105 protein-coding genes, 1 pseudogene and 1 riboswitch (1 of these 107 running past the window's edge) are annotated in these 113,561 nt (G+C 61.6%); of the genes and pseudogenes, 26 read left to right on the top strand and 80 right to left on the bottom strand.

Annotated elements, in window-relative coordinates:
• The coding region (locus IWX87_RS20060) for a transposase DNA-binding-containing protein (protein WP_196864042.1) at window positions 1-72 on the bottom strand (72 nt) is incomplete at its 3' end.
• Window positions 73-167: 95 nt separating this feature from the next.
• Between IWX87_RS20060 and IWX87_RS12940 the strand changes: the two genes are divergently transcribed.
• Entirely contained in the window at window positions 168-359 is a 192-nt protein-coding gene (locus IWX87_RS12940) for a hypothetical protein (protein ID WP_196863938.1), read from the top strand.
• Between the two features lie 79 nt (window positions 360-438).
• Here the strand turns inward: IWX87_RS12940 and IWX87_RS12945 are convergent, their stop codons facing one another.
• Both IWX87_RS12945 and IWX87_RS12950 read right to left on the bottom strand, forming a co-directional pair.
• On the bottom strand, window positions 439-2,061 hold the full coding sequence (locus tag IWX87_RS12945) for a methyl-accepting chemotaxis protein (protein WP_196863939.1): 1,623 nt from the start codon (window positions 2,059-2,061) through the stop codon (window positions 439-441).
• A 292-nt stretch (window positions 2,062-2,353) separates the two neighbouring features.
• Complete coding sequence (locus IWX87_RS12950; RefSeq protein ID WP_196863940.1) at window positions 2,354-3,481, bottom strand: class I SAM-dependent methyltransferase; 1,128 nt, start codon at window positions 3,479-3,481, stop codon at window positions 2,354-2,356.
• Between the two features lie 78 nt (window positions 3,482-3,559).
• Here IWX87_RS12950 and IWX87_RS12955 point away from each other — a divergent pair, with 78 nt between their 5' ends.
• From IWX87_RS12955 to IWX87_RS13000, 10 genes are all read left to right on the top strand, one after another.
• Window positions 3,560-4,342 carry an SDR family oxidoreductase gene (locus IWX87_RS12955; protein WP_196863941.1) on the top strand — a complete coding sequence of 261 codons (783 nt, stop codon included), beginning with the start codon at window positions 3,560-3,562 and terminating at the stop codon, window positions 4,340-4,342.
• 68 nt (window positions 4,343-4,410) lie between these two features.
• Window positions 4,411-4,782 carry a dihydroneopterin aldolase gene (locus IWX87_RS12960; protein ID WP_196863942.1) on the top strand — a complete coding sequence of 124 codons (372 nt, stop codon included), beginning with the start codon at window positions 4,411-4,413 and terminating at the stop codon, window positions 4,780-4,782.
• A gap of 5 nt (window positions 4,783-4,787) precedes the next feature.
• Window positions 4,788-5,732 carry a tRNA 2-thiocytidine(32) synthetase TtcA gene (ttcA, locus tag IWX87_RS12965; protein ID WP_196863943.1) on the top strand — a complete coding sequence of 315 codons (945 nt, stop codon included), beginning with the start codon at window positions 4,788-4,790 and terminating at the stop codon, window positions 5,730-5,732.
• 33 nt (window positions 5,733-5,765) lie between these two features.
• Window positions 5,766-6,386: a DUF4136 domain-containing protein gene (locus IWX87_RS12970; RefSeq protein WP_196863944.1), complete on the top strand. Its 621-nt coding sequence runs from the start codon at window positions 5,766-5,768 to the stop codon at window positions 6,384-6,386.
• A 3-nt stretch (window positions 6,387-6,389) separates the two neighbouring features.
• The gene (locus IWX87_RS12975; RefSeq protein ID WP_196863945.1) at window positions 6,390-7,064 is read left to right on the top strand and encodes a histidine phosphatase family protein; all 675 of its coding nucleotides are present in this window, start codon (window positions 6,390-6,392) and stop codon (window positions 7,062-7,064) included.
• On the top strand, window positions 7,061-8,257 hold the full coding sequence (locus tag IWX87_RS12980; protein WP_196863946.1) for a DSD1 family PLP-dependent enzyme: 1,197 nt from the start codon (window positions 7,061-7,063) through the stop codon (window positions 8,255-8,257). The genes IWX87_RS12975 and IWX87_RS12980 overlap by 4 nt, the downstream gene beginning before the upstream one ends.
• 145 nt (window positions 8,258-8,402) lie before the next feature.
• Entirely contained in the window at window positions 8,403-8,717 is a 315-nt protein-coding gene (locus IWX87_RS12985) for a hypothetical protein (RefSeq protein ID WP_196863947.1), read from the top strand.
• 88 nt (window positions 8,718-8,805) lie between these two features.
• Complete coding sequence (locus IWX87_RS12990) at window positions 8,806-8,988, top strand: DUF3606 domain-containing protein (RefSeq protein ID WP_196863948.1); 183 nt, start codon at window positions 8,806-8,808, stop codon at window positions 8,986-8,988.
• Window positions 8,989-8,998: 10 nt separating this feature from the next.
• The gene (locus IWX87_RS12995; protein ID WP_231374787.1) at window positions 8,999-9,880 is read left to right on the top strand and encodes a hypothetical protein; all 882 of its coding nucleotides are present in this window, start codon (window positions 8,999-9,001) and stop codon (window positions 9,878-9,880) included.
• The gene (locus IWX87_RS13000; RefSeq protein WP_196863949.1) at window positions 9,877-10,266 is read left to right on the top strand and encodes a hypothetical protein; all 390 of its coding nucleotides are present in this window, start codon (window positions 9,877-9,879) and stop codon (window positions 10,264-10,266) included. Before IWX87_RS12995 ends, IWX87_RS13000 begins: the two co-directional genes overlap by 4 nt.
• Before the next feature lie 413 nt (window positions 10,267-10,679).
• Here IWX87_RS13000 and ruvB read toward each other — a convergent pair whose 3' ends face one another.
• From ruvB to ruvA, 4 genes are all read right to left on the bottom strand, one after another.
• Entirely contained in the window at window positions 10,680-11,747 is a 1,068-nt protein-coding gene (gene ruvB, locus IWX87_RS13005; protein ID WP_196863950.1) for a Holliday junction branch migration DNA helicase RuvB, read from the bottom strand.
• A 6-nt stretch (window positions 11,748-11,753) separates the two neighbouring features.
• Window positions 11,754-12,146, bottom strand: coding sequence for a type II toxin-antitoxin system VapC family toxin (locus IWX87_RS13010; RefSeq protein WP_196863951.1), 393 nt, complete (start codon window positions 12,144-12,146; stop codon window positions 11,754-11,756).
• Entirely contained in the window at window positions 12,143-12,394 is a 252-nt protein-coding gene (locus IWX87_RS13015) for a type II toxin-antitoxin system Phd/YefM family antitoxin (RefSeq protein WP_196863952.1), read from the bottom strand. The genes IWX87_RS13010 and IWX87_RS13015 overlap by 4 nt, the downstream gene beginning before the upstream one ends.
• A gap of 78 nt (window positions 12,395-12,472) precedes the next feature.
• Entirely contained in the window at window positions 12,473-13,045 is a 573-nt protein-coding gene (ruvA, locus tag IWX87_RS13020) for a Holliday junction branch migration protein RuvA (protein ID WP_196863953.1), read from the bottom strand.
• 91 nt (window positions 13,046-13,136) lie between these two features.
• On the opposite strand from ruvA, the gene IWX87_RS13025 reads away from it, so the two are divergent.
• The gene (locus IWX87_RS13025; protein WP_196863954.1) at window positions 13,137-14,168 is read left to right on the top strand and encodes a PhoH family protein; all 1,032 of its coding nucleotides are present in this window, start codon (window positions 13,137-13,139) and stop codon (window positions 14,166-14,168) included.
• Window positions 14,158-14,613: an rRNA maturation RNase YbeY gene (gene ybeY / locus IWX87_RS13030; protein ID WP_196863955.1), complete on the top strand. Its 456-nt coding sequence runs from the start codon at window positions 14,158-14,160 to the stop codon at window positions 14,611-14,613. The genes IWX87_RS13025 and ybeY overlap by 11 nt, the downstream gene beginning before the upstream one ends.
• A gap of 79 nt (window positions 14,614-14,692) precedes the next feature.
• Here ybeY and dtd read toward each other — a convergent pair whose 3' ends face one another.
• Window positions 14,693-15,157, bottom strand: coding sequence for a D-aminoacyl-tRNA deacylase (gene dtd / locus IWX87_RS13035; protein WP_196863956.1), 465 nt, complete (start codon window positions 15,155-15,157; stop codon window positions 14,693-14,695).
• A 19-nt stretch (window positions 15,158-15,176) separates the two neighbouring features.
• On the bottom strand, window positions 15,177-16,409 hold the full coding sequence (gene tyrS / locus IWX87_RS13040; protein WP_196863957.1) for a tyrosine--tRNA ligase: 1,233 nt from the start codon (window positions 16,407-16,409) through the stop codon (window positions 15,177-15,179).
• Between the two features lie 269 nt (window positions 16,410-16,678).
• Here tyrS and IWX87_RS13045 point away from each other — a divergent pair, with 269 nt between their 5' ends.
• A complete protein-coding gene (locus IWX87_RS13045; protein ID WP_280757321.1) occupies window positions 16,679-18,028 on the top strand; it encodes a M23 family metallopeptidase in 1,350 nt (449 codons plus the stop codon).
• Window positions 18,029-18,069: 41 nt separating this feature from the next.
• Window positions 18,070-19,209, top strand: a complete 1,140-nt coding sequence (locus IWX87_RS13050; protein ID WP_196863959.1) for an anhydro-N-acetylmuramic acid kinase — start codon at window positions 18,070-18,072, stop codon at window positions 19,207-19,209.
• A 102-nt stretch (window positions 19,210-19,311) separates the two neighbouring features.
• Here IWX87_RS13050 and erpA read toward each other — a convergent pair whose 3' ends face one another.
• The 3 genes from erpA to rplM all read right to left on the bottom strand — a co-directional run bounded on the left by erpA (window position 19,312) and on the right by rplM (window position 20,674).
• The gene (gene erpA, locus IWX87_RS13055) at window positions 19,312-19,677 is read right to left on the bottom strand and encodes an iron-sulfur cluster insertion protein ErpA (RefSeq protein WP_196863960.1); all 366 of its coding nucleotides are present in this window, start codon (window positions 19,675-19,677) and stop codon (window positions 19,312-19,314) included.
• Between the two features lie 152 nt (window positions 19,678-19,829).
• Window positions 19,830-20,222, bottom strand: coding sequence for a 30S ribosomal protein S9 (gene rpsI / locus IWX87_RS13060; RefSeq protein ID WP_196863961.1), 393 nt, complete (start codon window positions 20,220-20,222; stop codon window positions 19,830-19,832).
• Window positions 20,219-20,674 carry a 50S ribosomal protein L13 gene (rplM, locus tag IWX87_RS13065; RefSeq protein ID WP_196863962.1) on the bottom strand — a complete coding sequence of 152 codons (456 nt, stop codon included), beginning with the start codon at window positions 20,672-20,674 and terminating at the stop codon, window positions 20,219-20,221. The genes rpsI and rplM overlap by 4 nt, the downstream gene beginning before the upstream one ends.
• Before the next feature lie 207 nt (window positions 20,675-20,881).
• Between rplM and IWX87_RS13070 the strand changes: the two genes are divergently transcribed.
• Window positions 20,882-21,898: a 23S rRNA (adenine(2030)-N(6))-methyltransferase RlmJ gene (locus IWX87_RS13070; protein WP_196863963.1), complete on the top strand. Its 1,017-nt coding sequence runs from the start codon at window positions 20,882-20,884 to the stop codon at window positions 21,896-21,898.
• A 125-nt stretch (window positions 21,899-22,023) separates the two neighbouring features.
• Here the strand turns inward: IWX87_RS13070 and IWX87_RS13075 are convergent, their stop codons facing one another.
• The 7 genes from IWX87_RS13075 to ahcY all read right to left on the bottom strand — a co-directional run bounded on the left by IWX87_RS13075 (window position 22,024) and on the right by ahcY (window position 29,622).
• Window positions 22,024-23,055 carry a cytochrome d ubiquinol oxidase subunit II gene (locus IWX87_RS13075; protein WP_196863964.1) on the bottom strand — a complete coding sequence of 344 codons (1,032 nt, stop codon included), beginning with the start codon at window positions 23,053-23,055 and terminating at the stop codon, window positions 22,024-22,026.
• A complete protein-coding gene (locus IWX87_RS13080; protein ID WP_196863965.1) occupies window positions 23,048-24,598 on the bottom strand; it encodes a cytochrome ubiquinol oxidase subunit I in 1,551 nt (516 codons plus the stop codon). Before IWX87_RS13080 ends, IWX87_RS13075 begins: the two co-directional genes overlap by 8 nt.
• 2 nt (window positions 24,599-24,600) lie before the next feature.
• A complete protein-coding gene (locus IWX87_RS13085) occupies window positions 24,601-25,242 on the bottom strand; it encodes a GbsR/MarR family transcriptional regulator (protein ID WP_196863966.1) in 642 nt (213 codons plus the stop codon).
• 136 nt (window positions 25,243-25,378) lie between these two features.
• Window positions 25,379-26,023, bottom strand: a complete 645-nt coding sequence (locus IWX87_RS19955) for a septal ring lytic transglycosylase RlpA family protein (RefSeq protein ID WP_304609488.1) — start codon at window positions 26,021-26,023, stop codon at window positions 25,379-25,381.
• Between the two features lie 140 nt (window positions 26,024-26,163).
• Entirely contained in the window at window positions 26,164-26,994 is an 831-nt protein-coding gene (gene metF, locus IWX87_RS13095; RefSeq protein ID WP_196863968.1) for a methylenetetrahydrofolate reductase [NAD(P)H], read from the bottom strand.
• 10 nt (window positions 26,995-27,004) lie between these two features.
• The gene (locus IWX87_RS13100; protein ID WP_196863969.1) at window positions 27,005-28,045 is read right to left on the bottom strand and encodes a TlyA family RNA methyltransferase; all 1,041 of its coding nucleotides are present in this window, start codon (window positions 28,043-28,045) and stop codon (window positions 27,005-27,007) included.
• Window positions 28,046-28,185: 140 nt separating this feature from the next.
• The gene (gene ahcY / locus IWX87_RS13105) at window positions 28,186-29,622 is read right to left on the bottom strand and encodes an adenosylhomocysteinase (RefSeq protein ID WP_196863970.1); all 1,437 of its coding nucleotides are present in this window, start codon (window positions 29,620-29,622) and stop codon (window positions 28,186-28,188) included.
• 100 nt (window positions 29,623-29,722) lie between these two features.
• Window positions 29,723-29,797, bottom strand: a riboswitch (S-adenosyl-L-homocysteine riboswitch).
• 71 nt (window positions 29,798-29,868) lie between these two features.
• On the opposite strand from ahcY, the gene IWX87_RS13110 reads away from it, so the two are divergent.
• Window positions 29,869-30,690, top strand: coding sequence for an HAD-IIB family hydrolase (locus IWX87_RS13110; protein WP_196863971.1), 822 nt, complete (start codon window positions 29,869-29,871; stop codon window positions 30,688-30,690).
• Between the two features lie 16 nt (window positions 30,691-30,706).
• Here IWX87_RS13110 and IWX87_RS13115 read toward each other — a convergent pair whose 3' ends face one another.
• The gene (locus IWX87_RS13115) at window positions 30,707-31,690 is read right to left on the bottom strand and encodes a tripartite tricarboxylate transporter substrate binding protein (RefSeq protein ID WP_196863972.1); all 984 of its coding nucleotides are present in this window, start codon (window positions 31,688-31,690) and stop codon (window positions 30,707-30,709) included.
• A 169-nt stretch (window positions 31,691-31,859) separates the two neighbouring features.
• Window positions 31,860-37,919, bottom strand: a complete 6,060-nt coding sequence (gene uvrA / locus IWX87_RS13120; RefSeq protein ID WP_196863973.1) for an excinuclease ABC subunit UvrA — start codon at window positions 37,917-37,919, stop codon at window positions 31,860-31,862.
• A gap of 277 nt (window positions 37,920-38,196) precedes the next feature.
• Between uvrA and IWX87_RS13125 the strand changes: the two genes are divergently transcribed.
• Complete coding sequence (locus IWX87_RS13125) at window positions 38,197-39,315, top strand: ABC transporter substrate-binding protein (protein WP_196863974.1); 1,119 nt, start codon at window positions 38,197-38,199, stop codon at window positions 39,313-39,315.
• An 8-nt stretch (window positions 39,316-39,323) separates the two neighbouring features.
• Here IWX87_RS13125 and IWX87_RS13130 read toward each other — a convergent pair whose 3' ends face one another.
• The 10 genes from IWX87_RS13130 to IWX87_RS13170 form a co-directional block, all read right to left on the bottom strand.
• Window positions 39,324-40,049 (bottom strand): hypothetical protein, encoded by a 726-nt coding sequence (locus tag IWX87_RS13130; RefSeq protein WP_370583891.1) that lies wholly within the window; start codon window positions 40,047-40,049, stop codon window positions 39,324-39,326.
• Window positions 40,050-40,221: 172 nt separating this feature from the next.
• Complete coding sequence (locus tag IWX87_RS13135; RefSeq protein ID WP_370583892.1) at window positions 40,222-41,853, bottom strand: MFS transporter; 1,632 nt, start codon at window positions 41,851-41,853, stop codon at window positions 40,222-40,224.
• A gap of 200 nt (window positions 41,854-42,053) precedes the next feature.
• Complete coding sequence (locus IWX87_RS13140) at window positions 42,054-42,713, bottom strand: 2-hydroxychromene-2-carboxylate isomerase (protein ID WP_196863976.1); 660 nt, start codon at window positions 42,711-42,713, stop codon at window positions 42,054-42,056.
• A gap of 222 nt (window positions 42,714-42,935) precedes the next feature.
• Window positions 42,936-45,107, bottom strand: a complete 2,172-nt coding sequence (locus tag IWX87_RS13145) for an exonuclease domain-containing protein (RefSeq protein ID WP_196863977.1) — start codon at window positions 45,105-45,107, stop codon at window positions 42,936-42,938.
• On the bottom strand, window positions 45,104-45,478 hold the full coding sequence (locus tag IWX87_RS13150; RefSeq protein ID WP_196863978.1) for a response regulator transcription factor: 375 nt from the start codon (window positions 45,476-45,478) through the stop codon (window positions 45,104-45,106). Before IWX87_RS13150 ends, IWX87_RS13145 begins: the two co-directional genes overlap by 4 nt.
• Complete coding sequence (locus IWX87_RS13155; protein ID WP_196863979.1) at window positions 45,475-48,234, bottom strand: sensor histidine kinase; 2,760 nt, start codon at window positions 48,232-48,234, stop codon at window positions 45,475-45,477. Before IWX87_RS13155 ends, IWX87_RS13150 begins: the two co-directional genes overlap by 4 nt.
• A gap of 2 nt (window positions 48,235-48,236) precedes the next feature.
• Window positions 48,237-48,449, bottom strand: coding sequence for a hypothetical protein (locus IWX87_RS13160; protein WP_196863980.1), 213 nt, complete (start codon window positions 48,447-48,449; stop codon window positions 48,237-48,239).
• 55 nt (window positions 48,450-48,504) lie between these two features.
• Complete coding sequence (locus tag IWX87_RS13165) at window positions 48,505-48,657, bottom strand: hypothetical protein (RefSeq protein WP_196864048.1); 153 nt, start codon at window positions 48,655-48,657, stop codon at window positions 48,505-48,507.
• Between the two features lie 133 nt (window positions 48,658-48,790).
• On the bottom strand, window positions 48,791-49,000 hold the full coding sequence (locus IWX87_RS19720) for a hypothetical protein (protein ID WP_231374786.1): 210 nt from the start codon (window positions 48,998-49,000) through the stop codon (window positions 48,791-48,793).
• Complete coding sequence (locus tag IWX87_RS13170; protein WP_370583898.1) at window positions 48,997-49,929, bottom strand: hypothetical protein; 933 nt, start codon at window positions 49,927-49,929, stop codon at window positions 48,997-48,999. Before IWX87_RS13170 ends, IWX87_RS19720 begins: the two co-directional genes overlap by 4 nt.
• Window positions 49,930-50,055: 126 nt before the next feature.
• Between IWX87_RS13170 and IWX87_RS13175 the strand changes: the two genes are divergently transcribed.
• Complete coding sequence (locus tag IWX87_RS13175; protein ID WP_196863981.1) at window positions 50,056-50,328, top strand: hypothetical protein; 273 nt, start codon at window positions 50,056-50,058, stop codon at window positions 50,326-50,328.
• Between the two features lie 363 nt (window positions 50,329-50,691).
• Here the strand turns inward: IWX87_RS13175 and IWX87_RS13180 are convergent, their stop codons facing one another.
• The 16 genes from IWX87_RS13180 to IWX87_RS13255 all read right to left on the bottom strand — a co-directional run bounded on the left by IWX87_RS13180 (window position 50,692) and on the right by IWX87_RS13255 (window position 71,144).
• Entirely contained in the window at window positions 50,692-51,069 is a 378-nt protein-coding gene (locus IWX87_RS13180; protein WP_196863982.1) for a hypothetical protein, read from the bottom strand.
• Between the two features lie 186 nt (window positions 51,070-51,255).
• On the bottom strand, window positions 51,256-53,010 hold the full coding sequence (locus IWX87_RS13185) for an MFS transporter (protein WP_196864045.1): 1,755 nt from the start codon (window positions 53,008-53,010) through the stop codon (window positions 51,256-51,258).
• A 471-nt stretch (window positions 53,011-53,481) separates the two neighbouring features.
• Window positions 53,482-54,915: a bifunctional serine/threonine-protein kinase/universal stress protein gene (locus IWX87_RS13190; RefSeq protein ID WP_196863983.1), complete on the bottom strand. Its 1,434-nt coding sequence runs from the start codon at window positions 54,913-54,915 to the stop codon at window positions 53,482-53,484.
• Window position 54,916: 1 nt separating this feature from the next.
• The gene (locus IWX87_RS13195; RefSeq protein ID WP_196863984.1) at window positions 54,917-55,657 is read right to left on the bottom strand and encodes a metallophosphoesterase; all 741 of its coding nucleotides are present in this window, start codon (window positions 55,655-55,657) and stop codon (window positions 54,917-54,919) included.
• A 610-nt stretch (window positions 55,658-56,267) separates the two neighbouring features.
• Complete coding sequence (locus IWX87_RS13200) at window positions 56,268-57,017, bottom strand: YbaK/EbsC family protein (protein ID WP_196863985.1); 750 nt, start codon at window positions 57,015-57,017, stop codon at window positions 56,268-56,270.
• A complete protein-coding gene (locus IWX87_RS13205; protein ID WP_196863986.1) occupies window positions 57,017-57,928 on the bottom strand; it encodes a hydroxymethylglutaryl-CoA lyase in 912 nt (303 codons plus the stop codon). The genes IWX87_RS13200 and IWX87_RS13205 overlap by 1 nt, the downstream gene beginning before the upstream one ends.
• Before the next feature lie 119 nt (window positions 57,929-58,047).
• Window positions 58,048-59,880 carry a putative nucleotidyltransferase substrate binding domain-containing protein gene (locus IWX87_RS13210; RefSeq protein ID WP_196863987.1) on the bottom strand — a complete coding sequence of 611 codons (1,833 nt, stop codon included), beginning with the start codon at window positions 59,878-59,880 and terminating at the stop codon, window positions 58,048-58,050.
• Window positions 59,881-59,982: 102 nt separating this feature from the next.
• Entirely contained in the window at window positions 59,983-61,689 is a 1,707-nt protein-coding gene (locus IWX87_RS13215) for a cation acetate symporter (protein WP_370583899.1), read from the bottom strand.
• Window positions 61,690-61,706: 17 nt separating this feature from the next.
• On the bottom strand, window positions 61,707-62,015 hold the full coding sequence (locus IWX87_RS13220) for a DUF485 domain-containing protein (RefSeq protein WP_196863989.1): 309 nt from the start codon (window positions 62,013-62,015) through the stop codon (window positions 61,707-61,709).
• A gap of 202 nt (window positions 62,016-62,217) precedes the next feature.
• Window positions 62,218-63,138, bottom strand: a complete 921-nt coding sequence (locus IWX87_RS13225; RefSeq protein ID WP_196863990.1) for a glyoxylate/hydroxypyruvate reductase A — start codon at window positions 63,136-63,138, stop codon at window positions 62,218-62,220.
• A gap of 18 nt (window positions 63,139-63,156) precedes the next feature.
• On the bottom strand, window positions 63,157-65,148 hold the full coding sequence (locus tag IWX87_RS13230; protein WP_196863991.1) for an acetyl/propionyl/methylcrotonyl-CoA carboxylase subunit alpha: 1,992 nt from the start codon (window positions 65,146-65,148) through the stop codon (window positions 63,157-63,159).
• The gene (locus IWX87_RS13235) at window positions 65,141-66,265 is read right to left on the bottom strand and encodes an endo-1,4-beta-xylanase (protein WP_196863992.1); all 1,125 of its coding nucleotides are present in this window, start codon (window positions 66,263-66,265) and stop codon (window positions 65,141-65,143) included. Before IWX87_RS13235 ends, IWX87_RS13230 begins: the two co-directional genes overlap by 8 nt.
• 15 nt (window positions 66,266-66,280) lie before the next feature.
• Window positions 66,281-66,952 (bottom strand): DUF4126 domain-containing protein, encoded by a 672-nt coding sequence (locus IWX87_RS13240; RefSeq protein WP_196863993.1) that lies wholly within the window; start codon window positions 66,950-66,952, stop codon window positions 66,281-66,283.
• A gap of 20 nt (window positions 66,953-66,972) precedes the next feature.
• Complete coding sequence (locus IWX87_RS13245) at window positions 66,973-67,752, bottom strand: enoyl-CoA hydratase/isomerase family protein (RefSeq protein WP_196863994.1); 780 nt, start codon at window positions 67,750-67,752, stop codon at window positions 66,973-66,975.
• Between the two features lie 4 nt (window positions 67,753-67,756).
• Window positions 67,757-69,364 (bottom strand): carboxyl transferase domain-containing protein, encoded by a 1,608-nt coding sequence (locus IWX87_RS13250; protein ID WP_196863995.1) that lies wholly within the window; start codon window positions 69,362-69,364, stop codon window positions 67,757-67,759.
• A gap of 31 nt (window positions 69,365-69,395) precedes the next feature.
• A complete protein-coding gene (locus IWX87_RS13255) occupies window positions 69,396-71,144 on the bottom strand; it encodes an AMP-binding protein (RefSeq protein WP_196863996.1) in 1,749 nt (582 codons plus the stop codon).
• A gap of 124 nt (window positions 71,145-71,268) precedes the next feature.
• Here IWX87_RS13255 and IWX87_RS13260 point away from each other — a divergent pair, with 124 nt between their 5' ends.
• Entirely contained in the window at window positions 71,269-72,333 is a 1,065-nt protein-coding gene (locus IWX87_RS13260) for an AraC family transcriptional regulator (protein WP_196863997.1), read from the top strand.
• Between the two features lie 13 nt (window positions 72,334-72,346).
• Here the strand turns inward: IWX87_RS13260 and IWX87_RS13265 are convergent, their stop codons facing one another.
• Window positions 72,347-73,054: a hypothetical protein gene (locus IWX87_RS13265; protein ID WP_196863998.1), complete on the bottom strand. Its 708-nt coding sequence runs from the start codon at window positions 73,052-73,054 to the stop codon at window positions 72,347-72,349.
• Between the two features lie 182 nt (window positions 73,055-73,236).
• Complete coding sequence (locus IWX87_RS19895) at window positions 73,237-73,371, bottom strand: hypothetical protein (protein WP_255532190.1); 135 nt, start codon at window positions 73,369-73,371, stop codon at window positions 73,237-73,239.
• Window positions 73,372-73,524: 153 nt separating this feature from the next.
• On the opposite strand from IWX87_RS19895, the gene IWX87_RS13270 reads away from it, so the two are divergent.
• Window positions 73,525-73,968: an ion channel gene (locus tag IWX87_RS13270; RefSeq protein WP_196863999.1), complete on the top strand. Its 444-nt coding sequence runs from the start codon at window positions 73,525-73,527 to the stop codon at window positions 73,966-73,968.
• Window positions 73,969-74,165: 197 nt separating this feature from the next.
• On the opposite strand, the gene IWX87_RS13275 is transcribed toward IWX87_RS13270, so the two are convergent.
• Complete coding sequence (locus IWX87_RS13275) at window positions 74,166-74,825, bottom strand: HAD family phosphatase (RefSeq protein ID WP_196864000.1); 660 nt, start codon at window positions 74,823-74,825, stop codon at window positions 74,166-74,168.
• A gap of 65 nt (window positions 74,826-74,890) precedes the next feature.
• Window positions 74,891-75,310, bottom strand: coding sequence for a YchJ family protein (locus IWX87_RS13280; protein ID WP_196864001.1), 420 nt, complete (start codon window positions 75,308-75,310; stop codon window positions 74,891-74,893).
• 210 nt (window positions 75,311-75,520) lie between these two features.
• Here IWX87_RS13280 and IWX87_RS13285 point away from each other — a divergent pair, with 210 nt between their 5' ends.
• A complete protein-coding gene (locus IWX87_RS13285) occupies window positions 75,521-76,006 on the top strand; it encodes a DUF4440 domain-containing protein (protein WP_196864002.1) in 486 nt (161 codons plus the stop codon).
• A 63-nt stretch (window positions 76,007-76,069) separates the two neighbouring features.
• On the opposite strand, the gene IWX87_RS13290 is transcribed toward IWX87_RS13285, so the two are convergent.
• Window positions 76,070-76,864 (bottom strand): DUF2182 domain-containing protein, encoded by a 795-nt coding sequence (locus IWX87_RS13290; protein WP_196864003.1) that lies wholly within the window; start codon window positions 76,862-76,864, stop codon window positions 76,070-76,072.
• Between the two features lie 255 nt (window positions 76,865-77,119).
• On the opposite strand from IWX87_RS13290, the gene IWX87_RS13295 reads away from it, so the two are divergent.
• Window positions 77,120-77,734 carry a DUF1326 domain-containing protein gene (locus tag IWX87_RS13295; protein ID WP_196864004.1) on the top strand — a complete coding sequence of 205 codons (615 nt, stop codon included), beginning with the start codon at window positions 77,120-77,122 and terminating at the stop codon, window positions 77,732-77,734.
• A 9-nt stretch (window positions 77,735-77,743) separates the two neighbouring features.
• Here the strand turns inward: IWX87_RS13295 and IWX87_RS13300 are convergent, their stop codons facing one another.
• The gene (locus IWX87_RS13300; RefSeq protein ID WP_196864005.1) at window positions 77,744-78,907 is read right to left on the bottom strand and encodes an aminotransferase class V-fold PLP-dependent enzyme; all 1,164 of its coding nucleotides are present in this window, start codon (window positions 78,905-78,907) and stop codon (window positions 77,744-77,746) included.
• Window positions 78,908-79,105: 198 nt separating this feature from the next.
• Entirely contained in the window at window positions 79,106-79,540 is a 435-nt protein-coding gene (locus IWX87_RS13305) for a cupin domain-containing protein (RefSeq protein WP_196864006.1), read from the bottom strand.
• Here IWX87_RS13305 and IWX87_RS13310 point away from each other — a divergent pair.
• Entirely contained in the window at window positions 79,539-80,030 is a 492-nt protein-coding gene (locus IWX87_RS13310; protein WP_196864007.1) for a LysR substrate-binding domain-containing protein, read from the top strand. The genes IWX87_RS13305 and IWX87_RS13310 overlap by 2 nt on opposite strands.
• 190 nt (window positions 80,031-80,220) lie before the next feature.
• Here IWX87_RS13310 and IWX87_RS13315 read toward each other — a convergent pair whose 3' ends face one another.
• The 26 genes and pseudogenes from IWX87_RS13315 to IWX87_RS13440 all read right to left on the bottom strand — a co-directional run bounded on the left by IWX87_RS13315 (window position 80,221) and on the right by IWX87_RS13440 (window position 111,586).
• Window positions 80,221-80,637: a rhodanese-like domain-containing protein gene (locus IWX87_RS13315; RefSeq protein WP_196864008.1), complete on the bottom strand. Its 417-nt coding sequence runs from the start codon at window positions 80,635-80,637 to the stop codon at window positions 80,221-80,223.
• A gap of 102 nt (window positions 80,638-80,739) precedes the next feature.
• Window positions 80,740-82,200: a TrkH family potassium uptake protein gene (locus tag IWX87_RS13320; protein ID WP_196864009.1), complete on the bottom strand. Its 1,461-nt coding sequence runs from the start codon at window positions 82,198-82,200 to the stop codon at window positions 80,740-80,742.
• Between the two features lie 11 nt (window positions 82,201-82,211).
• A complete protein-coding gene (trkA, locus tag IWX87_RS13325; protein WP_196864010.1) occupies window positions 82,212-83,600 on the bottom strand; it encodes a Trk system potassium transporter TrkA in 1,389 nt (462 codons plus the stop codon).
• A gap of 60 nt (window positions 83,601-83,660) precedes the next feature.
• Window positions 83,661-85,637 carry an SLC13 family permease gene (locus IWX87_RS13330; RefSeq protein WP_196864011.1) on the bottom strand — a complete coding sequence of 659 codons (1,977 nt, stop codon included), beginning with the start codon at window positions 85,635-85,637 and terminating at the stop codon, window positions 83,661-83,663.
• An 84-nt stretch (window positions 85,638-85,721) separates the two neighbouring features.
• Window positions 85,722-86,852: an acyl-CoA dehydrogenase family protein gene (locus IWX87_RS13335; protein ID WP_196864012.1), complete on the bottom strand. Its 1,131-nt coding sequence runs from the start codon at window positions 86,850-86,852 to the stop codon at window positions 85,722-85,724.
• 103 nt (window positions 86,853-86,955) lie between these two features.
• Window positions 86,956-87,252: pseudogene (locus IWX87_RS13340) on the bottom strand (SDR family NAD(P)-dependent oxidoreductase); the annotation flags it as partial.
• A gap of 129 nt (window positions 87,253-87,381) precedes the next feature.
• Window positions 87,382-88,563 (bottom strand): acetyl-CoA C-acyltransferase, encoded by a 1,182-nt coding sequence (locus IWX87_RS13345; RefSeq protein ID WP_196864013.1) that lies wholly within the window; start codon window positions 88,561-88,563, stop codon window positions 87,382-87,384.
• Window positions 88,564-88,631: 68 nt separating this feature from the next.
• Window positions 88,632-90,503, bottom strand: a complete 1,872-nt coding sequence (aceK, locus tag IWX87_RS13350) for a bifunctional isocitrate dehydrogenase kinase/phosphatase (protein WP_196864014.1) — start codon at window positions 90,501-90,503, stop codon at window positions 88,632-88,634.
• Window positions 90,504-90,548: 45 nt separating this feature from the next.
• Window positions 90,549-91,205 carry a carbonate dehydratase gene (gene can / locus IWX87_RS13355; RefSeq protein ID WP_196864015.1) on the bottom strand — a complete coding sequence of 219 codons (657 nt, stop codon included), beginning with the start codon at window positions 91,203-91,205 and terminating at the stop codon, window positions 90,549-90,551.
• A 25-nt stretch (window positions 91,206-91,230) separates the two neighbouring features.
• A complete protein-coding gene (locus IWX87_RS13360; RefSeq protein WP_196864016.1) occupies window positions 91,231-92,412 on the bottom strand; it encodes an isovaleryl-CoA dehydrogenase in 1,182 nt (393 codons plus the stop codon).
• A gap of 42 nt (window positions 92,413-92,454) precedes the next feature.
• A complete protein-coding gene (locus IWX87_RS13365) occupies window positions 92,455-92,898 on the bottom strand; it encodes a PaaI family thioesterase (protein WP_196864017.1) in 444 nt (147 codons plus the stop codon).
• Between the two features lie 81 nt (window positions 92,899-92,979).
• Window positions 92,980-93,375 carry a MerR family DNA-binding transcriptional regulator gene (locus IWX87_RS13370; RefSeq protein ID WP_196864018.1) on the bottom strand — a complete coding sequence of 132 codons (396 nt, stop codon included), beginning with the start codon at window positions 93,373-93,375 and terminating at the stop codon, window positions 92,980-92,982.
• A 193-nt stretch (window positions 93,376-93,568) separates the two neighbouring features.
• Window positions 93,569-95,128 carry an ATP-binding protein gene (locus IWX87_RS13375; protein WP_196864019.1) on the bottom strand — a complete coding sequence of 520 codons (1,560 nt, stop codon included), beginning with the start codon at window positions 95,126-95,128 and terminating at the stop codon, window positions 93,569-93,571.
• Window positions 95,129-95,182: 54 nt separating this feature from the next.
• The gene (locus IWX87_RS13380; RefSeq protein WP_196864020.1) at window positions 95,183-95,824 is read right to left on the bottom strand and encodes a response regulator; all 642 of its coding nucleotides are present in this window, start codon (window positions 95,822-95,824) and stop codon (window positions 95,183-95,185) included.
• 137 nt (window positions 95,825-95,961) lie between these two features.
• The gene (locus IWX87_RS13385) at window positions 95,962-100,188 is read right to left on the bottom strand and encodes a PAS domain S-box protein (protein ID WP_231374790.1); all 4,227 of its coding nucleotides are present in this window, start codon (window positions 100,186-100,188) and stop codon (window positions 95,962-95,964) included.
• Between the two features lie 122 nt (window positions 100,189-100,310).
• Window positions 100,311-100,751 carry a response regulator gene (locus IWX87_RS13390; protein WP_196864022.1) on the bottom strand — a complete coding sequence of 147 codons (441 nt, stop codon included), beginning with the start codon at window positions 100,749-100,751 and terminating at the stop codon, window positions 100,311-100,313.
• Window positions 100,752-100,857: 106 nt separating this feature from the next.
• Window positions 100,858-101,649 (bottom strand): M48 family metallopeptidase, encoded by a 792-nt coding sequence (locus IWX87_RS13395; protein ID WP_231374784.1) that lies wholly within the window; start codon window positions 101,647-101,649, stop codon window positions 100,858-100,860.
• A 173-nt stretch (window positions 101,650-101,822) separates the two neighbouring features.
• Window positions 101,823-102,590, bottom strand: a complete 768-nt coding sequence (locus IWX87_RS13400; RefSeq protein ID WP_196864024.1) for a 1-acyl-sn-glycerol-3-phosphate acyltransferase — start codon at window positions 102,588-102,590, stop codon at window positions 101,823-101,825.
• Window positions 102,591-102,718: 128 nt separating this feature from the next.
• Complete coding sequence (gene gmhB, locus IWX87_RS13405; protein WP_196864025.1) at window positions 102,719-103,291, bottom strand: D-glycero-beta-D-manno-heptose 1,7-bisphosphate 7-phosphatase; 573 nt, start codon at window positions 103,289-103,291, stop codon at window positions 102,719-102,721.
• Between the two features lie 10 nt (window positions 103,292-103,301).
• Window positions 103,302-103,952, bottom strand: coding sequence for a hypothetical protein (locus tag IWX87_RS13410; protein WP_196864026.1), 651 nt, complete (start codon window positions 103,950-103,952; stop codon window positions 103,302-103,304).
• 7 nt (window positions 103,953-103,959) lie between these two features.
• The gene (glyS, locus tag IWX87_RS13415) at window positions 103,960-106,092 is read right to left on the bottom strand and encodes a glycine--tRNA ligase subunit beta (protein WP_196864027.1); all 2,133 of its coding nucleotides are present in this window, start codon (window positions 106,090-106,092) and stop codon (window positions 103,960-103,962) included.
• A gap of 3 nt (window positions 106,093-106,095) precedes the next feature.
• A complete protein-coding gene (glyQ, locus tag IWX87_RS13420) occupies window positions 106,096-107,034 on the bottom strand; it encodes a glycine--tRNA ligase subunit alpha (protein WP_196864028.1) in 939 nt (312 codons plus the stop codon).
• Window positions 107,035-107,128: 94 nt separating this feature from the next.
• Window positions 107,129-108,799, bottom strand: a complete 1,671-nt coding sequence (lnt, locus tag IWX87_RS13425) for an apolipoprotein N-acyltransferase (protein ID WP_196864029.1) — start codon at window positions 108,797-108,799, stop codon at window positions 107,129-107,131.
• Between the two features lie 34 nt (window positions 108,800-108,833).
• Window positions 108,834-109,709, bottom strand: coding sequence for an HlyC/CorC family transporter (locus IWX87_RS13430; RefSeq protein ID WP_196864030.1), 876 nt, complete (start codon window positions 109,707-109,709; stop codon window positions 108,834-108,836).
• Between the two features lie 391 nt (window positions 109,710-110,100).
• On the bottom strand, window positions 110,101-110,841 hold the full coding sequence (locus IWX87_RS13435; protein WP_196864031.1) for a GNAT family N-acetyltransferase: 741 nt from the start codon (window positions 110,839-110,841) through the stop codon (window positions 110,101-110,103).
• A gap of 271 nt (window positions 110,842-111,112) precedes the next feature.
• Window positions 111,113-111,586 (bottom strand): Lrp/AsnC family transcriptional regulator, encoded by a 474-nt coding sequence (locus IWX87_RS13440; protein WP_196864032.1) that lies wholly within the window; start codon window positions 111,584-111,586, stop codon window positions 111,113-111,115.
• Between the two features lie 110 nt (window positions 111,587-111,696).
• Here IWX87_RS13440 and hppD point away from each other — a divergent pair, with 110 nt between their 5' ends.
• Window positions 111,697-112,821: a 4-hydroxyphenylpyruvate dioxygenase gene (gene hppD / locus IWX87_RS13445; protein WP_196864033.1), complete on the top strand. Its 1,125-nt coding sequence runs from the start codon at window positions 111,697-111,699 to the stop codon at window positions 112,819-112,821.
• A 146-nt stretch (window positions 112,822-112,967) separates the two neighbouring features.
• Window positions 112,968-113,561, top strand: the 5' portion of a protein-coding gene (gene phhA, locus IWX87_RS13450; RefSeq protein ID WP_196864034.1) for a phenylalanine 4-monooxygenase. Its footprint extends 240 nt past the window's final position; only the first 594 of its 834 coding nucleotides appear in the window; it begins with the start codon at window positions 112,968-112,970; its stop codon lies off the right edge, out of view.

The raw sequence follows: 113,561 nt of genomic DNA on the forward strand, positions 1-113,561 counted from the left end.
CCGGATGGCCCGCTTGTTGCGCCGCTCATCGCCCAAGTCTATCGTCTCAAATTCAGTGCCTGCCCAGCCCATCGTTTTCCTTCAAATCTTTCTTGAGGGGAATTTTGCCGGAGTTGTGTATAACGAAATGCTCTAAGCCATCGTGAATTTTCAAGTGGAGAAAGCACATGCAAAAACACCTTCAAAACCTGGAAAGAGTCTGCCAAAAACTACAGTTCCGTTATGGCGATAACGATGAACTGGTCATTGAGTTCAAGCACGAACTCGAATCCCTCAAGACCAAAAAATCCCTGAATCGTTCGCGGACACTTCGAAACCAGGGTGAGCAAAACGCGAAATTAGCAGCACCGCTGCACTGAAAGCCGGCAATCGGTGGTGACGCCATTGCCGATACCCTCAAAATGACTGCTGAACCGACCTGCTCGCCCCAAGCGGCTTTCAGGCGCTGAAGGCCAGTTGCGGTGCGTGCACGGCAGCGCGCTTCGGCGAAAAGCGCTCAGCCTGCTCGGGCAGCACAAAGCGGCTGACAAGCGCTGCCAGTTCGTGCGCCTGGTGGCGCAGGCTCTCAGATGCCGCCGCCGACTGTTCCACGAGGGCCGAGTTTTGCTGGGTCATCTTCTCGAGTTGCGAGACGGCGGTGTTGACCCGGGAAATGTCCTGCGTCTGGGCGTGGGTGGCGCCGGTGATCTCGCGCAGGCTGAGAGCCACATTCTGGATCGCTTCCACGGTCTGGCCCATGGTCTGGCCGGCATAGTTCACCAGGTGCACGCCGGACTCCACCCGCTGCACCGACGCATGAATCATCGCCTTGATTTCCCGGGCGGCCGTGCTGGACCGGTTGGCCAGACTGCGCACTTCCGTCGCCACCACCGCAAAACCCCGGCCTTGTTCGCCCGCCCGCGCCGCTTCCACCGCCGCGTTCAGCGCCAGAATGTTGGTCTGAAAGGCAATGCCTTCGATTACGCCGATGATGTCCTCGATGCTGCGCGAGGACTGAAGTATCTCTTGCATGGTGCCGACCATCTCGCGCACCGCCTGGCCGCCCTGGACGGCCAGGGTCGAGGCCGAGGAAGCCATGGCGTCGGCACGATTTGCCGCCTTGGCCGACTGGTGCACGGCAGAGGTGATCAATTCCACCGATGCGGCGGTCTCCTGCAGGCTGCAAGCCGCTTGTTCCGTGCGGCTGGACAGGTCGGCATTGCCGCTGGCAATGTCGCTTGAAGCATGGCTGATGTTGTGGGTCGCTCCCTGCACCTGCTGCACCAAGGTGCGCAGCGCGCCCTGCATCACGCCCAGCGAGGTCAGCAGCCGACCGGCTTCGTCGCGCTCGTGCCCCTCGATGTCATGGCGCAGGTCCAGGCTGGCCACTCGGTCCGCCGTGGCGCCGGCCAGACGGATAGGCTGGGAGATGCTGCGCACCAGCCACCCGGACAGCACGGCGCCCAGCACCAGCGCGGCAATGCTGAACACGACCAAGGCCATGCGCGCCGTGGCGCTCCACCGGGCGATCTGGCTGGCGGCAGCGTCGATGGCCTGGCGCTGAAAATCGGCCAGAGCGGACACCGCGGCCAGAAGCGCATTGGACGCTGGCTGGAAGCGCGCCGAATACACCTTGCGGATGCGCTCGGTCAGCCCCGAGTCACGCGCCGCCACCAGTTCGGCTTGGGCCTTAGCAAAAACCTTGCCAGCCGCACTGATTTTTGTCAGCAATGCCTGCTCGTCCGTGGTCTGCAGGCGGCTTTGCAGCTGCTTCATCAGCGCGTCATAGCGCTGCTGCGTGGCCACGATATCAGCCGCCAGGATGTCGCCCACTTCGGGCTCGGAACTGAGCGCCATCGCCTTGTAGTTCGCCGCGTTGATTTCCTGGTGGCGGTAGGCATCCGTCACCAGCCTTTCGCTCGCCATGTTTTGCCGCACCATCTGCTCTGTCTCGCCGTTGACGTAGTAAAGCGACCAAAGCCCAATGGCAGAACCCATCATCGTCAGCAGCAAGATGGTGGAAAACGTGGCCAGCAGGCGTCGGCCCAGCGTATTGCGAAGGGGGGTGGTGATTTTTTGCATTTGATGGTTATGCCCTGCCACTGCCGTGGATCGCCAGCGAACGAGGACAGGAGCATGCAGGGTGAGGAGGGGTATGCAGGCATGTACCTGCCGCTGGATTAGACAGGCGCTCTATGACGGCGTCATGTCAGGCAACAGTAAGAAGGCGATTAAAAATAACCGACAGACGGTTTAATAGGCATCAAATAGGCATTTTAGGCACGGCCTACATGAATAAACAGCTATAAAATTAGTAGCAAAACGCGCCAGCACCCTGGCCGCCGTGCTTGCGCGCCAGATGATGCCAGCAGCGCTACAGCGTATGCAGGCGGTCGCCTGCCGAAAAGCCCATCGGTTCCCATACGGCGCTGCCTTTGGCGCCGAAGGCAATCACCTTGAACAACTCGCCCATCTCGTGCTCGTTGACCAGCTTTTGCGCCATGGCGCGCCCGGCCAGCGAAGCGTCTTGCAGCCTGTCCAGCAAGCCGCAGTTAAGCAAAAACCGCCCTTGGCTGGTGTAGCCCAGCACTTCCAGGCCGGCGTCCTGCCCGGCCAGCGCAATGCCGGTGAAGTTGACATGCGCGGTGATGTCTTTTTCGCCGACATCGGCCAGCGCGTCGCCGTCCGCCAGATGGGCGCGGTGGCACATCACCGTGCCCATGCTGCGCTGCGGGTGGTAATACTCGTTTTCGGGAAAGCCGTAATCGAGCAAGAACACCGCACCGGCTTCCAGCCGGTCAGCCAGCGTGCCCACAAACCCTTCGGCCTGGGGATGGATTTCGGTGACGTAATCGTGGCTGCCCGCGACTTCCAGCGGCGGTCGCAGCTGGGTTAATTGGTCGGCGTAGGCAAAACGGCCTGCATGCATCGCCACGCCGCGCTCGTGCCAGACGCCGTTCAGCCGGGCCAGCAGTTTTACCGGCATGGCATCGAGCACTTCGTTGCCCAGCACCACGCCGCGCATCCGCACCGGCAACCCGGTTGCCCAGCGCACCTTGCAGGCGTGCGCCGCCAGCCGTGTGCGCTGGCGTTCACGCAAAGAAACTGACAGATCGACAATCGTGTAGCGCACCACCTGGTCGCCCAGCGCGTCGAGCACCTGATGCGCCAGCGCGCCCGAACCCGCGCCAAACTCCCAGACTTCATCCGTACCCGTGGCCTGCAGCGCCTCGGCCACCTGCCCTGCCAGCGTGCAGCCAAAATGCGGCGACAACTCGGGCGCAGTCACGAAATCGCTGCCGCCGGTCTGCGCGCCATTGATGCTGTGGGCGACTGCAGGCATATGTCCGAATTTGAGCGAGTCGTTGGCGTAGTAGCCCATGCCCGGCTGGTACAGCGCCAGCGCCATGAAGGCATCAAAACCCAGCCATCCGCCGGCGTCGTCAATCGCCTTGGCTATCAGGGTTTGCAGGGTGTTCGTTAAAATGGAGCGATTCGTCATGTTTGTCACCAAGCCTGATTGTCTGCGATTCCCCCGGCCATCCAGCCTCTTCACTGACCTGACCTTTTGCACCACCCCATGACACCTGCCCTGCCCCGACCCGTGGTTCTTGTGACCGGCGCTGCCCTGCGGCTGGGCCGTGAAATCGCGCTGACGCTGGCCGCTGCGGGCTGGCAGGTGGCGGTGCATTACCGCCACTCGGCCCAAGACGCTCTTAAAACCGTAGCTGACTGTGACCGCCTGACGGGCGGATCAGCCGCTTTTGATGCTGATTTGTCAAACGAAGCCGCGGTGCGTGGCCTGCTGCCCCGCGTCATTGCGCATTTTGGCCGCGTCGATGCGGTGGTCAACAGCGCCTCGACCTTCGAGCACGACAGCGCCGCGACCTTTGGCTTTGCCGCGCTCGACAAGCACCTGCACAGCAACGCCGCCGCGCCCATCTTGCTGGCCCAGGCGCTGCATGCGCATGTCGTGTCGCGAAGCGCGCCAGAGCACGCCGGCCAGTGCGCGGTCGTCAACCTGCTGGACCAGAAGCTCTGGAACCAGAACCCCGATTTCTTGAGCTACACGCTGTCCAAAGCCGCGCTGGAAGCGGCCGGCACCATGCTGGCGATGGCGCTGGCGCCGCAGGTGCGGGTGGTCGGCGTCGCGCCCGGCCTGACATTGACCAGCCATCTTTTGAGCGACGCAGAATTTGCCGCGCGCCACCAGCTCTCGCCGCTGGGCCGTTCGTCCACGCCGGCCGATGTGGCCAATGCGGTGAAGTTCGCGCTGGAAAATTCGTCGATCACCGGCACCACGCTGCTGGTCGATGGCGGCCAGCACCTGATGCGCTTCGAGCGCGATTTTTCGTTGATGTGATTCTTGCCACGTCCAAGCGTCGGCAATGGCTGACAGACCCCTTTTCTTACCTATTACAGACTGTCTACATGTTCACCACCCGGGGCAACCAGATCCTGAACCTCACCGGCTTGCGCTTTGACGCCAACCTCGGCATCCTGGAGCATGAAAAAAACGCACCACAACCAATCCAGGTCGATGCCGAACTGAACCTGGGCACGCAGCCGCTGCTGCCCCGCGACGACGACATCCACCATGTGCTCGACTACCGCAAGGTGCGCCAGATCATCATCACCGAATGCACTGCAGAGCATGCCAACCTGCTGGAAAGCCTGATCGGCAAGCTGGCGCACCGGCTGATGCAACTTCCCGGCGTGCTGGGCGTGCGTGTGAAGATTGCGAAACTTGAAATTTTTGACGACTGCGAAGTGGCCATTCGCATCGAGACAGGGCAGTGGTGAACGGCATGAATGCCCTCTGGATAGACGAACAACTTGAGACGTCTGCCCGCGTGCAGAACGCGCTGAAGATCGAACGCGAAGACCACAAGCTGGAAAAGCGCCTGTGCCGCGAAGTTGGCCGGGCAATTGTCGATTTCAACATGATCGAGGAAGGCGACAAGGTGATGGTCTGCGTGTCCGGTGGCAAGGACAGCTACGCCATGCTGGACATCTTGCTGAAACTGCAAAAACGCGCGCCGATCAACTTCGAGCTGGTCGCCGTCAACCTCGACCAGAAGCAGCCGGGCTTTCCCGAGCAGGTGCTGCCCGACTATCTGGGCAAGCTCGGCGTGCCGTTCCACATCGAGAACCAGGACACCTACAGCATCGTCACGCGCGTGATTCCCGAGGGCAAGACGCTGTGCTCGCTGTGCTCGCGGCTGCGGCGGGGCATCCTGTACCGCGTGGCGGGCGAGTTGGGCTGCACCAAGGTTGCCTTGGGCCATCACCGGGACGACATGCTGCAGACCTTCTTTTTGAACATGTTCTTTGCCGCCAAGCTCAAGGGCATGCCGCCCAAGCTGGTCAGCGACGACGGCAAGAACATCGTCATTCGTCCGATGGCCTACGTGACTGAAAAAGACCTGACGCGCTGGGCTCAAATCCAGGACTTCCCGATCATTCCGTGCACGCTGTGCGGCAGCCAGGAAAACCTGCAGCGCAAGCAGATAGGCAACATGCTGCGGGACTGGCAAGAGCTGTATCCGGGCCGCATCGAGAACATGTTCGCCGCGCTGCAAAACATCGTGCCGTCGCACCTGATGGACAAGCAGCGACACGACTTCAAGGGCATTAAAACCACCGGCGTTGCCGACCCCGAAGGCGACAAGGCGTTCGATGCCGAAGAGTTCGCGCAGGCAACGCTGCCAGGCCATGCCGTGATCAGCATCGGCCTGCGAACGGCCCGTTGAGCATTTTTTCCATCCCCTCCCACAGGAGACAATATGAAACGAGCACTTTCGGCCATTTTTTCAATTGCAATGCTGGGATTTTTCATGGTCGGCTGTTCCGGATTGCAGCTGGTTGAAAACAACGTCACCGCCTTTCACAGCTGGAACGCGCCGCCGCCCGGGCCGGGCACGCCCTACCGCTTCGAGCGATTGCCGTCGCAGCAGGTGAGCGCCGCCTACCAGGACCGCGTCGAGGAAACCGCGCGCATTGCGCTGGCCAAGGTCGGGATGGAGCTGAACCCGGCGGCGGCGCGCTACAGCGTGCAGGTGCGGGTCAGCACGCAGGTGATCGAAGCGCTGCCCTATGGCCCCGGCTATGACGGCTTCGGTTTTGGCATGCCCGGCGTTTTTCTGGGTGGTGGCAACCGGGGCGGGGCGTTCGGTTTGTCCTTTCCGCTGGGTTACTCAACGCCCAGCCCCTATTTCCACCGCGACCTGACGCTGCTGGTGCGCAACCTCGGCAACAGCCAGGTGGTGTTTGAAACCCGTGTCACGAATGACGGGATTCAGAACGAAACGCCTGCGGTGTTGTCGGCCATGCTGGACACGGCGCTGCTGGGCTTTCCCGAACCGCCGCCGGGGCCGCGCCGGGTCAATGTCCAGATACCTCGATAAAACATGATTGAACCCACCCGCATCATTGCCATCCGCCATGGCGAAACCACCTGGAATGTGGACACCCGCATTCAGGGCCGTCTTGATATCCCCCTGAATGCCACGGGCCGCTCGCAGGCTGCCCGCATGGCACAGGCGCTGAAGCATGAACCGATCGCGGCCGTGTACGCCAGTGACCTGGTGCGCGCCTGGGAAACGGCCGAATACCTGGGGCGCGCACACGGGCTGACCGTCAACGTCGAAGCCGGCCTGCGCGAACGCGGCTTTGGCGACTTCGAAGGCATGACCTTTGCCGAAATCGAGACCCGGCTGCCTGAGCAATCGATGCGCTGGCGCAAACGTGATCCGGAATTCGCCCCTTCTGGCGGCGAGTCGCTGGTGGACCTGAACCGCCGGGTGGTCGAGGCCGTCGAGCGGCTGGCCGCCAGGCATCCGGGCGAGCTGATCGCAATGGTTGGCCACGGCGGCGTGATGGATGTGCTTTACCGCGCGGCCGCGCGCCTGCACATTCAGGCTCCACGCACCTGGACCCTGGGCAATGCCGCCATCAACCGCTTGCTCTGGACGCCGCAGGGCTTCAGCCTGGTCGGCTGGGCAGACACCCAGCACCTGGACGACGAATCGCTGGACGACGGCCTGTTCGCTGCCGGACCGGCTGCTGGCGTTGGTAACCGATGAACAAAGCGGTTGCGTACCTGTCCGAGCTGATTGGCAAATCCGTCCACGACATCGATACCCCAGCCCTGGTGATTGACCTTGACGCCATGAAACGCAACCTGGGCCGGATGGCCGAATTTGCCCGAAAGCACCAGGTCCGCTGGCGTCCCCATGCCAAACTGCACAAAAGCATTTTGCTGGCCAAGATGCAGATCAAGGCCGGCGCCGTTGGCGTGTGCGTGCAAAAGACCTCCGAGGCCGAGATCATGGTCGCGGGCGGCGTGCACGACGTGTACATCAGCAACGAGGTGATCGCGTCGGCCAAGCTGGCGCGGGTGGCGGCCCTGACGCAGGCCGTCGCCGCGCATGGCGGACAGATTGCCATTGCCGTGGACAGCCTGGAAGGCGTGAGCCGGCTGGCGCAGGCGATGTCCGACGCCCGGACCGGCATCCGTAACGGCACGCCGAGCACTGCCACGGTGATTGACGTGTTTGTCGAGATCGATGTCGGCCAAGGCCGTTGTGGCGTGCAGCCCGGGCAGGACGCAGTTTTGCTGGCACTGGAAATCCGCAAACATCCGGCCCTGCGTTTTGCCGGTCTGCAGGCCTACCACGGGAAGGTTCAGCATGTGCGCAACGTGCAGGAGCGGCGCATGACCGCCGCCGACGCCATGAAGTCGGTCGAGTTGACCTGCGAGTTGCTCAAGGCGCAGGACATGGCACCAGGGCTGGTGACCGGTGCAGGAACCGGCAGCTTCGCGCTGGAGGCCGCCAGCGGTGTTTATGGCGAACTGCAGGCCGGCTCCTTCATCTTCATGGATGCCGACTATGCGCAGAACGAGCGCGACCCGGTTCAACCTCACTTTGAACATGCCCTTTTCGTCAAGACACAGGTTGTCAGCCGCCATGCCAGCCACGCTGTGTGCGATGCCGGCCACAAAAGCCATGCCATCGACTCCGGCCTGCCCCAGGTGCATGCGTTGAAGCGCCAGGAGGGACTGGATTATTTCAACGGGGGTGATGAACACGGCATCTTGCGGCCGTCATCGGGCCAGACTGGCTTGCCCGATTTGGGCCAGATGCTATGGCTGATTCCTGGCCATTGCGATCCGACCGTGAACCTGCATGATGTGATGATTGGTGTGAGCGGCGGCCTGAAAAGTGGAACGGTCGAACGCATCATCCGTGTGGATGCACGGGGCGCACTGACTTGAAATTCAAGCAAAAACGGCTTTAGCGCATTACCATCTTGCATAAGCTGCTATTTAATCAATAGCAAAATTCCATCAAGCGCGTCTTTTTATACAGTACACGGTCAAGGGACTGCCTATGATCAATCCCAACCTCTGGAGTCCAACCTTGAAAAACGTTTTTGCCCTGCTTGCGACCTGCGGCCTGACGATGGCGGCGCACGCAGGCTGCTACAGCGTGTACAACCCCGCTGGCAATCTGATCTTCCAGTCCAGCGAAGCGCCGGTGGACACACGGCTTGAATACCACAGCACCGTTCCGCAGCGCTTTGGCCAGGGCGCAACGCTGGTTTACATCAACGACGAACAAAGCTGTACTCAAGTGGGCACGCTGGTGGGCATGTCGGACGCCACCACAGGAAGGGTCGGCCAAGGCCAAGGCCAGGGAACCCAAATCAGGCCGGGTCGCGCAGACAGGGGCTGAACCGGTGGCGGCTGAAAGGTGAAGGTATTGCCTCGCAACAGGCACGCGAGTATCGTGACGGGGACAAAACCAACCCGCAGGAGTGCACATGACCGACCATCCCTCCCCTTTCAAGCCGCTTGACCCCGGTCGCATCGACATCATTGACCCGGAAGAACTGGCCTACTGGCGCGATGAACTCCACTGCACCGAGTCCGAACTGGCAGAGGCGGTGACCCAGGCCGGCGAACACGTTACGGCAGTGCGCGCGTATCTGGCGGCGCGCAAATAAGCACGGGGCCATGTCAGCTTTGGTCATTAAAAACACCATGCCGACCATCAACGTGACCACCAACACATTGTTTTTTATGCGCTGTGCGAAACCAATGGCGTGGACATGCCTTGTCGCCTCCACCTGCCTGAGCGTAGCGGCGCAGGACAAAACCGGCGGAAATCTCCCGACGGTCACGATCTCGGCCAAGGCGAACCCCGACCCTGTCGAAAAATCCTACCGGAAAATGATCAGCGCAATGGACCTGTTCGAGCAGGAGCGCGGCCTGCGCGCACCCGACGCATCGCTGCGCTTCAAGCTGCTGCCGCGCCGTCCGGACACTGACCTGCAACGCATCGAGATGGAAGTGGTCGGCTCCACGGTGGATTTTCAGGTGCCGATTGCGCCCGACCAGACATTTACCCTGGCGCGCAACCAGAAGGCTTATGACGAAAACGCCCAGGTGTCGCCCAACCGCAGGGCGCAAAGCATGACCTGGCGCAGCGAGGTGAAGACGCCCGGTCTGCCGCCCGACACCCGGCGTTTGGGCGATCTGCGCATGGAGTGCCGGGTGGGCATGGAAGCCGGCCTGATTTCCAACCGCAGCAACATCGTCGGCCGAATGGTCAAGGCCTTGCTGGACACGCCGGCCTACTGCGACCGGCAGCTGCCGCTCTACCTGTTCTTTGCCGACCGGCCACTCTTCAGCGTCACCCTGGTCGCCGGGCCGCGCCGCGAAATCCTGCCCATCGACATGCTCTACGCAGCCGCCAGCGACGACCCGAAGCTCAAGGATGAACTGCCCTATTGCGATTGCGAGGTGCTGGTAGACCGCACCTATGTGCTGCCGCTCGGCGACCGCAGCTGGCCGGACGACACGCGGGTCGAATTTGAGTACATGGAGGACGAATGAAGTGCCTGATGCAGTTGCCTGTCGCTTTGCGCAGTGGCTCCGTCATGGCCGGAGTGCTGGCATCGTGCCTGTGGCTTGCCGGGTGTGCCGGCGCTTTGGGGTTTACAGGTGCAGGAGACAGCACGCACCCCTTTCGCGACCCCGGCCTGTCGATGCAAGCGGCCATGCAAGCCGTCGCCACCGGCACATCAAACCAGCAAGATGTGATGGCAGCCCTGGGCTCGGCCACGGTGGTCAGGTTCGACAGCGGCTATGAAGTCTGGGTTTACCGCAAGAATCCGCTCAGGAGCGAGCCGGCGAATGCAGAATTCGTCATCTTGTTTGACCCGTCAGGCCACGTGAAAAAATCGCGCTTTCGCCCCGCCTATGCGCCAAAGGGCAGCTGAACCCAAGCGCTGAATGAATGGCGCGGACAGGCATTGCGTCCGACAACACAATTGAGCGAAAAAATCATCTTGCTATATTTTTAATAGCTGCCTACGCAATTCCACCGTGCGCAAATGCCGTATTTGATACACAAAGCGCAACCACACAGATCACTTTTCAGGTGAACTTGCATGGCAGGTGCCAGCATTGGCCTGGCCCCTTCTCTCATCCCTGCCCCTTCTGTGATCCGTGTCTCTTCTGTCATCCCTGCCCGTTCAGTCATCCCGGGCTCGACCCGGGATCCATGCCTCCACCAGCACAGGCACGCATTGCAGATTCCCGGATCAAGTCCGGGGCAGGCTCAACCTACAAAGACAAAAGAGAATGCGAAGAGCTTCAGGAAACTCAATAGTTACCTCAAAGCAATCTCCGATCACTTGCCAAACAACCCTTCGCCCGACTGCGGCGGAACCACGTCCAGATGCCGGTACGCGGCCAGCGTGGCGATGCGCCCGCGCGGCGTGCGCTGGATGAAGCCTTGCTGGATCAGGTAGGGCTCGATCATGTCCTCGATGGTGCCCGGCTCCTCGCCAATGCTGGCGGCGATGTTGTCCAGCCCGACCGGGCCGCCGTCGAAGCGGTGGATCAGCGCTTCCAGGAACTTGCGGTCCATCAAGTCGAAGCCCAGCGGATCGACGTCCAGCATCGCCAGCGCGCGGTTGGCAATGTCCAGCGTGATGGTGCCGCTGCCCTTCACGTCGGCATAGTCGCGCACCCGGCGCAGCAGGCGGTTGGCAATGCGCGGCGTGCCGCGCGAACGGCGGGCGATCTCGAAGCCGCCTTCTTCGTCCATGGGCGCATTGAGCAGACCGGCGCTGCGCTTGACGATGCGCGCCAGCTCCTCGGGCGTGTAGAACTCCAGCCGGGCGACGATGCCGAAGCGGTCGCGCAGCGGATTCGTCAGCATGCCGGCGCGCGTGGTGGCGCCGACCAGCGTGAAGGGCTGCAAGTCGAGCTTGATCGAGCGCGCCGCCGGACCTTCGCCGATCATGATGTCGATCTGGTAGTCCTCCAGCGCCGGGTACAGGATTTCCTCGACCACCGGGCTCAGGCGGTGGATCTCGTCGATGAACAGGACGTCGTTTTTTTCGAGGTTGGTCAGCAGCGCCGCCAGGTCTTTCGGCTTTTCCAGCACCGGCCCGGAAGTCGAGCGCATGTTCACGCCAAGCTCGTGCGCAATGATGTGGCTCAGCGTGGTCTTGCCCAGGCCGGGCGGGCCGAACAGCAGCACGTGGTCCAGCGCCTCGCCGCGCTTGTTGGCCGCACCGATGAAGATTTCAAGCTGCTCGCGCGCCTTGGCCTGGCCGACGTAGTCGTCGAACAGCTTGGGGCGCAGGGCCCGCTCGATGGCTTCCTCTTTCGGTGAGGCTGGAGCGGCGGACAACATCCGCCGGGCGGGCGGCAGGTCGGCCATGTCGAAGTCGTCGGTTTGGATGCTCATGGTTTTTCAGACCTTCAAAATAGGGCCGGGGTAACTGGCCAGCAGGGCATCGGCCGTGACCAGCGTCAGGTCTTCGCGCATGGCCTGGGCCAGCAGCAGGCGGTCAAACGGGTCTTTGTGCAGATCGGGAAGGTTGCGAACGTCCATGGCGTGCAAGGAAGTGATCACCAGTTCCTGGTAGCCGTTGTCCAGCATGCCGGCTCGCCATTCCTGAACATCAATCGCCAGATCCTTGCGTGGCCGACTCAGCTTGATGCTGATTTCCCAAATGCTGACAGTGCTGAAATACAGCGTGTTTGCCGTATCACGCATCAGCCGGTCTGCTTGTTCAGGCAGGCGCTCCGGAAACAAGGCCGCCCATAACAGCAGGTGGGTGTCGAGCAAAAGGCGCTGGCTCACAGCGTGCCGTTGCCATTGAACAGGTCTTCGATTTCCTTGGCATACATCGTGTCGAAGTCTTCAGGGATTTTCCCCTTGCCTTTCATGAACCCCAGACGCTGCGGCGTGTGCGGCGTCTCGGGCTCGATCGGCACGACCCGCACCATCGGCTTGCCCGCCTTGGCGATGATGAAGGATTCGCCCTTGGCGGCCCGATCCACCAGCCGCGACAAATGGGTTTTGGCTTCATGGATGTTGACGGTTTGCATCAAAAACTCCTTGTGAACTAAGTCGGGTTAGTTTATCCAATCCCATGAAGAACCATCTACCAAGCCTGACGTCCCGGATTATTTCCCCAGACTCTTCAACGCCAGCTTGATACCCTCGCTCACGCCAACGTCCTGCGGCAGCGCCTTGAGCGCCAGCGCCGCATCCTTGTCGCTGTAGCCCAGCGCGACCAGTGCCTGCAGGATGTCGAGCTGCGCTTCGTTGGTCACGCTGGCCTGCGCACCGATGTCGGCGCCGAGCTTGCCTTTCAACTCCAGCAGCAGGCGCTCGGCGGTTTTCTTGCCGATGCCGGGCACCTTGATGATGCGGCCGGTTTCTTGCAAAGTTACCGCCTGCGCCAGATCGGCCACGCTCATGCCGCTGAGTACGCTGAGCGCCATGCGCGGACCGATGCCGGTGATCTTGATCAGCAGGCGAAAGGCGGCGCGCTCGGCGGTGTTGCCAAACCCATAGAGCAGCTGCGCGTCTTCCCGCACGATGAAATGCGTGTGCAGGCTGACTTTTTCGCCCAGCCCCGGCAGGTTGTAAAAGGTGCTCATGGGCACCAGCACCTCGTAGCCGACGCCATGGCAGTCCACCAGGATTTCGGGCGGGTTTTTTTCGGCCAGCTGGCCAGTGAGTCTTCCTATCATGGGCAAATCTTAGCAGCCGGCCAGCGGCGCGGATTTAGGCAGACAATCGCGTTTTGCCACCCTGTTTTGACCGCCAGAGGAAACCCCGATCTTGATGCTTCGTCACACCTTCACGCCGCCCAACAACACCCGCATGGCCAACCTGTGCGGACCCATGGACATCCACATCCGCACCATCGAGGCCGGGCTGCAGGTGACGATTGCGCACCGCTTCGAGCAGTTCAAGATCGATGGCACAAAGCTGCGCGCGACCCAGGCGCTGGAAGTGCTGCAGGCGCTGTATGAAATCGCCCAGCGCCCCATCGAACCCGAAACCGTGCAGCTGATGCTGGCCGGCGACATGGCGCTGAACACCGTCGAAGGCGGGATCGCATTGACGACGCGCCGCGCCGACCTGCGCGCGCGCACCGTCAACCAGGGCACTTACCTGGAAAACATCGCCGCGCACGACATCACCTTTGGCATCGGCCCGGCCGGCACCGGCAAGACCTACCTGGCGGTGGCCTGCGCGGTCGATGCGCTGGAACGCAGCACGGTGCAGCGCATTGTCCTGACGCGCCCGGCGGTCGAGGCCGGTGAGCGCCTGGGCTTTTTGCCCGGCGACATGGCGCAAAAGGTCGATCCGTACTTGCGGCCGTTGTATGACGCACTGCACGAGCTGATGGGCTTCGAGCGCGTGCAAAAAGCCTTTGAGCGCCAGCAGATCGAGATTGCACCGCTGGCCTTCATGCGCGGCCGCACGTTGAACCATGCCTTCGTCATCCTGGACGAGGCGCAAAACACCACACCCGAACAGATGAAGATGTTTTTGACACGCATCGGTTTTGGCAGCAAGGCCGTGGTGACGGGCGACGTCAGCCAGGTCGATTTGCCACGCACGCAAATGAGCGGGCTGATCGATGCCGAGCGCGTGCTCAAGCGCGTGCAGGGCATCGCCATTACCCGCCTGACCAGCGCCGACGTGGTGCGGCACCCGCTGGTGGCGCGTATCGTGGACGCCTACGACAAGACGCCGAGCAACCGGGACGATGCCAAGGCCGCGCTTGAAGCGGCAGATGACGCTGTTGTTGTGCTGGCCACGCCCATCCGCAAGACCAGCGCCAGGAGCCGAAATGGCTCTTGATGCACTGAGCTTGTCGCTGCAGTTCGGAAAATTCCCTGACGCTGCGCTGCACCGCGCCGCCCTGCCCCGGCACAGCGTCGCCCGCTGGATTCGTCACGCCTTGCAAAGCGATGCCGAAATCACCGTGCGCATCGTTGGCCAGGAAGAAGGCCAGACGCTGAACCGCGACTACCGGGGCAAGGACTACGCCACCAATGTGCTGACCTTTGACTACACGCAAGCGCCTTATGTGACGGCTGACCTGGTGCTGTGCGCGCCAGTAGTGGCGCGGGAAGCGCAGGAAAACGGCAAGACCCTGCAGGCGCATTACGCGCATCTGCTGGTACACGGCACGCTGCACGCGCAAGGCTGGGACCATGAAACCAGCGACGACGATGCCCAAGAGATGGAAGCATATGAAATCGACATCCTGGCGGGTTTGGGCTTCGACAACCCCTACCGCTGACAATTTATGCATCAAATAGGGCACTGGCGCAACAGGGACGGGCGCCAGCAGCTATTTAAAACATAGCATTCAACGGCATTTAGACATCGGGGGCGATGTGCAGCGGAATCGTCACCGGCCCGTCATTGACCAGGTGCACCTGCATGTCGGCGGCAAACCGCCCGGTTTCGACTTGCGGGTGCAGCTTGCGCGCCTGGGCCACGAAATAATCGTAAAGCCGCCGGCCTTCGTCAGGTGCTGCCGCGCCGGTAAAGCCCGGCCGGTTGCCGCCCGACACATCGGCCGCCAACGTGAACTGGCTGACGACCAGCAACCCGCCGCGCGCACCCTGCCCGTCAAGGTCCTGCACGCTGCGGTTCATCTTGCCGGCGTCGTCGGCAAAAATGCGCAACTTGAGAAGTTTGGCGAGCAGCTTGTCGGCTTGCGCTTCCTTGTCGCCCTGTTCGGCGTAAACCAGCACCAGCAGGCCGCGCTCAATTTGTCCAACGGTGTCGCCATTCACCACGACCCGGGCTTCGGACACACGCTGCAGCACGGCTTTCATGAACGACGGACCCGGCGCATCAGCTGAGCGTGACCCGCACAAACTTGCGCTTGCCGACCTGCACCACATACACGCCGGCTGGCAGCTTCAGCGCCTTGTCACTCACCACGCTCGAATCGACGCGCACGCCGCCGCCGTCAATCAGGCGACTCGCTTCGCTGCCCGAAGGCGCCAGTCCCGCCGCCTTGAGCAGCGCGCCAATGCCCAGCGGCGCGCCGGACAGCGTCACCTCGGCAATCTCGTCAGGCACGCCGCCCTTGCTGCGGTTGATGAAGTCCTGTTCGGCGACGTCAGCAGCAGCCGCTGAATGAAAGCGTGCCGTGATTTCCTTGGCCAGCGCCACCTTGGCGTCTTTCGGGTTGCGGCCGTCAGCCACTTCGGCCTTGAGCGCGGCAATGTCGGCTTCGCTTTGGAACGACAGCAGCGTGTACCACTTCCACATCAGCACGTCGGACACCGACAGCACCTTGGCAAACATGCTGTTGGGGTCTTCGGAAATGCCGATGTAGTTGTTCTTGCTTTTCGACATCTTCTCGATGCCGTCCAGACCTTCGAGCAGCGGCATGGTCAGAATGCACTGCGGCTCCTGGCCATATTCCTGCTGCAGGTGCCGGCCCATCAGCAAATTGAACTTCTGGTCCGTACCGCCGAGTTCCAGATCGCTCTTGAGCGCCACCGAGTCATAACCCTGCAGCAGCGGGTACAAAAACTCATGCACGCTGATCGGCGTTCCGGCGTGGAAACGGTCATGAAAGTCGTTGCGCTCCATCATCCGTGCCACGTTGTAGCGCGAAGCCAGCTGGATCAGCCCACGCGCGCCCAGCGGATCGCACCATTCGCTGTTGTAGCGAATCTCGGTCTTGGCCGGGTCCAGCACCAGGCTGGCCTGGCGGTAGTAGGTTTCGGCATTCACCTTGATCTGCTCGGCCGTGAGCGGCGGGCGGGTGGTGTTGCGCCCCGACGGGTCGCCAATCAGCGTGGTGAAGTCGCCGATCAAAAAGATCACCGTATGCCCCAGGTCTTGCAACTGGCGCATCTTGTTCAGCACCACGGTGTGGCCGATGTGGATGTCGGGCGCGGTCGGGTCCAGCCCGAGCTTGATGCGCAACGGCACGCCGGTGGCTTCGCTGCGGACCAGTTTTCGCGTCCATTCGTCCTGCGGAATCAACTCGTCACAGCCTCGCAGAGAGACGGCTAGCGCCGTCTTAACACGCTCAGACAGAGGATTGTTTGTAACAGGCACTTGATTCATAAGGGTTTTTCCAGGGGTCGCGTGATGTCTTACAGATATAATTCCGACTTTCCTACGCCGGGCCGCCATTTTAAAGGCCCTACTGATCGCTGGCGAGGAAGCCAAAATTTTCGAGTTCGATGCTCACCGGCGCTGGCAAAACGCCTGGTAACGGTATCGATCGACCTGTCATCATTGCCCGGCCGCTCCTGAAAGCCCCGTGCACTTTAGTTGGGATTCACGTTTTGCGCCTGCCCGTCGCCTCCTATGTTCCATTGACCTTTTCTCGAGTGCTGACCGCTGTTGGCGAAAGCCTGCGCCGCCACCCCCGGCGCATCACTGGCAGCTTGGCCATGCTGCTTCTGGGAACCGGCGTGACGGCTTTCGGGGTTGCGCCGCTGGCGCCCGATGCTGCCGACCTGCCGGTCCGCCAGGTGCTCGAAGCGATTAAGCCGCTGGCTTCCGCGTCCGCCCAGGCCCAGACCGAGGCGCTGGCGGGCTTCAGCTTCAAACTGTTCCGCACCGAGGCCACGCGCAGCAGCGACACCGCCAGCGCACTGCTCAAGCGTCTGAACCTTGATGACGCAGAAGCCGATGCTTTTTTGCGCAGCGACCCCAACGCGCAACTGATTCTGGGCGGCCAGCCGGGGAAAAATGTAACAGTTGAAGCCAGTGAGCGTCAGCAATTGCTCAAGCTCAGCATGCGCTGGCCGACTGACGACGAACAGATGTTCCAGCGCCTGGTGATCGAGCGCAGCAGCACGGGCTTTACGTCGCGCATTGAAACCGCGCCCTACACCCGCTCTGCCCGGCTCGCCAGCGCCGCCATCCAGTACACGTTGTTTGGCGCCATTGACGATGCGCGTATTCCTGACGGTGTCGGCGTGCAGATCGCGGAAATCTTCGCCACCGACATCGACTTTCGCCGCTCACTGCGCAAGGGCGACCGCTTCAACGTGGTGTATGAAACGCTAGAAGCCGATGGCGAAACCATGCGTTCCGGCCGCGTGCTGTCCGCCGAGTTTGTCAACAACGGCAAGACGTTCCAGGCCATGTGGTTCCAGCCACCGGGCAAGGATTCCGCCGGCATGGAGATCAAGGGCGGCTACTACACGCTGGACGGCCAGAGCCTGCGCCGCTCTTTCCTGAGTTCCCCGGTCGAGTACTCGCGCATCAGCAGTGGCTTCGCGATGCGCTTTCATCCGGTGCTGAAAACCTGGCGCGCCCACAATGGCACCGACTTTGCCGCCACCACCGGCACACCCGCCCGCACCATCGGCGACGGCGTGGTCGAGTTCGCCGGCGTGCAAAACGGTTATGGTAATGTGGTTTTCGTGAAGCACCGAAACAACATGGAAACCGTTTACGCCCACCTGAGCAAGATCAATGTCCAGGCCGGCCAGACCGTGACGCAGGGCCAGACCATCGGTTTGGTCGGATCCACGGGCTGGGCCACAGGCCCGCACCTGCATTTCGAGGTGCGCGTCAATGGCGTCCAGGAAGACCCGATGACGATTGCCCGAGAAAGCGAAGTGGTGCCGGTTCCGGCCGCCGCGCTGCCGCAATTCAAGCAGCTGGCGAATGGTTTTCGCAACCAGTTGCAGGCGGCCGCCACCATCGACGTGAACCGCGCCGAATAAGCCAGCGCAGTTGCTGGCAGCGGCTGCGGCAAAATCGCTGCATGCACGACTATTTCATCGGCCTGATGTCAGGCACTTCCCTTGACGGCGCCGACGGCGTGCTGGTCGATTTTTCTGGCGAAAAACTGCGTGTTGCCGCCAGCGCGAGCCAATCATTTGCCAGCAGCTTCCGGGCCGAACTGCTGGCGCTCAATACACCTTCGCACAATGAACTGCATCGCGCCGCGTTGGCAGGCAGCGAACTGGCTGCGGTGTATGCGCAGGTAGTCGCCGACCTAGTGCAACAGGCCCAGGCACGCGGAATTGCCATCGGCCAGATTCGGGCGATAGGCGCGCATGGGCAAACCGTCAGGCATCAGCCGCAGCGAATATCCCCGGACCCTTCAGGCGTCGGGTACACGCTCCAGCTCAACAACCCTGCACTGCTGGCCGAGCTGACCGGAATCGACGTGGTGGCGGATTTTCGCAGCCGGGATGTGGCGGCAGGCGGCCAGGGCGCACCCCTGGTACCGGCGTTTCACCAAGGTGTTTTTGGCTGCGCCGACGTCGGCGTGGCGGTGTTGAATCTGGGCGGTATTTCCAATCTCAGCGTATTGCCCCCTGCAGACTCGGCACGACCGGTGGTTGGCTTTGACTGTGGCCCGGGCAATGCGCTGATGGACGCCTGGTGCCTTCAGCACACCGGCCAGCCCTTTGATGCAGGCGGTGCCTGGGCTAAAAGCGGCCAACGCATTCCTGCACTGCTCGCCAGCCTGCTGGACGATCCTTACTTTGCGCAGCCAATCCCCAAAAGCACGGGGCGGGATCTTTTCAGCCTTGCGTGGCTGGCTGAAAAGATCCGGTCTTTTGCCAGGGAACGGCCTGAGGATATTCAAAATACATTGACCGAATTGACGGTTCGCGCATGTGCTATGGGCGTTAACAGCTATGCAAAAGAGAGCAAGGAACTGATTGTCTGCGGTGGCGGCGCTTTCAATCTTCATTTGCTTGAGCGCCTGCAGGCAGCGTTGCCCTGGCTACCCGTCAGCACCTCGGACGCGCACGGTTTGGGGCCCCTTGAGGTCGAGGCCGCTGCCTTTGCCTGGCTGGCCCGTCAAATGCTCAGGCGCCAGCCGGGCAACCTGTTCGGCGTGACCGGGGCAGCCGGGGCGCGGGTGCTGGGAGCGCTGTATCCGGCCTGATTCCATTTGGCTGGTCGGAAGGAAATTTCCCCGCCATCAAAAAAGCCGCCTTTGAGGCGGCTTTTTTGTAAAAACAGCGTGAGCTGCCTGTTTATAGAATGCTCAGACCGAAAAGCTGGAGCCGCAGCCGCATGAACTGCTGGCATTCGGGTTCTTGATGACGAACTGAGCGCCTTCCAAATCATCTTTGTAGTCGATTTCCGCACCGACCAAGTATTGGTAGCTCATCGCGTCGATCAGCAACGACACGCCGTTCTTGGTCATGGTGGTGTCGTCTTCGTTGGTGATTTCATCAAATGTGAAACCATACTGGAAACCCGAGCAGCCACCGCCCTGCACGAACACGCGCAGCTTCAGGTCGGGGTTTCCTTCCTCGGCAATCAGTTCGGCTACCTTGGAAGCCGCGCTGTCGGTGAACACAAAGGGGGAAGGCATTTCAGTCTGGATATTTTCGGCAACTGCGCTCATGGGGGACTCCGTTAATCTATAGGCAATGGGGGAAATAGTACAGTAAATCGATCAACCATACCGGCTGCGCGTCTTAGCATGCAACGCTAGGCCCAACGAAAAAAGCCGCCCGGCGAACCAGGCGGCTTTTTGCGAAGCAGGGAAAGCGAAAATTAACGCTTGCTGAACTGCTTGCGGCGGCGGGCTGAGCGGAAACCGACCTTTTTACGTTCGACTTCACGGGCATCGCGCGTCACGAAACCGGCTTGGCTCAACGCTGGCTTGAGCGTTGCGTCATAGTCGATCAGGGCGCGGGTGATGCCGTGGCGCACTGCGCCGGCCTGGCCGGACTCGCCGCCGCCGTGGACGTTGATCATGATGTCAAACGTCTCGACGTGGTTTGTCAGGAACAGGGGTTGGCGGCAGATCATGATGGAGGTCTGGCGACCGAAGAACGCCTGGATGTCCTTGTCGTTGACCGTGATCTTGCCGGTGCCTTTTTTCAAGAACACGCGGGCAACGCTGGATTTTCGACGGCCAGTGCCGTTGTTCCATTCACCGATCATTTGGCTGACTCCCGGGATATGCCTGCGATTTCCAGCACTTTAGGCTGTTGGGCGGTATGCGGATGCTCTGCACCACCGTACACCTTGAGTTTCTTGATCATGGCGTAACCCAGCGGGCCTTTGGGCAGCATGCCCTTGACGGCTTTTTCCAGGGCGCGGCCCGGGAACTTGGTTTGCATGTCGCGGAAATTGGTGGCAGTGATGCCGCCTGGATAACCGGAATGGCGATAGTAAATCTTGTCGGTCGATTTGGCACCGGTCACGCGCAGCTGGGCTGCGTTGATGATGATGATGAAATCACCGGTGTCGACGTGAGGCGTATAAATGGCCTTGTGTTTGCCGCGTAAACGGAGAGCAACTTCGCTGGCTACTCGTCCGAGGACCTTGTCGGTCGCGTCAATCACAAACCACTCGTGCACTACGTCAGCGGGTTTTGCGCTGAAAGTATTCATGAGTTTTCTCTTTACAGAAAGGGGTTTGTCGGGTTCTTTTCCACGGTCGGCGTTCCTCTGATGAGAACCTCTTAGGTGGTCATTTGCCTTTTCAAGCAACCCTGCCGCGGAACCACATGTGCGCTGCAGAGTCTGCGATTATATGAAGAATCAGGCGCTTGCGTCAATTTTTGAGGTTTTTTGCGTGCGAGAAGGTACGATAGAGGGATGTTTTCCTACCGCCACGCCTTCCATGCAGGCAACCATGCCGACGTTCTCAAGCACACCACCTTGATCGCGTTGATGAAGTACCTGACCCAAAAAGACACGGCATTGACCGTGATCGACACCCACGCCGGCGCCGGCCTTTACCGCCTCGACGGCGACTACACCGAGACCAGCGGCGAAGCCAGCGAAGGCATCTTCAAGCTGATTGAAGCGTCAAAAGTCGCTCCAGCGACTGCAGGACGCGCCGGAACAGCTACCAAAAAAATAGCAGCCGACGCCAAAACCGCGTTTGCTGCAGCCGATGCGGCCACGCCAGCGGCCAGCAATTACGCCTGGGCACCAGCCTTGCAGGACTACCTGGAACTGCTGCGCAGCCTGAACCCGCATTTCGCGCAGACGGGTGATCCGGCACACCTGAAGATTTACCCGGGCTCACCTTTCATTGAACAAAAATTCCTGAGCGGGCGCGACAAGCTCAAATTGTTCGAGCTGCACCCAACCGATTTCAAGTCGCTTTCCGGCAACATCGAGCAGCTTGGCGTCGGCCGCCAGGTGGTGGTGGCACGCGAAGACGGCTTTGAGGCGCTGAAAACATTTTTGCCGCCGCCGGCCCGGCGCGCCATGGTGCTGTGCGACCCAAGCTATGAAATGAAGAGCGACTATGCCCGCGTGGCCGCCTGCATGACGGACGCCGTCAAGCGCTTTGCCACCGGCACCTATGTGGTCTGGTACCCAATTATTCCGCGCCCGGAAGCACACGACCTGCCGCGCAAGCTGAAAACCCTGGCAGTCAAGGCGCACCGGAGCTGGCTGCATGCCACGCTGACGGTCAAGTCCAGCAAGCTGACCACCGACAGCGAAGGCGAGGTGATTCGCCCCGGCCTGCCCGCCAGCGGCATGTTCATCATCAACCCGCCCCACACGCTGAAGACCGACCTGCAAGCCGCGCTGCCGCAGATGGTCGCACTGCTGGGTCAGGACCGCAATGCCGGCTTCACCCTGGAACACGGCGGCTGAAACAGGGCCCCCACGGTCGCCCACTGCGTGTGGCTCCCTGCCCCCCGAGGGGGTCGCTGCGCCTGCTGCCCCTTCTGGGCGGGCAATAGCTTTGATGGCGGGTGTGCAGTTGTCAGAGTCTGGCTTCAATACTTTAGAGCGGTGCTTTTGCCCCAGAACACGCGGTAGGCAAACACCGTGTAGCCGATGATCATCGGCAGCACGACAGCAGCGCCGACCAAAATGATGCCCATGGATTCCGGTGCAATGGCGGCCTGCCAGATGGTGATCCGGTCAATCACCAGCCACGGAAACAGGCTGTAGGCCAGGCCGTAGAACGCCAGCACAAACACGCCGATGGTTGCGCCGAAGGGCACCCAGGCACCGTATTCATTGCCTTGCGCCAGCCGCGTGGACAGGCGCTGCAAGCTGCGGTAAATCACCCAGAACAGCACGGCCGTGGCCACCGGAATGGGCAGCAGCAGCACGATGTTGGGAAAGGCAAACCATTTGTCAAAGATGTTTTGGCTCACCAGCGGCGTGGCAATTGAAATTGCGGCAATACCGGCCATGGTGAAGAACAGGCTGGCCCGCCCCCAGCGCACCGCCTGCAATTGCAGTTCGCCCTCGGACTTGATGATCAGCCAGCCGGCACCCAGCAGGCAATAGGCCGACACCAGCGCCGCACCAATCACCGCATTGAAGGCGATGACCCAGCCGCCCGAGTCAAAGCCGGTGATCAGCGAGCCGAGCATGTAGCCCTGGCTCCAGCTGGCCAGCACCGAACCGCCAAAAAAAGCGCGGTTCCAGAGCGGCTTGAGCGCGGCACGCGCCTTGACGCGAAAGTCGAATGCCACGCCACGCAGCGTCAGGCCGATCAGCATCAGGGCCACTGGCAGGTAGAGCGCGCCCAGGATGACGCCGTGCGCCATCGGGAACACCGTCAGCAAGATGCCCACGCCCAGCACCAGCCAGGTCTCGTTGGCATCCCAGAAGGGGCCGATGCTGGCAATCATGCTGTCCTTGTCGTCCTCGCTGGCGCGGTTCATGAGCACGCCGACGCCCAGGTCGTAGCCGTCGAGCACCACATAGGCCAGCATTGCCAGGCCCATCACCACCAGGAACACCATCGGCATCCAGCCGGCGGCCTGTGTCAGGTCGGGGGCGAGGTCAAGCATGGGAGGCTCCTGCGGGTTTGACTTGACGGGTAACCCGGGGGTCAGGATAGTTCACCGGATTGAGCGTGTCTTCCATGCCGGCCTCGGTAGGCTTGTCGGCATGCGTGCGATGGCGCGCCAGGTAGAACACCACCGACACATAGGCGACGATCAGCGCGGCATACATGGCCAGGTACAGGAAAAGCGTCAGCGCGATTTTGGGCGCCACCACCTTCGAGGCCGCGTCGGCGGCGGTCAGCACACCCGACACCAGCCAGGGCTGACGGCCGATTTCTGTGGTGTACCAGCCGGCAATCAAGGCCACCCAGCCGGCAAAGGTCATGGCCACCAGCGCCCTCGCCTGCCAGGTTTTCAACTCGCGTGCCGGAGGAAGTGTGCGGCCGCTAGCAAGCCCTTCCATATCCGTCGGGGCCGCGGAACCGGCTTCGCCGGGCCGCAGGCGCAGCGCCCCCTCGGGGGGCAGCGCAGTACGCGAAACGACAAGCGTGGGGGCTTGCTTCTTCCAAGGTGCCAGCTGTAAAACACTGGTCCAACTCACGGCGAGCATCAAGAGGCCCATGCCGACCATGATGCGAAAGGCCCAGAACACCGGCGCGACAGGCGGATGCTTGCCCTCGAACTCGTTCAGCCCCTTCACCTCGCCGTCCAGGCTGTGCGTCAGGTAAAGCGAGGCGAGCTTGGGAATGGCAATTTCATAGCGGTTTGTCCGGGTTTTCTCGTCCGGCAGCGCAAACAGCACGGCCGGCACGCCTTTCTGGGTTTCCCAGATGCCTTCCATCGCAGCCAGTTTGGCGGGCTGGTGCTCCAGCGTGTTCAGGCCGTGAAAGTCGCCCGCCACGATCTGGAGCGGAATCAGGAAAGCGGCCAGGTAGACGCCGGTTTTCAGGCTGGCGATGACATCGGCAGCACGGTCCTGACGCAGCCAGCGGTAGGCGGAAATGCCGGCGACCAAAAAGGCGACCGTGAGGCCTGAGGCCAGCATCATGTGCGTGAAGCGGTAAGGAAAAGACGGGTTGAAGATCACTTCCAGCCAGCTGGTCACATGCGCCTGGCCGTTGATCATTTCAAAGCCGGCGGGCGTATGCATCCATGAATTGAGCGCCAGGATCCAGAAGGCCGACAGCGTCGTGCCGCCAGCCACCAGCAGTGTGGCGATGGTGTGCATCCGTTCACTGACACGGGCCCGGCCAAACAGCATCACGCCCAGCATGGTGGCTTCCAGGAAAAACGCCGTCATCACTTCATAAGCCAGCAGCGGGCCGGCCACATTGCCGACGGTTTCCATGAAACCCGGCCAGTTGGTGCCGAACTGGAAACTCATGGTGATGCCGCTCACCACGCCCAGCGCAAAGGTCAGCGCAAAGATCTTGACCCAGAACTGGTAGGCGTCCATCCAGTGCTGCTGGCCGGTCTTGACAAAGCGCAGCTTGAAAAACAGCAGCACCCACGCCAGCGAGATGCTGATGGTCGGAAACAAAATGTGAAAAGTCATGTTGGCCGCAAACTGAATCCGGGCCAGAACAACAGCGTCAAGTCCATCCATGATCAACTCCTTTCGTTATCGGAAAAAGTGACAGCCGCCTTGGGCGCCAACGCCAGTGCCGGCGCGGCGACGGGCGGCACGCGGCCTTTGAAGCCGGCCTTCACGCTGCTGGTCACCCGGTCCTTGGCTTCGAGCAGCTTTTGCACCTTGGCGCCCATCTTCATCAGGCTCACCAGCGTGGCGGAATCCATCTTTTGCACATCGGCCATCCAGCCGGTCATCAACTCGATCAAATCGTGCATCTGCTTCATGCGCTCTTGGGCGTGGATATCGTCTTTGTCGCTGGGTTTTTCCATCAGCGCATCGCGCAACATCGACAGCGTCGGGTCAATCTCGCGCTTGCGCCGCTCTTCGGCCAGCGTGCGAAAGATGGCCCACACGTCTTCGGGCGCCTGGAAGTATTCGCGCCTGTCACCCGGCAAATGCTGCAACCGGACCAGATTCCAGGACTGCAGTTCCTTCAGCCCCATGCTGACGTTGGAGCGCGAAAACGACAGCGCGTCGCCAATGTCGTCGGCATTCAGCGCCTGGGGCGAAACATACAGCAAGGCATAGATCTGCCCCACGGTGCGGTTGATGCCCCAGCGGCTGCCCATCTCGCCGAAATGCAGGACAAAACGCTGGGTCAGGGGAGCAAGGTTCATGGTACGCAATATACAGAAGTTTCAGGAATTACTGAAATTCTAATAAATACGAACACTTCATGCTGCTGCTTTGACTTGACCCTTATCGAAAAAGGTTAACCGCTACAGACAGCTGCCATTGCCCACGGGGCAAGCCTTAAAGCAAGGGATGGCGGCGGCTAATGGCGGTTTGACCTGGAGGCCGGTGGCGAGAGGATTTACGAATTTTCCTGCTCGGCTTGGCACGCGGCGTCACCACTTTCAACGCTTTTTCCACGTTCAACGACACCTCGGCAACGCCGACGCCTATCAGCCCCAGCGCCTCGGCGGCGGCCCGGCTGACGTCGATCACGCGGTCCGAGGAAAACGGTCCCCGGTCGTTGATGCGCACATCGACTTCGCGGCCCAAGGCCAGACTGCGCACCCGGACGATGGTGCCAAAAGGCAGTGTCCTGTGGGCCGCTGTCAGCGCATATTTGTCATAGCTCTCGCCGCTGGCGGTGGGGCGGCCGTGGAACTTCCCGCCATACCATGATGCATTGCCGCGCTCCAGTTCCCGGGCGTCTTCGCCGGTAAACTGGTATTTTCCATCCACCGGAATGTCCGGCGTCACGGGCGCTTCGGCCTCGACGGCGGGCGCTGGGGTTTCAATTTGCTTGCGCAGGCGCCTGGCAATGAAATCGGCCAGGCGCGACGGTCGCGGCGTGTTCTCGGTGAAGGGTGCCGGTGGAGGCGTTGCCTGAAGCGATTGCGTGGGCGCTGGAGTGGCTAAAACCAGTGCCGGGTCACTCGGATCAGCCATATCTGCCGCAGCTGCTGGAGGCGTTGAATCCGCAGGCACGGGGGGCTCGGACGGCGTGGCGCAGCCAGCCAGCAGCGCAAAAAGGCCGGCGGCCAGCCAGCCTCTGGCGGCCGCCGGAAAAGCGAGAACCGGCCCGGCCATCAAGCCGGCGTCAACCGGCGAATGATCTCGGACGTCGCTGCCGCCTGGTTCATCGTATAAAAATGAATTCCCGGCACGCCCGCTGTGCGCAACTGCTCGCACATGTCGGTTATCACGTCCAGTCCAAAACTCCTGATCGAGGCGATGTCGTCGCCAAAGCCCTGGAGCCGCAAACGGATCCAGCGCGGAATCTCGGCACCACAGGCATCCGAAAAGCGCATCAACTGGGTTGAACTGGTGATCGGCATGATGCCCGGCACTACTGGAACATCAGCGCCCAGGCGCTGAACATCATCCACAAAGCGGAAATAGGCGTCAGCATTGAAAAAATACTGGGTGATGGCCGAATCGGCGCCGGCCCTGACCTTGGCCACAAAAGCCTGCAGATCGGCCTCGGCGGATTTGGCCTGCGGATGGATTTCCGGGTAAGCGGCCACCTCAAGGTGAAAGGCATCGCCGGTCTCGTGCCGGATGAAGGCCACCAGGTCGCTGGCGTAATGGAACTCGCCACCCGCGCCATAGCCGCTGGGCAGGTCACCGCGCAAGGCCACCAGTCGCTGGACGCCCATGGCCTGCAAGGTGGCCAGCTGGTCACGCACCGTTGACTTGGTGGCGCCGACGCACGAAAAATGGCAGGCGGCGGCCACACCCTCGTCCAGAATTGCTTTGACCGTGTTGAAGGTGCCCTCTTGCGTTGAGCCTCCGGCGCCAAAGGTGACCGAGCAGAACTCGGGCTGGCTGGCGTACAGCGCCTGTCTTGTCAGACGCAGCTTGTCCACGCCTTCAGGTGTCTTGGGCGGGAAAAATTCAAAACTGACCGGAATGTTCATCACGGGCTTTCTAGTCGCTGGTGTCGTTGTTGTCGGCTTTTTTGCCGCGCCGCTTGGCCGGTCCATGCTGGCCGGCATGCGCGGCTTCGGCCGCCTCGGAGTCTTCGTGCGGCTCGCGGGAGGCGCGCATTTCGCTGCGCGACACGCGCTTGGCGACTTGTCGTTTCGGCGCAGCGGCCAGCGGCTGGTCTTCGCCCTGCACTTCGTGGCCCTTCCTGGCCTGGATGAAAAATTCGCGGTTGCCGTCGCCGCCAGCAATCGGTGAGGCCAGCCAGGCCTTGACCTCCAGCCCCAGGGCGGCGCAGGTATCACGCAGGCGCTTTTCCACAAAATCGAAATGCACCGGGTCGCGCACGATGCCGCCTTTGCCGATCTGGCCGGGCTGCAACTCGAACTGCGGCTTGACCAGCATCAACAGCTGGCCGTCCGCTTTAAGCAGGCGCGCCACGGCGGGCAGCACCAGCGTCAGCGAGATAAAGGACAGGTCGCCGGTCAGGAAATCGAACACCGGGCTGAAACCGTCCATGTCCTGGTCGCTGTAGCCGTCTTCCTCGACATCGGCAAACGTGTCGTCGTCCAGGCTGCTGCCATGCAAGGCGCGCCGGTAATGTTCGGTCAGCTCGTCGGCCGTCAGCGAACGCGCATTCACACCCTCGATGCAGACCACGCGCTCGTCGCTGCGCAGGCTGTCGTGCAACTGGCCGTGGCCGACATCGACGCCCACGACCTGAACAGCGCCATGCTGCAGCAGGCAGTCGGTAAAGCCGCCGGTGGACTGGCCGATGTCGAGGCAGCGCAGGCCGCTCACGTCCAGGCCGGTTGCTTTCAGCGCGCCTTCGAGCTTCAGGCCACCGCGCGAGATGTATTTCGCCTCGGTGGTGTCGAGCAGTTGCAGTTCGGCAGCGGCAGGAATCTCGTCGCCGTTCTTGGCGATTTTTTTCCACGCCACCGCCTCGTCAACCCGCCAGTGGACGCCCGAGGCAATCAAGCGCTGGGCCTGGGAACGGGTAGTGGCATGGCCGTGTTCGACCAAAAATAAATCAGCGCGCATAAAGTTGGGGCAACGTCAAGGTTGCGTACAGGAAAATAAAACCATCATTTCGATAGCTGATGGCGCATGCCCAGCATGCGCCAGAGGCCAATTCGGCTTAAAAAATCCCCTGCACCGTGATGCAGGGGACGCCAACCACTTCAATAGCGGTAGGTGTTGGCTTTGTACGGGCCGGCCTTGGACACGCCAATGTACGCGGCCTGCTCGTCACTCAGCTCGGACAGCATCGCGCCGACCTTTTTCAGGTGCAGGCGGGCGACTTTTTCATCAAGGTGCTTGGGCAACACATAGACCTTGCCGGCGTCGTATTCATGCTGCTTGGTGAACAGTTCAATCTGCGCAATCGTCTGGTTGGCAAAGCTCGACGACATGACGAAGCTCGGGTGGCCCGTGCCGCAGCCCAGGTTCACCAGCCGGCCCTTGGCTAGCAGGATGATGCGCTTGCCATCCGGAAAGATCACATGGTCGACCTGCGGCTTGATTTCTTCCCAGGTGCATTTCTCCAGCGACACCACGTCGATCTCGTTGTCGAAGTGGCCGATGTTGCAAACGATGGCCTGGTCCTTCATGGCCGCCATGTGCTCATAGGTGATGACGTTCTTGTTGCCGGTGGCGGACACGAAGATGTCGCACTTGTCGGCGGCGTATTCCATGGTGACGACCTTGTAGCCTTCCATGGCGGCCTGCAACGCGTTGATCGGATCGATCTCGGTGACCCACACCTGGGCGCTCAGTGCGCGCAACGCCTGGGCAGAGCCCTTGCCGACATCGCCGTAACCGGCGACAAGGGCGACCTTGCCGGCAATCATCACGTCGGTGGCGCGCTTGATGGCGTCGACCAGCGACTCGCGGCAACCGTAGAGGTTGTCGAACTTGGACTTGGTGACCGAGTCGTTGACGTTGATGGCGCGAAACGCCAGCGTACCCTTGACCGACATTTCATTCAGGCGCAACACGCCGGTGGTGGTTTCCTCGGTCACGCCGATGATGTTTTTCAGACGGCGGCTGTACCAGGTCGGGTCTTGCGCCAGTTTGAACTTGATGGCGTTGAACAGGCAGGTTTCTTCTTCGCTGCCGGGGTGTTCCAGCAGACTGGGGTCTGTCTCGGCCTGGGTGCCCAGATGCATCAGCAGCGTGGCATCGCCGCCGTCGTCCAGGATCATGTTCGGGCCTTCCTCGGGCGTGCCCTTGTGGCCGGTGAATTCAAAGATGCGGTGCGTGTAGTCCCAGTAGTCGGCCAGGCTCTCGCCCTTGATGGCGAACACCGGTGTGCCTTCGGCGGCAATCGCGGCGGCGGCATGGTCTTGCGTCGAGTAAATGTTGCACGACGCCCAGCGTACTTCGGCGCCCAGCGCCTGCAGCGTCTCGATCAGCACGCCGGTCTGGATCGTCATGTGCAGCGAGCCGGTGATGCGCGCGCCTTCCAGTGGCTGGGACGCGGCAAATTCCTGCCGAATGGCCATCAGGCCGGGCATTTCGGTTTCGGCGATTTTCAGCTCTTTGCGGCCCCAGGCGGCCAGCGACAGGTCGGCAATGATGTGGTCAGTGTTCAGGATGGTCTTCAGTACGGCGTTCATTTGGGAACTCTCCAAAATCAGGTTCAAGCGGGCAAAATAGCCACGACCGCAGGGCTTGTCAAGGGAAGTGTGGAATTCACTCACCCGGCATCAAGGCACATGCGGGTGAGCGTGGTTGCAAGAAAAAGTCCTGAGCCTAGACCACATGCCGTGGGTTGCAACGCTCCTCAGGAGAGCATATATTGTACAGAACGCTCCACGCCAGGCCGCGCATCGCGGCAAAAGCCTGCATGCCAGAATGGCGCGATGCAAGCACTTGAACACTGGCCGATCAACAGCCGCCGCCGAATCACCGGCGTTTTCACCGACATCGACGACACCCTGACCACCGAAGGCGCCATCACGCCCGACGCACTGGGCGCGCTGGCCGCACTGAAAGCCGCCGGCCTGGACCTGATCGCCATCACCGGCCGGCCGGTCGGCTGGAGCGCGCCCTTTGCGCGGGTCTGGCCGGTCAATGCCATCGTTGCTGAAAACGGCGCAGTGGCGCTGCTTTCAAGCCAAAACGGGCTTCAACCTCTGTCTGGCGGGCGTGGGCAGCTGTCAAAGATCTACCAGCAGGACGAAGCGACACGGCAAACCAATTACGCCCGCATGCAGCAGGTGGCGGCGCGTGTCGTGCGCGACGTGCCCGGCGCGGTGATCTCGCAAGACAGTCCGGGGCGCGAGACCGACATGGCCATCGACCACAGCGAATTCGCGCACCTGCCGTCAGCCGCCATCGCCCTGGCCGTGCAGATCATGCAGGACGAAGGCATGAACGCCACGGTCAGCTCGATCCACATCAACGGCTGGTTCGGCCCCCACAACAAGCTGCAGGGCGCGCGCTGGATCGTTCGCGAATTGCTGGGCCGCGACCTGGATGCCGAAATGGACCGCTGGGTGTACGTTGGCGACTCGACCAACGACCAGCTGATGTTCGAGGCCTTTGGCAACTCGGTTGGCGTGGCCAATGTGCGGCGCTTTGAAGCGCAACTGAGCCACCTGCCGCGCTACATCACCCGGGACGAGCGCGGCGCGGGCTTTGCCGAAGTGGCCGCCGCCGTGCTGGCGGCGCGCGCCGATTAAAAAGCAGGCTGACGCGTCAGGACGGCTTGCCCAGCCCCAGCTTTTCGACCAGCGCTTTTTCCTTCAGAAAGGTTTCCTGGGCGAACTTGGTGTAGGCGGCCGTGCTCATGTAGTTGGGCAGCATGTCATAGCGACCGAGCGCGGCCACGTAGCTGGGCTCTTCCATGGCTTTCTTGAACGCATCGTGCAGCCGCTTCACCACGTCGGGCGGCGTGCCCTTGGGCGCACCGATGCCGAAGGGCGAGTTCTGCACGATGTCGTAGCCCAGTTCCTTGAGCGTGGGCGCATTGGGAAACTTGTCCAGCCGCTTCTCGCCCCAGGTGTTCAGCACCCGCAGCTTGCCGGCCTCGACCTGCGGCGCAAAACCGGTGCTGTCGGCCGCCGCCATCAACTGGCCGCTGACCACCGCCAGCATCAGGTCGGCGCTTCCCTTGTAGGGAATGTGCAGCAGCTTGATGCCGGCCTGTTGCGCGATCAACTCGGTGGTCAGGTGCGGGCTGGTCAGCGTGCCGGTCGAGCCATAGCTCAGCTCGCCGGGATGGGCCTTGGCATAGGCGACAAAGTCGGCCCAGGTCTTGAACGGCGAGTCGGCCGGCACGACGATGCCGAAGGCATAACCGGTGACATTGAGCACATAGGTGATGTCCTGGACCGGGTCCCAGTTGATCTTGGTGGTGTACGGCAGGCGAAACACGCCCAGCGGAATCTGCGCCAGCGTGTAGCCGTCGGCCGGCGCTGTCTGCAGCTGCTGCGCCGGCAGCGTGCCGCCGGCGCCGGGTTTGTTGTCGACGATCACCGGTTGGCCAAGGATTTTCGAGGCGTTGTCGGCCAGCGAGCGCATGGTGATGTCGGTCGGCCCGCCAGCCGGAAAGGCCACGATGAGCTTGATCGGACGGACCGGAAAGCCCTGGGCCTGGGCTTGAGCGAAAGGGGCACCCAGCGAACCCAGTGCGGGAACAGCCAGGGCGGCGGCGGATTGAAGCAGTTGGCGGCGTTGCATGAAGGCGTCTCCTGAAAGGTCTGGCAGTTGGCGAAACCGCCATGATGCGTCACTCCGGCCCCGGCCACATCAGGGCAACACCTGAAGCGCTGTCGCCTGCGCGTCAGGTGGTTTTACAAGCCTTTCAGGGTGTTTGCGCAATGGGCGCGGTCACAGTCAGCTATTTATTTCATAGCACATACGATTTTCCGGATCGCGCCAGCACGCTCGCCAGCGCCTTGCCGGTCGGTGTTGCCAGTGCCACCACGGCCTCGGGCGGCGCGGACGCGACGACCAGGCCACCGGCGTTGCCGCCGTCCGGCCCCAGGTCGATCACCCAATCGGCTTCGGCGATCACGTCGAGGTCGTGCTCAATGACGATCACGCTGTGGCCGCCGTTGACCAGCCGGTGCAGCACATGGATCAGCTTTTCCACATCAGCCATGTGCAGGCCGACGGTCGGCTCGTCGAGCACATACAGCGTGTGCGGCGCTTTCTGGCCGCGCCTTGTGATGTCATCGCGCACCTTTGACAGTTCGGTCACCAGTTTGATGCGCTGCGCCTCGCCGCCCGACAGCGTGGGCGACGGCTGGCCGAGCGTGAGATAACCAAGTCCCACGTCTTTCAGCAATTGCAGCGGATGGCCGATGGCGGGCATGGCGGCGAAAAAGTCCACCGCTTCATCGACTTCCATCTTCAGCACGTCGCCGATGCTCTTGCCGCGCCAGGTGACGGCCAGCGTCTCGGGGTTGAAGCGCGCACCGTGGCAGGTTTCGCACAGCACCTTCACATCGGGCAAAAAGCTCATGCCGATGGTGCGAACACCCGCGCCCTCGCAGGTCGGGCAGCGGCCTTCGCCGGTGTTGAAGGAAAAGCGCCCGGCCGCGTAACCACGCGCGCGCGCTTCGAGCGTGTCGGCAAACAGCTTGCGCACCGTGTCCCAGAAGCCGATGTAGGTCGCTGGACAGGAACGCGGCGTCTTGCCGATGGGCGTCTGGTCGACCTCCAGCACGCGGTCCACGGCGCGGTAGCCGTCGATGCGCTCGCAACCGGTCCAGACCGGGTGTTTTCCGGCGTCGTCGGCTTCGCGGCCGGCTTTCGTCGAGCGCAGCGCAACGCCGGCGTGGACGTTGGTCAGCAGCACGTCGCGCGCCAGTGTGGATTTGCCGGAGCCCGACACGCCGGTGACCGCGACCAGCCGGTACAGCGGGACATCGACCGAAACGTTTTTCAGGTTGTGCAGGCTGGCGCCTTCGACTTTCAGCCACGAGGTGTACTCGCTGGTGGAGGCGGGCGCGGCGTTGTGCAAGGCGCTGGCCGTGGCGGCTGCGGCTTTGAGGGCTGCAGCTTTCAGGGCGGCTTGCTTGGCTTTGCTGACAGGTTTGGTTGGGGTGGGGGAGCCCTCACCCCCGCCCTCTTCCTGAGGGAGAGGGAGTAAATCCGCCGCGCGTACCAAATCACCAGCGCCGGCATCCGTTTCGCTCCCTTGCCCGGCTGGCTTCGTCACACGCCGCGCATGCAGCGGATGAATCAGCGGATTCGCCAGATAGCGCCCGGTCAGCGATTCCGGCACGGCGGACAGCTGCGCCGCCGTGCCTTGCGCCACCAGTTGCCCGCCGCGCTTGCCGGCGCCGGGGCCGATGTCGATGATGTTGTCGGCCCGGCGAATGGTGTCTTCGTCGTGCTCGACCACCACCAGCGTGTTGCCGCGCTCGCTGAGCTTGCCCAAAGCGCCCAGCAAAATCTGGTTGTCGCGCGGATGCAGGCCGATGGTCGGCTCGTCCAGCACGTAGCACACGCCCTGCAGATTGGAGCCGAGCTGCGCCGCCAGCCGGATGCGCTGCGCCTCGCCGCCCGACAGCGTGGGCGCGCCCCGGTCAAGCGTGAGGTAGCCCAGGCCCACATCTTCGAGGAATTCGAGCCGGCTCTTGATCTCGGGAATCAGGTCTCTGGCAATGCCGGCTTCGCGACCCGTCAGCGCCAGCGTGTCCACCCAGGCGCGGATCGCGGTGACGCTCAGACGGGCGATGGCGGTGATGGGCCAGCCCTGGCCCGTGCCATCGTCCAAAAGCGCAAGTTCCTGCTTGAAATAGGCCTTCCCGCTTGATGGGCTTGCGTCAGCAGCTATCAATTTTGAAAAGCCGGCGCCAAAGCGCACGGCCCGCGCCGTGGCATTGAGCCGCGCTCCCTGGCAGCCGGGGCAAACCGTGTCCAGCACGTCGTCGGTCTCGGGTTCGCCGAAGGTCTGCTCGCGGCCCTTGTTGTCGTCCGTGTTCAGCACCGAATCGTCAAAGGCCTGGCGCTGGTCCTTGGTCAGCTTGACGCCGGTGCCGACGCAGTCCGGGCACCAGCCATGCTTGCTGTTGTAGCTGAACAGGCGCGGATCGAGTTCGGGGTAGGAGGTCGAACACACCGGGCAGGCGCGCTTGGTCGAGAAGGCTTCGAGCTTGCCAATCGCCTGGGTGCTGGTGCCGGCCAGCATCGCTTCGCGCAGGCCATCGAGCGGCGCCAGCACATGCACCACGCCCTTGCCATGCTCCAGCGCGCTGGCCAGCGCGGCACGCAGTTCGGCCTCGTTGTCAGGCGTGACGTGAATGTCGGCAATCGGCAGCTCGACCGTGTGTTCCTTGAAGCGGTCGATGCGCGGAAACTTCGTCGTCGGCAGGAATTCGCCATCGACGCGCAAGTGGGGGTAGCCACGCGGCCGCGCCCAGTCGGCCAGCTCGGTGTAAACGCCCTTGCGGTTCATCACCAGCGGCGCCAGCAGGCCGATGTGCTGGCCCCGGTAATGCTTCAGCAGCTGCGCGGCGATGCTCTCGGGGCTTTGCGGCATGACCGCCGCGCCGTCCTTGGTGCAATGCTGGATGCCCAGCTTCACGTACAGCAGGCGCAAAAAGTGCCAGACCTCGGTGGTCGTGCCGACGGTCGATTTGCGCCCGCCGCGCGACAAGCGCTGCTCGATCGCCACGGTCGGCGGAATGCCATAGACCGCATCCACCTCGGGCCGGCCGGCCGGCTGCACGATGCTGCGGGCATAGGCATTGAGCGATTCGAGGTAACGGCGCTGGCCTTCATTGAACAAGATGTCAAACGCCAATGTCGATTTGCCCGAGCCGCTGACGCCGGTCACCACATTGAACTTGCCGCGCGGAATATCGACCGACAGGCTTTTGAGGTTGTTTTCCTTGGCGTTGACGATCTGGATCAGGTTGGAGAACGCCGGCCGGGTCTTCCAAGCCTTGGGGCGCTGTTCCTCGACCTGGTGCGTCTGGTTCATGGTCAGTTCGTACTCGCGCAGCGCCAGCGCCGTGTGCGACGTGGGATGCTGACGCACGAGCTCCGGCGGCCCTTCGGCGACCAGCAGACCGCCGTTCTCACCGCCTTCGGGGCCCAGGTCGATCAGCCAGTCGGCCGAGCGGATCACGTCGAGGTTGTGCTCAATGACGATCAGCGAATGGCCGGCTTCCAGCAGCCGGCGCAGCGCGCGCATGAGCTTGGCAATGTCGTCGAAATGCAGCCCGGTGGTCGGCTCGTCGAACAAAAACAGCGTGCCGCGATGCGGGCGCATCAGCGCCAGCCCCTGCCGGCTCAGGCTGGGTTTGGCCGCCGACTTGCTGGCGCCGGCCAGGAAGCCCGCGAGCTTGAGCCGCTGCGCTTCGCCGCCCGACAGCGTGGGCACCGGCTGGCCGAGCTTGACGTACTCCAGCCCCACATCGACGATGGGCTGCAGTGCGCGTATGACTTCGCGGTCCTGGGCGAACAACTGCACCGCTTCGCTGACGGTCAGGTCGAGCACATCGGCCACATTCAGCAAGCGGGGCATGAGCTGGCCAATGGCTTTTCGCTCGATGGTGACCTCCAGGATTTCGGGCCGGTAGCGCTTGCCGTCGCAATCGGGGCAGCGCAGGTACACGTCACTCAGGAACTGCATCTCGACATGCTCAAAGCCCGAGCCACCACAGGTCGGGCAACGGCCGTCGCCGTTGTTGAAGCTGAATTTGGTCGCGGTGTAGCTGCGTTGCCGGGACAGCGGCGACTGGGCAAACAGCTCGCGCACCGCATCCCAGGCGCCGACATAGCTGGCCGGGTTCGAGCGCGCGGTCTTGCCGATGGGCGACTGGTCGACAAACACCACGTCCGTCAGGTGGTCGGCGCCCATCAAGCGGTCATGCAGGCCCGGCGTTTCGGTCGCCTTGCCGAACTGGCGCAGCAGCGCGGGCGCGACGATGTCCTGCATCAGCGTCGATTTGCCCGAACCGCTGACGCCGGTCACGCAAACCAGGCGCTGCAGCGGAAACTCGATGGTCAGGTTTTGCAGGTTGTGGTCGCGCGCGCCTTCCAGGATCAGGCGCGGCGTGCTGTCCGTCACGGCGCGTTTCAGCCCCATGCCGACCTGCTTGCGCCCGCCGAGGTAGGCGCCGGTCAGCGTGTCGGCATGCCGGACGTCCTCGGGCGGGCCGTCGAACACGATCTGCCCGCCCCGCTCGCCGGGCCCCGGTCCCATGTCGATCATGCGGTCGGCGGCCAGCATCACCGCCGGGTCGTGCTCGACCACGACCAGCGTGTTGCCGGCATCGACCAGCCGGCGCATCGCCTGCGTGATGCGGTTCATGTCCCGCGGGTGCAGGCCGATGGACGGCTCGTCCAGCACGAACAGCGTGTTGACCAGCGAGGTGCCCAGCGCCGTGGTCAGGTTGATGCGCTGCACCTCGCCGCCCGACAGCGTGCGGCTCTGGCGGTCCAGCGTCAGGTAGCCGATGCCCACGTCGCACAGGTATTTCAGCCGGGTCTGGATTTCCTCGAACAGCGACTTCAGCGCCTTCTGTTCGGCATCAATGCCCTCGGCGGTCAGCGACAGGCTGCCGGAGAATTTTTGCAGCCGGTCAATCGGCAAGCGCATCAGGTCGTGCAGGCACAGCCCCGGCATCGCTTCGAGTTGCGCGCGGGTCCATTGCACACCGACCGGCATGAAACGCTGGTCCGGCGGCAACACCGCATCGGCGGCTTCTTTCGTGCCCAGCCGCCATTGCAGCGATTCGAGCTTCAGGCGCGCGCCACCGCAGGTGTCGCAGGTGGTGTAGCTGCGGTACTTGGACAGCAGCACCCGGATGTGCATCTTGTAGGCCTTGCTTTCCAGGTAGGCAAAAAACCGCTTGATGCCGAACCAGTGCCTTTCCCATTTGCCCTTCCAGTGCGGCGAGCCGTCGATGACCCAGGCCTGCTGCCCGGGCGTGAGCTTGTACCAGGGCGTGTCGCGCGGAATGCCCTCGGCCTCGGCATGGCGCATCAAATCGTCCTGCGCTTCCTTCCAGGCTGGCGTCTGCATCACCTTGATGGCGCCGGCGCGCAGCGTGAGCTTGTCGTTCGGGATCACCAGCCCGTAATCGACGCCAATCACCCGGCCAAAGCCCTTGCAGGTCTCGCACGCGCCCATCGCCGAATTGAAGGAAAAAAGCGACGGCGTGGGTTCGGTGTAGCGCAGGTCGCTGTCGGGGCAATGCAGCCCAGTGGAAAACTGCCACATCTCTTCGACGGCACTTTCCTCACCGTTCTGGACATAGACATTGAGCCGGCCGCCGCGCTTCAGCGCCGTTTCAATCGCTTCGATGGCGCGGATTTTCTCAGTGAGGTGCAGGCGAAAGCGGTCGGCCACCACGTCAAGCAGCTTGTGCGGACCGGCGGGCGTGGCGACTTCGCGTTGCGCATGGACCCGGGTGAAGCCGCTGGCCGACAGCCACTGTTCGATCTCTTCGGCGCTGGTGTTGCCCGGCAGTTCGACCGGAAAGGTCATGATGACGCGCGGGTCGCTGGCCTCGGTGCGTGCCATCAGTTCGGCGTAGATGGATTCGGGCGTGTCGTGGCGCACCGCCTGCGCGGTCTGCCGGTCAAACAACAGCGCAGCCCGGGCATAGAGCAGCTTCAAATGGTCGTTCAGCTCGGTCATCGTGCCCACGGTCGAGCGCGACGAGCGCACCGGGTTGGTCTGGTCGATGGCAATCGCCGGCGGCACGCCTTCGACCTTGTCCACCGCCGGCTTGTCCATGCGGTCAAGGAACTGCCGGGCGTAGGCCGAGAAGGTTTCAACATAACGGCGCTGGCCTTCGGCAAACAGTGTGTCGAACACCAGGGAGGACTTGCCCGAGCCGCTGGGGCCGGTGACCACTGTCAGTTCGTTGGTCCGAATGTCGAGGTCAATATTTTTGAGATTGTGCTGGCGCGCGCCGCGAATGCGGATGATTCCCTGGGACATCGGTGAAGGTCTTTCCTGAAGAAGTCGAACATTTTAGGGTTCCTCAACGGCGTACGTGCGCATGGCAAAAAGCAGCCCCAACGGGCATGGCGCTTCACGGATTTGCAGAAAAACAGCGGTGCTTCTACACAAAAAGAGGGGGCAATGGCGGGCCGTCCATCAAATCAGGCTGGCATGGATTTCGGCAAGCCCCGCCACTAATGGTTTTCATATAGTCAGGCGATGAGACTTTGCCGTTAAATGAAACACTTCTTTCATTTAAATACACATTGCCACAATGAAAAAAATATTCTTGTCTTTCACCGCCATCCTGGTTTGCGCCCTGAGCCTTGCCAGCCAAGCCCAGATCCTGATTGGGCAGACGGCAGGGTTTACAGGCGCTGTAGGTGCTGGCGTCAAGGAAACCACGGACGGTGCTGTGCTTTACTTCAATTCAGTCAATGCCAAAGGCGGTGTGGGGGGACAAAAGATCGAATTGATTTCCATGGACGACAAGTTCGATGTCCCACTGGCGGTGGACAACACGCGGAAGTTGATTCAAGAAAAAAACGTGGTGGCGATGTTCCTTACACGCGGCACGCCACACACCGAAGCCATTATTCCCCTGCTTGACAAGCATGGCGTGCCGCTGGTCGGACCTTCTGCAGGTTCAATGGTGCTGCACCAGCCTGTCAGGAAACATGTTTTCAATGTGCGGGCAACCTACCAGCGCGAAGCAGAAAAAGTCATTTCACATTTTGCGACCATGGGCATTACCCGGATTGCACTGGTCTACACCGACGACAGCTTTGGTGCCGATGGGCTGGCCGGTGCCCAAAAAGGCATGACAAGGGCCAAGCTCACGCCAGTGGCAATAGAAAAACTCAACCGTGCCAATCCCGACTTCAGTGGGATAACGCCCAAAATCTACCAAGCCAATGCGCAGGCCGTCATCATGGTTGCTTCAGGACAGGCGGTCGCCGCGGGACTGAAGGCCTTGCGTGCGGCGGGCTCTGCTGCGCAGGTCGCAACCTTGTCCAACAATGCCTCCAGCGGCTTTGCAAAGAGTCTGGGTGACAACGCGCGCGGCGTGATCGTGACGCAGGTGTTTCCATCAGAACGGTCCATCAATTACTCAATGGTCAAGGAAGCCCAGGACTTGCTCAAGGCCAGTTCCAAGGCTCCGGGGGAACTCAGCCCGGCGATGCTGGAGGGTTTTGCGGCGGCCAAGGTGCTGGTGGAAAGCCTGCGCCGTGCCGGCCCCAAGCCGAGCCGTGAAACAATCCAGACGGCATTGGAAGGCATGCGCAAGTTCGACCTCGGGGGGCTGGAGGTGAACTTCAGCCCGGAGGATCACACCGGACTTGATTTTGCAGACCTGTCCATCATTGGCGCCGATGGCAAGTTCAAGCGTTGATCGGCGGCTCAATCGTAGAGGGCGCTCTGAAGTTCCATGAACTTTTCAGGGCCGATTGCCGTCTTGATCTTGGGGGCCAGCTCTTGCAGTTTGGCCAGGTTGGTGGCGCCTTCAACAGCCAGGTTGAGCAGAAAGCCGCGCAGACCCAAGCTCGCCGTCAGTCGGGTGGCGATGGGATAGGCTCTTGAATATTGCGCCCGGGCCGTGGCGATGGACAGGCCCTCCTCGTCCGGGGAAGAAGGCACAGAGTAAGAACCTTCAGTTGCCGCTTTGGCAAGGAAAGTCGAAGGTGCCTCAGCCTGAAAGCCCAGCATGCCGTCTGGCGCAGTGGCGATAACGGACACCTGGACGGCAACGTTGCAGGGCGCCAGCAGGCCGTGCGCTACCAAATGGCCTATGTCCTCCGAACTGACTCCAAGCCCGGCCGTGGCTCTCATGACCTCCTCCAGATCGCGCTTTCCATCAAACAAAATGAAGGCTGAACGTTGCCGTGGCGTCAGCAAGACGGCCCGGCACTTAAAAGCTGACTGTCCGTGCTGTGTTTTCATATAAATCATGGCGTGCCTTCTGTAAATGCCGGTATCTGGGCCATGAAGCCCTTGCGTCGATTGGCTGATGTTACATTTTGACACTTTTTTGACTTTTTGCAATCCTGTTTCATTTTTGCTTTTTTGGAGTTGCCTTTGCGCGGTGCCGGCAGCGCGGGGGAAGTGGTGCAGCATCAGACTGGGCATGGCCAAAACGAACTGTTTTCTGCCAAAGTCAGGGTTGCCGCAAGGATTCACGGCAGGAACAGTGCAAAGCCGGTCAACCGTAAAAACGTCTGTGCCGGATCGCAAGGGCTTTAAAAACTGACAAAGGTTTTGAAGGGTGCACAGCAGAACACCGGCACCCTTTGCCGGTCCGTCAGTCGTTGGCGTAGATGTCGACGTCCTTGGTTTCCTTCACGAACAGCGTGCCTATGACAAACGTCATGCCGGCAATGATGATCGGATACCACAGCCCGTTGTACATGTTGCCTGTCTGCGCCACGATCGCAAAGGCGGTGGTGGGCAGCAGGCCGCCAAACCAGCCATTGCCGATATGGTAGGGCAGGCTCATGGACGTGTAGCGGATACGTGTCGGAAAGAGTTCCACCAGCATCGCGGCAATCGGGCCATACACCATGGTCACCAGAAGCACCAGATAGAACAGGATCAGGGTGACCATGAACTTGTCCACTTTGGCCGGGTCGGCCTTGGAGGGATAACCGGCGGTCTTCAACGCGTCGGCCACGGATTTTTTGAACTCAGCGTCCTTCTTCCTGGCTTCGTCGGCCGGCAGGCCCTTGGCGGTGTAGCTGGAAATCTCGGTCGTGCCGATCTTGATGGTGGCCGGCGTGCCGGCCTTGCCTGGCGCATTTTCATAGCTGACCGAAGCGCCGGCCAGCACCTGTTTGGCAATGTCGCAGGAACTGGTGAACTTGACGGTGCCGGTCGGGTTGAACTGGAACGAGCATTCCGAAGGGTCGGCGGTCACCACCACCTGGTTAGCGGCCTGTGCGGCGGCCAGGTCGGGGTTGGCAGCCTTGGTCAGCGCGGTGAACACCGGGAAATAGGTCAACGCCGCCAGCAGGCAGCCTGCCATGATGATCGGCTTGCGGCCGATCTTGTCCGACAGCATGCCGAAGACCACGAAGAATGGCGTGCCCAGAATCAGCGAGTAAGCCACCAGGATATTGGCCGTCGGGCCGTCCACCTTCAGCGCCTGCGTCAGGAAGAACAAGGCATAGAACTGGCCCGAGTACCAGACCACGGCCTGGCCGGCGGTCAGGCCGACCAGCGCCAGAATCACGATTTTCAGATTTTTCCACTGGCCAAAGGACTCGGACAGCGGCGCCTTGGAGGTCTTTCCCTCGGCCTTCATTTTCTGGAATGCAGGCGACTCGTTCATCGACAGGCGGATGTACACCGACACGGCCAGCAGCAGGATGGAAACGAGAAACGGAATGCGCCAGCCCCAGTCGGCAAAAGCGGCCTCGCCAATGGCGGTTCGCACGCCCAGGATGACCATCAGGCTCAGGAACAGGCCCATGGTCGCCGTGGTCTGGATCCAGGATGTGTAGGCGCCGCGCTTGTGCTGGGGCGCGTGCTCGGCCACATACACCGCCGCACCGCCATACTCGCCGCCCAGCGCCAGGCCTTGCAGCATGCGCAGGGCAATCAGGATGATCGGCGCAGCAACCCCGATCGACGCATAGTTGGGCAGCAAGCCGACGATAAAGGTGGACAGCCCCATGATGACGATGGTGACCAAAAACGTGTACTTGCGGCCGATCATGTCGCCCAGGCGGCCAAACAGCAGCGCGCCGAAAGGCCGGACGATGAAACCGGCGGCAAACGCCAGCAGCGCAAAAATGAAGGCCGAACCGGAGTCCAGTCCGCTGAAGAATTGCCGGGCGATGATGGCCGCCAGCGAGCCATACAGATAAAAATCGTACCACTCGAAAACCGTGCCCAGCGAAGACGCGAAGATCACGCGCCGTTGCTCGGATGACATCGGTCTGTTGTCGATTGCACGTGTCGCCATTGTTTTGTCTCCCACTGATAAATACCTCTGGAATAGAAGCTGCCAGTAGTATTTTTGAAACACCTGTCAGCAATCTGACTTGAAAATAACAAAACCTTACATAAAACTTTCACGAAACTGACAAATAAATGCTAACCCTTATGACATTTTTCAGCATGTGAAGAACCTACTTACAAACCCTGATGTCGACGGGCAATGCCTGACGAAACCGTATGCACCGAGTTCCAGTCCGGCCCATCAAACCACGGGTCGCCCAGCAGGTAATTGCGCAGCATGACAAGCGCATCCAGCCCCCAGAAAAGCTTGTCGTCAACGGCAAAAGTGGGAACGCCAAAAACGCCGCGCGCTATGGCGGCGTCGGTGTTTTTCTTGAGCTGCACCTTGACGGCATCGCTTTCGGGATCATTCCCTGGCCGAAGCTGTCTTGTCAGCGCCTCTTGGCGCTGCGCATCGACGGCTTCGGCGCCGCCACGCCAGACATGGCGAAAAATGGTTTCGCACACATAGCGGTTGGGCGCGCCCGGCGTCGCCTCGGCGCTGCAGGCCAGCGCCAGCCGCAGCAATGCCAGCGGGTTGAAGGGATGGCTGGCGGGCATGTCCAGCGCAATGCCCCGGCTGTGCGCCAGCCACAGCACCTGGCGATAGGTCCATTCGCGCTTGGAGGCGATCTCGGCCGGCCCCAGCTGGCCATGGTGCTTGAGCAAGCCGGCGAACAGCACCGGCACATGGCTGACGCGGTAGCTCACGCCCATCAGCGCTTCGGGCAGGGCTTCAAACGCCAGATGGGCATAGGGAGAGATGAAGTCGAGATAGAACGTGATGTGTTTCATGGCGGGCGATCCTTGTTTGAATCGAGCATAGCGGCAAGGCCAGCCACCGGCACGCTGGCGGCGCCAGTCGTGCAGACCTTGCCAGGTGTGATGCGGCAGCGTTATTGGAGGGGACGGTTTCGAGCCGCTGCGGAACAGGTGGCCCAAGACCCTAAACGCTATGAATTAAATAGCTACTTAAGCATACCTATATTGCGCAAACAGCACTTTTATCTTGAAAATTCAATATTTGAGCCGCGCGTAGTAGGTTTCTTGCGCCGCCTCCCGCGCCTGCCGCAGGGTGTGGATGCCCATGCCCTGCAGCAGCGGCAGCAGGCGCAGCAGCACTTCAGCGGTCAACATGGCGTCGCCCAGTGCCGTGTGCCGGCCCAGCACGGTGATGTTGAAGCGCCCGGCAATGGCTTCGAGCCGGTGCGATTTTTGGCTTGGATGCACCACCGCCGACAGCAGCAGCGTGTCCAGCACCGGCTGGTGAAAGGCAACGCCGGTGCGAGCCTCCTGCAGCTGCAAAAACTTCATGTCGAAAGCCGCGTTGTGCGCCACCAGCACGGTGTCCTGCGCAAACGCATGAAAGGCGGGCAACACCTCGGCAATCGTCGGCTGGCCGGTGACCATGTCCTGCGTGATGCCGTGGATGGGAATCGAGGCGGCTGAAATCAGCCGGCCCGGGTCCACCAGCTGTTCGAACGACTCCTGGCGCAGCAGCTTGCCGTTGACGATGCGGGCCGCGCCGATCTGGATGATCTCGTCGCCTTGCGAAGGGTTCAGGCCGGTGGTCTCGGTGTCGAACACGGTAAAGGACAGCGACGACAGCGGCTGGTCGTCGAGCGCGCTGGCCTGCTCGCTGAGCTGGAACAGATCTAAATCGTAGTACTCGGGCCGGCTCTCGCTCTGCATGATCTGCGCGGCATCAAGCTGCTCCTGCGCGCTGGCCAATGGCAGCAAAAAGCGGAAAAAAGCCTGGTGGCGCACGCGCTCGCGCTCGAACCACATCTCGCCGCCGTGGCGCTCGACCACGTCACGCACCGTCAGCGGCGTGCTCTGGGTGCCAAAACGCATCGGGTCCATTTCCCAGGCCATGACGGTTTCGGTGCTCATCACCTGGCCCGACCAGATCAAATCGAGCTGCGCGCGCTGGCCGGCCTGCTGCAGCCGCAGCTGCAAAAACTTCACGTCGAATTCATCGACCAGCCGGCTCGCCAGGTAGGTCAGCGCCTGCAGCAGCGTGAAGCTTTCAACCTTGAGCCACAGGGCGGCGTCGGCGCCTTCAATCGCCACGCTGCGCCGGCAATGGCTTTCAATCTGCCGCTGGGCGGCGGTGACAAAGTCGGTGCCGAGCATTTCCTCAAGCGGCCAGCGGGTCTTGAGCGCCTGCGTCGAGCGTGCTACCTGGTCAGTGATGCGCGCGCTCATGGCGCTGACTTCTTCGCGCACCACGCGCAGAAACTGCTCGCGCATCTCGGGTTCGAGGTCGGCGTAACCGAGCATGTCGACGGCCGCCTGCATGTTGGCCAGCGACGAGCGGCTGCCCTCGGTCAGGCCGTGCAGCAGCTGGTCGCGCAGCGTCGCTTCCTCGAAGCTCTGCGTCACGTTGTCGAGCATCAGCACAAAGCCGCTGATGCCGGCGTCCGGCGCGTCGCCGGTCGCCGGGTCGCGCACCGGCGCCATCTGCACGCGGATCAGCTGGCCGGAGCGGGTGGCCGTGACAAACTGCGCCGACGGGCTGGCCGCGCCCCGGCGCAGGCGCTGGTGAATGGTTTGCAGCGCATGCGCCACCAGCTGGCGGTCGAATACGGCGTAGATTGAGCGGCCGATGCCCATCAGCTCGGCGCCATCGGCCAGCGCGGGAGCCTGCGACAGGGCGCGAAACTGCAGCCTGGCGCGGCTGTTGTAGAGCAGGATGCGGCCGCCCTGGTTGCAGACCACCACGCTTTGCGTCAGCTCGGCCATCAGCGCGGCCAGGCGGTTTTTTTCCTGCTGCACGCTGCGGCTGGCCAGCGCGATCTGCTCGGCCATGCCCTCGCGCAGGCGGTCGCGCTGGGCGGCCAGTTCGTTGATGCTGCCAGCGAGGGCGCAGAGTTCGCTGCTGCCCTGCAGCGTGAGCGGCTGCGCCTGGGTAGCAGCCAGCAGCACGCGGGTTTCCTCCAGCAGGCGGGCCGGGGCGCTGGCGTAGCGCAGGTACAGCCAGTGCAGCCCATACGCCACGCCCACCAGCGCCGCCCCCCAGCTCATGCCAAGCAAGGCGATGCGCGGCCCCAGCAGCGCACCCACGGTTTCGCGCTCGGCGGGCGCCAGCGTGGACCAGACCAGCGCCCCGCTCAGGACCAGCCAGGCGGCCAGGGCCAGCCCGACGGCGACAATTGCCAGTACCAGCCGGCGGTCGGGCGGCTTCATGGCGGGACGCCGAGCATTTCGGCCACCTTGTCGGCCAGTTCTCGGGTGGAAAACGGCTTGGTCATGTAGGCGTCCGCGCCCAGCGCCAGTCCCTTGGCCAGGTCGGTGTCGCGGCCCTTGGCGGTCAGCATCAGGATCTTGGTGGCCTGCAACGCCTCGCTGGCCCGCACCGCCTGGCAAACCTCGAAGCCGGATTTTTTCGGCATCATCACATCGAGCAGCACCAGGTCGGGCCGGTCACGGGCGATCATGTCCAGCGCCTCCTGGCCGTCTCTGGCCACCAGCACGGTGTAGCCTTCGCGCTTCATGAGGTATTCGAGCGAGATCACGATGTTCGGCTCGTCGTCGGCGACCAGTATTTTCAGGCTCATGTCTTGTCTCCTCTTGTTGGCTTCGCTTGTGGCATGGGCGCGTGCCAAGGCAGGTGAAATGCAAAGCACGCGCCCTGTCCGCTGCCAGGCTCCAGCCACAGCCGGCCGCCGAAATGCTCGACGATCTGGCGGCTGATCGGCAGGCCCAGGCCGGTGCCCTGCGGCCGGTTGACGCCGTTGCCGCCTTGCAGGAAGCGCTCAAAAATCAGGCTTTGCTGTTCGGCTGGCACACCGGGCCCATTGTCTTGCACGCACACTGTCAGGCCGCTGACATCGCTCGCCAGGCGGACCACCACCTCGCCGCCGGGAACCGGCACAAACTTGGCGGCGTTCGACAGCAGGTTCAGCACCACCTGCGTCAAGCGGTCCGGGTCAGCCCATAACAGGCGCACCTCCGGGGGCAAGTGCAATTGCACCGCGCACTGACGTTCGCGAAACATCTCGGACGTGGTTTCGACCGCCTGCGACAGCAGCGCGCGCAGGTCCACCTCGGCGTTGTGCCACTCGGCGTTGCCCGACTCGATCTTCGCCAGGTCCAGAACCTGGTTGACCAGACGCGTCAAGCGCTCGGTTTCCGACACGATGATCCGCATGAAATGCTGGCGCTGCGTCAGGTCCATGTCGGCGTCGTCGCGCATCAACTCGGCGAGTGCGCGGATCGAGGTCAGCGGCGTGCGCAGCTCGTGCGTCACCGAGGACATGAAATCGTCTTTCAGCCGGTCCAGGCTCTTGAGCTGCTCGTTGGCCTGGCGCAGCTCGGCCGTTGCACGCTCCAGCGAATGCGACTTTTCTTCCAGTTCATGCGAATAGGCGCGAATTTGCGACGACTCATCCAGAATGCGCAGCACGTCCTCGGGCGTGAGCACTTCTTCTTCCACCACCGAGGCCACCAGCACCCGGGCCGAAGCGCTGCCGACGGCGCCGGCCAGTTGGGTTTCGACAAACTGCACCAGCCGGGCATCGGGCCGGATGCTCTCTATCTGGCGCACGCCGGCCTGACGCGCATAGGACGCGAACAAGGCCCCGGCCTTGGCTGCACCCATGAAACGCTCGCACAAACGCAGCAAGTCGGGCACCTTGGCCTGGCCGCGCCAGAACACCGGGCTGGACGCTGCCGTGCGGTGGAACACATCGACAAACAGCAGCGCCTGGCTGGCTTCCTGCCCCGATGGCGCGCGCCACAGCGACAGGCCGACATAGGCGCCGACGTTGACCAGCAGGCTCCAGAACAGCGCATGCGTGAGCCCGTCCAGGCCCTGCAGGCCGAGCAGCTGCTCGGGCCGCAGCAGCGTGATGCCCCACGGGCCCAGCGTCAGGAAGTCGGTGCCCAGCCAGCCTGACTTGGCAATCGACGGCAGCATCAGCGTGTACGCCCACATCAGGAACCCGGCCAGCAAGCCGGCCAGTGCGCCAAGGCGGGTGCCGCCCTTCCAGTACAGCCCGCCCAGAACCGCCGGCGCGAACTGGGCCACCGCGGCGAAGCTGATCAGGCCGATGCTGACCAGCGCATAGGCCTCGCCCGCCAAATGAAAATACACATAGCCCAGCACCAGCACGCCCAGAATGGCGGCGCGCCGGATGCCCAGCAGCAAGCGGCTCAGGTCATGGCCGGCAGCGCCGTGAAAGTGCCGGGAGCGCAGCAGCAGCGGCAACACCAGCTCGTTGCTGACCATGGTGGACACGGCAATGGTCTCGACAATCACCATGCCGGTGGCCGCCGACAGGCCGCCGATGAACGCGAACAGTGCCAGCATCGGCTGCCCAGCAGCCATCGGCAGCGACAGCACAAAGGTCTCCGGGTTCATCGGACTGCCGCCAAAATACAGCAGCCCGCCCAGCGCAATCGGCAGCACGAACAGGTTGATGAGCAGCAGGTACAGCGGAAACACCCAGACCGCGCGGCGCAGGTGGCTCTCGCGCACGTTTTCCACCACCATCACCTGAAATTGCCGGGGCAGGAACAGCACCGACAGCATCGACAGCAAGATCAGCGCAAACCATTGCGTCCAGGCAAAGTCAGCGCCCTGCTCCAGCCGCACCAGTCTTTGCAGGGCCGGCACCGCCTGGGCCCGGACAAACAGGTCGGCCAGGCCGTCGAACAGGCCATAGACCACGAACACGCCCACCGCCAGGAAGGCCACCAGCTTGACCACCGACTCGAAAGCAATCGCCGCCACCATGCCCTCGTGGCGCTCGGTGGCGTCCAGGTGCCGGGCACCAAACACCATGGTGAAACCGGCCAGCACCAGCGCGACATAAAAAGCGCTGTCCTGCATCCAATGCGGCGACCCCGGCGCCGCGCTGCCCGCAGGCGTGGTCAGCAGTCCATAGCCTGCCGACACGGCCTTGAGCTGAAGGGCAATGTAGGGAACGATGCCGACCAGGGCAATCAGCGTGACCAACCCGGCCAGTAAAGGGCTTTTGCCGTAGCGGCTGCCAATGAAGTCGGCAATCGACGTGATGCGCAAGGTCTTGGCAATGCGGATCATCTTGCGCAGCACCATCCAGCCGAGCACCATCGCCAGCGTCGGTCCGAGGTAGATCGGCAAAAACCACACCCCGCCAGACGCGGCCCGGCCGACGCTGCCAAAGTAGGTCCAGGCGGTGCAGTACACGCCCAGCGACAGCGCATAAGTCCAGGGGTTGGCAATGATCGAGCGCCCTTCGGCGGCCCGCCGGTCGCCGTACCAGGCGACCCCAAACAGCAGCAGCAGATAGGCCAGCGACGCACCGATGACCCAGACGGGCGACAGCATACCTAATCGTCCGCCTGCGTCTGGCCGGGCCGCTCCATCTGCCAGGCCAGCACGGCAATCAGCAACGCCCAGAGAATGAACAGCGCCGCCGGGAACAATGGAACGCCCAACAGCGTGGCGTCCCGGTCCCACAAGCCCAGCAAGGGAAAGTTAAACAACAGCCAGCCACTGGCGAAAAGCGCCAGCAACCGCTGTGCTCGCAGTCCTTTGAACACCAGCGCCTCCTTGCCGCGACAACCGGGTTGATGCCGCTCAGCTCTTGGTGCTGGGCTAGGCAATGCTGGCATGGGCATGCTTGAGCGTGACTTCGGAAAGATCACGCCTGACCAGAATGCGCCAGGCCCGGCGCAGCCAGAAAAACCCCATCGGGAACAGCGCCAGGAAAAGAATCCACGTCAAGGCCACGCTGAAATTAAAAACCATGCAGCACTCCCTGAAACCGGCGCGGCACCCTGCAGCACGACGTCGATTGAATTGAAAAAAAGGCCCTGCCAGTGCCAGTGGCAGGGCCTCCATTGTCACGCCCTACCCGCCTGAACGGGCAAAGGGATTTGCATCAAATCATGGCGTACCAGACTCGATGGCTGCCCGTGACCAGTTTGGAGCCGCGCGGAACAGGCACGGCTTCAACCATCGCCTGGATATGCGCTGGCGGTTCTCTGGTGAATTTTCCAACCAGGAAAACCATCCCGAAATTCACCATGGCGCCGACCGCACCGAAGGCTTCCGGCCTGATGCCGAATAAGCTGCTTGCGCCGCCGATCATCGGATGGAACCCGGTTCCGTTGATGAAGAAAGTACCTTGTGCGCCACCAGATAGAACAACGTGACGAACAAGCCCGACAGCATGACGGCAATGGCGCCTTGCTTGTTCATCTTCTTGCTGAAGATACCCATCATGAGGATCAGCAAGCCCGCAGCCGTTGACAGTGCTGCGGCCAGGCCACCCGCTGCCACCAGCGCGATCACCCAGTTGGGCAGCAACGCAATTTCAGGATTGGCCAACACAATGATGTCGGGGTTGACCGTCAATTCGTTGCCTTTCCAGCCGGCTGCTTCTGCCTGGCCCGTGGCAACTTCGTTTTTGCTGGTGTCGTTGTAGTACTGGATGCAGCCGTCGCCGTTTTTGTCTTCAAACTTGAGCAACCCGGTTTTTTTCCAGCGCTTCATCCAGTCGGGGCGGTCCCCGTTCAGGATGCTGGATTGAGGGGCATACAGGTCTTTGCCGGTTGCCACGGCAGTGTTCACCGTCGCAGGCAGGTTCGGTTTGGCCATGGCCGCTACGGCGGGTGCCGTGGTGTAGAGGATGGCGATGAAAACCAGTGCCCAGCCCGCAGAACTGCCGGCATCCTTGACCGACGTAACGGTGAAGAATCTCATAATGACGTGCGGCAAGCCAGCGGTCCCGATCATCAGCGACAGCGTGTACATGAACATGAACATGAACATGTTCAGCGTGCTGCCGGCTGTGGTGATGGTGGTGTATTGGCTAAAGCCCAAATCGGTGACGACCAGGTCCAGCTTGGCCTGTAGCGACATGTCGGTGCCGGAAAAACCACGACCCAAGCCCAGATGTGGAATCGCGTTGCCCGTCAGCTGCAGCGAGATAAAGACCGCTGGCACGGTGTAGGCAATGATCAGCACGAAGTACCGGGCCAACTGGGTGTGGGTGATGCCTTTCATGCCGCCGAACACGGCGAACAAAAAACAATTCTTATACCTACGTAGATGCCCACCTCGTTGCTCGTGTCCAGGAGGCGGGAGAACGCCTAAACTCTCTCTACTTTAATCTTTGATACATGAGGCAAAGGAGACCCTGCCGTGACCGATCTTGTACTTTCGCAACTGACCGACCCGTTTCGCATCGGTCTGATCATCGCCCTTGTGGTCACGATGATCAGAACCTCCGCTGTGACCGGGCGCGCCCTGCCTTTAGCCCTGGGGGTGGTTTTCGTGGCCGTGATCCTGCCCAGCACCATGCCAGGCGGCGCTGCAATCCTCAGCGATGCCATTCTTGCAGGGCTGATCTCGAACCTGATCATATTGGGACTGGCCCTTCCCATTGCGGCGCTGGTCGCACGACTGCGCCGCTGACCTCCTCTGTTTGATCCCAGATCAAAGGCACCCATCGTGCGTGCGTGGAGGTGGTTGGTTGGCATGATGCGCAGCCATGGGTGTAACCGTCGGCAAGCCTGGCCAGACACAAAGGGCGATAAGGCTTTGGTGTCCAACAGTGGCGCATATCGTTATTGCGCCCGAAGCGTGCCGCTTCTGGAAACATCAGCCGGACAGGTTCGCCTCGCGATTCTTTGTAAAGGCCGTGGTGCGTGCCAAGACGCTTCCCCTCACTCTTCCTGGGCCAAAGTATCAGTTTGTGGATGGCACTTGTCCGGGGCCAACTTCCGCCAATCAAGGCGCTGCAGCAGCGTGTAAACAGGCGAGCGTCACAGCGCATCATCAAGGCGATGCTTGATTTGGCCAACCACAATGGCGCCTTCCTCGCGGACTTGCGCCAGAAACGGATTGAGTGCAGCAGCCTCTTTTTTCCGCGTGAAGTTTTGTCTGCGCCGCCCCCACGCGCTGGAATGGGGCTGCCGCGCACGGCCTTTCCGTGAAGGAATTGGTGCGCTGCTTACTTGCCCAACCGTTGAACAGTCCGATTGCTTTAGCTGTCTGCTCCAAGCTCAATGCAAATCGCAATGAAAATATCTCCGCCTGCACGTAGCGCAACGGTTCGGCAGTTACAGCATTGGAGATGGCTTGTATCGAAATATGAACAACATCTTCCATCGTGCAATTCTGGCCATGACGAAAGCCGAAATTGATACGTTTCAATGAAGTGGATCTGTTGAGTTGCGGACGCGGGCATCTCGCTTGCCCTTTCCTGCTTCCTGCAAATCGGGCGCAGCATGCTGCGCCCGATTTGCAGGAAACAGACCAGCCTGGCCCCTTGGGGGCTGATGGCCGTATCGCAAAGAAGGCCGGGCCAGGGACCCGAAGGCCCCGGTCCGGCAGTTGGATTTACTTACCGCTGTCGCCGGCGAAGATATCCTTCTTGTGGGTGCCACCCGGCACGAACAGCGTGCCGATCACCACCGTCATGACCGCAATCACGATCGCGTACCACAAGCCCGAGTAGATGTTGCCGGTCTGGGCAGAGATCGCAAAAGCGGTCGCTGGCATCAGTCCGCCAAACCAGCCATTACCGATGTGATACGGCAACGACAGGCCGGAGTAACGGATGCGGGTCGGGAACATTTCGACCAACATCGCCGCAATCGGGCCGTAGACCATCGTTACCAGCAGGACCAGGTAGGTCAAGATAAGAATGATCGTCAACTTCTGTGCCGTGAAAATGTCGACAAAATTCTGCGCCTTGGCGATGGTCGTGTTGTCGGCTGGCACCAGCGGGTAACCCGCCTTCTTCAGCGCGGCGTTCAGACTGCCGTCAAAGGTTGTCTTCGCCTTTTTCAGATCGTCGCCGGTCAGTTTGCCTGCGTCATAGGACTGGATCTCCGTTTCCCCAACCTTCACCATGGCCAAGGTGCCCGATGCGGCCCCTTCAATGGTTTCGTAATTGACCGAAGTCCGCGCGAGCTGTGCCTTGGCGATGTCGCAAGACGATGTGAACTTCACCGTTCCGGTCGGGTTGAACTGGAACGAGCAGTCTTCTGCCGCTACCTTTACCGATACCGGGGTCTGGTGTGCGGCATAGATGGCTGGATTGGCCGTCTTGGTCAAAAAGCCGAACACCGGCAGGAAGGTGGCGGCGGCCAGCAGGCAGCCCGCCAGGATGATCGGCTTACGGCCGATACGGTCAGACAACGATCCAAAGAACAGGAAGCCCCCGGTACCCAGGATCAGCGACCAGGCCACCATGACGTTGGCGGTGAAGCTGTCGATCTTGATCACGTTTTGCATGAAAAACAACGCGTAGAACTGACCGGTGTACCAGACCACGGCCTGACCGGCGACCAGGCCAAACAAAGCGATGACCGCAATCTTGCCATTTTTCCAGTTGCCGAACGCTTCACTTAACGGTGCTTTGGAGGTGCGACCCTCTTCCTTCATCTTCTTGAAGGCGGGGCTCTCATTCATCTGCAGGCGGATATAGAGCGAGACCATCAGCAGGAAGATCGAGCCGATGAAGGGGACACGCCAACCCCAGGCGTTGAACGCCTTGACCATGGTCGGTGCGCCGTCGGCCATCAATACCGCGACGCCGTCTTTCATCAGAGGTACATCGGGGTAGTTGCCGTTGACGTAGCCTTGCACCGACAGAATCACGACCAGCGACAGCAGCAGGCCCAACGTTGCCGTGGTCTGAATGAAGGCCGTGAAGTAGCCGCGCTGGTTGGCCGGCGCGTGTTCGGCCACATAGATGGCTGCGCCACCGTACTCGCCGCCCAGGGCCAGACCTTGCGCCATCCGCAAGACGATCAGGATGATGGGCGCGGCCGTGCCGATGCTTTCGTAGTTTGGCAGCACGCCGACCAGGAAGGTCGATACGCCCATGATGACGATGGTCATCAGGAAGGTGTATTTACGGCCGATCATGTCGCCCAGCATCCCGAATACCAGCGCGCCGAACGGGCGCACGATGAAGCCTGCAGCAAAGGCAAGCAGCGCAAACACGTTGCGTGTATTTTCGGGGAAAGCTGTGAAAAACTGCGCTCCGATGATCGCTGCCAGTGCACCGTAAAGGTAGAAGTCGTACCACTCGAAAATAGTACCCGCCGAAGAGGCCATGATGACCTTCTTCTCTTCGCGGGTCATTGGACGGGATCGCTCCCGCACATTCGTCACCGTGTCAGCTATCGCCATTTTTTGCTCCATGTGTGTCCGGCAATTTGGCCGGACGGTTATTTTCAGAAGTTAGCCTCTGGATCGCTTCGCTCGCTACGGGCGCAGGGCCCGGAGGCGATGTGATGTCACAGGCTTCCCACTACTTGCTGCTCTGCCCTTTTCTGCCCAAACCCGAACATCGACTGCCCTGGATGCCAGCCAGTCGATCCAGTGCAACACACACTATTTATTGTTGCTTTTTGCTCTGCTGGCGCGACTGTGTAGGAGGTTTCTTACGCCAAAATTGCAGACTTGGAGCCATCACGTCAATAGCAGGGTAAGCCCCTAATAAATAACGGACTGTCCGAGGCGAAGTTTTCAAAAGTGACGCATTTGACCGGGAAATGCCTGTACGGAAATGGGCTGGCAAGGCTGGGTGTTGCGGCAACATCCGGCCAAATTTCACACTCGCGCCATACCTTCGCGCCGTTCGGGCACCCGGATCACCGTCACCGAACAATGCGCCTCGGCCACCACCTGCGTCGAAATAGATCCCAGGTAGCGGCGCGCCGTCGAATGGCCGCCCGCGCCCAGCAGGATATGGCTGACGTGGTTCGCCGTGGCATAGTCAATGATCACCGGCCCCGGATCAGGCCCCGCCAGCACGGCAAAGGTCAACCGGTCCTCCGGCAGATCAATCCCTGCGGCCCAGGCCCTCAGCGCCACAAGCCGCACCACATGCAGGTTATTGCCCGCCTCGTCCGTGGCCTGATCTATGCCGATACGGGCGGTCTTCAGGACGTTGACACAAGCAATCCGTGCATCCGGCTGGGTCAACAGCATGCGCTGGACCGAGTCGCGAAGGATTTCAGCCAGCCGCTCGCCCTCGGGGGAAAAATCCACCGCCACGCAAATGATCGGCACCGAAGCGAGATGAAGCGCCACTGAAACTGGCGTCGTGAACCGCTGTATCTTGCGCATCACGCGCCAGCGGTGGAAAACAGTCAGCCGGCTGTCTGGTAGGGTCTTCATCCCCCGTGGTGTCAGCTTGACCTGCAGCGGATACGCCAGATCGAACGCCATCTGCGCGGCTGTTTGGTAACGGTGCATCGGGTCCACCTCCAACGCGCGCAGGATGATCTCCTGCAGCCACTCTGGAACCTCGGGTCGCAGGGCACGCGGCGGCACCGGGTCGCGCCACAGGCGTTTGCGCACCCCTTTCAACTTTTCAGGCATGCCGAATGGCAACTTTCCAGTGGCCAGCTCATAGACCATCGCGCCCAGAGCAAATAAATCCGACCTAAGGTCATCACGGCAACGCAGATACTGCTCGGGCGCGATGTAAGGGAAGGTTCCCATCGGGATGGAAAATTCCTCAGCCAGGAGGTCCGGCAATTGATCATGGCGACTGAGGCCAAAGTCAATCAGCACCGTTTCACCGCCCGACGCCTGAGAAACCGGTCGTTGCATTAAATTTTCTGGTTTCAGGTCCAGATGGATCACATGCTGGCGGTGCAGTTCGGCCACTGCCTGCACCATTTGAGCAGCAATTTCCATCACGTCAGACAGCGGCAGGGGCGCATGCTTGAACACGCCAAGCAACGACCCCCCTTCGATCTTTTCGGCCACGATATAAGGCATCGCCGAAAAATCGCCCACGCCCACCACCCGGGGCACATGGGGCCCGGACAGACGCGGCATGATCATCTGCTCCACCTCGAAGCCCACGATGGCGGGGCCGTCATAGCCGTCCATGATGATCGGGACCTTCATCACCATGGAGGTGGGATGGTCGGGGTGCGTCACCTCCCAGATCGTGGCGAAGGCGCCTTGATGCAGTTTTTCGCCCAGGCGAAAACCATCGATCGCCATTCCAGGATGCGGCAGTACCGGCATCTCATTTACCTTTCATCAAGCGACGCGCCAGTTCTTCGGGCAGTCCGGCCACCCGCATTTTCTGAACCGTTTTCGCCGTGTCATACGGCGTTCGGCGAAAGGTCAGCTCATTGGTTCCAGTGTCCAGCAGCGCATAACCTGCCTGCGCCGTCCCGTCGCGCGGCTGGCCCACCGCACCCACCACCGCCAGCCAGCGGCGCGAGCGAACCAGAGGAATCGGCGTGGCCATGCGGAACGAATGCACCCGCACCACGCCGCCCACGTTGCTACTGGCCAGCAGGGGCACATGCACATGCCCGCACAGGATGATTCGCGCTTCGCAAGACCGGAACGATCCCCGGGCCATGCTGGCCGATGTCACATAGATCCACGCCCCCGGATCATTGGCCGAGGCGTGAACAAAAAGCACATCCCCTGTCGTTGCCATCAAGGGCAAGCCTGCCAGAAACGTCCGGTGCGCGTCGGTCAGCTGGGCCTTGGTCCAGACCATCGCCCGTCTGGCATTGGCGCTCAACGATTCGACCCCACCTGCGGCCGCGCTGTCATGGTTGCCCCGGATGCAGACGGCCCCTGCCGCCACCAGACCGGCGGTCTTGTCAACGCACCATTCGGGGTCAGGGCCGTAACCCACCACATCGCCCAGAAGCACGATCCGGTCCACCCCGCGCGCGGCTGCATCGGCCAGAACAGCCTCAAACGCCTCCCGGTTGGCGTGGATATCGGTCAGAACGGCAAACCTCATCGGAACTCCTCCCAAGACGCAGCGCGGATCTTCCTGCAAACGCCCCAACCCTGCCATGTGGCGGATCAAGCTGGCACATAGTCAAAAATATCTCAACAATCATCACAACACCACGCCCTTTTAACGCCTTAATTCCGCTGGGGAGTGGCGCCTGCAGGAGTCAAAATCGGTGCTGACTGACGTGGTCTCGGTGCTCCACCGTGAGCACTCAGCGTCAGGTATGGAGTATGCAGCGTGTCCATGGGGAATTCCAAAATGGGGTCGCCCTCAAACGTGTCCAGGCCCAAGGACACCACCAGCGCCGGCAGCCCAAAGTCGGCCACACCCTGCAAGGCGGCGTGCCAGACTTTAAAACCCGTACTGCGCAGCAAGATGACGGATGACGGCCAGACCGATTCCCTGCACGCTGGCCATGAGCTGCTACGCCGACCTGGAGGTGTTGACCATCGACGAGTATGGGGGTTAGCGATGGGACCTCAAGGGAAAACACCCAGACACACTTCTCACAGCAAAAAGCGCTTTGCCTGTGTGTCCCTGGCCCATCAACAGCGCGTGCCGCCCCCCATGGCCACCCTGTCAAAGGCCGGCCATGGGAAGGGGGGCGGCGACATCAAGCCTGCAAGGCCTGCATGCGCTGCGCAATGAGGCGCCAAGCGGCGCGCTTGCCGTCGTCATTGGCGCTGCTCCAGCCGGCGATTTCGTTGCGCGTGCGAAAGCAGCCTTCACACAGGTCCGTCCGGGCGTTCATGCGGCAAATTGAAATGCAGGGCGAGGGGATATCGGCAGCCGTGTCCACGGTACGCAAGCGCAAGGTGACCAGGGAGATGGCGCGCGCCAGCGCCTGTTGCTGCTCGTCGGTGTCCACCGCCAGATCCACCACGGGCGCATCGGTCAAGCGCTGAAGCGCCTGCGGCGAGAGCCTGAACACCGCATGCGGATGGCCAGCCGCCGCCCAGAGTTCGTCAAAACGGAACAACGACTGGTCGATCAGCACCAGCACCGGTGTGGCGTGAGCCAGCGGTGCCACGCCGCCAATCGAAAAGCCGGTACTTGCCTTCACAAATGCCGCATCGGCCCGGCCCAGCCGCTTGCCATCGCAGACCAGGGCTTCGACTTTTTTCTCGTCCACACGCTGGTCGCCGGAGGTCACCACCAGCACGGCGGCATCGTCCTGCTTGCGGCGAAACACAATGCTTTTGGCAATCTGGCCAACCGACACACCCAGCGCATCGGCCGCCTGTTGCGCGGTTCGGGCAGCGTCGTTCAGCATGACAGGGGCGTGCGCATGTCCGCTGGCCAGAAGCACTGCAGCCACGCGTTGAACGCCTTCGGGCAAGGTCAGGATTTCGGCGCCGCACATCACAAAGCCGCCCGCATGTTCAATAAGGCCGTACCGGCACGCGAGCCGGATTTCCGGCCGAGAAAATCGCTGATGAACTGGCCGGCGTCGATTAGCTTGTCCAGGTCGATGCCGGTGGCTATGCCCAGGCCATGCAGCAAATAGACCACGTCTTCGCTGGCCACGTTGCCGGTCGCGCCCTTGGCATAAGGGCAGCCGCCCAGACCCGCCACCGACGTGTCGAACTGCCACACGCCCATTTCCAGGCTCGCCAGGGTGTTGGCCAGGGCCTGGCCATAGGTGTCGTGGAAATGCCCGGATATGTCGTCGATGTCGAAGTGGCGCAGGGTTGCTTCGAGTGCGCGCTGCACCTTGAGAGGCGTGCCTACGCCAATGGTGTCGGCGACGCCAACATGCTGCACACCAATGCCCTTCATCAGGCGCGCCAGCATTTCCACCCGCTCTGGCGCTATCTCGCCCTCGTACGGGCAGCCCACGGTGCACGACATCGCGCCCCGCACATGGATGCCGCGGGCTCGTGCGGCCTCCACCACCGGTCGGAAACGCTCGATGCTGTCGGCAATCGAGCAGTTGATGTTGCGCTGGCTGAACGCCTCGCTGGCGGCGCCAAACACCACAATCTCGTCGGGGTGCGAGTCCAGCGACGCTTCGAAGCCCTGGAGGTTGGGCGTCAGCACCGAATAGCACACGCCCGGCTGGCGCTGGATGCCGGCCATCACCTCGGCGTTGTCGGCCATCTGGGGCACCCATTTGGGCGACACGAAGCTGGTGACTTCAATGTTTTTCAAACCCGCCTCCTGCAGGCGGTGAACCAGTTCGATCTTGATGGCGGCGGGCACCGGCTGCTTTTCATTTTGCAAGCCGTCGCGCGGGCCGACATCGACGAGTTTGACGTGGGCAGGGAGTTTCATGGACAGAGGATTCCTTCTGGGCTCAAGTATCTCAAAAACCGGGGCCGCGATTAACGCCACCGGCGTATTCGGGACAGACGGCAGGGTCAGCAAAGCGTTTTCATGACCATCAAACCGGCTCAGCCAGGAAGCTGGTAGCGCAATTGCAGGTGTTGCCTGAAGCGCTTGATGATGATTAACGAGTCTTTCAGCAAGTCACGGTCCAGCGTGCCAAGGCTGGAAAAATGCGACAGGTTGTCAAGCGGTTGCTCCAGCTGTTTTTGCCGAAGATTGCTTTTAAGCTTCATGCTCATCAGGAAATGCAGTGCGTCAATCAGGTCGCGGGCCAGATCGGACGGAATATGCTTTCGGCTCACCAGCACCTGCAGCCGGGCCGTCGTGCCCACCTCGTCAAGCCGATGCTCCAGCGCCAGGGAACGTACGCCATGCACGATGGGAAACGTGCCAAGCTTCTTGAGATCGAACACCTGCTCTTCCCGCCCGCGCAGCGTGGCAAGGCGCACCCACCAACCGGGAGGTTCGCTGAACTGGTCAATAGCAGCTGCAAAACGGGCAAAAAATGCATCGCTGCCTGCCATGATGCGATGCGCGTAATCCCGGGCCTGCCGGAGCAGCGACGCGTCACCAGCAACGGCCCGGGCATCCATGAAGATCGCCAGATTCATCGGCCCGTCCGCATCGGTGCCATAAAGCCATTCCAAAAGACTGTTTTGAAAACCGGCCAGCGGCTGGCACCACAGCGGATTGGTCACCATGATGTTGCCCGGACACAGCGGGTAGCCAAACTCCGTCAACGCCTGGTTGAAACGCTGCACGCTCTGCTGAAGTTCGGCGCACACAAAGCCGTCGCGCAGCAGCAGGGCATTGTCCTGGTCTGTCTTGAGGATCTGCTCGCCACGCCCTTCGCTGCCCATCACGATCAGGCAGCTGTTGGCGACCAGCTCGGCCGGTGCGACAAACGACCACAGGCGGGCAAAAATCTGCTGATTTAGCTCGCTCACCAGGCTGGAAATCAATTCAACCCGGGCACCTCCGCTGTGAAGCAACGCAATCAGGCCATCCATTTGCAAGGCTGCCGTGCGGAGTTCCGAACTACAAGCGGCCTGCTCCACCTGCAGTGCAATCAGGTGTGAATGGTTGGATACAAAGCTCATCAGGTCAAGCTGGCTCAACACGCCCAAAATAGCATCGCCTTCGCGCACCAGCACGCGATGCACACGGTGACGAATCATCGCCAGCAGCGCTTCCGACAGCTCGGCGCCGGCCTGAACCGAGACCAGCGAGAACTGCGTGACCTCGCGAACCGCCAGTTCATGCGGCCGCACGGGCCGAAGCAAGGCATCGCGCAAATCGGTGGTGGTGAACATGCCGATGCGCTCCACGCCGTCCTGCGTGTCACGCACCAGCGCATTGCCCAGCCCCTGCGCCGACAGCAGGCGGCAGACCGACACCAAATCGAGGGCGCCATCGACAAAAAATGGCTTGCGGATGTAGGCATCGCGCACACGCACCATCATGAGTGACAGCAATTCACGGCTATTTCGATTTTCTGATGCAGCCGAAAGCCGCTTCGACAGGTCGGCAAACACCAGCGCGCTGAACAGCGCGTTGCCTGAAATCAGCGCACGCGCCGTGGCACCGGGCAGTTGCCAGGCCTGCACGTCGTCCAGCGCCTGCAGCACGCCGCTGGCGCGGCCAGCCATCACCGCGCGAAAGGCAAAAAAATCAGGTGGCGTGTAGACCGCGACGACCTCTCCCGCTTCCATCTGCTGCACATGGCCCTTGAACAGCACGTACACATGGGCCGGTTCCATGTCAGGGGTCAAAATCACCGTATCTTTCGCAAAAGACACCCGGCGCAAGCTTCCCCGCACCAGCGCCTGCTGCTCCGGGTTCAGGCAGTCAAAAGGCGGCGCATCAAAAGAAAAGGGGTCTGAAAAATGATCCGGCACGGCGGGTTTCCCATGAAAAAAGGACTGCAGGCAATGTTCCTGCAGTCCTTCCAGATTATGGCAAGGTGGACCGAACGGCCCGCCTTGGTCAGGCAAACAACATCAGTGGCCCGAAGCACCCGCAGCGCCAATGCCGGTTTCAGACCGCACCTGCTGCGCCAGGAAGCCAGCCCGGTCGATCTGGGCTTGCTTGCTGTTGTCCAGAATGGAGAACAACCAGATACCCAGAAAGCCCAGGGTCATGGAGAACAAGGCCGGCGAGGCATAAGGGAACAGCGCCGAGCCCTTCGGGTTGCCCAATGTGGCTTCCCAGACAGAAGGCGACACCACCGTCAACGCCACCGACGAGATCAGGCCCAGGAAGCCGCCAATCACCGCGCCGCGGGTCGTGCAGTCTTTCCACAGCACCGACATGAACAGCACCGGGAAGTTGGCCGAAGCCGCAATGGCAAAGGCCAGTGACACCATGAACGCGATGTTCTGCTTTTCAAAGGCAATGCCCAGGACGACTGCAATCACGCCCAGCACCAGGGTGGTGATTTTCGAGATGCGCAACTCTGACGCGCTGTCGGCCTTGCCCTTCTTGATGACCGTGGCATACAGGTCATGCGAAACAGCCGAGGCACCCGACAGGGTCAGGCCGGCCACCACGGCAACGATAGTGGCAAACGCCACCGCCGAGATGAATCCCAGGAACACGTTGCCGCCCACGGCATTGGCAAGGTGAATGGCTGCCATGTTGTTGCCGCCAAGCAGCGCGCCCTTGGCGTCCAGGAAGGACGGATTGGTCAGCACGAAGCTGATGGCGCCAAAACCAATGATGAAGGTCAGCAGATAGAAGTAGCCGATCCAGCCTGTCGCCCACATCACCGACTTGCGCGCTTCCTTGGCGCTGGGCACGGTGAAGAAGCGCATCAGGATGTGCGGCAGGCCGGCGGTACCAAACATCAGCGCCATGCCGAAGGAAATGGCCGAAATCGGGTCTTTCACGAAGTTGCCCGGGCCCATGATGGACTGGCCCAGCTTGGCGGCTTCTTCAGCCGTCTTGCCGGTGCTCGAAGCCAGGTCGGCCTTGATCTTCACCGCCTGGGCAAACATGGCTTCAGGGCTGAAGCCGAAATTCCAGAGCACCATGAGCGCCATGAAACTTGCGCCGCCAAGCAGCAGACAAGCCTTGATGATCTGCACCCAGGTGGTGGCCGTCATGCCGCCAAACAGCACGTAAATCATCATCAAGCTACCAACGATGACCACCGCGATCCAGTATTCCAGACCGAACAGCAGTTTGATCAGCTGGCCCGCGCCCACCATCTGGGCGATCAGGTAGAACGCCACCACGACCAGCGTGCCTGATGCCGCAAAAATGCGGACCGGCGCCTGCTTGAAGCGGAATGCGGCCACGTCGGCAAAGGTGAACTTGCCCAGGTTGCGCAGCCGCTCGGCCATCAGGAAGGTGATGACCGGCCAGCCGACCAGAAAGCCGATGGAGAAAATCAGGCCGTCAAAGCCGCTGGCCATCACGGCGGCGGAAATACCCAGGAAGGAAGCGGCCGACATGTAGTCGCCGGCAATCGCCAGGCCATTTTGAAAGCCGGTGATGCCGCCGCCGCCGGTGTAGAAGTCAGCAGCCGATTTGGTCTTGGACGCGGCCCATTTGGTGATGAACAGGGTCAGCACCACGAAGCCGCCGAACATGCCGATGGCCGTCCAGTTGGTGGCCTGCTTTTCAGCCTGGCCCAGGTCTGCGCCGGCGGACCAGGCCGCAGCCGACACGCCAAACAAGGCCAGCAGCGTCAAAAGACGCCGCATGTTGTCAGATTTGAAATTCATTTGAGCACCGCCTTGGTAACTTCTGCCGTCAGGTCGTCAAATTCCTTGTTGGCGCGCTTGACGTAAATGGCCGTGATCAGAATCGTAAAAATAATCACGCCAAAGCCGATGGGAATGCCGACGGTCATGACACCCTCGCCCAAGCGCTGGGAAAGAAAAGGCTTGTTGAAAGCCACCAGCAGAATGAAGCCGTAGTACACGACCATCATGGCCAGCGTGAGCCACCAGCCATAGCTGGTGCGCTTGGCCTTCAGCTCCTGGTATTTTGGATTTTTTACAATCCGTTGGACCAAATCATCATCCATATCGCTATCTCCTCTAAATAAATTTGTTAGGAGGAGATTAAGGAGGAGGACTTACCGCCTACTTACTCAGCGACTAGGCGTTTACCCTGTAGTTGCGCGCAACGCAGACAGGGAAAAAACCGGTAGTTTTCCGGCGCATTTTCAATAGAAAACCGCTCATCTTTTGCCATGAACAAGACCGGCATGATCAAACGCTGTCCGATCAATAGCCGCGCGCTGGATCGACGATGCCGGACACGGGTTGGCCACCTTGCAGCGCGGCGATCTTGCCAGCAATCTGGGCAATGCTTTCGTCGCGCAGCGTACGCGCCGACGTATGCGGTGTGACAGTAATTTTGGAATGCTGCCAGAACGGATGCGCCGCCGGCAGCGGCTCGGTGCGAAACACATCAAGCGTGGCGCCGGCCAGGTGGCCGCTGTCAAGCAGCGCAATCAGATCGTCGTCCACGAGATGGCTGCCACGCGCCACGTTGATGACATAGCCGCCCGGCTGCAACCGGGCCAGTGTGTCGTGACGCATGATGTTGTCGGTGTCCGGCGTCAGGGGCAGCAGGCACACCAGAATGCGGCTGGCCGCCAGGAAATCATTGAGGCCCGATTCGCCTGAAAAGCATTGCACGCCGGGAATGGTCCTCGCGCTCCGGCTCCAGCCCTGAACCGGAAATTCAAATTGCGCCAGTGCCCGGCTGACGCGCTCGCCCAAGATACCCAGGCCCATCACGCCGACCGGAAAATCCTGGCGCATCCGGGGTTTGCGGTAAGTCCATTTGCCTTCTGCAGCATCCGCCTCGTAGCCACCCAACTCCCTGAAATGCCGGATCACCGCATGGCAGACGTATTCGGCCATCTGTACCGACATGCCGGCGTCGTCCAGGCGCACCACCGGAACGCCTGGCGGCAGGCGCAGCGCCATCAGCGCATCGACTCCGGCGCCGATGTTGAAAATGCCCTTGAGCTGCGTTTGCTCGTCGATGAACTGCTGCGGCGGCGTCCAGACCACGGCATAGTCGGCAAGCGGCGCACCTGCTGACCAGGTTTCAACCTCGGCGCCCGGAAAGGCGTCGCGCAGGCCTTCCAGCCAGGGCTGGGCTTTGGTGCCGGTACAGCAAAAACTAATGCGCATTCAAAATTTCCTTTAATTTCAGACCGTTATTTTGAGCAGTTCCGACCCCTCGGTGACCTGGTCCCCGGGGGCGTACATCAATTCATCGACCACGCCGTCGGCGGGAGCGGCAATCGTGTGCTCCATTTTCATCGCTTCCATCACCGCCAGCGGCTGACCTTTGGTGACTTTGTCGCCAGCCTTGACGGAAAACGACAGGATTTTTCCGGGCATGGGCGCGGTCAGGCGTCCGCCTTCGGTGTGGCTTTCGCCGGCATGCGCCAGCAAGTCAATCGCGGTGATCTGGGTCGCGCCGCGCGCGGTGAAGACATGGCCCACCTCGCCCTGGCTGTACACCGTTGCGGTCAGTCGCTGGCCGGCGAACTGGATGTCAATGCCCTGTGCGCTTTTGGCAAACACCAGTGGTCCCGACACGCCGCCCACCGCCAGTTGCAAGGCGCCGTCATGGCCATAGGTCAAGGTGGCGTTGGCCGGCTCGCCCTTGAAATCAAATTCAAAGGGCCGCTGCGCGACGCCATGCGTTTGCCAGCCGTCGCGGCGGCTGAACGGGTCGCGGCCCTCGCTGGCTTGTTCGTCCAGCAGCGTCCGGGCAATCGCGCTGGCCGCCGCCATCGGCAGGCCGACCGGCTCCTGCTTGAACAGCACGGCTTCTTCGCGCGGGATCAGCGCCGTGTCGAGATTCGCCTGCGCAAACGACGGGCTGCGCACCACATAGCGCAGGAACTGCACATTGGTGCTCAAGCCCACGATGCGGGTCTGCGACAGCGCCTCGCCCATGCGAGCCAGCGCCTCTTCGCGTGTCTGGCCGTGCACGATCAGCTTGGCGACCATCGAGTCGTAGAACGGTGAAATCGTGTCACCCTGGCGCACACCGTCGTCGATACGGACAGTGCCGCGCTCAAAGGCGGTACAGACCGGCTTGTCGTAAACGTGCAGCGTGCCGGTGGTCGGCAAGAAATTGTTGTCCGGGTTCTCGGCACAGATGCGCGCCTCGATGGCATGGCCGTTGATCTTCAACTGGTCCTGCGCCAGCGGCAGTTTTTCGCCCGAAGCGACAAGCAATTGCCACTCAACCAAGTCCAGGCCGGTGATGGCCTCGGTCACCGGATGCTCGACCTGCAGCCTTGTATTCATCTCCATAAAGAAGAAATTCATGCTGCCGTCCGCGCGCTGCTCGACGATGAATTCGACCGTACCGGCGCCGACATAGTTCACGGCCCGCGCCGCCGCCACCGCCGCTTCGCCCATCTGCCGGCGCATGGATTCGCTTAATCCCGGCGCGGGGGCTTCTTCCAGCACCTTCTGGTGCCGGCGCTGCACCGAGCAGTCGCGCTCGAACAGGTAAACGCAGTTGCCGTGCATGTCGCCGAACACCTGGATTTCGATATGTCGCGGGCGCTGGGCGTACTTTTCGACCAGCACCGTGTCGTTGCCAAAGCTGTTGATGGCTTCGCGCTGGCACGAGGCCAGCGCCGCTGCGAAATCCGCTGATTTTTCCACTGCCCGCATGCCCTTGCCGCCGCCACCGGCGCTGGCCTTGATCAGCACCGGGTAACCGATGCGGTCGGCTTCGCGCTGCAGCAGCGCCGGGTCCTGGTCTGCGCCGTGGTATCCCGGCACCAGCGGCACGCCAGCCTTTTCCATCAACTGCTTGGACTCGGCTTTCAGGCCCATGGCCTTGATGGCTGACGCCGGCGGGCCGATGAAGACCAGCCCGGCGTTGGCACAGGCCTGGGCAAATTCCTCGTTTTCACTCAAAAAGCCGTAGCCGGGGTGAATCGCCTCGGCACCTGTTGCCCTGGCGGCTTCAATGATTTTTTCCCAGCGCAGGTAGCTGTCCTTGGGCGCACTGCCGCCGATATGCACGGATTCGTCGCAAAAGCCCACATGCTTGGCGCTGGCGTCGGCGTCCGAATACACGGCCACGGTCTTGATGGCCATGCGGCGGGCGGTGGCGGCAACGCGGCAGGCGATCTCGCCCCGGTTGGCAATCAGTATCTTTTTAAACATATTTGGTCTTTGTATTGTTCAAGTCAAAAGGTACAGCGGCATGAAGCAAGCTCACCGCTACCGCATCAAACGCATTTTTCGGCCGGCCTTGCGTATCAAACAAGGTTGGCCGCATGGAGTGCCCGTCGGCGCGGCGGGTGCCCTGCATTCCCCGATTCATCCAGCTTTCTTCGTCGGTCACATTGCACATCACGACCATTTCGACCGCAGCATGACCAGCGCAGGTCTCCATGAAGTCTTTGTAGAGTGCAGCGGTCGCTGCGTCGCGGTCTGACACCGTACCGGGTTGCAGCGCATCACGTAAATCCAGTTCGGTGATTTGAATGCCCAGGCCGAGCGCGCGCAGTTCATCAAAAAAGCGGGAAAGCCGGGTAGCAGAAAACTTGCGCGACAAATCCAGGTGCGCTTGCAAGCCCATCACATCAACCGGCGTCTTTCGTTTGATCCATTGCTCGAGCATGCGCAGCACGGCCGACCGGCGACGTTCGCACCAAGGCTCGTCCTGCTCCATACCGTAGTCGTTGTAGGCGAGTTTGGCGCGTGGGTCCGATGCACGCGCGAGTTCAAACAGCTCCGGGTATCGGTCCTTGCCCCACAGCTCCGATAAAACCGATTCACGAAGGCCGCTTTTGTTTTTCTGGTCCCCGTAGATCACTTCATTGAGCACGTCCCATGTGTGAATGCGGCCACGGTATCGGGCCGTCATGGATTGCAGATGGGCGGATTGCGCCACTGCGAACGCCTTGCGTGTCGCAGTCGAAAGGTAAGCGGGCGTGGACTGATGCCATGCCAGCGTGTGGCCGCGCAGGGCTGCGCCCAAGCTTTCCGCAGTGTCAGCGACCCAATCAGCGCGGGTGTAGTCGGACACACCCGCCGCGTTTTCGATGTTGCGCCACTTCATGGCGTTTTCAGCAGTGATGACACCTGCATGCTGGCGCAGCAAACTTTTGACAGGCTCCTTGTTGGCGTACCCAGAATCAATCGCAAACCCGAATCTTCGGCCACTGCCAAGCGCTGCATCGTTCAGGCCCAGCCCGTCTTGCGCGCGCGCCAATCCGGCGGTGCCGACACACATCCCGGATGCCCACTTCAGAATTTCCCGGCGTTGCATCGTCATCGCGCATCAGGTTGGTCAATCATGTCCAACGTCCTTTGAAAAAGGCGGTTTGAAGGTAAAAGCAGGCAACAAACCCGGGTCGGGCTTGCCGCTGAAAATACGGGCGACACGGGTGAACAACTGCTTTAAAAACCGCCAGCATCGACGAATCAGCCAGACGCTGAGCACCAGCACCACGACCAGCAAGGGCATAAAGACAAAGGGATGCGCCACCGCCAGCCACAGGCCGGCAGGCACCAGGCTGTCCTCGACCAGCGAGGTGCCGATGTTGCTGAACGGCTCGGGCGAGGTGTTGATCGCCGCCCGTGACGTCGCCTTGGCGGCAAAACTGGTTCCAGCCAAGGTGCCGCCTACGAGAGCAGCTACCAAACTCATGGCAGCGCTGTCTGCACTGAACACACCGGCCGCCAGCGCTGCACCCGCCGGAATACGGATCACCGTGTGCACCACATCCCAGAGCGAGTCGAGCCCGGGAATCTTGTCGGCAAAAAACTCGACAAACACCATGAAGCCACTGGCGCCCAGCACCACCGGATTGGCCAGCAGGTGCAGCCCCTGCGGCAATTGCATCCAGCCCATGTAGCCGGCCAGGCCGGTCAGCAACAGCACCAGGTACAGGCGTATGCCGCTGGCCCAGCCGACAGCGCCGGCCAGGGCGACCAGTTGCGCGGTATCCAAGGCTTGCATGGTGAAGCTCCTTTGAAAACTCAGGCCAGCCAGGACGGCTTGCGCTTTTGCAGGAAAGATTGCACGCCTTCCCGACCTTCGCTGCTGGTGCGAATGTCGGCTATGCCTTCGACCGTGCGGCCGATCAGCGGCGCCTCGATGTCTCGGCCTGCCACTTCCTGCACAAGCGTCTTGCAGCTGCGCACGGCGTTCGGGCTGGCGTTGACCAGTGCATGCGTCAGCTCCGCCACCTTGGCGTCCAGCTGATTGGCGCTGACCACTTCATGCACGAAACCAATGCGGTGCGCTTCTTTCGCGTCGAAGCGCTCGGCGGTCAAAAAGTAGCGGTGCGCCGCCCGCGCGCCCATGGCGCGGATCACATACGGGCTGATGGTCGCCGGAATCAGCCCCAGCTTGACTTCGCTCAGGCAGAAATTCGCCGTATCGACGCTGACGGCCATGTCGCAGGCCGCCACCAGCCCCATGCCGCCCGCATACACATCGCCCTGTATGCGGGCAATGGTGGGCTTGGGGCATTCATACATCACGCGCAGCATCTCGGCCAGCGCGCTAGCATCCGCCAGGTTTTCGTCACGGGTGTAGTCGGCCATGCGGCGCATCCAGTTCAGGTCGGCCCCGGCGCAAAAGGCCGGCCCGGTGGCGGCCAGCACCACGGCACGCACCTCGGCGCGGCTGGCCGCGTCCTGGAAAGCGGCGGTAATCTCGGCAATCACCGCGTCGTTGAAGGCGTTGCGGATGTCGGGGCGGCTGAGCGTGATCGTCAGCACGGCGGATTTTTGGGTTATTTGCAGTGCAGTCATGGCGTCACATCCTGAACAAGCCGAACTTCGTCTCTGGAATCGGGGCATTCTGCGACGCGCTCAAGCCCAGCGCGAGCACACGGCGGGTGTCGGCCGGGTCGATCACGCCGTCGTCCCACAGCCGCGCCGTGGCGTAATACGGATGGCCCTGGTGCTCGTACTGGCTGCGAATCGGTGCCTTGAAGGCTTCTTCTTCATCTGCCGTCCACGCGCCGCCCTTGCCTTCGATGCCGTCGCGCTTGACGGTGGCCAGCACGCCGGCCGCCTGGTCGCCGCCCATGACGCTGATGCGGGCGTTCGGCCACATCCACAAGAAGCGGGGCGAAAACGCGCGGCCGCACATGCCGTAGTTGCCGGCGCCAAAACTGCCGCCGATGATGATGGTGAATTTGGGCACAGCCGCCGTCGCCACGGCCGTGACCATCTTGGCGCCGTTTCTGGCAATGCCTTCGTTCTCGTACTTGCGGCCGACCATGAAGCCGGTGATGTTCTGCAAAAACACCAGCGGGATCTTGCGCTGGCAACACAGCTCGATGAAGTGCGTGGCCTTGAGCGCCGATTCACTGAACAAAATGCCGTTGTTGGCGATGATGCCTACGGCCAAGCCTTCGATGTGCGCAAAACCGCAAACGATGGTGGTGCCGTAGCGCGCCTTGAACTCGTCAAAGTCACTGCCATCGACGATGCGGGCGATGATTTCACGCACGTCGAAGGGTTTGCGCACATCGACCGGAATCACGCCGTACAGCTCTTCTGCTACGAATTCAGGAGCTACTGGCGCTCGTCCAGTAAGCGCCGGAGCCTTGTTTTTATTCAAATTCTTGACCGAAGCCCGCGCCAGCGCCAGCGCATGCAGGTCGTTTTGCGCCAGATGGTCGGCCACGCCCGACAGGCGCGTGTGCACATCGCCGCCACCCAAATCTTCTGCCGTCACGACTTCGCCAGTCGCAGCCTTCACCAGCGGTGGGCCGCCCAGGAAAATCGTTCCCTGGTTCTTGACAATGATGCTTTCGTCGCTCATCGCGGGCACATAAGCGCCGCCGGCGGTGCAACTGCCCATGACCACGGCGATCTGCGAAATGCCCAGCGAACTCATGGTCGCCTGGTTGAAAAAGATGCGGCCGAAGTGGTCGCGGTCGGGGAACACTTCGTCCTGGTTGGGCAGATTCGCGCCGCCCGAATCGACCAGGTAGATGCAGGTCAGGTTGTTTTGCTGGGCAATTTCCTGGGCGCGCAGGTGCTTCTTGACGGTCAGCGGGTAGTAGGTGCCGCCCTTCACAGTGGCATCGTTGCAGACGATCATGCAGTCGACGCCGCTGACGCGGCCAATGCCGACGATCAGGCCGGCGCAGGGCGCGTCTCCCTTGTACATGCCGAGTGCGGCCAATGGCGCGACTTCGAGAAACGGCGTGCCGGGGTCGAGCAGCCGCTGCACGCGGTCGCGCGGCAGCAGCTTGCCGCGCGCCGTGTGCCGGGCGCGGGACACGTCGCCTCCGCCGGCGGCGGATTTGGCCAGCTGCACATGCAGGTCATCGACCAGCGCGCGCATGGCGGCGGCATTGGCCTGGAAGTCGGCGGAACGGGCGTTGAGTTTGGATTCGAGCGTGGGCATGTTTGCGTGTTCTTTCAGGGTATCAAGCGATTCAGGCGGTGGAGTCTTCTTCCAGCCCGAGCTGGTTTTTCATTTCGTCGCGGATCTTGAACTTCTGGATCTTGCCGGTCACGGTCATCGGAAAGCCGGACACAAAACGAATGTAGCGCGGCACCTTGTAGTGCGCAATCTTGCCTTTGCAGAACGCGCGCACCTCGTCTTCGCTCAGGGTTTCGCCGGGACGCGTGACGACCCAGGCGCAGAGTTCCTCGCCGTAGCGCTTGTCGGGCAGACCGACCACCTGCACGTCCTGCACCTTCGGGTGGCGGTACAGGAATTCCTCGATCTCGCGCGGGTAGATGTTTTCGCCACCGCGAATCACCATGTCCTTGATGCGGCCGACAATGTTGACGTAGCCTTCGCCGTCCATGGTGGCCAGGTCGCCGGTGTGCATCCAGCCCTCGGCGTCAATCGCCTCTTGGGTTCGGGGCGCGTCGTCCCAGTAGCCGTGCATGACCGAATAGCCGCGTGTGCAGAATTCGCCCGACACGCCGGTCGCGACGATCTCGCGGCTCTCGGGGTCGATGATCTTGACTTCGATGTGCGGCTGCACCAGGCCAACGGTCGAGACGCGCTTGGCCAGCGGCGTGTCGATGGAGCTTTGGCAGCTCACGGGGCTGGTTTCGGTCATGCCGTAGGCAATCGTGATCTGGCCGAGGTTCATGCTGCTCACGACGCGCTTCATCACCTCGGTCGGGCACGGCGAGCCGGCCATGATGCCGGTGCGCAAGGTGGACAAATCAAACTCGGCAAAGCGCGGGTGGTCGAGTTCGGCGATAAACATCGTCGGCACGCCGTGCAGACCGGTGCATTTTTCGTCCTGCACCGCCTGCAGCACGCTCAAAGGCTCGAAGCCGTCGTTCGGATAAACGATGGTCGCGCCGTGCGTCAGGCAGGCCAGATTGCCCAGCACCATGCCGAAGCAGTGGTACAGCGGCACCGGGATGCACAGGCGGTCGGCGGGTGTCAGCCGCATGGCTTCACCGATGAAAAAGCCGTTGTTCAGGATGTTGCGGTGCGTCAGCGCCGCGCCCTTGGGGAAGCCGGTGGTGCCGCTGGTGAACTGGATATTGATCGGGTCGCTGGCCTTGAGCGTGGCGGCGATGTCAGCCAGCCGCGCGTCATCGGCATTGCCGCTGGCGAGCAGATCGGAAAACCGCATCAGGCCGGGCTGGTCGTGTTCAGAGGAGTGCTGCCCGGCTTCGTCAATCCAGACCACGGCTTTCAAATGCGGCAGCGTCAGCGATTCAAGCTCGCCCGGCTGGCCATGCGCCCACTCGGGCGCCAGTTCGCGCAGCATGCCGAGGTAGTCGCTGGTCTTGAACTGCGCCATGGTGACCAGCGCTTGGCAACCGGCCTTGTTCAACGCATATTCGACTTCCGCCGTGCGGTAGGCCGGGTTGATGTTGACCAGAATCAGGCCGACTTTGGCGGTGGCCAGTTGCACCAGCAGCCATTCGGCATTGTTGTGCGACCAGATGCCGACGCGCTCGCCGGGCTGCAGGCCCAGGCCGAGCAGCGCGCTGGCCAGGCGGTCGGTTTCACGCTGCAGTTCACGGTAGCTGTAGCGGCGGCCCTGGTGAACGCTGACCAGCGCTTCGTGCTCAGGCTGACGGGCCGCGATGGCATCGAAAAACGCCCCGATGGGCTGTTCGATCAGCGGCACATCGGTGGTGCCACAGGCGTAGCTGCGCTTGAAAACTGGTGCGGCGGGATGCGATGCGGAAAAATCTGCGCTCATGCTTGTCTCCTTGCGACCGCCAGCAAGGGCGGATTCGCCAGTATGGCGCATCCCCGGCGAATCGCGCCATCAGAAAAAGCCAGGATGGTTGCAAATCGAGCCACAGTCCACCACACTTGCTCCCATGCCATCACACCTTCCCGCCGCTTGCGCAATACCGCCCCCGGACGCGCCTGCCGTCACGCCGATCGCCTTTGTCCAGGCGATTGTGCTGGCTTACGAGCGGCGCGGCATGGACCCGGCCCATGCGCTGGCGCAGGCACAAATCGCGCCGGCTGCGTTGTTGAGCACGACATCGCGCATCACCGCCTGGCAGATGGAACACATTTCGGGCCTGGCGATGCAGGAACTCGACGACGAGGCGCTGGGCTGGTTCAACCGGCGCCTGCCCTGGGGCAGCTACGGCATGCTGGCGCGGGCGTCGCTCAGCGCGCCGACGCTGGGCGTGGCGCTCAAGCGCTGGTGCCGGCACCACGGACTGATTGCCGACGACATCGCCCTGACGCTTGGCGTGGCGGGCGACACGGCCAGCGTGTCCATTGCTGAACACCACGGCCTCGGCGCGCTGCGCGAGTTCTGCCTGGTTTCCGTGCTGCGCAATATCCTGGGCGTTGCCTGCTGGCTGATCGATTCGCGCATTCCGCTGCTGGGCGCACAACTGCCGTTTGCCGCGCCGCTCCACCGCGAGGTGTACGGCGTACTTTTTTCAGGTCCGACGATTTTCGACAGCGCAACGGCAGCCATCCGCTTTGACGCGCGTTATCTGGCATTGCCGCTGCGACGCGATGAGCGCGCCTTGCAGCAGATGCTGCAGCGCGCCCTGCCGCTGACAGTGCTGCCCTACCGACGCGACCGGCTGCTGGTGCAGCGGGTGCGCCAGGCGCTGGCGGTGCATCCGGCGCTGACCCACAGCGCCGGCGCGCTGGCTGAGCTGCTGCATGTGTCGCCGCGCACGCTGCACCGTCAATTGAAGGAAGAAGGCGCCTCGCTGCAGGCGCTGAAAGACGAGGTGCGGCGCGCGCATGCGACCGACCTGCTGCTGCGCAGCCACCGGCCGATCAAGCAGGTGGCAGAGGCGGCCGGGTTTCAGAACGAGAAAAGCTTCATGCGGGCCTTCAAGGCCTGGACTGGCCAGTCGCCCGCGCAGTTCAGGCAGCAGCTTCAAAGTACGCCGAAGAAAGCGAACTGAAGCGGCCTGATGTTTACTTCAAAAAGAAGGGCGGCGTGCCGTAAGTGGTCGCCGGCACCACGTCGGAAACCGGTGCAGCATCGGTTGGAAAAGCCCCGCGGCTGCCAATCGCAAAGCAGCCGCTTGTTGAATAACGTGAACCCAGCACCACCCGAATGGTGTCGACAGCCTTGAAAAAATACAGGTAAGTGCCGCCGCTGTCGGTGATGGGGATGCCACGGTAAGGCGTGCCGATCGTACCGCCAACCGAATACGGCGTGCCGGTGCAATCTGCCGTGGTGTAGTAGACCGATTCGAATTCAGACCAATTGGCGCCATTGCTGGCATACGTGCATCCTCGGATGGGATCACATTTGCTGTCTGAGCCCAGGCCGACGATCGTGGCGAGTTGGTTGTCGAAGGTTGCCAAAATGGCATAGTTGCCAATGGCCCGGCCCATCGTCCGGCCGGTTGAATCGACCCATTTGATCGCGGCAGTTTCGACTTTATCGCCTCTTTCGGCTTTCTCGGCTTTCTCGTTCTGGTTTTTGAACTTGCCTTCCTTGGCCGAGGTAGCCCACGCTCGCGAACTGGTGCGGTTTGGACCGGCAACGCGCTCCAGCCTGGACAGGTCGGATTTGTCAGAAGGCGCACTGGTTTCGGGTGGCAACTGCGCTTGACTTCCAAGGGCCAGGGTAAGCAAGGACAGGCCAATGACAAAAGATTTCACGATAATTTTCATGGATTTTTCTATTTTTTTAAAAGAACCAATTTGGAGCCTTTTTTAAGGTGAAAACCCGAAAAACTTTGAAATCCAATGCAACATGCCGCATCAGACGTTAACGACAACTCGTTCAAGGGTGCTTCAGGATCAAGCAATGTAGGGATTTCCCACACCCTCGTCAGAGTGTCTACGCAAGAAAATCAATCGACCGTGAGTCGGGCTGAAAAACAGATATTGCGGCGGACATACAACCCGACCATGAAATCTTCAGCCAATGTCTCGCCGCGTTGATCCCGCAGGTCGCGCAGCACATGTTCGGTTCCAAATTTCACCATTACTCACTTATTGATATCTGCTTATGCCCAGCTACTATGCGCAACAGTCTTTTTTGACACTGAAGCTGGTCTCCGTCCGCGCAAGACCGGCGTTCGCTTCGGTGCGGTGAAGAGTGGCTAGACTCCACAAATCAATACTGCCCGGCAAGCCACATGTTTATCGTCATTTTTTCTTGCGTCATGATGATTGCGCTGACGACGCTGATTCATTTCGAAATTTTAAGCAGCCTGAATACCCGGCTGCCCGCGCTCAGCTTTCCCAGCCGCAGCAAGCTGTTGATTGTCATGTTTGGCGCCTTTACCGCCCACGCGCTGGAAATCGCACTGTACGGCTTCGTGCTTTATGGACTGATTCATTTCACCGGCGCGGGCAGCCTGAGCGGCATTGGCAGCTCGTCGCTGGAAAACTGCCTGTATTTTTCAGCGGAAACTTTTTCCTCGCTTGGCTTCGGCGACCTGATTCCAATTGGCCCGATCCGGTTGCTGGCAGGCACGGAAGCCTTGAACGGCTTGCTGCTGATCGGCTGGTCGGCCTCTTATGCCTATCTTGCGATGGAGCGATTTTGGGTTTTCCCAAGCCAGGACAGCGAATCCTGACGAACACATGGCCGCGCATTCCTGATGCCACAGGCCCCGTGACCCATCCCAAAATCCGTCCCCATCTTCTGTGGACAACTTTGTGCACCATTGCAGGGAAAACCCTTGAAACCCTGATGGGCCGGGGCGTTCAACAGGGTGCCTGCCAAACAGGCACAGTGGGTAACTTTTGCCTTCAAGGTGCGTTCATCAACGCGTCAAATGGTTTCCAATAAAGCGGGCAACTCGGCCATATGGGCAAACAGACGGCTGGCACCTGCCTGCGTCAAGGCCGGGCCGTGGGCAGGCGTTGGGCAATACGCCCACACCGTCGCCCCCGCAGCAATACCCGCCGTGACGCCAGTCGTCGTGTCCTCGATCACCAGGCAATGTGCGCCCGCCGCACCCAGGTGGCTTGCGGCCGCCAGGTACACATCGGGCGCCGGTTTGGAGTGCGGCATTTCCTGGCCGCTGAAAATGCGACCGTCAAACCAGGGCATCAGCCCGACCTGCGCCAACTGCATTTCGACCTTGAAGCGGTCGGCACCGGACGCGCAGGCAATGCGCTGGCCGGCGTGCGCATGGGCAGCTTCCACCGCCGCGTGCGCACCGGCAATCGCCACCAGCCGCGCCTGCAACTCGCGGTTGCGCCGGGCATAAAACTCGGCCATCCAGGCCTCGGTCAGCGGCTGGCCGGTTTGGGCTTCGATCAGCACGCGTTCGTCGCGCACGGCCTTGCCGACAAACACGCGCATGCATTCGGCAGGCGAAAGCGACCAGCCGCTTTCTTCCAGCAAGTCGCGCAGCACGCCGTTGGTGATGGGTTCGCTGTCGACCAGCACGCCGTCGCAGTCGAACAGGATGGCTTCAAATTTCATGTCTTTTACTCACTTATTTATAGCTAATTGCGCTCGTCAATATTGCGCAAAAGCCGTATTTGATACTAAAACTGGTCGCCATCGACATAAAACCAGCGCCCCGACGCGCGCACGAAGCGGCTGCGCTCATGCAGTCGCGTGGCGCGGCCACCCTCGCGGCAGCGGGCGACGAACTCGACTTCGGCGTGGTCGGCGTCCAGCAGGCAATGCGAACGCACATCCAGCCCCAGCCACTTCGCGCCAGGCGCGAAGTCCAGCGTCGCCGGGCGCGTCGAGGCGTGCCAGGTGGCGAGCAAATAATCGGCCCGCTCCAGTACAAAGGCGCTGTAGCGCGATCGCATCAGCGCTTCGGCGTTGGGGGCGGGGATTTTTTCGTTGAGGTAGGGGCCGCAGCAGGCGGAAAAAGGCAGGGGCTGGGGTTGGGCGGCTTTGGCCGGCTTGGCGGGATGTGCGGCAATGCGGCCACAGGGGCATGCGGCACTCATGCGTTCAAGGCCGGGTCGCTTGCGGGTTGCGCGCCCTTCAGGCGCATCCAGAAATTGTTCATGGTGTTGATTTTTACAGATGAGGGCGAGGCGAAAGGCTAGACCCATCACTGAACTGGCCCTATGATTCTGAAAATCCCTTGCGGCCTTGAAACCGCCATGCACCACAGCGGCCCTGACTGAACGTGGAAAACCCCAAGAAAGTTTTTTATGAAACACTTGCGATTTGGCCTGCTCTTTGTAGCCGCTGCCCTGGCGGGTTGTACTTCGACCCAGTTCGACCCCCAGCAGACGGCAAGCGCCCGCACAGAAATCTGCAAAGCGACGTCAGAAGCCGAGATTGCCGGCCTGTTTGATCGCTGGAACCGCTCCCTGCAAACAGGCGATGCGCAGCAGGTGGTCGCCAACTACGCACGGCAGTCCATCTTGTTGCCCACCGTGTCGAATAAGCCCCGGCTCACGCCGGCCGAAAAGCTCGACTACTTCCAGCATTTTCTGGAAAGCAGGCCCTCGGGCAAGATTGATTTGCGGTTCGTTGAGCTCGGCTGCAACACCGCCCTGGACGCTGGCCTGTACACCTTCACCTTCGCCAAAACCGGTGCATCGGTCAGCGGACGCTACAGCTACACCTATCGCTGGGACGGCGCCAAATGGCTCATCACCAGCCACCACTCGTCGGTCATGCCCGAAAAATGAAGCGCTGAACGCGCGCAAGCCCCCGCGCTGCCGTTCCAGATGCGCACGCGGGATGGGTCCCGGCTAGCGCACAAGAACCAACAACTTGACCAGCCCGGCGGCAATCAGCCCCAGCCCCAACAGCGATCCCAGCCGTTCGCCGCCCGGTGCCAATTTCTCCACCGAAACGGCCAGCGACAGCGCGGCGATCCAGGCCAGGTTCATGACCCCACCCACAAACAGCAGGGCCATCAACGCCCAGCAGCAGCCAACGCACAGCAGCCCATGCCGAAGCCCCATCACGAAAGCGCCTTGCCAACCGGCGCGCCACTCTCCGATAAGAAAGCCCATCGGGGTGCGGCAATGCGACAGACAAACTTGCTTGACGCGTGAAAACTGATAGACCCCGGCGATCAACAGCAGCAGCGCGGTCAGCAAAGCCGACGTGCTGACAATCATCGGGTTGACCCAGTTCATGGCTTGCAGCGCCCACTGTGCGGCCGTCGCCCCCACGCTGAAGACGAACCAGACGATCAGGTAGGCGGCGACAAAGCTGATTCCTCGCGTTCGCTCTCGCGTGCGCACGCACAGGTTAACAAAGGTCAGGATCATCGGCAGGGCCGACGGTAGCATCATTGCGGCCATCATGAGCGCCCACATGGCCCAGACCGCGAACACGGTAGCGGCGCGCCAGTTTGAAGAAGCCGGCATCGTCAGTTGCGCAAACGGCTGGCTCATGTCAACCGCGATCCAGACCAGGAATAGCCAGCAGACCATACTGAGGAGCAAGATCCCCGCCGCCAGCCTGGACTGCCCGGTAATCAGCAGAACCATGCCCGGTGGTGACTTGCCGGCTGAATCAGACGCTTGCTGTGGCATGAGTCGACCTCCTTCGCCAGTTGAATATACCGCCTGTACGATGCGTGTGTTCATGCAAAACGTCAAACGCGCGGCTTATTCGTTTCAGCAGAATCAACCTCCACACACACTGCTTACGTCCGTGACAAAGAAACGGCATGGTGAAGCCGCAGGCATCGGCATAGACTGGACGATGAGGTGCTGCCGCATCAGCAGCGAACAGTGTTCCTGCGCGCTGGCGCTCAAACAGGCACCTCCTTTTCAAGGAGTATTGTTATGACGACCTGGAGCATTTCCGGCCATTACATGGAAACTTGCAATTGCACATTTCTGTGTCCCTGCATCACCTCCAACCTCTCGGCACGGCCAACCGAAGGTGACTGCAAAGCCGCAATCGCATTGCAGATCGACAAAGGGGTGAAAGATGGCATCCCGCTTGACGGGTTGTCCTTCGTGGTCATGCTGCATTCGCCGGGGGCAATGGCGCAAGGGAACATGACCGTCGGATTGATTGTTGACGATAGCGCTTCTGACCAGCAAGTTGACGCCATCAGCGCCATTGCCACCGGCTCGGTGGGCGGTCCCATGGCGGCGCTGGCGGCGCTCGTCAGCAAGATTGCAGGCGTTGAGCGGCGGCCCATACGGTTTGAGGAAGACGGGTTGAATTACACCGTGAGCGCCGGTGAATTGCTTGAACAGGCTTGCGAAGGCATCGCCAGTGCCGCCGACCCGAAACAGGCCATTTGCATCGACAACACGGCGCATCCCGTGAACAGCCGGCTGTCCCTGGCCAAGGCCACGCGCAGTCGCTTCCACGTTTTTGGCATCAACTGGGATGATGCCACCGGCACGCGCAACGCGCAATTTGCGCCCTTCGCCTGGGCGGGTTGACGCGTCAGATCACGCGAAAGCATGCACCGGCACCGGCACCGGCATCAACCCAATCCGGTCCAGCGCCGCCGCCAGTTGACCCACCGTGCGGTCCACCCGGTGCCACTTTTCCAGCCCGAACAGTCCAACGCGAAAGGTCATGAAGTCGGCGCCTTCGTCGCATTGCAGCGGCACGCCGGCGGCGGTCTGCAGACCCTGGTCGAGGAATTTCTTGCCTGACTGGATGCCGGGGTCGGTGGTGTAGCTGACCACCACGCCGGGCGCTTTGAAACCCTCAGCAGCGACGCTGGGCAGGCCCCGGCTTTCGAACAGCGCGCGCACCTTTTCGCCCAGCGCTTCCTGCTCGGCCTTCACCTTGGAAAAACCATAGGCATGCGTTTCCTGCATGGCGGCGCGCAGGCGCGTGAGGGCGTCGGTGGGCAGCGTGGCGTGGTAGGCGTGGCCGCCTTTTTCGTAGGTTTCCATGATCTGCAGCCACTTTTTCAGGTCGCAGGCAAAGCTGGTGCTGACGGTGCCGTCGATGGCCGTGCGGGCACGTTCGCTGAGCATGACCATGGCGCAGCAGGGTGAGCTGCTCCAGCCTTTTTGCGGTGCGGAAATCAAGACATCGACGCCCGTGGCCTGCATGTCGACCCACATGGCGCCCGAGGCGATGCAGTCGAGCACGAACAGGCCGCCCACGGCATGCACGGCGTCCGACACGGCGCGCAAATAATCGTCGGGCAGGATCATGCCGGAGGCGGTTTCGACATGCGGGGCAAAGACAACGGCGGGCTTGTGGTGGGCAATGGCGGCCTGCACGTCGGCGATGGCGGCGGGCGCCCACGGGGCTTGCGCGCCGGGGCCGGTTTGCCGGGCCTTGAGCACGGTGGACGAGGCAGGAATGTTGCCCATGTCAAAGATTTGCGTCCAGCGGTAGCTGAACCAGCCGTTGCGCAGCACCAGCACATGCTTGGCCGTGGCGAACTGGCGCGCCACGGCTTCCATGCCGTAGGTGCCGCTGCCGGGCACCAGCGCCACGGAATGCGCGGCGTACACCTCCTTGAGGATGCTGGAGATGTCTGTCATCACGCCCTGGAAGCTGCGCGACATGTGGTTGAGCGCGCGGTCGGTGTAGACCACCGAGAATTCGAGCAGGCCGTCAGGGTCGATGTTGGGCAATAGTCCGGGCATGGTGTGGCCTCACTTTGGTTGGCAGAAGTCGGATGGTCAGCTTAGCACTGTGCGCCGAAAAAAGAGATAAGCGTGTGCAGCTCGAACAAGCGCATCCCCCACCGACCCGGCGGCCAGAAACTGCCCTGTCTCCCGGCGGATAGCGTCCCAATCGCTGGGCGGGGGAGACTCGGCGTCCAGCCGCGAAACCGGGGCGGCTCAATGTGCCGGATCAAGAAAAGGGGTGCCCGGGTCGCTCACATAAAAGATGACGACCCGCAAGGCGTCCGTGGCACTCTTGTTGTAGCCTGTCATTTTCACGTTGGGCGGCTCGACAAAAGCCTGCCCCGCGCTGAGGACGACGGGCGCCCTTCCCTCCAGGTCCAGCGTGAACTGGCCTTCGAGCACATAGACCGTGACCGGGGAGCGGTGCGTGTGAAACACGGTCTGGTCGCCGGGCTTGAACGAGGCGGTCAGCACCCTGACCTCCTGAGTGTCCGACTTGGGCATCTGCAGGACGCTTTCCTTCAGGACCAGATGCGGGGTTGCCTGGCCGGGCGTCTGAGCCTGCGCCGCCAGCCCGAAAACGGCGCCCAACGTCAAGGCCAGCAACGCAGCGAGCGAGCGGAATGTGGGTTGATGGTGCGGTTTCATGGCAAGACCTTTCATCGCGTTGGACAGACCGCCCAGTCTAGGCGCCCCCGCGCTCGGGCGCAAGATCGCCGACTCCCTGTGGGCGGTGTACGGCGGCCGCGACTATCTGGCGCAGCACGGCAGCCCCCACGGCATGCGGGAACTGGCGCAGCACGCCTGGGTCGGGTTCGACGAGACCGTGGCCAGCCACCGCGCAACGCAGTGGCGGCGGCAGGTGGCGCCGGTTGCCAGAAAAATGGCCAAGAGTGGCAGCGGGCTGGGAACGGCTCACTTCGCCAAAGCCAACCTGGGTCTTGCGGCGCTGCCAACGACGATCGGTGATGCCGAGCCCGACCTGGTGCGGGTGCTGGGGCCGGTGGCCGGTGGCCGAATTGACGCGCAGCTTGCGCCTGCTGACCACGCGCCAGCTCGGCGCACGCCCCGGGTTTCGGCCTTTTTAAAATTCATGGTGCAAGAGGTGCAGGCGCTTCGGCCCATGCTCACCGGCTGAGTGGTGCGCAAGCGGCACCGGACTCACGCATTTTGCCTGCGAAGCGCTTCAGCCAGGGCTCTGGCCAAGCAGCAAAACACTCGCTTTTCGGTAGCAACCTGTTGCGACAAAGCGAGGGCTAGCGGCCTCTTTGGCTTGCAACTGGCCACCATCCTGGCAACACCGGGCAGCCCTGCCAGCCTCAGGAACGTCAGCCCTTCTTGGTATTGCGCTCTTCCAGGGTTTCGGTCGGGGCGCCCTGCTTTTTCCACTCGGCATAGCCGCCATCAATGTGGGCGACATTGCGCATGCCCATGTCCTGCAGTGTCTTGGTGGCCAGCGCGCTGCGCCAGCCGGCTCCGCAAAACAAAATGAACTCCCGGTTTTCGTCGGCAAACACCGGCTTGAAATACGGCGACGCCGGGTCAACCCAGAACTCCAGCATGCCGCGCGGTGCATGGAAGGCGCCGACAACCGTGCCGTCCTGCTCCAGTTCGCGCGGGTCGCGGATATCGATGATCTGCACGTTCGGGTCCGACAAGCGGGCTTGCACCGACTCGACCGAATAGGTCTTGACCTCTTCCATGGCCTCATCGACGAGAACCTGGAAACCTTTGGTAATGGGCATGCTGACTCCTTATGCTGAAAAAATCATTATCGACATTGCTGACGCATCACGCTTGTCACCCTCTTCCGCCTTTGCCTTTTAAAAAGGCAAAGGCAACCAAGCCTACTTGCGCCAGAACTGGCCGGTGAACAGCACCAGAAACGACAGCAGTTCGAGCCGGCCCATGAGCATGGCAAAGCTCAACACCCACAGCTGAAAGTCGTTGAGCACGCCGAAATTACTCGCCGGCCCGACCATGCCCAGGCCGGGGCCAATGTTGTTGACAGTGGCAATCACGGCTGAAAACGCGGTGACCATGTCCAGCCCGGTGAGCAGCAGCACCATCGTCAGGCCGACAATCACGGCGCCGTAGATCAGCATGAAGCCAAAGGTGGCGGTCATGACCGACATCGGCAGCACCACGCCGCCCAGCGTGACAGGGTTGACCACGCGCGGGTGCACGATGCGCACCAGCTCGCGGCGCGCCTGCTTGATGAGCAGGATCATGCGGATCAGCTTGATGCCGCCGCCGGTGGAGCCGGCGCATGACACAAAGCAGCCAAGAAACAACAGCAGCACCGGCGCAAACACCGGCCACAGCGCGTAGTTGGCAGAGGCGTAGCCGGTGGTGGTGGCCACCGACACCACATGAAAGGCGCTGGCGCGCAAGGCTCGCGCCACATCGGGATAAACATCGTGCACCCGCAGCAGCACGGTGATCAGGACAATCGAGACCAGCAGCACCATGACGTAGGTACGAAACTCGCGGTCGTGCAGCAATGGGCGGATGGAGCGGTTGCGCAGCACGATGAAGTAGCGCAAAAAATTGATGCCGGCCAGCGCCATGAACAGCGTCGCCACCATCTCGATCTGGGCCGACTTGAAATGCCCCAGGCTGTCGTCGTAGGAAGAAAATCCGCCCAGCCCCATGGTCGAGCACATGTGCATGAAGGCGTCGACCCAGCTCATGCCGGCCCAGCGGTAGGCCAGCATGCAGGCAACGGAAAACACAAAGTACACGCTCCACAAGCCGCGTGCGGTCTCGGCAATGCGCGGCGTGAACTTGGCTTCTTTCAGCGGCCCCGGCGTTTCGGCCTTGTAGACCTGAAAACCGCCCAGCCCCATCATGGGCAGCACCGCCACCACCAGCAGCATGATGCCCAGGCCGCCGAGGTACTGCAAAAAGCAGCGCCACACGTTGACCGAGGCGGGCAACGCATCCAGGCCGCTGAGCGCGGTGGCTCCGGTGGCCGTGATGGCGCTCATGGCCTCGAAATAGGCCTTGACCCAGGTGATGTCGGGCACGGTGTACATCAGCGGCAGCGCCGCATAGGCCGGCAGCACCAGCCACACCAGGTTGACCAGCAAAAAACCGTCGCGCGGCTGCAGCTCGCGGCGCTGATGGCGCGTGGCCAGCATCAGCACCAGTCCGCTGACCAGCGTCAGTGCGAAGCAGGCCGTCCACAGCACCGCCTGCTCCTGGGCATCAAGGGCAATCGCCCAACCCAGGGGAACGAAGAAGGCCGGCGAAAAGGCCAGCAGAATACGGGCAAAAACGCCCAGGACAGGAAGCAGGCTGTACATGCGGGGCGCGATCAGCCGAAGAAGGTCGCGCTGACCTGGAACAGCTTTTCGACCTGGCGCACATCGCGCTTGTTCGGGATGAAGATGATGATGTGGTCATCGGTCTGGATCACCGTGTCGTGGTGCGGCATCATGACTTCACATTCGCTGCCCTGCCCTCGCACGATGGCGCCAATGGCCGCGCCCTTGGGCAGCTTGACTTCCTCAACGCTCCGGCCGACCAGTTTTGAGGTCTTGGCGTCGCCACGCGCCACGCCTTCAAGCGCCTCGGCCGTGCCGCGCCGCAGGCTGTGCACCGCGGCCACGTCGCCGCGTCGCAGGTGGGTCAGCAACTCGCCAATGACGGTGTGCGCCGGTGAGATGGCGATGTCGATGGTGCTGCCCTGCATCATGTCGGCATAGGCGCGGCGGTTGATGAGCGAGAGCACGCGCCCGGCGCCCAGCCGCTTGGCGAGCATGGCCGACATGATGTTGTCCTCGTCGTCGCTGGTGAGCGCCAGGAACATGTCCATCATGCCCACGTTCTCGCCACGCAACAGGTCCTCGTCAACGCCGTCGCCATGCAGAATCAGCGTGGAAGACGGCAGCTGGCTGGCCAGGTAGTCGCAGCGCTCGGCGTCGCGTTCGATGATTTTCACCTCGCACTGGTCCAGCAGACTGCGCGCCAGGCGCAAGCCGACCCGGCCGCCACCGGCAATCATCACGCGCTGCACCGGCTTGTCGCGGTGGTGGATGGCGTGCAGCACCTGCCGGATCTTGCGCGCATCGGCCAGCACGAACACCTCGTCGCCACTCATGATGCGGGTGTCGGGCGTGGCCTCTATCTCGGTGTCGAGCCGGTACAGCGCCACGATGCGCATTTCGATGTCCGGGAACAGTTCACGCAGTTGCGCAATGGTGCGGCCGACCGCATCGCCCCGGGACGCACGCACCACCATCAGGCACGCCCTCTGCTGCGAAAACGTCACCACCTGCAGCGCCTCGGGGTGGCGGATGAGCTGGTGGATGTAGCGCGTGACCGACTCCTCTGGGCAAATCACGTGATCGACCGCAAAACCGCCCTTGCCCAGCAGTTCGCTGCCTTCGACGAAGTCGGGCGAGCGCAGCCGCGCCACCGTGTTGGACACGTTGAAGATCTGGTGCGCCACCTTGCAGACCACCAGATTGGTCTCGTCGTCGGCAGCGCAACCGATCACCATGTCGGCGTCTTGCGCACCGGCCTCGCGCAGCACCGACGGCTGGATGCCGTTGCCCACCACCCCGCGCAAGTCAAAGCGCTCGCCCAACTGGCGCAGCCGCGCCGCATCGGTGTCAATCACAGTGATGTCGTTTTGCTCCAGCGCCAGGCTTTCAGCCACGGTTTCACCGACGCGGCCTGCGCCAAGAATAATAATGTTCATGGAACAAAATAATACGTTAACGACGCGCTGCGCCCGGCAGGCAGGCAAAGCATCAGGGCGTCACAGCGGCCAGACCAGCAGCAGCATTGGGATGCTGACCGCCGCCACGAGGATTTCCAGTGGCAGGCCGAGGCGCCAATAGTCGCCAAAGCGAAAGCCTCCGGGGCCGAGGATCAGGGTGTTGTTCTGATGGCCGATCGGCGTCAGGAAGGCACAGGACGCGCCGATGGCCACGGCCATCAGGAAGGAATCCGGGTTCACGCCAAGCGCCGAAGCCGTGCCCAGGGCAATCGGGCACATCACGGCGGCAGTCGCGGCGTTGTTCATCAGGTCGGACAAAAACATGGTCACCACCAGGATCAGCGCCAGGCCGACGACAGCGTGCCCTTGTGCGACGTTTTCCAGCAGCAAACGCGCAATCAGGTCTGCCGTGCCGGTGGTCTGCATCGCGCCGGCCACGGGAATCAGCGCGGCCAGCAGCACGACAACCGGCCAGTCGATGGCCTCGTACACGCCGCGCGGCGGCACGGTGCGCAGCGCCATGGAGGCCAGCACGCCCATGGCAAACGAGATGGCTGCCGGCAGCAGGCCAAACGCCGCCATGCCGACCGAAAAGGTCATGATGCCGACGGACAGCCAGGCCTTGCGCTGGTTCGGGATGCGCAGTTCTCGCTCGGCCAGCGGAACGCAGCCGTTGTCGGCGGCAAACTCGTTGATGGCGTCGGGCGACCCCTGCATCAGCAGCAGGTCGCCAGGCTTGATCGGCAACAGGCGCAGCCGCAGCCGCTGGGTATCGCCCTGGCGCGACAGCGCCAGCATGTTGATGCCGTAGCGCGTGCGCAGCAGCACATCGCTGGCAGAGCGGCCCGCCAGCATCGACCCGGGCAACACCACCAGCTCCATCAGCACGATTTCCCCCGCCGTGTCGGTCTTGTCGTCATCGGGCTCATCGTCTGCGTCTTCGTCTGCTTTGTCCTCGCCTTTAGCCAAGGCGGCGCTCGCAGCAAGGCCCTGGCCGGTCTTGTCGCGGCGTGGGTCCTGGCTTTGTTCAACCACCTTCGCCTTCGTTTTCGCTTTCTGCTTTGCCTTTGTCTTCGACTCCAGATCAGCGGCAACCGGGTTTTCGTCGTCCTCTGGCTCCGGCGGGCGTCCGGATTCCTCCAGCCTGAGCTCCAGGCTGGACAGCAGGCCGGACAACGCATCGGCCTCGGCCTCGATCACCAGGATGTCGCCGGCATGGACCCGGCGCATCAAACCGGGTGCGGTCATGCGAATCTCGTTGCGCACCAGCCCGACGACCTGTGCGCCCGCCTCGTCCAGCACGGTTTCCAGCTCCAGCAGGCTCTTGCCTATCGACTTGCTGTCAGGCAGTACCCTGGCCTCGGTCAGGTAGGAACTGGTTTCAAAACCATCCAGGCCGGACTGCTTGCGCGCCGGCACAAGTCGCCAGCCAGCCAGCGCCACAAACACCACCCCGACGAGTGCCACCGCCAGGCCGATGGGCGTGAAGTCGAACATGCCAAAGCCGCCCGCGCCCGTTTCGGCACGAAAACCGGAAACGATCAGGTTGGGTGGTGTGCCGATCAGCGTGGTCATGCCGCCCAGGATGGTGCCAAAGGCCAGCGGCATCAGCACCTGGCCCGGTGTGAGTTCGAGCCGCTTGGCCAGCTGGATTGCCACGGGCATCAGCAGCGCCATGGCGCCGACATTGTTCATGAAGCCCGACAGCACGGCGCCCAGTCCCATCAGCGCGAGCAGGCTGAGCGTGGGGCCGGATTTTTTCGGCAGCGCATAGCGGGTCAGTACATCCACCGCGCCCGACGTCAGCAAGCCACGGCTCATGACCAGCACGCAGGCCACGGTGATGACGGCCGGGTGGCCGAAACCGGCGAGCGCATCGACTGCCGGCAACACGCCGGCCAGCACGCACGCCAGCAACGAGCCCATGGCGACCATGTCGTGCCGCCAGCGCCCCCACAGGAACATGCCCACGGTGCAGGCCAGAATGGAAAGAATGAGAATCTGGTCTTGGGTCATGGGCGCTTGGTTGGCTGCAGGATGGAAACGCCCGGCCCCTGCGGGACCAGCGCCACAGCGCGAGCGTCAGCTATGGCGAGGACTTCAAGCCAGCGCGCGCTGGATGATAATCTTTTGCACGTCGCTGGTGCCTTCGTAGATCTGGCAAACGCGCACATCGCGGTAGATGCGCTCGACCGGGAAGTCGCTCACATAGCCATAGCCGCCCAGTGTCTGGATGGCGGCGCTGCAGACTTCCTCAGCCACTTCGCTGGCAAACAACTTGGCCATTGCCGCTTCTTTGAGGCACGGCCGACCGGCGTCGCGCAGGCTGGCGGCGTGCCAGATCAGCTGGCGGGCGGCTTCAAGCTTGGTCGCGCAATCGGCCAGCCGAAAGCCCACAGCCTGGTGGTTGAAGATGGCAGTGCCGAAGCTCTGGCGGTCCTTGGCATAGTTCAATGCCACCTCGAACGCGCTCCTGGCCATGCCGACGCTTTGCGCCGCAATGCCGATGCGCCCGCCTTCCAGCCCGCCCAGGGCAATCTTGTAGCCTTCGCCTTCGGCGCCGATCAGGTTTTCAACCGGAATGCGGCAGTCGTCGAAGTTGACCTGCGCCGTGTCGCTCGAATGCTGGCCGAGCTTGTCTTCCAGCCGTGAGGCGGAATAACCGGGCGCGTCGGTCGGCACGATGAAGGCGCTCATGCCTTTTTTGCCGGCGCCCTTGTCGGTGACGGCAATGACGATGGCGACCTGGCCGTTCTTGCCGCTGGTGATGAACTGCTTGACGCCGTTCAGCACATAGGCGTCGCCGTGCTTGACAGCGGTGGTACGCAGCGATGAAGCATCGCTGCCGGTGTGCGGCTCGGTCAGGCAAAAAGCACCCAGCATGTTGCCCTGCGCCAGCGGCATCAGCCACTGCTTTTTCTGCGCGGCATTGCCGTAGCGCATCAAGATGGCGTTGACCGGGCAGTTGGTCACGCTGATCGCCGTGCTGGTGCCGCCATCGCCAGCGGCGATTTCCTCCAGCACCAGCGCCAGCGTGAGGTAGTCGAAGTTGGCGCCGCCGTATTCCTCAGGCACGCAGATGCCGTAGGCACCCAGCGCTGCCAGGCCCTTGTGCGCCTCGACGGGAAAGTAATGTTCCTTGTCCCAGCGCGCAGCATGCGGCCAGAGTTCTGCCTGGGCAAAAGCGCGCACCGCGTCGCGTACCTGTTCCTGGTCTTGTGTCAGCAGCATGCTTGTGTTCTCCGGATCGTGATGAAGGAAATTACCACCCGGCAAACCGACTGCCATCGTGGTGTAAAAACTGGCCCTTGTGGGCGGCTGTGAGCATGCACAGTGTGGCGCGTAGGTCGTCAAACAGCTCGCGCGTGGGCGGCGACAGCGCCGTGCCGCAGGCATAGACGCCGGCCACGTAGAGCGCGGTGTCGATTTTTTCGCCGTCAAGTTGCCAGGCCAGGCCGCTGACGCTGGCTGGCTGGCTCGCGTCCACGGTCAGCACTTCGGCCCCCAGCGCCTGCACGCGCCCGGCGGCGTCGCGCACGGTGGCAATGACGCAGTCGCCCGCTTCGGTGTACTGGCGAACGAATTCGAGGCCCAGCCCGCGCGAAGCACCGATGACCAAGACGACAGCCATGGCGATTACAAGCCAAAAGTGCCTGTAGCGCATATCCAGAAAGCGCTAGCAGCTATTATTTCAGGAGTAATCATGAAGTCTTTGCCCCTGACTGAGTTGGGCTGCATCATGGCTTCGTATGGCTGGGGCTCAGAGCACTTCAATTGCCAGCGCCGTCGCTTCGCCGCCGCCGATGCACAGCGTGGCAACGCCTTTTGTCAGGCCGCGTGCCTTCAGCGCATGGATCAGCGTGACGATGATGCGCGCGCCGCTGCAGCCAATCGGGTGGCCGAGTGCACAGGCGCCGCCATTGACGTTAACGACGTCATGGCTGATGTTCAGCTCTTTCATGGCGGCCATGGGCACCACGGCAAACGCTTCGTTGATTTCCCACAGCTCCACATCCTTCACGCTCCAGCCGATTTTTTTCAGCAGCTTGTTGACCGCGCCGACCGGGGCGGTCGAGAACCACTCGGGCGCCTGGGCAAAGGTGGCGTGGCCGACGATGCGGGCCATCGGCGTCGCGCCGAGTTCCCTGGCGGTGGATTCACGGGCCAGCACCAGGGCGGCAGCGCCGTCGCTGATCGACGAACTGGACGCGGCGGTGATGGTGCCGCCCGTCTTGAACGCGGGCTTGAGCGAAGGAATCTTGTCGAGCTTGATCTTGCCCGGCGCCTCGTCGATGGCCATCACGGTCTCGCCGGAACGGGATTTGACCGTAACCGGCGTGATTTCAGCCTTGAACGCACCAGACTCGGTGGCCGCCTTGGCGCGCTGCACGCTGGCGGTGGCAAAGGCGTCCTGCTGCTCGCGGGTGAAACCGTATTTGGCAGCACAGTCTTCGCCAAAGGTCCCCATGGAGCGACCAGCCTCATAAGCGTCTTCCAGGCCGTCAAGCATCATGTGGTCCATCACGCGGTCGTGGCCGATGCGCATGCCGCCGCGTGCCTTGGGCAGCAGATACGGCGCGTTGGTCATGCTTTCCATGCCGCCGGCAACCACCACATCGCGGCTGCCCGCGATCAATTGGTCATGCGCCAGCAGCGTGGCTTCCATGCCGGAGCCGCACATCTTGGACAACGTGACCGCGCCGGTGCTGGCCGGCAGGCCACCCTTGAAACCGGCCTGGCGCGCCGGCGCCTGGCCCTGGCCGGCCATCAGGCAGTTGCCGAACAGCACTTCGTCGATGCGTTCGGGCGAAACACCCGCGCGCTCGACAGCGGCCTTGATGGCAGCGCCGCCCAGGTCGTTGGCCGACAGGCTGGCGAACTCGCCCTGGAAAGCGCCCATGGGGGTCCGGGCGGCGCCGAGGATGACGATGGAATCAAGCATGTTTTTCTCCTTGAAGGGGGTTGGAAATAAAGGAAATAGCGAAAATAAAGAAATTGGACTGCGCGGCCTCAATCGGCCTGCGCCGGGGCATGGATGACGGCGAAGCGTTTGTTCTGCTCGTACGGAAACACGTCGTACACATGGCCGGCCCGGATGCGCGTCTGGTGGCTTTGCCAGAAGGCGGCGTCCAGCAAGTCGGCATGGCGCTTCATAAACACTTCACGCACCGTGTCGTTGCCGAGCAAAAAGGGCTCGAAGGTCTCGGGAAACACGTCCTTGGGGCCGACCGAATACCAGATTTCGCCGCTCATTTCCTCTTCTTCATTGCGCGGCGCGGGCACCTTGCGGAACTTGCAGTCGGTGATATATTCGATCTCGTCGTAGTCATAGAAAACAACTTTTCCGTGGCGGGTGATACCGAAGTTCTTCCACAGCATGTCGCCCGGAAAGATGTTGGCCGCGACCATGTCCTTGATGGCATTGCCGTATTCGACCACGGCGCGACTGATCTGCGCCTTGGCGGCGGGTTCGTCCACGCCCATGTCGAACGCTTCCTGCAGGTAAATGTTGAGCGGGATCATGCGCCGCTCGATATACACATGCTTGATGATGACTTCCATCTGGCCGTCACCGTCGCGGTCGCTGATTTCCAGCTGGCTGGGCGCAAATTTCTCGATCTCGGCGATCAACTCGTCGCTGAAGCGGTCGCGCGGGAACGCCACCAGCGTGTATTCCTGCGTGTCGGCCATGCGGCCCACCCGGTCGTGCTGCTTGACCAGCAGGTACTTGCCCTTGATCTGCTCGCGCGTCGTGTCTTTTTGCGGCGGGTAATAGTCCTTGATGACCTTGAACACATACGGAAACGATGGCAGGTCGAACACCAGCATGACCATGCCCTTGATGCCGGGGGCGATGCGAAACTTGTCGGTGCTGTGCCGCAGGTGGTGCAGAAAGTCGCGGTAAAACAGCGTCTTGCCCTGCTTGGCCAGTCCCAGCGCGTTGTAGATTTCGGCGCGCGGCATGCGCGGCATCATGCTGCGCAAAAACTGCACATAGGCCGAGGGAATGCCCATGTCGACCATGAAGTAGGCGCGCGCAAAGCTGAACAGGATCAGCAGGTCGTCTTCGCCAAACAGCGCCGCGTCAATCACCAGCCGGCCAGCGTCGGACTGGCCGGCAATGCCCCGGGTCTCGGCCACCAGCGCCTGCCCGGGTGCCGGCTGGCGGTGCAGGATTGGCAGGGCAAACGCAATCTCGCTGAAGCCGTTGATCAGCTTGCCGACAACGTAGGCGCCCTTGTTGCGAAAGAACAGGCTGGACAGCACCTGGATCTGGAAATTGGCCCGCAGCTTGACATCGCCCAGGCGGCCGGTCATGGCGTCAGCCACGTATCCAGCATCGCGCGCAAGGTCTTCAAACTCGCACGACAGGCCAAAATCGTTCACCAATGCGACCAGCGTCCCGTGCATGCTGGCGCGTGTCGGGTAGTAGGCGCGGTAGGTCGGCTGCGCGGTCGACTCGTCGTTCTCGATGTACTCCGTGCTGACGGCGGGTCGGACAAAGATGAAATCGTTCTGAAAGTAGCTGCGGTGCAGTATCTTGGTGGTGACCGAGTTGAAAAAGGTTTCGGCCAGCTCGGGCTGGTGGTGGTTGACCAGCAGCCCGATGTAGTGCAGCTTGACCTGGTGCCAGACATCCATGGGCTGCTCGCCGGCCTTGAACTCGCGCTCCAGCCGGATCGACGCTTCACGCACCCGCAGGTCGTAGAACTCGATGCGTTCGCGCTGGGCGCGTTGCTGGCCATGCCAGTCGGCAGTTTCAAAGCGGTGCTTGGCGCGGCTTGATTCGGTGCGAAACAGTTGGTAGTGCCGGTTGAAACCGTCGATCATCGCCTTGGCGATGGCGTAGGCGACGGTGGAATCAAGGCGCTGGGGAAACATGGTGGGGCGGTGTTGATGTTGCAGAGGTTGCGGATTGAGGCAGTGTCAACGCCGGGTTTCCGACACCCCGGCAATGGCAGCACGGTACAGGGACGCCATGCCGTCAAGGCTGTTCAGCGTGATGTGCAGGTCCTGCAGCAGCCCGTCCTTCAGGCCATAGACCCAGCCGTGCAGGGTCACGCGCTGCCCGCGCGCCCAGGCGTCCTGCATCACGGTGGTTTGCGCCACATTCATGACCTGCTCGATCACATTGAGCTCGCACAGCATGTCAATCTGCGCTTCCGGCGCTGCCGCCTCAAGCATCGCGGCATGGCGGTCGCGCACATCCTTGACGTGGTGCAGCCAGTTGTCCACCAGCCCCAGGCGCTGGTTGTGCAGGGCGGCCTTCACGCCGCCGCAACCATAGTGGCCGACGACCATCAGGTGCTCGACCTTGAGCTGGTCCACCGCAAACTGGATGGTGGACAGGCAATTGAGGTCGGTCGGCACCACCACGTTGGCCACGTTGCGGTGCACAAACACCTCACCCGGGTCCAGTCCGGTGATCTGGTTGGCAGGCACCCGGCTGTCGGAGCAGCCTATCCACATGTATTTGGGATTTTGCTGGCTTTTAAGGCCGGTGAAAAAACCGGGACGCTCACGTTCCATTTGCGCAGCCCATGCGCGGTTGTCGGTGAAGAGGTCTTGAAGGGAGCTGCTCATAAAGGTATTTTGTCGCCCAGCGCCATCACATGGTTTCGGCAAACAGCTCGCGGCCGATCAGCATGCGGCGGATTTCACTGGTGCCAGCGCCAATTTCATACAGCTTGGCATCGCGCCACAGGCGGCCCAGCGGGTAGTCGTTGATGTAGCCGTTGCCGCCGTAGATCTGGATGCCCTCGCCGGCCATCCAGGTGGCTTTTTCAGCGCACCACAAAATCACCGAGGCGCAGTCCTTGCGCACCTGACGCACATGGTCGGTGCCCAGCATGTCGAGGTTCTTGGCGACGGTGTAGGCGAACGAGCGGCCAGCCTGCAGCACGGTGTACATGTCGGCGACCTTGCCCTGGATCAGCTGGAATTCGCCAATGCTCTGGCCAAACTGCTTGCGGTCGTGGATGTAGGGCAGGACGCTGTCCATGACCGACTGCATGATGCCGAGCGGCCCGCCGGTCAGCACGGCGCGCTCGTAGTCGAGGCCGCTCATGAGAACCTTCGCGCCGCTGTTCAGGCCGCCCAGGATGTTTTGCGCCGGCACTTCGACGTTGCTGAACACCAGCTCGCCGGTGTGGCTGCCGCGCATGCCCAGCTTGTCAAGCTTTTGCGCCACCGAAAAACCGGCCATGCCTTTTTCAATCAGGAATGCGGTGACGCCGCGCGCGCCAAGCTCGGGCTCGGTCTTGGCATAAACCACCAGCGTGTCGGCGTCGGGGCCGTTGGTGATCCACATCTTGCTGCCGTTGAGGACGTAATAACCGCCCTTGTCCTCGGCCTTGAGCTTCATGCTGATGACATCGCTGCCGGCGCCCGGCTCGCTCATGGCCAGCGCGCCGACATGTTCGCCGCTGATGAGTTTGGGCAGGTATTTCTGGCGCTGCGCTTCGGTGCCATTGCGCTTGATCTGGTTGACGCACAGGTTGCTGTGCGCGCCGTAGCTCAGGCCGACCGAGGCGCTGGCGCGGCTGATTTCTTCCATCGCGATCATGTGCGCCAGGTAGCCCATGCCAGCGCCGCCGTATTCCTCGCCGACGGTGATGCCCAGCACGCCGAGCGAACCCATTTTTTCCCACAGGTCCATCGGGAACTGGTCGGTGCGGTCCAGTTCGGCAGCGCGCGGTGCGATTTCCGCCTGGGCAAAGTCGCGCACTGCATCGCGCAGGGCGTCGATGTCTTCGCCGAGCATGAAATTGAGTCCTGGCATGTTGTTCATGGTTGAAATCTTTCTCTAAAAATGATGGAGGGCGCGTGGGAATCAATAGGTTTTGGGCACGGGCGCAAGGGTCTGCTGCATCAGTGCGCAGGCGCTGGTCTTGCCGTCGGCGTCCAGGTGCGTCACGTCAGCCGTGGTCACGATGATGCGCTTGCCGGCCCGCATGACACGGCCCACAGCGCGCAACTCGCCGTCCTTGAAACCGGCCAGGAAATTGATCTTGTATTCAACGGTGGTCACTTCCATGTCCGGAGCCACCTGGGTCAGCGCTGCATAGCCGCCAGCAATGTCGGCCAGCGCCCCCATGGCGCCGCCATGAAAGCCGCCCTGCTGCTGGTTGACACGCTCCGAATAAGGCAGCGCCACCTCGCACAGGCCGGGCTCGACCCGCACCAGCCGCGCACCCAGGTGCTGCATCAGCCCCTGGCGCAGGAAACTGGCTTCGATTCGCTGAAACAGTGCTGACGGTGCGGCGGATGCATCCATGAAAATTCTCTGTGCTGACAGGTCAAAAAAATGCTTTCGATCCGGTTTTTGATTGACGTTTACGTAAACGTTAATTATCGCTTATTTTGACTTTTCAGCCTTTGAAAGCAGCATTCTGGTTTCTTTCTCACGAACGCGAAGTTCGTCCAGATTGGACTGCAGATCGGCCAGCTGCGCTTCAAGCTTTTGGCGGTGATCGGTCAGGATGTCCAGGAATTTCCTCAGTTGTGGCGCCGTGTCGCGCGGGCTGTCGTAAGAGTCGATGATTTCCTTGGCCTCAACCAGGGAAAGCCCCAGGCGCTTGGCACGCAACGTGAGCTTGAGCCGGGTTCGGTCGCGCGCCGAATAGACGCGACTGCGTCCGCCTGGCCCTTCCCTGCCAGGCTGAAGCAGTCCCATGTCTTCGTAAAAGCGCATGGCGCGGGTGGTCAGGTCAAACTCTTTGGCGAGATCGCTGATGGTGTAAGTAGTGGCCATGAGAGGAAATAAAAGCCCAATTAAAGCAACAACACAACAACGCAAACCGGTGCCAAGCTGCAACCGCAATCCGTGGCGTCTTACGTTTACGTAAACGTCAAATATAACGTTAATGGAAGAAGCTGGTTTTCAGGTCGCGCGCTGAAAACAGTCTTGTCACTATGCACCGCACCGCCGATGGTGAAAACCAGGCTCAGGAAACGACGGGTTGCATTTGCGGCAGCGACATGAAGAAGCTTGCGCCCATGTGGTCGGGGCTTTCAGCCCATGCCGTACCGCCATGCAATTGCGCCACACGCTTGATGATGGCCAACCCCAGCCCATTTCCGGGGAAGTCGGCGGAAGAGTGGAGGCGCTGAAACGCCGTGAACAGATTGCCACTGTAGACCGGATCGAACCCTGCGCCGTTGTCTGCCACCACCAGGGTCAATTCGTCCGCCTGCTTGCCAGGCAGCAGCCCGACCTTGATCCAGGCTTCGCTTTTTTTGTCGCTGAATTTCCAGGCATTGTCCAGCAGGCAGTGCAAGGCAGTTACCAGAAGACCCCGGTTTCCGACGACTGTCAGGCTGCTGTCCATTTCGATGGTCACATTCCGGTCCGGATTGAGCTTGCGCAGATCGGCGAACAGGGAGCGACAGACGGGTGCCAGATCAACCATCTCCAGCGTACCGGAGCGAAGCGGCAACTGGGCCAGCGTTCGCAGGTCATCCACCAGCCTGGCGAGCTGGCTGATGCTGGACTGAATGCGCTTGACGTAGTGCAGGCCCTGATCGTCCAGCACCGGAGAATACTTTTCAGCCAGCCTGGCCGCAAAACCCTGGGCTACATGCAGCGAATCCTGCAGGTCGGTAGAGACTGCCTGGGTAAAGGTGAGCAGGTCATGCCTGGCATTTTTCAGTTCGGCCTGTTGCACGAGCAGGGTCTGTTGCAGTTCGGCATTCGATTTTTTGAGGGCCGTGTCGGCAATGTGCCGGTCGCTGGTGTCCGCCAGGCTGACCAGCATCGCCTGGCTACCATTCCACTTGACCTGGCTCCAGGCGAGTTCTACCAGGACTTCCTTCCCGTCCATTCTTTTCTGCCGACACAGCCGCATCTCGGACTGGCCTTCCTTGCCGACATGCATCGAATCCAGCAATTCAGCGCCTTCTCCCTCGGGGAAAAGCGCATTCATACCAAGCGTCGTAAAGGTCTTTCGCGCGATTCCATAAAACCTGATGGCGGCCTGGTTGACCGCAAAGATTTGCAGTGAAGTCCGGTCGAATACCCACATGGCGTTCGGATTGGCTTCAAAGATCAACTGGTTGTAGCGCTTGCTGTCTTCCAGCAGACGCTGGTATTTTTGCGCCGGTCCCGCTTCGCGCAGATTGACGATGTAACCGGCAGCGCATCGCCGCAGTGTGTATTCAGCCCAGCTGTTCGTATGACTTTCATGGATAACGAAAACGTATTGGTCCGAATCCGCGAGTGCCCGTTCGGCTGCCTCTTCATGCTGGCTGGCGATCTCCTGCGACACAACATCCCACAGGCTGTAGCCGCTGATAGCAGACAGGGAGGTGTGCAGAAAAACGAGAGCGCGTGGATTGGCGTCAACAATCACGAGCTTTTGGTCAAGCAGAACGATGCCGTCCAGCGTCAGGTCCCCAACGCCCCATTCATGCCGTGCTGGTGGCACGATGGCGTTGACATCATGCGGGTTGTCTGCGGGCACGTTGTCTGGCGGGTTTGACTGAGAATTGTCCAGAAATCGGGTCATGGCATGCAAACGCGCGCAGGTGGTCAGGGTCTGGAATAAGCATCGGCAAGCAGGTCAGCGCCACTTGGCATTGGCCATGACCAGTGCCGTGACATAACCTTGCAGCCAGTCGAAATTGACCGGCTTTTGAACCAGGCGTGCCTGTGGCGGAAGACCGCCGCGAGCAGCAATGGCTTCCACCGCCATTCCGCTGATCACCACAATCTGCATGTCTGCAAGTTGCTGGTTTCGCTTAATGGTCCTGAGCATCTCGATTCCGTCGACGCCTGGCATGGACAAATCGGCAATCAGCAAGTCAGGCCGCATGCTTGCAATGTCCATCAGGGCATCCAGCGCCGATGGCATCCAGGTGCAGTCAACCGGCAGGTCCCACTCGTCAAAATGGCATCGGTACAGGTCACGCGTTGCCTCGTCGTCTTCGACCACCAGCACGCGCAAGCGGTGCTTCGGGTGAAGATCGGCACGCGAAAGTTGTGGACTGTGCTTGGCCAGATAGGCATTGAGCGATTGCAGGGCAATGCGCCGATGACCACCGAGCGTTTTCCAGGCATCGATTTCACCTTTTTCAACCAGCGACTGGACTGTGGCCACGGACAAGCCCAGCATCTTGGCTGCATAGCTGGTCCCGCAGTAATCATCGCTGGAAAAATCAGTGGCGGTAATGGCAGCTTCGAAAGTTTTTGGTTCACGCGACATCAAGGGACTTTAAAAATGGTTTAAATTTGTCACAGTTGTAATCTTAATCAGTTTAGTGAATTTTATTTTGATAGGGGCAAAATTCACATTCAAATACACAATCAGACAACAACTGATGCCGCTTGGCGTGTGTTGGACTAGGACAGAGTGAAGAAAAATGTCGTGCCACATTCCGGAGCTGACTCAACCCAAATGCGGCCCCCGTGGCGCTTGACAACGCGGCTGACAGTGGCCAAGCCGATGCCAGTCCCCAAGAACTCAGACGCACTGTGCAGCCGTTGAAATGGATGAAACAGCTTGTCGACGTAAGCCATGTCAAAGCCGGCACCGTTGTCTTTTATAAAATAGACCGGCAAACCTGCATGGTCAGGTTGCTGACCAACGCTGATTTCAGCCTGCGCCTTTTGCCCGGTGAATTTCCACGCATTCGCCAGCAGGTTTTCCATGAGAACCTGGACCAGTCGTTCATCGCCATGCGCCTGCAGTTTATTTTCCACTGTCACGCTCACCTTCCGCTCAGGTTCGCGGGTGCGCCATTCCTGCAGCAGTTTGTGCGCCATAAGGGACAGGTCTACAGATGCTCTGTGCAGGGGCGCTCGAGAGACCTGTGACAGGGACAGCAAATCCTCGATCAACTGCCCCATTTGTGCCACGCCTGCCTGAATACGTGTCAGGTAATGGCCCACTTTGTCACCGACATTCCCTGCTATATGTGGCGTCAACTCCTTGGCGAGCAGCCGACTGAATCCATCGATGGTGTTGAGCGGCGAGCGAAGGTCATGGGATACGGAATATGAAAAGGCTTCCAGTTCCTGATTCGACAGCCGCAATGCCGCTTCAATGGCTTTGACTTCCGTGATGTTTGCATCGATTCCAACCCAGAAAGCCAAATCGCCGTTTTCATCCATCACCGGGGATGCGCGGTAAGCCATCGTGTGAAAAACGCCATCGCTGGCCCGAAATCGCCGAAGTCCCGCGTACGCGGACTGGTTTTTCCTGGAAACGGCCCATGCACACTTGACATCAGCAACATCGTCCGGATGAACAGCCGTCAGCCATTGGTAACCGCTCCAGTCGTCCAGTGTTCCGCCCATCAAGTCAAACCATGCCCGGTTGAAGTACGTGGCCCGCCCGTCCGGGCTGGCAGTCCAGACCATCTGCGGGGCCTGCTCGGAAAGCGCCCGAAATAATGCTTCCTGGCGCACCAGCGCAGCTGTTCGTTCAGCTACTTTCTGTTCCAAGCCTTCATTCAGTCCACCGATTTCCTCGAGGAGTTTCGAGTTTTCCAGGCCGGCTGAAGCCAGGTGGCTCAATTCCAGTGCAACGTATTCGTCCTGCTTGGTGAAATCGCCTTCGTATTTGTCAGACAGTTGCAGGACACCGATATTTTTTCCGTTCCGGCTCATCAATGGGACAGCCAGCCATCCCCGCACGGGAGGAGGCAGGCCCCCGTAGCTGCCAAAATTTCGCCATCCGGGGTGCGATTCAAGTTCGGCCTGGGTCATCCGTACAACACGGTTGTTCTCGCAGACGTCGGCATGGATGGCGCTGCCGTCGGTCGGCTTTGCCAGGCGGCGATAAGATTCATACTTTTGCGAGAGCGAGAGCGCATGCATTGTTTGTGGATACATGCTGTTGGCGCTCAGGCACACGGCTGCCTGGTGCGCACCGATAACGCCTCGTGCCTGCTCGGCGATCTCCTGCATGGTCCCTTCGAGCGTCTGATGCCAGATGATGGCCTGGGCGGCATCTGCCGCGCGCTGAAGGGTGAACAAATATTCCTGCGCATCCTTTTCGGTTTTTTCCTGGGCGGTCTTGTCCAATGCAATGACAAAGCACGCATTTCGGCCGGCATACTGCACAGGCTGGGAAACCGTCTCGACCGCGAACAGTGAACCATCCTTGCGCATATCGTGCCACTCGGCATTTTTTCGCAGCGGATTGCCCAGCGACCGGCGCAGTTCCTCATGTTCAGCGGCGGGTCGCATGTCAAAAATGCTCATCGCCAGGAATTCTGTTTCCGAATACCCATAAGCCTGGCAGGCAGCTTCGTTCACGGCGAGATAGCGTTTGGTCGCAATGTCGTAGACCCACATGGAAACCGGCGCTGTATTGAACAGTGCGGCATAACGCTGTTCGCTGTTGACGAGCGCTTGCTCAGCCCGTTTGCGTTCGGTGATGTCGCGTTCTACAGCCACCCAGTGAGTAAGCCCACCTTTCTCGTTTGCGAGGGGAACAATGTCCATTTCGACCCAGAATTCGCTTGCATTTTTGGTGTAGCTGACCAGTTCGGACCGGACCGGTTGCCCTTTTTCAAGCTTTTTCTGTATGGGGTCAAGTTCGCTGTGCTGGGTGTTGTTGCCCAGCAGAAATTGCGGCGACTTTCCCACTGCTTCTTCACGGCTGTACCCGGTCATGCGCTCGAAGGCATGATTGACAAAAACGATGTGCGGCTCCGGCGTCTCGACCGATCCGGCTTCGGTGATCATCACCACGTCGTTCAGGTGGGAAAGACAGGTTTCCAGCAAGCGCGCATGCGCGTGCGCCTGATGCTGCGCGGTGATGTCCTGAATTGCCCCCATCAACCGTACAACCTTGCCGTTCTCGAGCTGGGCATAGCCCTGGATGCGCACCCAGATCAACCGTCCCGTGGCAGTGACCAGAGGAAGCTCGATATCGCATGTTGTTGCGTTTTCGATGGCTGATCGGACTGCCGCCCTGAACACGCGCCGACCATCGATTTCAAAAAATTTGACGGCATCTTCGAAGCAGACATCCTGCGAAGGATCGACACCATGGATACGGTAGGTTTCTATCGACCAGCTCAGTGTCATGCTGCTGACAAGCAGCTCCCAGCCCCCCACCTTGGCCAGCTCTCCCATGCGGTTCAGCAGTTCGGTGCTGCGGGTAATGGCCAGTTCGGCATTTTTTCGCGCGGTAATGTCCTGAATGACTCCGGTGCGCTGCATGGACTGCATGGCTTCGCTGCTGGCACTGGCCAGGCCAAACTGATGAATCCAGTGAACAGCTCCGCCGCACACCACCACGCGAAATTCAATGTCCAGGTTGGTCCCGGTTCGAATGGCTATATCGCATGCGGCCTTGAAGGCCTCCCGATCGCTGCGGTGGACCCGCTTGAGCAGGCTGCCAAGATCTCCTTTAAACACAGAAGCGTCAATACCAAGAAATTCAAAAATCTCGTCGGACAGGCGAAGCTGCCCGGTGACCAGGTCAAACTGCCAGTAACCGATGCGCGCAGCGCGTTGCGCATGCTGCAATTTTTCCTGTATCGACTTGCTGCGCACCAACTCATCTTCAAGCGCCAGCTGACTCGCCTGCAAGGATTCGGCCATGCGATTGAAACCCGTCGAGATTTGCGTCAATTCATTCGGATCATCTTCAGACTGCAGCGCAATGCGCACCTCAAGCCGTCCCGCCTGGAGCTGGCGCGTGGCAGCCAGAATTTCAGCGACGGGCTTTACAATGGCGCGACCGCCCAGCATCCAGGCAATCCAGCTTCCAAAAATGGCGACCAGCGTCAGTGCAAGACAAACCAGCACCAGCCGCTGACGGGCAGGCGCAAGCACTTCGCCTTTGTCCACACTGACCGCCACAAAAAACGGCACTTCAGCAGTCCTGCCGCTGGGCTGAAAGGCATAAATCCGTTGCGTACCTGTGAAGTCCTTGCCCTCGTATCTCCCTGCCACACCTGCTTTGACCGCTGCCAGAAGCGCAGGATCACGCAGTGCTTGCCCGATCGCCATGGGATTTTCAAGATTGGCGGTCAACACAATGCCTTGGCGGTCTGTCACGACAAAGTGTGTGCCCTTTGGCAAGGGTGCATCGGAAAGGGATTTTGAAAGTTCTCCCAAGCTGACAGCAGCGAAGGCGACAGCGCTGATGCTCCGCTGTTTATTAAAAACAGGCTGGGCAAAGACAACCACGGGCATTCCGCTGACGCGTCCCTTTGAAAAACCACTCGCCACAAAGCCCTGACGTGCAATGGCTTCCTGGAAATAAGGGCGGTCCCCGGCGAATTCGCCTGGGCGCCCCTCAATGGCAATACAACGCAAATAGCCGTCAATGCCCACAATGCCGAGATTCACATACCCTAGCGCCTGAGGGTTCAGAACCTGCAGATACTGCTGGCAATCTGCATCCCTGCCAAGCTGCACGACCGGCATATTGGCAATGGCGGTCAGGATTTGATGCGCAGATGCGGCAACGCGCTCCTGGGTGGCGGCAACCAGGGATGCAGAGAATTCCAGATTGTTCCGGGCCTGGCTGACGGCTTTGTCGGATGTCAGCACCGCGCCGACGACGGCCAGCCCGAATAAGGGAACAATGGCCGCCAACACCAGCATGACCAGGCGAATGCGCAGCGTGATGTCAAACTTTTTCACATCATGCCTTCAATCGGCGAACAGTCAGCGAACCATCGACAGGCAAATGACAGAACCCAACGAACGGCTAGCCAGCCGTGGCGTCAGACAGCCGCAAGGGACTCATTGACGCCCAGCCAGTAGGCCTGCAGACGGTTCAACTTTTCCGTGAAGTCGACAAAATCGACAGGCTTGCGCACAAAGCTGTTGGCCCCGCTCTGGTAGCAGCCGACCATGTCCGAATGTTCACTCGACGACGTCAGCATGATTACCGGCACCATTGTGGTCAGCGGATTGCTGCGAACACTGCGCAGCACGTCCAGTCCTGACAGCTTGGGCAGTTTCATGTCCAGCAAGATGAAAGACGGTTGCCTGCGGACATTGCGCCCGGCATGCTTGCCTTGGCCAAAAAGGTAGTCCAGCGCTGCAGCGCCGTCACAAGCCACGGCAATTTCTGCGTCAACACCCAGTTCTTCAAGCGTCAATACCGTCAGTTCCAGATGGTCCGGGTTGTCTTCAACCACCAGTATCAGCTTATCGGACATGCTTGATTCCATAGTTAGTCGTGAATTTTAGCCAATTTTGATTGGCTTCCAATTTTAATAATGTCTCAAAAGTTTCTTTTTTTTACAACAGCTTGTTGACTGCTTTTTATTCTTGTCTTTGCCTGATTACTTCGTTTTTAAGTTGCCGACGCAACGCGGCATAGCCAGGCATGACGCTTTGCACAGTGGCCCAGAAACGCGGGCTGTGGTCCATGAAACGCAGGTGGCTGAGTTCATGCACCACCACATAGTCGATCAAGGCCGGGTTCAAGTGCATCAGCTGCCAATTCAGCCGGATTGCGCCGCTGCTGCTGGCACTGCCCCAGCGCGTAACGGCGCTGGACAGGCTGAGCTTGCGCCACTGCACGCCGAGTTGCGGCGCAAAAAAGTCCAGTCTGGCTTTAAAAAACAGCCTCGCCTGCTGCATCACCCAGGCCTGGACGCTGGCCTGGACATGGAACGACAAGGCATCCGCCGGCAGCTTGAGGCGCAGGACGCGCACTGCCCCTTCGCCGACGGCCTTGCCGTCCAGGGCGCTGTGCGGCTGGGTCGCATCCAGCGCCAGCCGCACCGGCTCGCCCAGGAAAGGGACCACGGCGCCATCCTGCCAGTCGATACGCTGAGATGCCTGCTGACAGTGCCGTTCGCGCGCTTGATGCAGTTTTTTAACGATCCACCCCGACTTGCCCAGCACGGCCTGTTCAATTTCCGCGAGGGGCACCCATTTCGGCACGCTGACGCTCAGACCTTCGCGGCCCACGGAAAAACCGATGGTCTGGCGCTTTCGGCGCCTGACTTCATACGCCACCAGCTGACCGGCCAGCATGATTTCGCGCGTGGCGCGCGGGTGTCGGAAAGCCGCTGTTACCAGAGAATCCGGATTAGCTATTATTTTCATAGCATTAAACTCATTATCCACGTGCGGAAATGGCTTATTTGACACTGAATCAACCCGTTTTTTGACCCCAAAAGTCAGTTCGGGCCCGGGCGCGAACAAGTCGAGCGCCAACTGCACAAGCCTGCGCGCCTTGCCAACGGGTTGACGTGACGGGGCAGCCACCCTGGCCTCCTTCAGGAACGGGGCCTGGCCGGCATGGCGTCGCGGTCGGCGTAGGCCTCAGGGTCGAGCCGGCGCATTTCGGCCTCGATCCAGGCTTCGACTTCGCGCATCAGCTCGTCGGGCTTGCGACCGGCGCTGGGAATCGGCTTGCCGATGGAAATGTCAACGATGCCCGGCCGCTTGATGAAGGCTTTTCGCGGCCAGCATTTGGCCGAGGTCACGGCAATCGGGATCACCGGCGCGCCGGTCTCGATTGCCAGGCGGGTGCCGCCCGACTTGTACACGCCTTTTTGCCCCCGGTTGATGCGCGTGCCCTCGGGAAACATGATCACCCAGGTGCCCTTTGCCATCAGGCGCTTGCCCTGCGCCACGACCTTGCTGAAAGCCTGTGTGCGCTGGCTGCGGTCGATGTGGATCATGTCCATGCGCGCCATGGCCCAGCCGAAAAACGGGATGTAGAGCAGTTCCTTCTTGAACACATAAGCCAGCGGGTGAGGCATGATCGCCGGCATGGTCAGCGTTTCCCAGGTCGACTGGTGCTTGCACAGCAGCACGGCCGCGCTTTTGTCCCCGGTCGGCAGGTTTTCCATGCCGGTGATGCGGTTTTGGATGCCCAGGATGACCGTGCCGCTGTCGACTGCCAGCTTGAGCCAGCGGGCGCACATCCAGTACATCGTCGTGCTGTTGACAAACAGCGAGGCAATGACGACAAACAGCGCCCAGGGAATGACGGTCAGGATCAGCCACAGCATGTGCAGGATGGAGCGAATCAGGGGCATGGCGAAACTTCCGGCGGTTGGGTTGGTAGCTTGTCGAGCTTGATGCGACACATGTGTGCCTCAAGCCTGAAATTCAGTGGGTTTTAGTGCGCTTGCGCATACTGGCCTTGCACAAGCCGCTATTATTTTCATGTGGTCGTTGGTCGCGTCTGCTCACTGCGCATCAGAATGAAATCGGCAAACGCAGACAGGTCCTGGTGCACCAGCGTGCCCGGCGGTAAACCTTCGGGCGGCGCACTGCCCCGGAATTTTTTCGACTTGCCGGTGAGCACCAGGTGCGGCTCGCAACCGGCAGCTGCGCCAGCTATCACGTCGCGCACCGAATCGCCAACCGTCGGAACGCCCGCGAGTTGCACGCCAAAACGCATGCCGATCTGCTCGAACAGGCCTGAGCGCGGCTTGCGGCAGTTGCAGTTTTCCTCGGCGGTGTGCGGGCAGAAAAACACCGCATCGATGCGCCCGCCCTGGACGGCGAGCAGTTTTTGCATCTTGGCATGCATGGCGTTGAGCGACTCCACGTCGAACAGGCCGCGCCCCAGCCCCGACTGGTTGGAGGCAATTACCACGTGCCAGCCGGCATGGTTGAGCCGGGCAATCGCTTCCAGCGCGCCGGGCAGCGGCAGCCACTCGTCCGGCGTTTTGACAAAGTCGTCGCTGTCGCTGTTGATGGTGCCGTCGCGGTCAAGGATGACAAGTTTCATGGGGTTTTCATCAAGGGGAAACGGACGGCGCAGCTTGCCAGCCGGTGACAAACAGACCGTTGAAGCGGCCGGGGGCGAGTTGCAGCGCCAGCGTGTCGCCTGGCTTGAGCGAAGCAGCACCGGCATCGTCCAGCAGCAGGCGGTTCGGAATGTCCAGGCCGTCAATCTGCAGCACCATTTCGGTGCCGCCCAGGCTGCGCAGGCTGGCCGGCTTGAGATAGGCGCTCACCACCCGGGCCCGTGTCGATGCCTGCGGTGCGGCCGCTGCGGCTGTCATGCCCTGCAGCAACAAGCCCTGCCGGTTCAAATGGCGCTGCAGCAGCGCGCCGGTGCCGAGAAGCCAGAGCAGCAGCCAGGCTGCGCCAATCACCGGCATGACACGCCGCCAGCCCAGCCGGTAGATCACCAGCCCCGCCCCGACCAGCAAGGCCAGTGCCAGCGCCACGGGCCAGAGCAGGTCCAGCGCTCCGGCCGTGGTCGACACCGGCGCCAGTGGCAGCGCCGGCACGGTGTTCTGGCGGTCGTCCACCAGTTGCAGCAGCCAGCGCACCGCAACCATGAACGCGGGCGGACAAAAGATCAGCCAGGCGGTGCGCTGCGAAGTCCAGCCTTGTACAGCGGGAGCCGGTGCGTTGCGGTTCAGGGGCTCGGTCGAAGGCATGGACGCTTCAGGCTACCAGGCGCGACAGGTCGGCCACCCGGTTCATGGCGTCGTGCAGGCTTTTCAGCAGGCCCTGGCGGTTCAGCCGCAGGTCCAGTTCTTCGGCATTGACCATCACGCCGTCGAAGAACGCATCGACGGGCGCGCGCAATGCCGCCAGCGTTTGCAGCGACGCGGCGTAGTCGCCGGCATCGAACTGCGCGTTGGCAGCAGGAACGATGTCCTTCATGGCCGCGTACAGGGCGATTTCAGCAGGCTCTTTCAGCAGCAGTTCACTGACATGGGCGTCCACTTCCAGGGCTTTTTTCAGGATGTTGCCGATGCGCTTGTTGGCGGCGGCCAGCGCGGGGGCTTCTGGTAATGCCGAAAAAACGCGCACGGCGGACAGGCGCCGGGCCACGTCGCCCAGGCGCTGCGGTTTTTGGGAGACGACTGCATCGACTTCCTGGGCGCTGTAGCCCTGCTCGCGCAGGGAGCCGGCGAGGCGGTCGTAGATGAAATCGGTCAATGCCGGCGTTGCGTCGGTGATTTTTTCACCAAACACCGGAGCCGCACCGGCCACCAGTGCCTTCAAATCCAGCGGCAGGTCTTTCTCCACCAGCATCCGGATCACGCCCAGCGCATGGCGGCGCAGCGCAAACGGGTCCTTGTCGCCGGTTGGCAGGTTGCCGATGCCGAACATGCCCACCAGCGTTTCGAGCTTGTCGGCCAGCGCCACGACCACACCGGTCAGGTTGCGCGGCAGTTCATCGCCGGCAAAACGCGGCTTGTAATGGTCTTCGATCGCGTCGGCCACGTCCAGACTCAGGCCATCGTTGAGCGCGTAATAGCGGCCCATGGTGCCCTGCAGTTCCGGGAATTCGCCCACCATGTCGGTGACCAGGTCGCTCTTGGCCAGCTGCGCGGCCTGATCGGCTTGCGCAGCCAGCGCATCACCGCCAAGTTGATGGCCGATGGCCCGGGCAATGGCCCGCACGCGCTCGGCGCGCTCGCCTTGTGAGCCCAACTTGTTGTGATACACCACCTTGTCCAGCCCGGCCACGCGCGACGCCAGCGTCTTTTTCCGGTCCTGGTCAAAGAAAAACTTGGCATCGGCCAGGCGCGGACGCACCACGCGCTCGTTGCCGCCAATCACCGCACTGGCGTCTTCCGGGCTGATGTTGCTGACGACCAGAAAACGGTTTGTCAGCTTGCCGCCAGCGTCCAGCAGGGGAAAGTACTTCTGGTTGGCCTTCATCGTCAGGATCAGGCATTCCTGCGGCACGCCCAAAAACTCTTGTTCAAATTCGCAGACCAGCACATTGGGCCGCTCGACCAGCGCTGTCACCTCGTCGAGCAGCGCATCGTCCTCGATCGGCTGGACGCCGCCACCCAGTTCTGCAGCCACGTCGGCCAACTGGCGGGCGATCTCGGCCTTGCGCTGGGCAAAGCTGGCAATCACCGCGCCGTCGATTTCCATCGTCACCGCATAGCTGTCGGCGTCACTCAGCACCACCGGGTCAACGGCGGCTTCAAAGCGGTGGCCGTGGGTGAAGTTGCCCGCCTTGAGCCCCAGCACCCTGACCGGCACCACGGTGCTGCCGTGCAGCGCAACCAGCCCGTGCGCCGGGCGCACGAAGTTCACGCTACTCCAGCCGGGCAGTTCGCAGTCGGTTTCCAGCTGATAGCTCATGACCTTGGGAATCGGCAGCTTGGCCATCGCTTCTTCCAGCGCTTTTTGCAGGCCGGTGTCGAGCGTGGCGCCGGTCACCAGGCTGTCGTAGAACAATGCTTCGGCCTTGCCGTCGGGCGCGCGTTTAAGTGCAGCCACGGCGGCGACCGGGTCGGACACATCAGCCCCCAGCGCCTGCAGTTTTTTCAGCAGCGCAGGCATTGCTTCGCCTGCAGCGTTCAGCCCGACGGACACCGGCATGAGCTTTTGCTGGACTGCCTTGTCGTCGGCCTTGCGCCAGACCTGGGTGATGTGCGCGGCCAGCCGGCGTGGGGAGGCGTAAGCCGTGACGACCGATTCGGCAGTGGCCAGGCCCAATGCCCGGAGTTGCTCGGCCAGCACGCCGGCAAATGCGTCACCCAGCTTTTTCAACGCCTTGGGCGGCAACTCTTCGACAAACAATTCGACCAGAAGGTTTTGGGAGGTCATGGTTCAGGCGCCCTTCTTCTTGGTGGTGGCCGGGGTCGCAGTGCTTGTTTTTGTCATCTGCTCGACCCATTCGCGCGGCGCCATCGGGAAACCCAGGCGCTCGCGGCTTTCGTAATAGCTTTGCGCCACCTGACGCGACACATTGCGGATGCGGCCCATGTAGGCGGCGCGCTCGGTCACGCTGATGGCGCCGCGCGCGTCCAGCAGGTTGAAGCTGTGCGCGGCTTTCAGCACCTGCTCGTAGGCCGGCAGGGCGAGCTGCTGCTCGATCAGGTGTTTGGCCTGCTTTTCATGCGCGGTGAAGGCGGTGAAAAGAAAATCGGTGTCGGAATGCTCGAAGTTGTAGGTTGATTGTTCAACTTCGTTTTGCTTGTAGACATCGCCGTAAGTCAGCCCTTCGGTCCAGGTCAGGTTGTAGACGTTGTCCACGCCCTGCAGGTACATCGCCAGGCGCTCCAGGCCGTAGGTGATTTCGCCGGTGGCGGGCTTGCAGTCGATGCCGCCGACCTGCTGGAAATAGGTGAACTGCGTGACTTCCATGCCGTTGAGCCAGACTTCCCAGCCCAGGCCCCAGGCGCCCAGCGTCGGGTTTTCCCAGTCGTCCTCGACAAAGCGGATGTCGTTTTGCTTCAGGTCAAAACCCAGCGCCTCCAGGCTGCCCAGGTAGAGCTCCAGAATATTCGATGGCGCGGGCTTGAGCACCACCTGGTACTGGTAGTAGTGCTGCAGGCGGTTCGGGTTTTCGCCATAGCGGCCGTCTTTCGGGCGGCGGCTGGGCTGCACATAGGCCGCTTTCCAGGGCTCGGGGCCAAGCGCTCTTAAAAACGTCGCGGTATGCGACGTCCCGGCACCGACTTCCATGTCATAGGGTTGCAAAAGTGCGCAACCCTGGTCAGCCCAGTAAGACTGCAGCTTCAGGATGATTTGCTGGAAAGTGAGCATAGGAATTGTTGTTTTCAATGGCAGGTGCCGCGTCAAGGCACCGAAAAATCATGGAGTTGGGAATGCCGGGGATGGCATTGCACAAAAGTGCATTTTACGCGGCCACAATTCTGCCCCGGCGCCTGAAAAACAGCGCCAGCCCGAGCGCCGCCAGGCCAAGGCCCCAGAGCGGCCAAAGCCCGAAACGCCCAGCCCACCAGGCATACGGCGTGATGCCGCTCCGGCCCTTTACGTCGCCGCTCAGCGTGCCCCGGGTGTGGCGCGGCAGCGCATGCGTGACTTCGCCAAGGCGGTTGATGATGACAGTGGCGCCGGTGTTGGTGGCGCGGATCATCGGCCGGCCAAACTCCAGCGCGCGCATGCGGGAAATCTGCAAATGCTGGTCAATTGCCACGGTGTTGCCGAACCAGGCAATGTTGCCGACATTGACAAACACCGTCGGCGCTTGCCCCGCATCGACAAAGCGCGCGGCCAGTTCCTCGCCAAACAGATCTTCGTAGCAAATATTGGGCGCCAAACGCTGGCCCTGCCAGGCGAACGACGGCTGGCCGACGGCGCCGCGGTTGAAGTCGCCCAGCGGAATGTGCATCAGCTGGATAAACCAGTGAAAACCGGTCGGAATGACCTCGCCAAAAGGCACCAGGTGGTGCTTGTCGTAGCGGTAAAGTGCGGGCGGCTCCAGCGGGACCGGCTGGCCAGCAGGCGCGGGCTTGAATCCCAGTACCGAATTGGAGTAGCCGGTATTGAAGTCGCCCAGCGGCAGGCCGATCAGCGCGGCCTGGTCGCCGCTGGCAAAGCGCGCCTGCAGTGCCTGCCAGTAGCCATCGGGTAATTGCTGCGGCAGCATCGGCAGCGCCGTTTCGGGGGCAACGACCAGTGCGCCTTTGGCGCCCTGCAGTTGCTCGCCATACCAGCGCAGCGCGGTGGCCACACCGGTACCGCTGACGAATTTTTCGTCCTGAGGAATATTTCCCTGCAGCAGCGTGACCGACATCGGTTGCGCCAGCGCCAGGTCAGGCTCGACATCGCCGACATTGAACACCGGCAGCCAGGCGATGGCGGCGCTGACCACCACGCCGGCCAGCGCCGAGCGCCAGCGCGTCCGGGGCGCCAGCAGGCAAAACGCCAGCCAGGCGGCAACCGACGCGGCGATGAAGGTCAGGCCATGCACGCCGACCCACGCGGCCAGCGGCCTGGCCCAGCCGTCCACATGCGCATAACCGCCCTCACCCCACGGAAAGCCGGTAAAGAACTTGACCCGGGCAAGTTCGGCCAGCAGCCACATCGCCGCAAAAAACAGAGCACGCCATGCAGTCTGGATGGGCGCAAAAGCCACAAACAGTGCAGAAGCGGCAGCGTAGTAGAGCCCTAGCAGGGCAAACAGCAGCACAATTGCCAGCACGGTCAGCGGCGCGGCCAGTCCGCCGTACACATGCAGGGAAATAAACAGCCACCAGGAGGTGGCGCACTGCATGGCCACGGCAAACAGGCCGCCCAGCCAGGCGCCGCGCCGCCAGTTTTCGGTGCCATCGAGTTGCCCGGCCAGCAGCGCCAGCGCCAGCAGTTGCAGCCATCCCGCAGGCTGGCCCGGGACCAGGCCGAGCACCGACGCACCCAAGGGAAAAGGCCAGGCCATGCTGACGGCATGCAAACCACCGGCCACCAGGACGATGGCAACTTGAAGCCATGACAGCCGGTTGACAGCCGGCGGGGCGATGCGCCGGATGCCTTGGGCGCCGAAGCGTTGCGCCGCTAAAGGGCTCATGCGCCCCACACGGACAGACAGCCCATCGACCGGCTCACGGCGCGTCGCTTGCCGGGACCGCCGCAACGGCCGCTGGCGACACCTTGAACCAGCGCACCGCGCCGCCCTTGGTGTGCAGCACCGTGAACTGCAGGCCGGCCAGCGCGTAATGCTCGCCGCGCTTGGGAACGTGGCCCATTTCATGCGCAACCAGACCGCCGATGGTCTCAAAGTCGGTTTCCGGCAGCAGCACCTCGAACGATTCATTGACCCGCTCAACCGCCGTGTCGCCACTCACCCGGTAGGTGTGGTCCGTCAGGGCAAAGATGTCGCCGACGTCTTCTTCGATGTCGAATTCATCCTCGATCTCGCCGACGATCTGCTCCAGCACATCCTCGATGGTGATGAGCCCGGCAACGCGGCCAAACTCGTCGATGACGACGGCCAGGTGGTTGTGGTTGACGCGAAATTCGCGCAGCAACTCGTTCAGTCCCTTGCTTTCAGGCACGAACACAGCTGCTCGCAACAGCGCCCGGATGTTGAGTTCGGGCGCACGCTGCAGTTTCAGCAAATCCTTGGCCATCAGGATGCCGATGATGTTTTCTTTTTCGTCTTCGTAGACCGGAAAACGCGAGTGCGCGGTGTCGATGATCAGGTGCAGCAGTTCGTCGAACGGCGCATCGATGTTCACCAGGTCCATGCGTGGCGCGGCGACCATCACATCGCCTGCCGTCATGTCGGCCATGCGGATCACGCCTTCAAGCATTTCCCGGCTTTGCTGGCCAATGACATCGTTGCCCTGGGCTTCCACCAGTGTTTCGATCAGCTCGTCCCTGGAATCGGGACCTGGGTGGAGCATTTCCGCAAGCTTTTGCAAAAAGCCGCGCTTGTCTTCGGTCTTGAAAGACCGACTGGGAGGAACATCGGACACGTAGGGGCGGTCGGTAGTGGAGAAGCGGTCTAGGATAGCCGAAATTTTTTGACCACCCGGAAGTTTGGGTAACCCAAGTCTGCGATTGAAACGGCTGAACAGCCCGCAACGTGCAACGCCGGACCAAAGACGCAGCACCTTTCACTGGGACAACGAAACCTACCCAATGGGGCGTATAAAAAAATCGACTTCAAACCAGCCGGGTCCGCAGAAGCGGCTTCGCCGGGCCGCAGGCGCAGCGCTCCCGCAGGGGAAGCCACGAACCACACGCAGCGGGAAGCGCAGGAACCCCATTCACCAGCAGGGGCCGCGGAACCGGCTTCGCCGGACCGCAGGCGCAGCGGCCCCCTCGGGGGGCAGGAAGCCACACGCAGTGGGCGACCGTGGGGGCTTAATACACCCTCATGCGGTCCCGGCTGTCACGCACGCCGCGACGGACTTCCTGCAGCAGCGCCAGGAAATCCCAGAACTTCTTGGCCTGAACCTTGAGCCGGTAATCGGTCTGCGCAATCTGCTCGTCGAGCATTTCACTCACGCGCGAGTCCAGATCTGCCGGCTGAACCTTGAGGTAAGCCTCGGTTTCCGAACCGTCGCGCTCGACGGTGGCGCCGGCCTTGCGGGCTATGTTGAGCATGGCGGTGTTTTCGCTCAGCGCATGGATGAACATCATCTTCACGCCTTCATTGCGCGAATGCATCGCTGCCCGGTCGAACAGGCGCGCACCATAACCCCGGCCGCGTGCATGGGCCAGCACGGAAACGCCGAATTCTGCGCAGCTTTGGAGTTCGGGATCAGTGGAAAAAGCCAGGTGCGCCATGGCGATCAGTTCAAGGTTGCGGTTGTAGATCCCGAAAATCTCGTCTCGCTCGAAATTGAGCCCGGCAACATAGCGCCGGATCTGCTCGTCGTTGGCGGAATAACCAAAACGCAGGTAACGATCCTGAGGCTCAAGCGCCAGCAGATGCGAAGCAATACGGTCAGTGTGGCGCGGACCGATGGAGCGGATCGGCACCACCACCGACGGCGCGGCAGAAGTCACCGGAAGGCGGGGCACAACACCCGGAGCCGGCGAACGAAAAAATGCCCTGCTCGCCATCAAGGATGCTTTTAAAAGTGTGGCGGGATGGACCATGCCTCTAATATAAGGGTTATCCCTATATCTCATGTGCCGGCAGCACAAAGCCCTGCAGCAATAGAGAAGCCTTTAACATCAATCAAATCGCTACTTTGCGCAATTACTGCATCAATTAGTAGCTATAAAAATCATAGCAATTGCATGTCAGCGCAATTCAACGCTAGGTAATACTACGGATACAAAATGTTGCAGTGCAACAACGCCATTTTGCTGGTTGGCGGTCGCCAAAATAGCGCGGCAGATGCGGCTGACAATTTGATGCATCGCATCACAAGGGAACGGCAGTGGTGGACTTCACCCGGTCCAGCACAAAGCTGGTCTTGCAGTCCTGCACGCTGGCGTGCTTGAGCAGCGTGTCCATGATGAAGCGGCTGTAGTGCGCCATGTCCGCCACCAGCACGCGCAACAGATAGTCCATCTCACCGGTCAGCGCGGCGCATTCGACCACCTCGGGCCAGGTTTGCACGCTGGCGCGAAACAGGTCCATCGGGTTGCGCTTGTGGCTTTCCAGGTGCTTTTCAAGCCGCACGGTGATGTAGGCCGTCAGCCCCAGCCCGACCGACTCGGGCTTGACCAGCGCCACGTAGCGGTCGATCACGCGGGTTTCCTCCAGCCGCTTGACGCGCCGCAGCACGGCACTGGGCGACAGGCCGACCTCAGCGGCCAGCTGGTCGTAGGTGGCGCGGCCATCGGCCTGAAGGCTGCGCAAGATCTGCCGGTCAAGCTTGTCAAGTGTCTGCATCCTGCCTATTTTGCAGCTTTCCTGCGTCAAGTAGAAAGCACGCGCCTTGATTTGCATGAATCCATACCGTCAGTGCGCCTAGAGTAGACCCACCAACCACGGAGACAACCATGAACCAGCCTCTTTCCACCCAAGCCGCTCAAGCTGAGGCAACCTGGGACAACCCGATGGGCACCGACGGCTTTGAATTCATCGAATATGCCGCACCCGACCCCAAGGCGATGGGGGCCGTGTTCGAGCGCATGGGCTTCAAGGCGATTGCGCGGCACCGGCACAAGAATGTGCTGCTGTACCGCCAGGGCGGCATCAACTTCATCCTGAATGCCGAGCCCGACTCATTCGCCCAGCGCTTTGCGCGCCAGCATGGCCCCAGCGTCTGCGCCATCGCCTTCCGGGTGCAGGACGCCAAGGCGGCCTACGAGCGGGCGATTGCACTGGGTGCCTGGGGCTATGCCCAGACAGCGGCGCCGGGCGAGCTGAACATTCCGGCGATCAAAGGGGTCGGCGACTCGATCATCTATTTCATCGACCGCTGGCGCGGCAAGAACGGCGCACAGCCCGGGGACATTGGCAACATCGGCTTTTACGACGTTGATTTCGAGCCCCTGCCCGGGGCCGAACTGAACCCGGCCGGCCATGGCCTGACCTACATCGACCACCTGACGCACAACGTGCACCGGGGCCGCATGGCCGAATGGGCGGGTTTTTACGAGCGGCTGTTCAACTTCCGCGAGGTGCGCTACTTCGACATTGAAGGCCATTCCACCGGCGTAAAAAGCAAGGCCATGACCAGCCCCTGCGGCAAGCTCCGCATTCCGATCAACGAGGAAGGCAACGAAAAAGCCGGCCAGATCCAGGAATACCTCGACCTTTACCAGGGCGAAGGCATCCAGCACATCGCGCTGGGGTCAAGCAACCTGCCGGCGACGGTGGATGCGCTGCAGTTCGCCGGCATGAAGCTCCTGAACACCGGTGACACTTACTACGAACTGCTCGATGCGCGCATTCCGGGGCACGGCGAGGACGTGGCATCGCTGCAGGCGCGCAACATTCTGGTGGACGGCAAGCCGGGCGACCTGCTGCTGCAGATTTTCAGTGAGAACCAGCTCGGGCCAATCTTTTTCGAATTCATCCAGCGCAAGGGCAACCAGGGCTTTGGCGAGGGCAACTTCAAGGCGCTGTTCGAAAGCATCGAACTGGACCAGATGCGCCGCGGCGTGCTGGAAAAAGCATGATGACCGGCAACGAACCACGCGCTGCGGGAAGCGCAAGAGCTTTGAACAAGTCCGCCCTGGATCAGCCGGGGCCGCAGGACCGGCTTTGCCGGACTGCAGGCGCAGCGGCCCCCTCGGGGGGCAGCGAACCACGCGAAGCGGGGAGCGTGGGGGCCACATCTTCGCGGGGTGACTACGGCCGCGCCGGCAGCGACTTCACCTGCGCGCAGGACTATGCCGCCTACACCGAAGCGCACCACGACACCTATCGCCGCCTGTATGCGCGGCAGTCGGCGCTGCTGCCGGGGCTGGCCTGCAGCGCCTTCATCGACGCGCTGCCGCACCTGGGTGCCAGCGACGCGATTCCGCGTTTCGAGGACATCAACGCGCGCCTGCTCCCGGCGACCGGCTGGCAGCTGGTCGGCGTGCCCGGGTTGATTCCCGAGGTGCCCTTCTTCAGCCTGCTGGCAGCGCGCAAGTTTCCAGTGACCGACTGGATACGCACACCGGCGGAGTTTGACTACATCGTCGAGCCGGACCTGTTCCACGACCTGTTCGGCCATGTGCCGCTGCTGTTCGAGCAGCGCTATGCCGACCACATCCAGGCCTATGGCGAAGGCGCGCTGAAGGCGCATGCGCTGGAACACGGGCCGGAGCCGGTGCGCGGCGCAGTGGAGATGCTGTCGCGCCTGTACTGGTACACCATCGAGTTCGGGCTGATGCGCGACGCGCAGGCCAACGGCCAGATGCGGGCCTATGGT

This window comes from Polaromonas sp. CG_9.7 (assembly GCF_015752205.1).
Taxonomy (GTDB): Bacteria; Pseudomonadota; Gammaproteobacteria; order Burkholderiales; family Burkholderiaceae_C; genus Polaromonas.

What these genes read in the sequence shown, in the direction of transcription:
- IWX87_RS12940 (WP_196863938.1), top strand. Translation starts at nt 168, where the DNA reads ATGCAAAAACACCTTCAAAACCTGGAAAGAGTCTGCCAAAAACTACAG.
- IWX87_RS12945 (WP_196863939.1), bottom strand. Translation starts at nt 2,061, where the DNA reads ATGCAAAAAATCACCACCCCCCTTCGCAATACGCTGGGCCGACGCCTG.
- IWX87_RS12950 (WP_196863940.1), bottom strand. Translation starts at nt 3,481, where the DNA reads ATGACGAATCGCTCCATTTTAACGAACACCCTGCAAACCCTGATAGCC.
- IWX87_RS12955 (WP_196863941.1), top strand. Translation starts at nt 3,560, where the DNA reads ATGACACCTGCCCTGCCCCGACCCGTGGTTCTTGTGACCGGCGCTGCC.
- IWX87_RS12960 (WP_196863942.1), top strand. Translation starts at nt 4,411, where the DNA reads ATGTTCACCACCCGGGGCAACCAGATCCTGAACCTCACCGGCTTGCGC.
- ttcA (WP_196863943.1), top strand. Translation starts at nt 4,788, where the DNA reads ATGAATGCCCTCTGGATAGACGAACAACTTGAGACGTCTGCCCGCGTG.
- IWX87_RS12970 (WP_196863944.1), top strand. Translation starts at nt 5,766, where the DNA reads ATGAAACGAGCACTTTCGGCCATTTTTTCAATTGCAATGCTGGGATTT.
- IWX87_RS12975 (WP_196863945.1), top strand. Translation starts at nt 6,390, where the DNA reads ATGATTGAACCCACCCGCATCATTGCCATCCGCCATGGCGAAACCACC.
- IWX87_RS12980 (WP_196863946.1), top strand. Translation starts at nt 7,061, where the DNA reads ATGAACAAAGCGGTTGCGTACCTGTCCGAGCTGATTGGCAAATCCGTC.
- IWX87_RS12990 (WP_196863948.1), top strand. Translation starts at nt 8,806, where the DNA reads ATGACCGACCATCCCTCCCCTTTCAAGCCGCTTGACCCCGGTCGCATC.
- IWX87_RS12995 (WP_231374787.1), top strand. Translation starts at nt 8,999, where the DNA reads ATGTCAGCTTTGGTCATTAAAAACACCATGCCGACCATCAACGTGACC.
- IWX87_RS13000 (WP_196863949.1), top strand. Translation starts at nt 9,877, where the DNA reads ATGAAGTGCCTGATGCAGTTGCCTGTCGCTTTGCGCAGTGGCTCCGTC.
- ruvB (WP_196863950.1), bottom strand. Translation starts at nt 11,747, where the DNA reads ATGAGCATCCAAACCGACGACTTCGACATGGCCGACCTGCCGCCCGCC.
- IWX87_RS13015 (WP_196863952.1), bottom strand. Translation starts at nt 12,394, where the DNA reads ATGCAAACCGTCAACATCCATGAAGCCAAAACCCATTTGTCGCGGCTG.
- ruvA (WP_196863953.1), bottom strand. Translation starts at nt 13,045, where the DNA reads ATGATAGGAAGACTCACTGGCCAGCTGGCCGAAAAAAACCCGCCCGAA.
- ybeY (WP_196863955.1), top strand. Translation starts at nt 14,158, where the DNA reads ATGGCTCTTGATGCACTGAGCTTGTCGCTGCAGTTCGGAAAATTCCCT.
- dtd (WP_196863956.1), bottom strand. Translation starts at nt 15,157, where the DNA reads ATGAAAGCCGTGCTGCAGCGTGTGTCCGAAGCCCGGGTCGTGGTGAAT.
- tyrS (WP_196863957.1), bottom strand. Translation starts at nt 16,409, where the DNA reads ATGAATCAAGTGCCTGTTACAAACAATCCTCTGTCTGAGCGTGTTAAG.
- IWX87_RS13050 (WP_196863959.1), top strand. Translation starts at nt 18,070, where the DNA reads ATGCACGACTATTTCATCGGCCTGATGTCAGGCACTTCCCTTGACGGC.
- erpA (WP_196863960.1), bottom strand. Translation starts at nt 19,677, where the DNA reads ATGAGCGCAGTTGCCGAAAATATCCAGACTGAAATGCCTTCCCCCTTT.
- rpsI (WP_196863961.1), bottom strand. Translation starts at nt 20,222, where the DNA reads ATGATCGGTGAATGGAACAACGGCACTGGCCGTCGAAAATCCAGCGTT.
- rplM (WP_196863962.1), bottom strand. Translation starts at nt 20,674, where the DNA reads ATGAATACTTTCAGCGCAAAACCCGCTGACGTAGTGCACGAGTGGTTT.
- IWX87_RS13070 (WP_196863963.1), top strand. Translation starts at nt 20,882, where the DNA reads ATGTTTTCCTACCGCCACGCCTTCCATGCAGGCAACCATGCCGACGTT.
- IWX87_RS13075 (WP_196863964.1), bottom strand. Translation starts at nt 23,055, where the DNA reads ATGCTTGACCTCGCCCCCGACCTGACACAGGCCGCCGGCTGGATGCCG.
- IWX87_RS13080 (WP_196863965.1), bottom strand. Translation starts at nt 24,598, where the DNA reads ATGGATGGACTTGACGCTGTTGTTCTGGCCCGGATTCAGTTTGCGGCC.
- IWX87_RS13085 (WP_196863966.1), bottom strand. Translation starts at nt 25,242, where the DNA reads ATGAACCTTGCTCCCCTGACCCAGCGTTTTGTCCTGCATTTCGGCGAG.
- IWX87_RS19955 (WP_304609488.1), bottom strand. Translation starts at nt 26,023, where the DNA reads ATGGCTGATCCGAGTGACCCGGCACTGGTTTTAGCCACTCCAGCGCCC.
- metF (WP_196863968.1), bottom strand. Translation starts at nt 26,994, where the DNA reads ATGAACATTCCGGTCAGTTTTGAATTTTTCCCGCCCAAGACACCTGAA.
- IWX87_RS13100 (WP_196863969.1), bottom strand. Translation starts at nt 28,045, where the DNA reads ATGCGCGCTGATTTATTTTTGGTCGAACACGGCCATGCCACTACCCGT.
- ahcY (WP_196863970.1), bottom strand. Translation starts at nt 29,622, where the DNA reads ATGAACGCCGTACTGAAGACCATCCTGAACACTGACCACATCATTGCC.
- IWX87_RS13110 (WP_196863971.1), top strand. Translation starts at nt 29,869, where the DNA reads ATGCAAGCACTTGAACACTGGCCGATCAACAGCCGCCGCCGAATCACC.
- IWX87_RS13115 (WP_196863972.1), bottom strand. Translation starts at nt 31,690, where the DNA reads ATGCAACGCCGCCAACTGCTTCAATCCGCCGCCGCCCTGGCTGTTCCC.
- uvrA (WP_196863973.1), bottom strand. Translation starts at nt 37,919, where the DNA reads ATGTCCCAGGGAATCATCCGCATTCGCGGCGCGCGCCAGCACAATCTC.
- IWX87_RS13125 (WP_196863974.1), top strand. Translation starts at nt 38,197, where the DNA reads ATGAAAAAAATATTCTTGTCTTTCACCGCCATCCTGGTTTGCGCCCTG.
- IWX87_RS13130 (WP_370583891.1), bottom strand. Translation starts at nt 40,049, where the DNA reads ATGCCCAGTCTGATGCTGCACCACTTCCCCCGCGCTGCCGGCACCGCG.
- IWX87_RS13135 (WP_370583892.1), bottom strand. Translation starts at nt 41,853, where the DNA reads ATGTCATCCGAGCAACGGCGCGTGATCTTCGCGTCTTCGCTGGGCACG.
- IWX87_RS13140 (WP_196863976.1), bottom strand. Translation starts at nt 42,713, where the DNA reads ATGAAACACATCACGTTCTATCTCGACTTCATCTCTCCCTATGCCCAT.
- IWX87_RS13145 (WP_196863977.1), bottom strand. Translation starts at nt 45,107, where the DNA reads ATGAAGCCGCCCGACCGCCGGCTGGTACTGGCAATTGTCGCCGTCGGG.
- IWX87_RS13150 (WP_196863978.1), bottom strand. Translation starts at nt 45,478, where the DNA reads ATGAGCCTGAAAATACTGGTCGCCGACGACGAGCCGAACATCGTGATC.
- IWX87_RS13155 (WP_196863979.1), bottom strand. Translation starts at nt 48,234, where the DNA reads ATGCTGTCGCCCGTCTGGGTCATCGGTGCGTCGCTGGCCTATCTGCTG.
- IWX87_RS13165 (WP_196864048.1), bottom strand. Translation starts at nt 48,657, where the DNA reads ATGGTTTTTAATTTCAGCGTGGCCTTGACGTGGATTCTTTTCCTGGCG.
- IWX87_RS19720 (WP_231374786.1), bottom strand. Translation starts at nt 49,000, where the DNA reads ATGATCGGCGGCGCAAGCAGCTTATTCGGCATCAGGCCGGAAGCCTTC.
- IWX87_RS13185 (WP_196864045.1), bottom strand. Translation starts at nt 53,010, where the DNA reads ATGACCCGCGAAGAGAAGAAGGTCATCATGGCCTCTTCGGCGGGTACT.
- IWX87_RS13190 (WP_196863983.1), bottom strand. Translation starts at nt 54,915, where the DNA reads ATGCCGGTACTGCCGCATCCTGGAATGGCGATCGATGGTTTTCGCCTG.
- IWX87_RS13195 (WP_196863984.1), bottom strand. Translation starts at nt 55,657, where the DNA reads ATGAGGTTTGCCGTTCTGACCGATATCCACGCCAACCGGGAGGCGTTT.
- IWX87_RS13200 (WP_196863985.1), bottom strand. Translation starts at nt 57,017, where the DNA reads ATGTGCGGCGCCGAAATCCTGACCTTGCCCGAAGGCGTTCAACGCGTG.
- IWX87_RS13205 (WP_196863986.1), bottom strand. Translation starts at nt 57,928, where the DNA reads ATGAAACTCCCTGCCCACGTCAAACTCGTCGATGTCGGCCCGCGCGAC.
- IWX87_RS13215 (WP_370583899.1), bottom strand. Translation starts at nt 61,689, where the DNA reads ATGCGGCGTCTTTTGACGCTGCTGGCCTTGTTTGGCGTGTCGGCTGCG.
- IWX87_RS13220 (WP_196863989.1), bottom strand. Translation starts at nt 62,015, where the DNA reads ATGGATGATGATTTGGTCCAACGGATTGTAAAAAATCCAAAATACCAG.
- IWX87_RS13225 (WP_196863990.1), bottom strand. Translation starts at nt 63,138, where the DNA reads ATGCGCATTAGTTTTTGCTGTACCGGCACCAAAGCCCAGCCCTGGCTG.
- IWX87_RS13230 (WP_196863991.1), bottom strand. Translation starts at nt 65,148, where the DNA reads ATGTTTAAAAAGATACTGATTGCCAACCGGGGCGAGATCGCCTGCCGC.
- IWX87_RS13235 (WP_196863992.1), bottom strand. Translation starts at nt 66,265, where the DNA reads ATGACGATGCAACGCCGGGAAATTCTGAAGTGGGCATCCGGGATGTGT.
- IWX87_RS13240 (WP_196863993.1), bottom strand. Translation starts at nt 66,952, where the DNA reads ATGCAAGCCTTGGATACCGCGCAACTGGTCGCCCTGGCCGGCGCTGTC.
- IWX87_RS13245 (WP_196863994.1), bottom strand. Translation starts at nt 67,752, where the DNA reads ATGACTGCACTGCAAATAACCCAAAAATCCGCCGTGCTGACGATCACG.
- IWX87_RS13250 (WP_196863995.1), bottom strand. Translation starts at nt 69,364, where the DNA reads ATGCCCACGCTCGAATCCAAACTCAACGCCCGTTCCGCCGACTTCCAG.
- IWX87_RS13255 (WP_196863996.1), bottom strand. Translation starts at nt 71,144, where the DNA reads ATGAGCGCAGATTTTTCCGCATCGCATCCCGCCGCACCAGTTTTCAAG.
- IWX87_RS13260 (WP_196863997.1), top strand. Translation starts at nt 71,269, where the DNA reads ATGCCATCACACCTTCCCGCCGCTTGCGCAATACCGCCCCCGGACGCG.
- IWX87_RS13265 (WP_196863998.1), bottom strand. Translation starts at nt 73,054, where the DNA reads ATGAAAATTATCGTGAAATCTTTTGTCATTGGCCTGTCCTTGCTTACC.
- IWX87_RS19895 (WP_255532190.1), bottom strand. Translation starts at nt 73,371, where the DNA reads ATGGTGAAATTTGGAACCGAACATGTGCTGCGCGACCTGCGGGATCAA.
- IWX87_RS13270 (WP_196863999.1), top strand. Translation starts at nt 73,525, where the DNA reads ATGTTTATCGTCATTTTTTCTTGCGTCATGATGATTGCGCTGACGACG.
- IWX87_RS13275 (WP_196864000.1), bottom strand. Translation starts at nt 74,825, where the DNA reads ATGAAATTTGAAGCCATCCTGTTCGACTGCGACGGCGTGCTGGTCGAC.
- IWX87_RS13280 (WP_196864001.1), bottom strand. Translation starts at nt 75,310, where the DNA reads ATGAGTGCCGCATGCCCCTGTGGCCGCATTGCCGCACATCCCGCCAAG.
- IWX87_RS13285 (WP_196864002.1), top strand. Translation starts at nt 75,521, where the DNA reads ATGAAACACTTGCGATTTGGCCTGCTCTTTGTAGCCGCTGCCCTGGCG.
- IWX87_RS13290 (WP_196864003.1), bottom strand. Translation starts at nt 76,864, where the DNA reads ATGCCACAGCAAGCGTCTGATTCAGCCGGCAAGTCACCACCGGGCATG.
- IWX87_RS13295 (WP_196864004.1), top strand. Translation starts at nt 77,120, where the DNA reads ATGACGACCTGGAGCATTTCCGGCCATTACATGGAAACTTGCAATTGC.
- IWX87_RS13300 (WP_196864005.1), bottom strand. Translation starts at nt 78,907, where the DNA reads ATGCCCGGACTATTGCCCAACATCGACCCTGACGGCCTGCTCGAATTC.
- IWX87_RS13310 (WP_196864007.1), top strand. Translation starts at nt 79,539, where the DNA reads ATGGCAAGACCTTTCATCGCGTTGGACAGACCGCCCAGTCTAGGCGCC.
- IWX87_RS13305 (WP_196864006.1), bottom strand. Translation starts at nt 79,540, where the DNA reads ATGAAACCGCACCATCAACCCACATTCCGCTCGCTCGCTGCGTTGCTG.
- IWX87_RS13315 (WP_196864008.1), bottom strand. Translation starts at nt 80,637, where the DNA reads ATGCCCATTACCAAAGGTTTCCAGGTTCTCGTCGATGAGGCCATGGAA.
- IWX87_RS13320 (WP_196864009.1), bottom strand. Translation starts at nt 82,200, where the DNA reads ATGTACAGCCTGCTTCCTGTCCTGGGCGTTTTTGCCCGTATTCTGCTG.
- trkA (WP_196864010.1), bottom strand. Translation starts at nt 83,600, where the DNA reads ATGAACATTATTATTCTTGGCGCAGGCCGCGTCGGTGAAACCGTGGCT.
- IWX87_RS13330 (WP_196864011.1), bottom strand. Translation starts at nt 85,637, where the DNA reads ATGACCCAAGACCAGATTCTCATTCTTTCCATTCTGGCCTGCACCGTG.
- IWX87_RS13335 (WP_196864012.1), bottom strand. Translation starts at nt 86,852, where the DNA reads ATGCTGCTGACACAAGACCAGGAACAGGTACGCGACGCGGTGCGCGCT.
- IWX87_RS13345 (WP_196864013.1), bottom strand. Translation starts at nt 88,563, where the DNA reads ATGCTTGATTCCATCGTCATCCTCGGCGCCGCCCGGACCCCCATGGGC.
- aceK (WP_196864014.1), bottom strand. Translation starts at nt 90,503, where the DNA reads ATGTTTCCCCAGCGCCTTGATTCCACCGTCGCCTACGCCATCGCCAAG.
- can (WP_196864015.1), bottom strand. Translation starts at nt 91,205, where the DNA reads ATGAGCAGCTCCCTTCAAGACCTCTTCACCGACAACCGCGCATGGGCT.
- IWX87_RS13360 (WP_196864016.1), bottom strand. Translation starts at nt 92,412, where the DNA reads ATGAACAACATGCCAGGACTCAATTTCATGCTCGGCGAAGACATCGAC.
- IWX87_RS13365 (WP_196864017.1), bottom strand. Translation starts at nt 92,898, where the DNA reads ATGGATGCATCCGCCGCACCGTCAGCACTGTTTCAGCGAATCGAAGCC.
- IWX87_RS13370 (WP_196864018.1), bottom strand. Translation starts at nt 93,375, where the DNA reads ATGGCCACTACTTACACCATCAGCGATCTCGCCAAAGAGTTTGACCTG.
- IWX87_RS13375 (WP_196864019.1), bottom strand. Translation starts at nt 95,128, where the DNA reads ATGACCCGATTTCTGGACAATTCTCAGTCAAACCCGCCAGACAACGTG.
- IWX87_RS13380 (WP_196864020.1), bottom strand. Translation starts at nt 95,824, where the DNA reads ATGTCGCGTGAACCAAAAACTTTCGAAGCTGCCATTACCGCCACTGAT.
- IWX87_RS13385 (WP_231374790.1), bottom strand. Translation starts at nt 100,188, where the DNA reads ATGCTGGTGTTGGCGGCCATTGTTCCCTTATTCGGGCTGGCCGTCGTC.
- IWX87_RS13390 (WP_196864022.1), bottom strand. Translation starts at nt 100,751, where the DNA reads ATGTCCGATAAGCTGATACTGGTGGTTGAAGACAACCCGGACCATCTG.
- IWX87_RS13395 (WP_231374784.1), bottom strand. Translation starts at nt 101,649, where the DNA reads ATGAAAATAATAGCTAATCCGGATTCTCTGGTAACAGCGGCTTTCCGA.
- IWX87_RS13400 (WP_196864024.1), bottom strand. Translation starts at nt 102,590, where the DNA reads ATGCCCCTGATTCGCTCCATCCTGCACATGCTGTGGCTGATCCTGACC.
- gmhB (WP_196864025.1), bottom strand. Translation starts at nt 103,291, where the DNA reads ATGAAACTTGTCATCCTTGACCGCGACGGCACCATCAACAGCGACAGC.
- IWX87_RS13410 (WP_196864026.1), bottom strand. Translation starts at nt 103,952, where the DNA reads ATGCCTTCGACCGAGCCCCTGAACCGCAACGCACCGGCTCCCGCTGTA.
- glyS (WP_196864027.1), bottom strand. Translation starts at nt 106,092, where the DNA reads ATGACCTCCCAAAACCTTCTGGTCGAATTGTTTGTCGAAGAGTTGCCG.
- glyQ (WP_196864028.1), bottom strand. Translation starts at nt 107,034, where the DNA reads ATGCTCACTTTCCAGCAAATCATCCTGAAGCTGCAGTCTTACTGGGCT.
- lnt (WP_196864029.1), bottom strand. Translation starts at nt 108,799, where the DNA reads ATGAGCCCTTTAGCGGCGCAACGCTTCGGCGCCCAAGGCATCCGGCGC.
- IWX87_RS13435 (WP_196864031.1), bottom strand. Translation starts at nt 110,841, where the DNA reads ATGGTCCATCCCGCCACACTTTTAAAAGCATCCTTGATGGCGAGCAGG.
- IWX87_RS13440 (WP_196864032.1), bottom strand. Translation starts at nt 111,586, where the DNA reads ATGCAGACACTTGACAAGCTTGACCGGCAGATCTTGCGCAGCCTTCAG.
- hppD (WP_196864033.1), top strand. Translation starts at nt 111,697, where the DNA reads ATGAACCAGCCTCTTTCCACCCAAGCCGCTCAAGCTGAGGCAACCTGG.